The following is a 106,941-nucleotide window of genomic DNA, read 5'->3' as shown; positions in this document are numbered from 1 at the left end:
GAACGGGGCTATCCAAGACGGCTCCGACGCCGTGATCACACCAGCCACACCAAGATCATCTCACCTGTGACCAGCAGTTACGGGACAACCCTTAGCCATCCGCAACCGCGTCAAGCGCTAGCGGTTCAGGGGAGGACTCGCACGGCGTGGGTCACGCCCCTCATCCGTATCGGCCTCTCATGTTCCGCAGTAAATGCCGGATTTACTGCGGCAGGGCCTCTACGATGATCATCGCGACCTGCGGCGGGCTCTCCGGCCACCACGGGTGAGGTGTACGCATTTACTGCGGCAGTTCCGGGAGGGCGAGGCGGACGTGGCGATCGAACCGGTGACCGAACTCGGGAGCGGGCGCGCGCTCCGCCTGCCGCGCGCCCGGGTCGTGCCGCTGTCCGCCCCGCCAACGTCGTACACCGCGGCGGTCGAGCGGTACCTCACCGCCGCCGGCATCGCGAAGTCCTCCGCGCGGATCTACCGGATCTCCCTGACGACATGGGGGTGGATGCTCGCCGACAAAACGGTTCCGCGACCAGCAGCGGATCGCGTCCAGCATTGGTGTCCACGAGGTCCGGCCAGTCTCCAAGGCGGCGACGATCGAGTACGGCCAGCCGGGCACCATCTGGTGCTTGCCCAGGCCGCGGCCGAAGGTGTGGCAGAAGGAGCGGTCCGAGGAAGTGTCGGCGTCCGGCCGCAACCACGGCGAGACATCCACCGCCAGCACCAGCCGACCGTCGCCGGCTCGGGGAAGCGGGACGCTGGTCAGTGCCCGCCGCAGCCGGGCAACGTCGATCCGACCGTGGTTGATCCCGGAGTACAAGGCCCAGTGCCCGCGCCGATGCTCGGGAGCGAGCGTCAGGTCCACGAGGGTGCGGACCGGTCCATCGGTGCACAGCAGCACGTCGCACAGCTCGAACAGAGCGTCGCTCCGGGCGGAACTCCGCCACCACCGTCAACGCGTCTCGTTGAACCTCATGCTCGACCAGTCCCACGATCCCGGCCTCCGTGCTGCGTTGTCGCTCAGCACAGGATCGGCCCGCAGCCCCTCACACATCTGGTGAACTGGGAAAACACCGAGCAAGTTCGATCCCCGTTCGACGCTGACCATAGACGGCAAGTTTTATGGTCTGAGGTCGATTTTCAACCTCCATACGGTCAGGTAGTGGTGTCCAGGCCGACCAGGAGCGAGGCAACATCGAGGCCTGTGGTGAGGTACTCCACGAACATCTGATTGTTCAAAGCCCAGGGCGACCGCCCTTCCCGGCTGAGCTGGATCGCCGTCATTGCGGGCTGGCCCAGCTCGATGAGGGCTTGCGCCACCACCGGGCCGGAGCGGTTGTAGCCGGCGTTGCAGCGGACCAGAGCCGTACACCCGCGCCGCACCGCGTGGGCCGCGGTAGTGGCCAGCTGCTAGACGACCTGGATCTGCTCGGCAGTGAGCGGGCCATCGGGGATCTCGGCGATCAGATGGTCAACGCCCGGCTCAGGGCCATGGCCTGGTCGGGAGAACAGGCTGATGACGAGGTCAAATTCGCTGCCGACGACCGCGGCATGCTCTGCCCAAGAGCATCGGTCCACTGGTGGCCGCCCATCCACAGCCTCGGTGCGACCTCGCTCCAGGGGGTCGGCGGCCCAGGTGTGCCGCCGCGTTTTTGACGCGTTCTCATCCGAGATCCCCCTTCAGCCAGGCAAGCGGGGGAGGCCACAGCCCTCCCTCAACCCGAATGGTCCCTCGAACATGCTCCCTCAGGTGAGGATCTCCGGACAGCTGACCGGCCTCCGCCCGATTCTGTGCTCCGACGGCTCACCAGCCGCAAACGGTGATGGCCCCCGGCATCGGCCCCGGCCCCCGCACAGGGCAGGCCCCACCCGGCATCCAGTCGGGGTCTGCCCTGTCAGGAGGCGGCCGTCGGGGATCTGGGTGAAGGATCAGCTGCGGCGGCGCTTGACGATCAGCGTGCCGGCGAGGCCGAGGCCCGCGGCGACGACGGCGCCGAGTGCCAGCCACTGCCAGGGCAGGCCCGCTTCCGCAGACGCAGCTTCCGCCGGGGCCGCAGCTGTCTGGCTGGGGGTGGGGGTCGGGGCGGGGGTGTTCGTGGGGGCCGGGGCCAGGGGGTCGACGTCAGGTGCCCCCGGGTTGCCTGCCTTCTCCAGCAGCACCATGCGCGGGCGAGCCGCCCCGTAGCCGGTCCAGTCGGTGCGCTTGTAGCCCTCGGCGCCGCCGGCGGTCTCGATGAGGACGCGGGCGACCTGATTTGCGGTCCAGTCGGGGTGAGCCGACCATACGAGCGCGGCGGAGGCGGAGGCCAGGGCAGTGGCGTACGAGGTGCCTCCGTCAGACACGCACCAGACGGTGTTCTCCTTGCAGCGGATCCGGGCCTTGCTGCCGTATGCGGCCAGGTCCGTGTCCGGCCCGTGGGAGGAGAGCTTCAGCGGCATCCCCGTCTCGTCGATGGCTCCTACGCCGATGACTCCCGGAACCATGGCGGTCAAGTTGTTCGCGTTGTTGCCCTCGCCCTCATTTCCCATGGCAGCGAAGACGAGTACCCCCTTGCTCTGGGCATACTGGACAGCCGCCTTGATCTTTTCGAAGACGTAGTAGTCGCCCCAGCTCAAATTGATGATCTTGGCCCCGTGGTCGGCCGCGTACCGGATCCCCTGGGCACCTTCGGCGCCTGCGGCAAAGCCCATGGCCGTGCCGAGACTGGTGCGGACGGGCATGACCTTGGCGCCGGGAGCCAGGCCCTTCGGGCCGCCTCCTGAGCCGTCGCCGACGATCGCCGCGGTCATGGTGGTCCCGTGCCCGTCGACATCGTCGTGCGGCGAGTACTTCTTGTCCGGCTCCTCGACCGGCGGCGACATCATCGACACGCCTGGAAGGACGGACTCGCTCCGCACGCCCGGGACTTCCTTGAAGCCGCTGTCGACGACGGCCACCGTAATGCCGCTGCCGTCTGCGACCTTCCACATCTCCTGAGCCTTCATGGGCGTGAGGTAGTCCGGCGGGGCCGTGTCGGCTGCCGCAGGCATCACCGATCCTGCGCTAACCGCCAGCGCTGCGACGGTGACGCCCGCCGCCCTCCGCCACGACCCTCGTCGTACGGTGCCCTGCATTCCTGCCCCCTTGTGTACATGCGCTGCAATCTCGCGCAGACCTACCTCATCACACGGGACGCCGACCGCCTGTGGAGGCATCGGTATGAACCGTGTCACCAGGTGCAAACGGTGATGGTCACTGGCGACTTTCCGCAGGCAGGGCACTGGACTTAGCCGGGGTTGGAGGCCGCGCGGGCGCGCAGGGTGGCCACACTGATCCGGAACGGGTCGTATTGGGAGCCGTCCTCGGTGATCTCCATCATGGCCGTACGCGCCTGCTCGGGGCGGTCGTTCAGGGTCAGGGGGCGCTCGGGGTCGGGGTGGGGAAGTGCGGCGAAGGCCAAGGCCTGTGCGAAGACGTCCGGGCCGGTGCCGCCGTACCCCCAGGTGATGTCGTCGAAGGTGTAGCGGGGATCGGTGGGCAGGATGTCGCAGCGGCCGTCCGGCAGCAGCACGAAGCCGGTCATGTTGCCCGGGGTGGCCAGGATCTCGGCGTTGTCGGGGTACGGCGTGCTCGGCAGCGCCCGGGGGCGTTCGAGGGCGAGAGCGCCGGTGGTGGGGTTGTGCAGGACCAGGCGGCCGTACGGGTCGTAGCCGGTGCGCAGGCCCATTTCTCGTGGACATCGACCTCGGCGCCGACCGGGCGCCTTCCAAACCCGTGAACAACTGACTTCGCAACGCGGTTCTGGCACACATTCCGTGAACGATCTTGATTCGGGCTTCATCAGCCTGCCGTGACATCGAATCCGGGCAGCTCACGTGGTGCGCACCGCCATGCTGGCGGAGAGTCAGCAAGATCGTTCACGGAATGTGTGCCAGAACCCGCAACGCGTGAACAAAGCCACGTCGTGGTCAAGGCAACCAGCCGGGCCTGTCCGACGCGTTGCGGTCCCTGCCGTGGAACAAGGTCACCGCGCGCCGATACGACCGCGAGCGCGGACACGGCCGCCGCGAGAGCCGCTCGACCCGGGTGCTGACCGTCACCGACCTTCGGCCTGGACTTCCCGTACGCGGTGCAGGCCGCGAAGATCCTGCGGCATCGCACCGACCTGAAAACTGGCAAGGTCACCCGGCAGACCGTCTACGTGGTCAGCGACTTGACGGCCCGCCAGGCATCGCCGTGGCGGATCGGGCACCTGGCCAGATCGCAACGGCTGATCGAGAACCGGGTCCGCTTCGTCGGGGACACGCCTTCGCCGAGGACGGCTCGAAGATACGCACCAGACCCGAACCGGAGAACGTGGACACCCTGCGGAACTCGGCGATCAATACCCTCCCTGCGGCATGGCACCTCAGCATCGCCGCTGGCCTGCACAAGGTCTCCTACGCACCCTTCAGCAGCGCACTCGATCTACTCGGCGTGGCCTGACCTGCACTCCATCAAGATCACCCATACCTTGAATCAGCCCTGCGCCGGGTCTGGTTCGGAAGCACGCTGCGCATGGTGCGCTATCGGGGAGGAGGGCTGGCGTTTCGGGTTCCCTGTGCTTTCGCTCCGTCCGCGATCTGTTCGCGTACCTTCCGCTCTCCGACGATGATCCGTGAGGTCACTGGACGGTCGGAGGCCTGCGTGACTGTGACATGGCCACGCGGATTCACTGGTGCTTCGGATTCATCGGAGGCATATTCGATCACCATGGCGTTCTTGCTGCAGAGCAGTGATACCCATTTTTGGGGGCCGCCGCCGGAGACGCTGTTGTATGGTCCGGCAGGGTAGCTGTTACTGCCCTCATCGCCGGTCGGCCACTTCGACACGAGGTGAATCCGATTGGCCTTTTGATCTCCTTTTGCGCCGACCTGAATTCCGCAGGAGTCGCCATTCGCGAACATGATGATGCGATCCTGCCCGTCCTGAAGTTCGGCGAGGATTTTGAGAGTACCGGAGGAGGTGCCCTCTGCATCGGCAAGCGGATCGTCGGCGATGCTGATCGCTTCCAATTCACTCAGAGCAGTAACCTGCATGCCGGTCGAAGTGGGTTCAGCGTCCGAATCTGGCCCGCTTTCACATCCGGTAAGTAAGAAAATGAAGGCAGCCCCAAAGACTAGGGGCTTCTTTTTCCAGGCCATGGGGCTGCACCTCATTCTGATCGTATCTTCAGTGTGTGATCACTGTACCCACTGGTTGAAGCAGACGCCCACGGGCTTGTAGGCCCATACCCTCTTCCCCGTGGGGAACTCGCCGCCAGCGCCTGACCAGGCCTCTCCTTCGAACACGTCGTAGAGCGGGAAGGCCTGGACGGTCCCGAACTTGCCGTCGGGCACCTCGAAACGCGTCTCGTTCTTGACGCCGTAGGTGCTGGTGACGCTCCAGCCCATGCCTGCCGAGACGTACTTCAGGTCGACGTTGATCTCCTTCGTGACGGTGGCGGAGACAGTCTTGTCGACCGTCAGGACGAGGGTGGTCTTGCCCCCGCCACTGGTTTCCTGGATCACATCGGTTCCGCACGACTGGCTGATCCAGTGCGCGTTCTTGATCCAGTAGAAGTCAGTCGTCCCTGCGGGCGCAGGGGATATGGAACTCGGGGCTTCAGTTGACAGTTCGCCGCTTTCGGCCGCGCTGGAGTTCCGCTTGACCAGCGTGTTGGGGCCGGGCGTGAAGAACTTGCCGTCCGCGGACAGCGAGCTTTCGGGGACGCCTAACGGCTTGCCGTCATCCGCATAGGACACTCCGGCACCCGTGGTCGCGGTCAGCGCGACTGCCACGCCCGCCATGGCCAGAACCGTGGCGATTCCACGCCGGTGAGGCGAAAAATGTACGCGCTTCATTTCACTCCTAGGTCTCTTCAATTCAGAGCCACCCGCCTCGTACTCGACATTCGCTGGCGGGTGATCTTTCCGTCCCTCAGAGCTTGTACGGCTTCACGCTTAGCTATCAATCTTTTTCATCAGACTGTGCCTTAGGTCACATGGGAATCTCAGATTCACCTCAAGAGCGATGTTTGATTCAAGCCAGCACTCTCCTTAAATGACCGCACATAATCAGATACGAATCTCGGCGTTTTCCGGCGGAGTGATTCCATGCTTCGTCACACGTGGATCAGGGACCCCACCTGGGCCATCAGCATCACGCCGGGTCCTGGTCGAACCTCGCGAACCACAGCCGCCGCGCTCCCCATGCGCCGCCTTCCGGCCGCACAGCATGGTGTCTGGAAGGGCTCAGCCCGCCGCCGACCCCGTGCGCTCCCCGAATCCGGGGTGAAGCCTCTTGCGGCTCTGACACTGGCAGGTCCACAGCGGCCTCCTGACGAGCGCCAGGCCGGGTCAGGGATCGGTGACGCCGAGCTCGCGGCCCGCGCCGCAGACCGCACATGTTTCAGCTGCGGGATGGCGCAGTGAGTGGAGGGCCTGGGCGCGGGTGGCGGGCCGGGTGCGGTCCGTCGCGAGGCGGCATCCGGCCGTGTGGACGAGGACGGCGGTGCGGCCGTGGCCGAAGCCGAGCTCGATGACCTGAGCAGTGTGAAGGTCCGGGCGGTGAAGGCCGTGAAGCATGGCATCACCCCTGCCTGGCACACCGACCGGGAAGACTACGCACGGCGCAGCGACACCCAGTGGACTCGGAGCAACAACCTGCCGGCGCACGTCATCGCAAAGACGGGTGACCTCCGCGTGATCTCCGGATACCGTGCACTGGACTTCTGGCTCTGCGACCTCCGGGCTCTCTACCCCTGCCCGGATGGGGTCCGCCGGTGCGGCAAACCCCACGTCACTCCCAAACCGCGCGACGTACTTTTCGATGACCTCGTGCGCCAAACGGCCGCCGGAACGATCGTACCCGTCGAACTTCGCAGGGGAACAAAGCTCGACAGGTTCTGGGTGACGAGCGTGGACCGCGACCGGCTGAACGACCTCCAGGACGGCGTCATCGAGATGCCCCCGGCACCAGGGGATGCCGCCGTTGCGTCCAAGTCCAGCCCGAGAGAGCCCCCCTGTCGGCCCTTCGGCGCTTCTGAATGGAGCCGCGGCTCTGACTTCCGCTCCTCCCCCGCGAGAAGGTGGTGGAAGCCCGCATGGCGCTGAAGAGGCAAGCCCTCCCCGCCTGCGGCGTCTTCGCCCCGCGGCGGCATCCACCAAGCGGACCGTGAGCGGCGCGGCGACCATCCGGTTCAGCGTCCCCGAGGAGGACACCGCCGACGACTGGCTGATCCTCTGGTACGGCGGGACGTCACGCATCTCGCTACAGCTCGCGGAACCCGGTGGTGCCAAGCTCACTGGCCCGGTCGCACCCGGCGACCCCGTGTACAGGGCCGCGCTGGCCAGGCGGACTGAACCTCGCGATGTCAGCGGCGACACAGGGGCGCAGGCCGCTGTCCAGTTCGCCTGCGAGTGGCAGAGCATGAAGGGACGTCAGGGCTTGCTTCGCATTCAACGGCACAGTGCGGGTTCGCGGGGGTCAGCGCCGCAAGGCCGTTGCCTCACCAAAGCGCGCGGCGCCCACCGTGCTGCTGCCGTAAAAAGCACTGTGCGTTCGCTATCCGGGCATGTGCCCGACTCCGGGCCCTGCAAGTTTTCCCCACGGGACAAGACAAGGGCCCAGCCGATGGCCTGGCCCTCGCTTGTTCTGCTGATCTACCGGGGTAATCCGCCCGGTGTGGCCACGGCGGTTGCCGGGGCCGACGGGTTCGACGTCTGCGTCGCGCCCCCGCCACCTGCGGCGGCCGCGGCCGCCGGAGCCCCGATTCGCCGACGGTGAGGCCGCACGTAGGTACCGTCCGCCCGGTAGTGCCCCCGCACACCCGTGGTCAGCACCACGTCCGGCGGGAGCGGAGGACGAGATGCCGCCCGGGACGACGGAATGGTACGAGCCGACGTGGGCCGGCTTCGCCGCGAGTGCGGCCGGACGTAGGTGCCGTCCTTGCGGTAGTGACCTCGAACATGAGCCATGGGTGGTCCATCCCTTGACGAGTCGGGGAGGTGCACGACGACGGCCCGCTCGGCCGCAACCTCCCAAGGTAGACCCGCCCACTGACAACGCCAGGGCCACGCACATCGCGTAAGGGCAGTCCCACTTGCCCCTAGGAGAGGGGGGACCGGCGCCGCGGCGGAGGTACAGCCCGCAGCAGCTCCCACAGGGGGCGCGAGCCGGCGGCCCACTCGGCGAGCACCCTGCGGTCCACCAGGTGCAAGTGCTGGGACTCGGCGAAGTCCACGGCGTTGCTCGTGATGCGGCCATTGGTGAGCATCACCAGGACGTCGCCGCTGTGGACCTGGCGGCCGGTGCCGTTGAGGACGTGGAGATCGGGGGTACCGACCGGCTTCCCGGACCAGCCGGCCTTGCGGTGCTTGCACTGGATCACCCAGCGCCTCCCGTACGGATCGGTGGCCTTCACATCCGCGCCGTTGTCACCGCGGCCACCGACCCGCTGTGCGTCGGCGCACCCGTCCCGGTGCATGAGGTCGCGCACCGCGAACTCGAACTGCGTGTGGTGCAGACGGTCCAGCTGCTCCACCGCGTAGCGCAGGCCCTGCGCGCGAACCTGGTCCCATCGGGCTGCTTCCCCGCGCCGCCACATCCAGGCCCCGCACGTCCCGGCCGCCGCCAGGACGGCGAGGACCACGACCCACGGGTGCTCGGCCAGCCACCGCAGCGCGGCGGCCGCCAGGCTGAGAACGACCGTGACCGCGAAAGCAGCCAGGAGCACCTGCCCCATGTGCTGGTTCTTCCGCCGCCGGGACCGCCGAGCAGTGCGCCGGACCGGACGACGACGCGCACTCACAAGCCACTCCGCACAGGCGACGAGTCCGCCGTATGCCGCCGGAGCGGTGCGTGAAGGGAGTTGGCCAAGGTCACTGGCCCGCCTGGGAGATACCGCTGACGAGCTGACCGAGGAAGCCGGCGATGCCCTGGCCGACGCCGGTGGGGGCAAGCATGATGCCCAGCGCCAGGACGATGACCACGGTCATCTTCTCGTCGAACCGGCTCCGGGCTTCGGTACGCCGGCGCAGCCGCAGCGCAACGATGACCACCAGCAGTACCGCCACGTTGATCGTCAGCAAGCGCCCAGCCCCCCGCCAGAACCGGGGCAGCGGACGACAGCCCCGGCTTCTTGTCTAGCGCGAGGTCAGCGGCGAAGTGGCCAGAATGCCGGGGATTGGCGGCAATGCAACGCGCTGGCCGAATTCAGCGGGCGTTGCCCGCTGATCTTGTGATCCTGAAAACCCGTACGCGGTGTACGGCTGCGGCTTAGGGTCGTGGCCATGGAGCCCACTTCACCGAGCCCGATACCCACCTCTCTCCACAGGCCAGGGCAGCAGATAGTCCTGTTCCTCGTGGGGTGTGTGTTTGCGCTGTTGGCCGGTGGGATGCTGATCAGCGGGTCGGTCGCCGGAGATCCCTTCGGCATAGTGCTCTACGTCGTCATTGGCGCAGGCAGTCTCTGGATTGTGTTCCGCAGCTGGGTCATGGGAGTAGAGATCGACTCCACGGGTCTGACCGAACGTGGCCTGGGACGATCGAAGGTCGTTCCGTGGTGCGCGATCGCCACGGTCATCACCGGTGCTGGTCCCGGCTTGGCCCCGTCGCCGACTCCCGGCTTGGTCCTCAAGAACGGTAAGCAGGTAGGACTCGGCGCCATCGCCTCGTCCTCCAGTCGTGTCGTCGACCGCGACTTCGCCCTGATCAAGTCCCTACACACCACCCACGTCACCGACTGCCCCAACTGCGCGTGAGTGCTGCGGCAGGGTCCAGCCCCGCGCCGGTACGGGGTTGGAAGGCGGTCTACTGCCCAGCATCACAAGATCGCGGGCTTCCTACCCGTGTGGGTCACGCGGCTACTCACCTCCCCCACCCTCGTATAAATTCCCTTATACAAGGGTGATTGTCCAGGAACGATCGTCAGGGGAGAGGCTCATGACCGGGCATCAGGGGTCGACGGGAGAGATGCCGGCCGAGGAGGACGAAGTGCTCGAAGCCGAACTCGTCGACGACGCACTGCTGCCGGCCACCGTCCCGCCCGCAGCGGCGCCTCGCCCCCTGCTCGACCGGCACACCATCCTCCAACCGGGCGAGGCGGTACCCACCGAGGCCGACGCACCGACGTACACGCGCCGGGACTTCGAGGTGTCGCCGACGACGGCGGAGCGCCTGAAGAACAAGGCCGCGCCAGCCAACACCAACCGCAACTACAGCAGCCAGCGCAGGAACTTCGCCGAATGGTGTGAGGCTATGGGCCGGGTGGCGCGGCCCTGCACGACGGCAACGTACGTGGAGTGGGTCGCCGGCCTCATTGCCCGCGAGATGGCTCCGAACACGATCCGGACATACATGTCCGGCGTCCGTACGTGGATGCCGGAGGACCAGCGGCCGGGGACGACCGAGGCGCGCGGAATGCTGGCCGAGTACCGCAAGGAATGGGGCAAACGGAACCGTGTCCGCAAGGCGCCTGCCATCACCGAGCCGATGCTGCGCGCCATGGTCGACACCTGTGACCTGCGCACACCAGCCGGGCTGCGGGACCGGTGCGCGCTGCTGGTGGGCCGCGGCGCCCTCAACCGCCGTATCGAGCTGGCCGACCTGGACATCGACGACGTCGAGGTCGAGGACACGGGGGTCGACCTCTGGATCGCCTACTCCAAGACCGACCAAGAGGGAAAGGGAGAAAGCACGTTCATCCCGGCCGACCTGGCCGGCTCTCCCCTCTACGATCCGGTGTCGGCCGTACGGGACTGGCTGAGCTGCCTCCACCGGATGGGCATCCACGAGGGCCCGCTCATGCGCGCTCTCACCTCAAAGGGCCGCCTCCAGAACCGGGCGGCCGCGACCGCCCGGGGCGAATACGTCACGGGTGACGCCCTCAACGACTGGATTCGCCACCGCGCCTACCTGGCCCGGCTGTCCGGCTGGCACCTGATCACCTCGCACGGCCTGCGCCGCGGCGGCGCCCAGGAAATCGCGGACGCCGGCGGCGACCCCACCCACCAGGGCCGCTGGAAGCCCGGCTCGGCGACGGTAAAACGCGAATACCTCGACCGCGCCCAGTCCCGCTCCCAAAACCCCTGGCACAAAGTCCAGGCCGCACGCCGCAGCGCACGGGAAGAGACACAATGAACGTGATCGGGCGGTCGCCCGGCACAGCGAGGGCTGGCGCCCCCGAGCCCCAGCCCCTCACACCGGACGGACCTGCTTCGGCAGCTCATACGAGAAGCCCAGACGGTACTCCATTAGCGTCTGAGAGCCCGCGCCCAGGATGATCCTGCGCTGATGAGTCGAGAGGTCGCACACCACTCTCAACGGCACGCGATCCTCGCGGGTTGGGGGCGCCGCCCAATTCCTGGATGACGCCGCACTGCCCTTCTCACCTACGCAACAACCCGTCCACCTCGACTACAGAACTCGAAGGCCAGGTGTGCGAAGAAAGTGGTCCATGCCCGCCCACTCGAACAGACATGCGCCAAGGATGGCATGTGCAGTTGGAGTGGGGAGTTCCCAACTTCCGGCTCTCCGTACACCTTTGAGCTCACCGCTATCCGACAATTCGATACGCAATCCATTGACCGAGAAGGCCAAATCAACCACCTCCCCAAAAAGTCGGACTGAGCGTTTCGCCCGGGAAAGAGCCGAGTGAGTTGCAATTTGGCACGCCTTGCCATCCAAGACGGCCACAACACCTCTCCGGAGCAACTTGCGCGAAAGGAACCCAGGAGTTGCAAGTCCGCAGACCTTCAATCTAGGACCCCCCGCAAGAGAAAGGACCCAGTCCTCCCATGCGTCGGCGGCGGACTCGGGATTGCTGCGATCGCCTGGGCCCCGAGCCAAGGAGACCCGACCAAGAGGCGTGCTCGCGCTGGCATAGAAACCCTCTCGGTGAGCTGGCGCAAGCCAAACAGCCGAAGAGACTTCCCGTATGAATTGCAATTTCCTCAGCCTCCGCTATATCCGCGCCTCACGGACGCCACGGCTCGTGAGGCGCCCCGGCCGGCGGCACTCACTCCCTGACTGATCCCACGACCGGCAGCCGTGGCCCCTCTCCAGGCCAAGAGTCCGCCGACAACGAGAGGGCTCTTCCCCTCATTCTTGTACCGGAATGCGCCTTGGAAGGCTCCACTGGACGCCGATTTGACAAGGTACCCAACTGCTTCCCCACCTGTTGTCTCATGACCCATCGCCTTATCTGCAATCAGATGGGCCGGAGTTCCAACCATCGCCCCCACTACCGCACCCGCGACGATGCACCCAAGTCCCGCCGTACCAGCACATATCGCAATAGCGGCAGTACCCGCAATAAATGCGACACCGAAGTTGATGGCCTGATGGATTATAGCGCTCTTATGTTTCTCCCACCAGCTCTTCTTACTGTCTGTCGCACGCTGGACGGCTTTCGCCTTGGCTTGCGCTACGGCTTTCGCATTGTAGTGATAGACCTTGTAGTGAGCCGGGTTTGCCCGGTAGGCCCGATACCGCAGTTGAGAGCTGTAGTCCTTGCGCGGGCTCTGGTGCCAGATCCAGGTGCCGCTCTTGTAGGTGTAGCCGGCGGTCATGCCCCGGTCGTTTGCCCAGCGTTCGTCGTTGTACGAGGCGCCGCCGGCGGGGCCGTCGGGGCGGAGGCCGTCGGGGTCCGACTTGGTGACCGGGTTGTTGTGGGCGTAGCTGTAGGCGTTCATCTGGGCGGGGTCGCCGGTGTCGATGATGGGGTCGACGGAGAGGAAGCGGCCCAGCGTGGGGTCGTACTCGCGGGCTCCGAGGTGGGTGAGGCCGGTGGGGTCGTTGGTGCCGCCGACGAAGCCGCGGGGTCCGAAGGCTGAGGATTGGTTGGTGCGGAGTTCGCCGAACGGGAGCTGTTTGCGGCGGGTGACTGCGAGCGTGGTCAGGGCGATCGCAGTCATCGCCGTGCCCTGGTGGTCGGAGATGAGGTAGGAGACTTCGGATCCGGTGCGGACCGCGACGGTCTGGCCGGCGTGGGTGTAGTAGCGGGTGCCTGTCTTGGCTCCGGTCGCCGACGCCTTGAGCTCGTCGCCGTTCGGCAGGGACAGGATGCTGCTGCCGTCCGGATTCTTGGTGACGAGCCGGTCGCCGTCACTGTCATAGAGGTAGCTGGTGGTCTTGCCCGCTTCGGCGAGGGTCTTGAGGTGGCCTTCGGTGTCCCAGGTGAGGTCCTGGGCCTTCGTGCCGATGACGCGCTTCGTCGTGTTGCCGACCTCGTCGTACTTGAAGGTCGACGTGCGGCCGTTGTCAGGGCCGCCCGTGACGGTCGCCTGCTGGACGCCGTGCGGGAGGCCCGTGTTCGGGGCCGAGTGGGCGTAGGTAGTGGCTGCGCCGGCGAGCTGGTCGGTCTGGGTGGTGCGGTTGCCCAGCTTGTCGTAGCCGTAGGAGAGCCAGTAGGCGTCCGGACCGCCGACGGTGCCGGTGGACGGGGCAGAGGCGCAGTCGGTCTTGGCTGTCCAGGCCGAGGTCAGGCGGCCGAGTACGTCGTTGGCGAAGCACTGACGGTCGGTCGAGGCATCGGCATCCTGGCCGCTGACCGTGGTCGTACCGGTGATGTTTCCGGCCGGGTCATAGGTCCAGGTGGTGTCATCGACCCGTTGCGGCGCCACGTCACGGTCCACCGTCTGACCCGTGGGCCGTCCCGTGTGCTCGTCGTAGGTCTGAGTTTTGTAGACCTTCTTGCCCAGGGTTCCGCCGAACTCGGTACGGGTGGGACGGTCGAAGGTGTCGTACTGAGTGGAGTTGACCAGCGTCAGGGCACCGGCGGTGGTCTTGTACGGAAGGTGTCCGTCGACGAACACCGTGGTCACGCGCTCGCTGGGCACGTCACCGACGGCGGGGTTGAGGGTCCACTCCAGCGCCCCGGTCTCCTCGTCGTAGCCGTAGCTCCAGGTGTACGTGCCGGCCAGGGGCCCGGCTGCCGAGGGGACGGTCAGGGTGCCGGACGTGGGCTGGTAGCGGTCGGTGTATCCGCCGGTGCTGGTGGTGTAGGCGGCGCCACCGTCATAGCGGGTGGTGGAGCTGAGCTGCCCCTTGGCGACGGTGTCGTAGGTCCAGTCGGTCAGGGTGGTGCTGCCGTTCTTGACGGCGGTCTTCCGGCCGAGCTTGTCGTAGACGGTGGTGAGGGTGATGCCGCGGGCGTCCTTGGCCGAGGTAGGGCGCCCCTCGTCGTCATAGGTGAGGCTGGTCAGCCCCTTGTCGGGGTCGTTGACGGCGACCTGCTGGCCGCGGTTGTCGAAGGTGTAGCTCCAGATGTTGCCCGCGGGGTCGGTAACGGTGGCCGGCTCGTCGTACTTGCCGTACGTGTACTTCGTCGACTGGTAGGCGGTGCGCGCCGGATCGGTGTACTGGCGCAGTTCGGTCTTGCGGCCCTGGGCGTCCGTGATCGTGGTGGACGCGGTGCCGCCCTTGGGCGGTATGACCGTGGTGCGGTCACCGTCGTACTGGGTGACCGTGCGCCACTGCTCGGTGCCCTTCTTCAGGGAGAGGGCATCGGTGACCCGGCCCGTTCCGTCGAAGAGGTTCTGTGCGGCGGACGGGATCTGGTTGACGGAGGTCGCCGTGTAGAGGGTGGCGGAAGGGGCGACGGCGGCGTAGTAGCTGCCGTAGCTCTTCCAGGCCCAGCCGCGGGTGTCGTAGTGCGTCTCGGTCAGGACGCTGTTCGCCGTGCCGGTAGCGGGTGCCTGGGTTTGGCGGGCGCGCAGCAGTCCGTCGTAGAGGCTGAACGTGATGCGGTAGGTGCCGTCCTGCTGGAGGGTCTTGGTGGTGACGGCGTTGGTCTCGGTCTGGGAGATCTTGTACGCGTACTCGGCCGAGGGCTGGGAGGTGTGGTCTGCTTTGGACCAGCCGGGCTGCCAGACCTTGAGGGTGCGTCCGATGCCGTCGTAAACCGCGTCGGTGCGCTTGCCGTTGGCGTCCACCTTGGCGAGGGCGATGCCCCGGAGGGGGTCGTAGTCGGTGGTCGCGGTGTGCCGGAGCGCGTTGGTCACGGTCTCGGAGGTGGGCGGCGCACCGGTGGCCGGGGTGTAGGCCGTGGTGGTCGTGTTCCCGAGGGCGTCGGTCTGGGTCAGCTCCCGGCCGTGTTGGTCGTACGTGTGCTGGGCCGTGGTCAGGAAGCCGGTTCCGGCAATGTCCTGCTCCTCCAGCCGGGTGACATCTCCCTTGGTCGGGGCGGCCGTGAGCGTGCCGGCGCTGTCGTAGTAGCGACGCTCGGTGGAGATGAGGTCGTTCGGCAGGGACGGCGTGGTCCCGCACGGCTTGGCGACGGTCTTGATCTCGGCCGGCAGTGCGATGAGATTCAGGGCAGTGTTGGCCACGTAGGTGGTGGTGGTGCACTCCTCGTCGCCGGTCAGCGCCGTATCGCCGAGGCGGGATTCGGTCAGGACGTGGCCGAAGTTGTCGAAGGTGCGGACCGTCTCGGTGGTGCGCCATCCAGAGCCGACTGCGGTGCGGGTCTGCTCGGCCTTGCCGGCGGTGCTGAGAGCCTGGCGGTCCGGCAGTCCCTCGGAGCGCTTCTGGATCGCAGTGGGCGCGGAGACTCCGGGCTCGAAGCTGGTCGCGGTTTTCAGGGGGCCGCCGTCACCGTCGTAGGCGGCTTCCTCCCTGGTCATACCTGCGAAGGCCGGGTTGTCGGCGACAGCCGTGCCGGTGCTGTCCTTGACGGCAGCTCCGTCGATGCCCCGGAAGTAGCGGTACTCCTTCAGCGTGGCCTTGTCGGGCGCTGCACCGGTACGGACCTGGACGCGGGCGTAGCCCTTGCGGTCGCTGTACGTGAGGTGCTTGGCCTCGGTGAACTCGTCGTCCTTGGCCATGGCCCATGCCATACCGTCGAGGTAGGCGTAGTCGGTCTCCTTGGCAGGAGCTCCGCCGGTGTTGTCGCTCTCCAGGATCTGGGTGACGACGTACGAGTGGAACCAGTCCAGGTACGGCTCGTAGTTGGCCTGGGGTGCGTCTGGCGGGGACCACTTGACCGGGTAGCAGCGGCGGGTGTTGGAGGCGGGTGACGGGACGTCGCCCGCCTTGCAGTCCTGCAGCGAGTAGGTGATGCCGAGGGTGCCGCCGGTCTCGGTGGTGATTCCGTAGACGCGGTATCGCCACATGGCCGGGACCGGGTCCGGGCTTCCTCCGGTGGTGGCGCCCTCAACGCGGTTGGGCAGGGTCCGGCCCTGGAAGGTGACAGCAGGGAGAGGGGTCTCTCCGGTGCCGGTGTAGCCGGTACGGGTGATCGAGGCCAGCCACAGCGGGGCGCTGAGGCTGTCACCGGTCGGCGGGAACTGGTGTGTCAGGGACCAGGAGTCGACCGGCTTGAAGGCACCGCCGGAGAGGACGGAAGTGTCGATCTTCGTCAGGCGGACCTTGGTCCAGAACGAGGGCGAGTAGAGGTTCTTGCACTCGCTGCCGTTAGCGCAGTACTGGTCGAACGGAACGTCGGGCCAGTTCTTGGCATGGGCCGCGTCGAAAGTGCCGCAGTCGCTGAGGCAGCGCTCGGCGTAGGTGAAGTCGACCTTGGCCGTGGGCTGGGCGTAGTGGTTGTCGGAGCGCAGGCCGTACTCGATGCGCTTGAGATAGCCGCTGCGGTCGTAGCTGGTGGCGGTTGCCTTCCCGGTGTTCGGGTCGACGTTGCGGCCGTAGTTGTTGGTCTCTTCGGCCCAGTAGTAGGTCATGGCGTCGCCGTGCGGATCGACCACGGCATCGAGATTCCACCGCCAGGCTTGCTGGCACCATGCGTCCTCGAAGGCGCTCTTGTAGCAGGGCTCGCCGGAGTGGTTACCGAAGACCGGAACGGTCCAAGTGGAGCGGGTCTCCTCCTTTCCCGTGGTCCAGCCGGGCGGACGGTTGAGGCCGAAGAAGTACTGCGTCCCGTCGGGGGTGGTGACCTTCCAGTGCTCGCCGTCGTTGTCCCCGTTGTTGTTGGTGGTGCTGTTGAGCCGGACGATCTGGGTACCGTCGTCGGACTCCAGGTGCCAGGCGCCGGTGGCCGTGTCGCGGATCAGCTGGTTGGTGCGACCTCCGAGATTGATGACGGCATTGTCCGTCTTCCAACAACGGTCGCCGACCTTGGCCGTGGTGTTGTTGCTGCCCGCCTTGTCGTCGGAGCAAGACGCGTACTGGCGCTCGATGTAGCCCGGCTCCATCGACCAGCCGTCGCCAATGGCGTTGGCCTGGTTGTTGGTGGTGGCGGTGCGTCCGTCGACGGACTGGGAGCTGTAACCCAGTTGGAGCTTGGGGCCGACGTCACCCGGCACGTCCGGGGTTGCGATGTCGTAGTTCCAGGTGAAACCGCCATTGGAGCCGCCGGCTGCCCAGGCACCGGATGGCGCGAGCGAGGTCGCCTTGAAGTCGCCCGCGGACCCGGCTGCGGCGGCGGTGGCGGCCAGCAGGGTCGGGGCCCCAGAGGCCTGGAGCGGAACTGTGGCCGCGAGGGTGGCGGAGGCCGTGTCGTTGGTGGTGGGAAGTTCCCGGGAAACCGCACAGCCCGGAGCCTGAGGTGTGGTCTGGGCACAGGCCGGGAGTTCACGAAGGCGCAGTCTTGACGCCCAGTCACCACCGTAGGCGTGACGGAAGCCCTGGTAGTCCAGCTCGACCTTGACCTCACCCGCGTTCTGCTGGGGCTGGACCGCCAGGACCACGCCCTCTACTCCGAGGTCCCGAGTCGCCTTGCGGTCCAGGACGCGCACCTGGACCTGGTCCCCCGCACCAACCGTGCGGCTGCTCTTGGAGACACGGACCGGGCCGGCACCGAAGCCTCCGGCAGGAGGGGCTGTCTGGGCTCCTTTGAGTAACGAGGTCCTGGGTGCGCCAAGCGCCTGCCTCGTGGTTCCGGGCTGAGGCCAGGTCACATCCGGGGCCTTGACCGGGACGGAACGCTGCTTCCCCTTGGACGCTTTGGTGGAGTCCGCAGCTCTGGATGGCACGGACTGTACGGGAACAGGATCGGGCTTTTCCAGTTTCTCCAGCGCAAGTTGTGCGGCAGCAGCCATCGGCGCACCTAAGAGCCCAGCAAACAGAAAGCTCGTCAGCAAAACACCTATCGCTTTGAACCAGATCCTTTTGCGCACCACCGGCGCGCGCCAACTTCGAACCATGGATATCCCCCCAGAGATCGCACGAATTTTCGGACAATAGCATCGGCCACCGACAGGGGTGGGCCTCAAAGCCTGTTCACCTCGCACCAATCCGGTCGACGGGTGCGCGAGAATCCCCAACCAGATGACCCATCTGCCCAAATATCAGCCGCTTGCATCCAGGTAAATCCAGCCAATTTCGATCACCAGAACGATCGGCGTGGCGTGGCGACCGCACGCTTCGCAGCACACAGCAACCCTGCCTACGACGTCCACCCAGCAGGCTGCCAAACGGCAGAACCTGGTCGCCGAAACAGCAGGAGCCGGGCTACATTGCCCCTTCGAAGGTTCACGCCCGCCACACCAGGACGTGCACCACACCCCTGCAAGACCGTCGGGGAGGAAGTGCGGTCATGCAGGGGGCGCAACGCCGCTTTAAAACGGCTAGCAATCCGGCAGCTCCTACTGCCATCGGGGGGATCCGCATCAAAACGAAGCCATCCATCGCGGGCGGATTCCTTTCCATACAAATCAAAACAAGATTTGCGAAAGGGAATCCAGTGGCAATCAAATCCAAGCACCCCTCGCGAGGGGGCGGAAATCGCCGTCGAACGCTCGGCTCGACGATCGTCTCGGTCGCAGCCGTGCTCGCTCCCGCGTTCTGCGCCATACCGGGTTCAGCGGCTTCTGCGACCGAACGGCCTGCGGCCCCACAGAAGGAAGAAGCTCGCGCGGTCGCCTCGGCCGCGGCCACTGGTCAGCGAGTGGAGGTCCTCTCCCAGCGCAGCGAAAAGGCTCAGACCTTTGCCAATCCGGACGGCTCCTTCACCCGCGACAGCTTCGCGGTGGCCCAGTTCGTCCGGCAGGACGGCAAGCTGCTCCGGTTCGACACCCGACTGAAAACGAACAGCGACGGCTCCCTGTCACCTCGGGTCGCCGCCGTCAAAGTAGCCTTCTCCGGCGGTGGCACCGGACCCCTGGTGTCGGTGGAGCGCGACGGCCGCAGCATGTCCTGGAGCTGGCCGAAGCCGCTCCCGAAGCCGACCGTCGAGGGCGACAGCATCACCTATGCGAACGTCCTTCCGGATGTTGACCTGAAGCTACGTGCGGGCACGGCCGGGTTCAGCCAACTGCTCGTCGTCCGCACGGCCAAAGCCGCGGCCCTCCCCGATCTCGCCATCGTCAAGTTCCCGTTAACCACGAAGGGGCTGAACGTCCGTACCGACGACGGTGGCAACATGCGAGCCACCGACCCCGCCGGCCACGAGGTGTTCACCGCCCCCACCCCGCTGATGTGGGACAGCACCCCACAGCCGTCGGCCGCCGCGCTCGGCGCGAAGTCGGCCCCCGCTCTGGCACCACCACAAAATGAGTTCGAGGCTCCGCCGGGCGCCCGTGACTCCTCGATGGCGGTGAAGGTCGGCGGCGGCGAACTCACGCTGACTCCGAACCCCGAGGTACTGAAGGGGGCGGGGACCACCTACCCCGTCTACATCGACCCTGCGGTATCCGGAGCCCGCGAGGCCTGGGCGATGGTCAGCAACCAGTACCCGAACGGGTCCTTCTATAACGGCAACGGCTGGCAGGAGGGCGACGGCGACAGTGTCACCGACTACGCCCGGGTCGGCTCGCCGGGTGACACGCTGTCCCGAGCGTTCTTCCAGATGGACACCAACAACCTCTGGGACACCAACAAGACCATCACCAGCTCGGTCTTCCGCATCCAGAACAGCTACTCCTACTCCTGCCAGGCTCGATCGGTCGACGTCTGGCGCACCGGCGGCATCAGTTCCTCCACCACCTGGAACAGGCAGCCCAACTGGGAGATGTACCTGGCCAGCGTCAACGAGTCGAAGGGCTGGAGCTCCTCCTGCCCAGGAGGCAACCTCGCATTCGACGTCACCGCTGGTGCCCGGGACTCCATCACGTACCGGTGGAACGCGCTCACCCTCGGCCTTCGCGCCGGCAACGAGAGCGACGCCTACGCCTACAAGCGCTTCGATGCCCGCACGGCCGTGATGTCCACCACCTACAACACCGCGCCGAACACACCCGCCTCACTGGACACCGTTCCGAGCACCGGTTGCAAGACCACGGCCCCCTTCGGCCTGGTCGGTGACACCGACATCTACTTGACCGCACAGGTCTCCGATGACGACGGCGGCACCGTGAACGCGCAGTTCCGCCTGTGGGGCGACAACGACACCGGCGCCGGCGGGATGCTCGTCGACCAAACGGTGGCCGCAACGTCGGGCACCGTCGCCACGCTCAAGGTTCCCAAGTCCACGTTGGAGGCCAAGGAGGCTGTAGCCAAGGGAGTATTCCGCTGGTCGGTCCAGGCGAGCGACGGAATCACGACCTCTGCCTGGGCTCCCTCGGGTGCCCTCTGCGGATTCCTCTTCGACTCCGACCGGCCCTCGAACCCGCCGACTGTCAGCTCTGCACAGTTTCCCAACGGTTCCAACGGATGGCCGCTGAACACCGCCCAGATCCGCACCGCGGGCACCTTCACCTTCGCCGCCAACGGCGTCGGGGACGTCACCCGGTACGAATACTGGACCGACAGTGACACCACCCATCGATTCGTCTCTCCCGCCAGCCCCGGCGGTAGCGCCACCGTGAAGGTCACCCCCACGGTGGTCGGTGCCAACCGCCTCTACGTAGCCAGCCGGGATAAAGCCGACAACATCTCTGACCAGCAGGTCTACCTCTTCTACGCCAACGGTCTGACCGTGCCCGACAAGCCACGGGACATCAACGGCAGCGGTGGCGCCGACCTGTGGGCGATCAGTGGCTCAGGCCAGCTGACCCGCCACTTCGGAGCCTCTGACGGCAGCCTCACCAAGGCCGCCGAGCCTGCAGCAGCAGGTGACTGGACCGGTGCACAGATCACCCACTACGACGACTGGACGGGCGACGCTTTCGTCGACCTCATCGCTCTCCAGAAGGACGCCGCTTCCGCCAACCAGCGTTTGTGGCTCTACGAGAACGACGGAACCGGCGGCGTCTGCGCCACCAGCTGCGCCGCACACCCCCGGACCGAACTCTCCGTATACAACGAGGCCAACAACCACTGGAAGAACGGGGTCAAGCAGATCCTCGCCATCGGTGACATCGATGGCCCGCTCGACACCGACGGCAACGGCACTCCCGACGTCCCCGGCTACCCCGACCTGGTCGTGAACGACGGCACCAACCTGTGGCTCTACTACGGTGCTCCCGGCAACCGGCTCGACTCCACCCGCGACCCCCTGCTGCTCGCCGGGCCGAACGACCCGATCGCGGCCGGTTCCACCTCCCTCAACGAGGTCACGCTCATGGCCGTCGGGGACTTCGACAGCAACGGTCGCAACGACCTCGGCGTCCGCTTCGAATCGGCCAGCATCGGCAAGCTCTTCGTCTACTGGGGAGGCGACAAGACCGGCGCGGGCATGGCCGACCCGGCCCACCGCGGCCAGTACGCCGCGCACCTCAACTGGAGCATCGAAGCGGCTCCGCTGATCACCGCGGCTCCCGCAGCCAGCAGCCTGGGGAAGATCGGGTACTGGGTCACCACGCCCAGCTCCGGAAATCTCCGCTTCCTGACCAACTTCACCCAGCCCACCAGCGCCTTCACGGTCGCCGCGACGGACTTCGCCGGCTACCAGCGCCTCAGCTGACAACCCGCGTCCGGGTCCGGGGCCTGCCGCATATCGCAGGCCCCGGACCCTGCCCGTCCTACTCTGGCACCACAGGAAGTCCCCGTCACATGTCCAAGATCATCGGATACGCATCCGGAGTGTTCGACCTCTTCCACGTCGGCCACCTCAACCTCCTCAAACACGCCCGCGCCCATTGCGACCACCTCGTTGCCGGGGTCCTCACTGACGCGGCTGCAGGCCACAAAGGTCACGCCCCTGTTGTCCCTCTCCCCGAGCGCCTCGAAATCGTCCGTGCCATCGCGTACGTGGACGAGGCCGTCGTCGACACCACGCTCGAGAAGATGGAGGCCTGGCGACAGATCGGCTTCCACCGCCTCTTCAAGGGCGACGACTGGAAAGGGACACCCCGGGGCAAGCAATGGGAGCAGGACTTCGCGAGCATCGGAGTCGACGTCGTCTACCTCCCCTACACCGCACACGTTTCGAGCACCAGCCTGCGGCGCATCGTCGAAGTACTCGCCAGCTCCCGGCGATGACCGCTCTCCCACACACGTCAGCCCCCGTACGGGCCCTTCCGGGTCTGTACGGGGGCTGCCAGGTCTACCGCTACTTCAGCAAGGTGCGGAGCAGTGTCTGCCCGTCAGGTGATCATCGAGTGCAGTTCGGCGAACTCATCGGCGAGCAGGCCCATCATCACGACATCGTGGTGCCGGCCGGAGAGGTACACGAGCTCACGCAGTCGGCCCTCCTCAACGAAGCCGAGCCGCCGATGGAGAGCCAGTGATGCTTCGTTGTGCGCGAAGATCCGCACCTGGCACTTGTGGTACCGGTGCTCGGCGAACATGAAACGAAGCAGCAGCACCGCGGCTTCTGCCGCATAGCCCTTGCGGCGGTGCTCAGCGCCGATCGTGATGCCGTACTCGAACCAGCCCGAACGCGCGTCAGCCTGATGCGAGCCGACGGCACCGACCGTCTCCCCCGTACCGACGGCTTCGACCCCCAGCTGGAAACGGTCGCTGTCCCGCTTGCCAGTCGCCTGTTCATTGGCCCAGGCGCGGTATCCCTCGACGGACCGAGGCGGGCTGACCAGGTCCCCCAGACCCTCCTCGTCCTCCGCGAAACGCATGAACGCAGCCGCGTCATCAGGCTCGATACCGCGCAGACGTACACGCTTGCCCACCCAAAACGATTTCATCCCCTATTGGATCATTCCGGGCTCCCCGAGTCCAGGCCTTCAATATGCCCCGCTCGGCCTGTGAACTGCGCTTTTATGGTCAGTTGGGGGCGGGTGGGCGTTGGCCGCCCGGCCGGGATGCTGTTGGCGAGACGGAGGGTTCCGGTCGACTTCAAGGCGGAGCCGTGTCCGTCGGCCGGTTGGGCCGTCAGAGTCCACTCGTAGTTCCGGCGTACAAGCGGCTGCCCTTCTGGTCGGTGCCGTCCCAGGAGATGTCGATCAGTCCGCGTGCCTCTCCGCCGCTGCGGACCACCGAGGTGATGCCGGAGGCCGTACTGCGTACCGTCAGCTTCCAGGAGGGGAGGCGGCGGGCTTGGACAGCCACCAGCGGGTGGTGCCGCTGGTGGGGTTCTTGGGTGTCACCATCGCCGGGATCGACTGGTCGATGGCCGTCAGAGGGCCGGTCTTGCCGGTGACACCGACCAGGTTGATGACATCCCCGTCCACCTTCTCGTCGATGTAGGCGAATCCGCCGCCGAACCGGTCCACGGTCCTTTCCTTGCCCGGCTTTCGGGCCCGGACGCCTGTCGGCGGCTCCTCTCCAGGGGCTGGGTGGTCGTCTGCTCGACCGCCGTGGCTGCCGCCGTCACCGCTGCCGCCCACTCGGTGTGGGAGGCCTTGCGGTCCTCTTCGGCTGCGATCCGGCAGCGGCCACACAGGCCCTGTGTCTGACGGGCCGGCCAGGGGTCGTCGTGGCCCGGGCAGGTCCCGTCGTCCGCGGAGTCGCAGCCGGGCGGCCTCGATGGCGCCGACGGTGTGGTGGAGGTTCGTTCGGCCTCGGCTGACCCGCCATCACCAAGCCCTGGAACGACGGGCGATGGCCTGGCCGACCCTGCGGAGCAGCCGATACGGTGCCTGTGATCGGATAGAGGGAGGGGACAGCCTTCCCCCGAAAACCAAACAGGCCCGGAACGGGCCTGTCGGTCCGTCTTCCGGGTGGCCGCCCGGGCCGACGGACGCACACCTGGACCAACGACGGAGAGGTGCGCTCATGATCAGCGTACGGGGTGCGGCACCACTGCCGCACCGTGCAAGGCCCCCGGATCGGGGCGGCGGTCTCCAGACCGCCCGAGAGGCCGGCCCGCAACACCAGCCTCTCCTCTGACATATCTGCGGCCGCTCTCCTTTTGCAGAAGGAACGGCCGCCGACTCTCGCCCGAGTCATTGCTCCACCAGCGATGAACCCAAACCCACTCGCTGAGGATGCTCCGGCTGACGTGCGCAACCGCGTCGGCTCTGCCACGGGTACGACGCAAAAGGGCCGCCGTCCGCATCCCGGACCGGCCGCGCTGCGCCGTACCCGCGCATGGTGCATCCCCACGCGTTCGCCCCAAGGGGGAATGCCCTCGTGCAGCGCCCGGACTTCAGCACATCCATCCACCTCGCCTTGCCCGCTCTCCCAGGCCACACCAGCGCGCCCACCCGAGCCGGGGTGAGCCGGTGAAGAAGCGCAGCGGGCGGCCGGCACGGTTTGCGGCCGTACCCAACGACACCATCGACAACGCGGTGGCCATGGACCTCGAAGCCCTGGGACTGCTGGCGGTACTGATCCGGCACCAGGACGGGTGGGACATCCAGCTGGCGACGATCGCCCGGAAGTACGGCTACGGCCGTGACGGGCTCGCGGGCGCCATGGGACTGCTCCAGGTGGCCCGGTATGTCGTCAAGATCCGCATCATGGCCTGGAAGGGCAACGCGTGGTCCACCGAAGTGGTGGTGTACGACACCCCGGCCACGGACGCGGAGGTGTCCGCCCTGCTGGACTCGGTCGAACGTGAGCCGGACGTGCGGCAGGTGCAGCTGATCGAGCCGACGCCCAAGGCCCTGGCCGCGGCCGCCAAGCGCCGGGCGAAGCTCTCGGCGGGGAAGCCTGCGGGCAAGCTCAACATCACCGTTCCCCGACACCCGGTTTCCCGGGAGTCGGGGCTGACCTGCGATAACGATTCAATTGACCAGGTCGTCCCCGACTCCCGGGATTCCCGGGTGTCGGGGAACGCGGGAGTCACTAAGAAGACTGTCAGCCAGAAGACAACAGAAGACGATCAAGCGCCTGCGGCGCGAGCCGCTGGTGACGCCCGCAGGGCTGGTGCGGGTAGTAACGCGCGTGCAGGCGCGGGCGGCTCCGCCGCGTCCTGCGGCGCCGGCGCGCCGACCCCGGGGGCTCGGTCGGCGAAGGGTACGAGGACCGGCCGCACCCGTATGTCGGCCGCGCAGGCCGCCGCGGTGGCCGCGGTGGAGGCTGCCTGGCCCGAGGCCCTGGCCCCGCTGCTGCCGAAGTACCGCCCGGCCGTGCTCCGGGACACCATCCTGGCCGCCTTGGACGGCGGTCGGACCGCCGAGCAGCTGGCAGACCGGGTGCGGCGCCGGTGGTGGAACCACGGCTACGCCATCGACGCGGCCCACGGAGGCAAGGGGATCGGCTCCGCGGTCGGCGTGGCGGTCGGCCTGGTCCGCCCGTCCACGGACTGCCCGGACCCTATGTGCGAGGACGGCGCCCGGATCCACGTGGGCCAGCAGGACGTCTGCCCCAAGTGCGAGGAACGCCGGGCGCAGCGCCGGGCCTCCCGGCGGCAGGGGCTCGTTCCCGGCCCCCGGGCGGCTGCGCCGGCCGCGGTGTGGTGGGAGTGCGAGGGCACCGACGACAGGGGCCTGCCGTGTGAGGCGACCGGGAAGGGCACGAGGCCCGAGGACGGCCTGTGCTGGAAGTGCCATGGCCGGGCCGAGGCCGAGGTGATCGAGCGGGCCGTGGCCGGCCTTCGGGCCGAGATGGCGACGGAGTACGCCGCCCAGGCCGAGCGGCTCAGGGCGGCAGTCCGGTGGGGGGCGATGCCGGCCGACGCATACGCCGAGCACGCCGAGCGGGAAGCGGCCCGTGACGCGGAGCTGCGGGCCCGGCAGGCGGCCGAGGTGGAGGACACTCGGCGCTTGCGCAGGCAGCTGGCCGCGAACCACCCTGAACTGGCAGCGTACGCACAGCAGACCGAACCACCGGCCGCAGCAGCCCCGTTGTAGCCCTTGCCTGCCCCGCTGAGCGCTTCACGGCCCGCTCCAGCCCTTGACTGGGGAGACCGCTGAAAGCCCCTCAGTGGGGCGTCCGTGGCTTCCTGTTGCTCGACAGGAAGACCACGGACGTCGTCATCCGGCTCCCCGGGCAAGCCCGCATGGAAGACTGGACCATATGCGGCGACGAAGGACGAGGAATGGCTGACGACCTCTGGGCGCATGAGTACATACACGGCATGCCGATCGCTACGGACCGCAGGGTGGCTTCGGACCCCGTCAACGAGCACCGTGACGCGATCGCGGCCCTGGAACACGCCATTGGCCAGGGGTTGAACCAGCCCCCGCTCGGAGCCTTCACCGAGGTGCCTGATCGCCCAGGCACCGTGATCGAGAAGTGGACCCGTCGGCTCGCGAAATCCGAGCCGACAGCGCTTCACGCCCTTCTCGTGATGGACGGTTCGCCTGTCGACGCCTGTTTCATCGACCCGCTGACGGGCATGCCGACCCTCCGCAGCCCAGACGGGGCAGATGGGCAACCCATTTGGCGGTTCTACGCCCCTTTGTCGCTTCCTGCTGACGGGGAGGAACTCGCGTCCGTGACCCTCTACCACACCGTATGGATCACGACCAGCGGCGGCCACGTCCACCCCACCCCCTGCGACCCTTTCGAACAGCCGGCTTGGGACCGCTGGGGCGGCACGCCCAGTCGGACCGCAGCTGTCGTCGACGCGCTGCTGGACGATCTCGGGGCCACGGTTGACTCCGTCAGGCACCACGTCGGTCCCAAGGGTCTGTCCGAGTTGCTCAGCAGAGATCACATGTACTGCGCCGAACTCAGTCGTGACGTGCTCCTGGAGGCGCGCCGACGCCCGACGGCCTAGCGCGGTTTGGCGCCAAGCTCTGCCAGCGGGCCGAGACGGTGTGACGATCACGCGCGTCAAGAGAACCGCCGAGGACCGGAGGACCGGAGGAACCGGAGGGGGCTGGAGACGCGCATCCGTCAGCACCTCGCCGGCCGCGAGGACGTGGACATGCCCTACGCCCCCGATTTGAACCGAGGGCCGTGCATTCAAGTGGAAGCATGAGCCTGCTTGGTGCATTTGGTCGGATCGTCCCACTGGATTGAGCCATGCTCATGCCGCATGATCGCGAGTCGAGGTGCAGAAACGGGTGTGGAGCCTGTGCCAGGCGGCGCAGGCTTTGTCACCCGCGACAGAGGAGCCCCCACTCGTGATAGCTGTCCCGCCGTTGTTCTCACCCATACCGCCTGCCATTCACCCCTGTCACGCAGCGGTCAACGCACAGACCGCCGCCTGGGCGGAGACCTTCGAGATAGGGTCCGTCGACCTGCGCCGCCGACTGGTGCGGCACGAGATCGGCGTTTTCGCGGCCCGGATACTGCCGCACGGGCGCGAGGAAGTGGTAAGGGTCGTCGCGGATTTCGTGATGTGGCTGTTCGGCGTGGACGACGGCTACTGCGAGGAAGGCGTCCTCGGCCAGCGTCCAGGAGATCTTGCAGGAACGATGCATCGGCTGCTGCGGGTGGCACAGAACCCCGAGGCGCCCCTTCTCCTCGACGACCCTCTGGCAAGCGGGCTGCGCGACCTGCGGGCCCGCGTGGACATGTACGGGACGGACAGTCAGGCGGCCCGCTGGGTCGCCAACTTGCGCGAGTACGCCCTGTCCGTCGTATGGGAGGCGTCCCATCGCCGTGCGAACACGGTCCCGGCCCTGTCGGACTACACCCTGATGCGGCTGTACGACGGTGCGACGACAGTCATCTTCCCGCTGCTGGAGATGGGGCACGGATACGAGCTGCCGATCAGCGAGCGCGACGACAAGTCCGTCCGGGCCGCCGAGGAGATGGCGTCGTTCGTGATCACCTGGGACAACGACATCCTCTCCGACCACAAGGAGCGGTCTGCGGACGGCTACCACCTCAACGTCCTGCGGGTCCTGGAGGAGGACGGGCTCGGCCCGCAGGAGGCGATGGACCGGGCCATCGCCCAGCGCGACCGCGTACTGGGCACCTTCATGCACCTCACCGACCACCTCTCCGCGGTGGGCAGTCCGCAGATGCGGCAGTACACGGCCGGCCTGCGGAGCTTCGTCCGCGGGTCTCTGGACTGGGGCGTCACATCGGTCCGGTACACCACCCCGGACGACCCGGCCGACCTCCCCACGGCCTTCGCCCAGAGACCGACGGACGACAGCCCGGAACCCCTGGGGATCGAGGCGGTCTCGTGGTGGTGGGACGTGGTGCCGGCGGGCCGTCCCCTGCGAGCGGCCCAGCCGCTCGGCCTCTCCGGTCTGCGGGGCTGACCGGACCGCGGAGGCCGACGGGGCCGACAGGGCCGACAGGGCCGACAGTCGACCAGACTGCGGATCCCGCCGGCTGGAAGCCCGACGGGTGACGCCTGCCCGGACGTCACTCCCGGGCGACCACCGTCATGGGAATGGAGTCCGCGTGCGCCACGGCCGAGGCGACCTCACGCGGCGCGTGCCCGGCGACCGGGACCAGCTTCCAGCGGTCCAGGATCGTCGCGATGGCGATCGTGGCCTCCGTCCATACGAACAGGTCGCCGATGCACTTGCGGTTGCCCGCGCCGAACGGGATGTAGGCGCGGCGGCCCGGTCCGCCGGCCTGCCGTTCGGGAAGCCAGCGGTCGGGGTCGAACCGGTCGGGGTTCTCGTACAGGCCGGGATCGCGGTGCAGCGCGTACAGGCTGAAGGCCACCTCGGTACCGCGCGGCAGCGCGACCCCGCCGAGGGTCACCGGCTCGGTGGTCCGCCTCATCAGCAGCGTGACGCCGTGCATCCGGATCACTTCGTCGATGACACGGCGCAGGCCCTTCAGCTCGGGCACGTGCAGTGCGGTGACGGGGCCGTCACCCACGACCTCGCGGATCTCGGCGACGAGTTGCTCTTCCACGTCGGGCCGGGAGGCGAGCTCGTGGAAGGTCCAGGCGAGCGTGGCGGCGGTGGTCTCCGCACCCGCGAAGAGGATCGTGGACAGCTCGTCCCGCGCCTCCTGGTCCGACAGCCTCGTGCCGCTGTCGGGGTCCTGGGCCGTCAGCAGCAGCGACAGCAGGTCGTCGCGGCCCGTGGGCCCTGCCGCACGTGCGCTGGTCACGACCTCGTCGATGACCGAACGGAGCGCGGTGGCCGCACGGTCGAAGTCTCTGTTGGCACGTATGGGGAGCCGGTCGAGGAGCTTCGGGGAGGCGGCGCGGACCAGGAGGTTAGTCAGCAGCACCGGCAGGTGCTCCCGGACGGCGTTGACGGCCGGAAGTCCTATCTCGGAGGAGAACAGCGTCCGGGACAGGGTCTCGACGGCGTAGCCCGCCATGGCCGGCTCCATGTCGATGACATCGCCGGGCTTCCAGGACTCGGCGAGTGCGCGGGCGCTGCTGCTCATGATCTCGGAGTACCCGGCGATGCGCTCACGGGTGAACATCGGCTGGATCATGCGGCGGTGACGGCGGTGGAGCTCGCCGTCGGAGTTGGCGAGGCCGTTGCCGGCCAGCGGCCTCAGCCTGTCGAAGAAGCGGCCCTTCTCGAAGCTGTTCACCTGCCGGACGGTGACCTCGTGCACCAGCTCGGGTGTGGTCACCACGTACATCGGCATGGTTCCCAGGTTGACCCGTACGAGCTCTCCGTGGCCTCGCAAGGAGGAGAGGAAGCCGAGCGGGTCTCTCCAGAGGGCCAGAGCGTGACCGAGAAGGGGCACGGCTCCTGGTGCACGCGGAACGGATGCGACGGATGTGACGGGCTGCTCTTCGGATACTGACGACATGCCAAGTGGTCCTTCCTGCCGGGGCTGCGCGGACCAGGATCCCCTTGCCGTATCCCCGAGAACCCAGCGGCCCCATCACTCGACACCAAGACCCTCTACACAAGATTATTTTCGGCCAAGTGTGCGACGAGGCTGTCGCAGTTGAGGCGGAGACCTGCGCTCCGGCGGGTTACCGCCCGACTGTAAGCTGCACGTCGCTGACTCCTCGTCACTCTCAGTGCGGGCTCGCCCCAAGTCCCTCAGAGCCCCGCCCCTGCCCGGAGGCCTCGTGACCACGCAATCCCCCGATACGACTCCCCTCTCGGCCGCTTCCGCCCGTGGCTGCCCGATGCACGCCGCGGCATCCGAGGGCGTGCGCCCGCTCTACGGCGCCGAGGCGGAATCACAGCCGTACGCCCTGTACGAACAGCTCCGGGCCGAGCACGGCGAGGTGGCTCCCGTACGGCTGTACGGAGACGTGCCCGCCTGGCTGATACTGGGGCACCGGGAGAACCTCGAGGTGATGCGTTCGAAGAACTTCTCCTCCGACTCCCGCAACTGGCACGCGATCCGGAACGGAACCCTCGCCCCTGATTCGCCGCTGCTGCCCATCACGGCGTGGCAGCCGCTGGTGGCGCTCACCGACGGGACGGAGCACGCCCGTCTGCGGGAAGCGGTGACGGAGGGCCTGGCCGGGGTGAACCGGCACCGCCTGCGCCGCTACATCACCCGGTACGCGGCACGCCTCATCGACGGTTTCGCCGGGGAGGGCAAGGCCGACCTCGTCGCCGACTTCGCGCGGAAGCTGCCCGCGTTCGTGGTCGCCCACCAGCTGGGCATACCCGAGTCCGCCGCCCTGGCGGTGGGAGCGGCCGTTTCCGACATGATCAGTGGTGGTGAGGCCGCTCTGGCCGGCAACCAGCTGGTGGTCGAGACCGTGCACGACCTGGTGGAGAGCCGGAAGCAGCAGCCCGGCGACGACCTGGCCAGCAGGCTCCTGGCCCATCCCCAGGGCCTCACCGATGAGGAGGTCCGCCAGCACCTGCGGCTGATCCTGGTCGGTGCGCTGGAGCCCACGGCCAACCTGATCGCGAACACGCTGCGGATGATCCTGACCGACTCCCGTTTCCGCGGGAACCTGTCGGGCGGCCAGATGACACTGCCGGACGCGCTGGAGCAGGTCCTGTGGGACCACCCCCCGCTCGCCGTCGTCCCGACCCGCTGGGCGACGTGCGACATCGACGTCGGCGGCACCCAGATCGCGGCGGGGGACATGGTGATGCTCGGCCTGGCCGCCGGGAACGTCGATCCGGTGATCCGCGCCGACGCCGACAAGCCCGTTCACGGCAACCGCTCACACCTGTCCTTCGGCGCCGGGGTCCACGAGTGCCCCGGCCAGGACCTCGGCCGAGCCATCGCCGAGACCGGCATCGACCTGCTGCTGGAGCGCGTCCCGGATGTGGCCCTGTCCATCTCCGACGACCAGTTGCAGGTGGTGGGCACGTGGATGTCCCGCCGGCTGACCGGCTTGCCCGTCGTGTTCAAGCCCCGCCGGCAGGCGGCTCCTGCGGCCGCTCCGCAGCGCCCCCGGCAGTCGGTCCAGCCCGAGCCCGCTCCCGCCGCCGCTGCGCCGGCACAGCACCGGTCCTGGCGGTTCTGGCGCCGCTAGCCGGCCGGGTCCGCCGCGAGGTCACCGCGCCGGCGCACGGACAGGTGCACGGGCTGGTGCACGGACAGGGGCACGGACAGGTGCAGGGCCCGGTCGATGCCGGGCGGATGTCGACACCGGTCTCGGACGTCGGCCGGGCGAGCCGCGGCGATCTGAGCCGCCGGCGCGGAGCGCGACCGCTCCGGCGGCGTCCGGTCGACGAGCCCACCGAGGCCGAAGCCGTTCCGACTCAGGCACCGTCTCTCTCCAGATGACGGTGGGACAGCTGCTGGTGGTACCAACGCTCATGCTCGGTGTCGCGGAACTCGAGCTTGCGCCAGCGGGAGTCCTGATGGCCAGGTGCAGAGCGCCAGTAGCCGGCGAGGACGCACAGATGGTTCCAGTCGTCCCGGAGGCGATCCAGCCGAATCTCCGCTCGCACCCGGCGCTCCACCTCAGTGGGCATCGGGGGCGCCGGAATCCCGATCGGACTACGGACACGGCCGGGCGTTTCGCCGGTGATGGTCCACTCCAAGGTGAGCACCAACGTGGCTACTGCCTCCGCGAGCGCCGAGGCCGTGATGCCCTCCTCGCTGTATGACGGGTGAGCACGTGCCGCTCGCTCCAGTCGGGGAAGCAGGAAGTCGCCGATCTCCCACACGACGTCGGCCGTCAGCTCATCGGCGTACCGCGGACCGTCCCCCATCCGATCGACTTCGCTCGTCAAATCGCCCCCTCTGGTTCGGCCTTGGTGCTCAGAATGCCTCACCCCATCCGAAGGTGACCTTGTACGTGCGCCGGAGTGCGTGCCGGCCATGGTCCCCGTCTGCGTGGGCCCATGCGAGGGCCGCGGCGAACCAGAGCAGAAGAACTCCGCTGACGATGCCCAGAGCGACCAGCTTGGCGTACGAGCCGAGGAGGACCAGGGCGACGGTCGCGGCGGCCGCGCCGACGTGGGCACCCCGCAGGTCGAGCGGCGCGGCCTTGCGTGCCGCTCCGCGTCCGGCCCGCTCGGCGGCGAAGCATTCCTCTCGAACAGACTGCGGTTCGTTCTCGTCGAAGTTCATCTCATCCCCCGACACCGACGCCACATGGACTCGAACCGCGCCGGCTGAGGTTCAGGAACCGGTGGAGCGGAGCGAGCCGGTGCTCGGGCCGCTGCTGTCGGCCAGGAAGCATGTGACCTCGCGGTCGCCGAAGGTCCAGGAGGCCAGCTGGGGATAGTAGTAGTACACGTCCACCTTCTCCGAAGGGTTGGCGTCCTTGCCCACGTAGTCGGCCAGCTTCGAACCGCCGCACTTCTCCTCGGCGATCGAGACGACCTTCTCCGTTCCCGGGTACGCCGCGTCCTCCAGATTGAAGACGGCGTACGCCTCCCCCTTGTGGGGCTGGTCGCAGGGCACGATGCGCACCGAGCGGCGGGCCTGGCCGCCGTCCTTGTCCTGGACGCCCGCCAGATCGTCGTCCATGTTGAAGCAGTCACCCGTGCGGATGTCGTTCACCTGGCTGGAGCCCGAGCCGGTGACCTGGCCACTGGTGTCGCGCTTCGGCGCGGGACCGCCGTCCAGCGATCCGGTGAGCCCGAGGACCATGAAGATCACGTAGAACGCGATGGTCGCGCCGTGGATGGCGATGGCCGCGATGGCCAGGACCTTGCCCTTCTCACCGCGATTGCGGATCTGGGAAAGGGCGATGACGCCGAGGACCAGGGGCACCAGCGGAATCGCACAGACGAGCGACATGACGAACGCGACGATGGCCAGCACGTTGGTCTTCTCTGACACCGGCGGCGGGTACCAGCCCTGCGGAACGCCGTGCTGCCCCGGTTGTCCGTACGGTCCGGACTGTGGGTACGGCCCGGGGAACGACGGCGGTTGCGGTGGTGTGGACATGCGGGCGGGAGCTCCTTGCTCAGGGGTGAAACGCAACCAACGGTCAGAAACCGCGGGCCTTGTGGCGCCGCTGTGGAGCAGCAGCCGCACATCGGTCGCCGCAACGGGGCCACACGCCGGATTGCCGGATGCCGGATGCCGGATGCGCCAACACGCCTGCGCGGGCGGGCGTTGGCTCCGGTGATCGTCTCCGGCCCATACTATCCATCATGTACATCACAACCTGCAACTGGCAATCTGCAAATTGCATCTTGGAATGTACAGATCGTCTGTGTCAGACTCTGCTCATTCCGGAGGGGAGGAAAGTTGGCTGCGCCCAAAACGACCACGACACTTCAGTCAGTCCTGGCGAAGCGCCTCACGGACTGGCGCATGCAGGCTGCCCCGCGGATCAGCCGGGCCGATGCGGCCCAGGCTGTCGGCGTCACTCAACACACCGTGCGTCGCTGGGAGATCGGCGAGTCCAACCCTCCGCGGACGACGATCGAGAAGCTGCTCGACCTGTACGGAGCCACGGCGGAGGAGATCGCGGGTTTCCTCGCAGAGGTGGACCAGGCCAAGCAGCCTTCCTGGTGGGCGTCCTATCCCGCCGAAGTCCTGCCCAGGAACTTGCACCGGTTCCTGAGCCTGGAGAGTGCGGCCACCGTCATCCGCGCCTTCGAGCCGTACATGGTGCCTGCGCTGCTGCGCACCGAGGACTACGCGCGCGCCGCCCTGAGTGCCTGTCACCCTGGAATCAGGGCAGGCCTTCTCGGCCGCCACATCGACCTGCTGAAGGAACGGCAGCGCCGGATCCTCGGCACGGGCCCCGGCACATCGCGGGCCGCGGGGGCGACGCGCCCCATTCTGTGGGTGGTGCTCGACGAAAGCGCCCTGCGTCGCAGCGTGGGCGGCCCGCAGGTGATGCGCCGGCAGATCGAGCATCTCCTGGCCATGGCGAAGCGTCCCGAAATCAAGATCCAGATCGTCCCCCGGCACCTCGGCGCCTACCCGGGCACAGAGTCGGGTCCGTTCCACCTCTTCCGATTCGCCGAGCCGGAGCTACCCGACATCGTCTACCGGAGCAGCTTCGACGGCGGCGAGTACCTGCACCAGAAGACGAGTCGCCACCTGCAGGGTTTCGACACGATGTGCGCGGTGCACGCCGCGCCGATCCGCGATACGCCGGCGATCTTGGAGGAGATCACCAAGGAAGCATGGGCCCGGTGACCGGCACCGCAACCGTCCGGGCCAGAAGGATCAAGGAGGGGGAGTACATGGGCGGGGAGTACAAGGCGTTCACGCCAGGGCACATCGATGCCGGCCAACCGCACCCCGGGAGGGTGTACAACGCCCTCCTGGGCGGGAAGGACCATTACGAGGTGGATGCCGCGGTGGCCGCGGCCATCGGGAAGGTCCACCCGAACAGCAGGGCCACGGCCTGGGCGGCCCGGCACTGCATGGAACGCATTGCGACGTTCATGGCCCGTGAGGGCATCACCCAGTTCCTGGACCTCGGGTGCGGTTCTTCGATCGAACCCGACCTGGACCAGATCGTCCGGAGCATCGCGCCGGAGGCCCGGGTGGTGTCGGTCGACAGCGATCCGATCGTGGCCCGGCGCTCCGAGGCGTTCATGTCCGCCCCCGAGTCCGCCGAGGGCCGTTCCGTCTTCCTCCAAGCCGACCTGTGCGACCCGTCCTCGGTGCTGGACTCGCCCGAAGTCCGCAACACCCTGGACCTCACGCAGCCGGTCGGCCTCTGCTTCAACAACGTGCTGTGCTTCATCGACGACGCGCGTCGGCCGCATGAAGCGGTGGCGGCGTACGTCGAAGCCGTGGCACCGGGCAGCCTGATGAGCGTCATCCACCCGACGATGGACTTCCGGGACATGAGCGAGGTCGTCGTCGCCTACAACTCCGAGGACGGCAGCGGCCCTCTCCGGCTCCGCGATCGAGCCGAGATCCTGCGCTTCTTCGACGGTCTCGAGCTCATCGAACCCGGGCTCGACACCTCCCGCGGCTGGCGGTCGGACATCACTGTTCCCCAGGTCGGCGTCAGCAACATCGCTGTCGTCGACACCTCGGCCCTCACTGATGCGGAGGACTCGAAGTACGCAGCCGTCGCCCGTAAGCGGTAAGGCGTAGCCGGAACAACCGCGTCGGGGGCTGTGCAACCAGGCTCCGCACGGAAAGTGGCCGTCCCTCTTTGCAGAGAGGAACGGCCACCGTGACTCGCCCGAGTCATCGCACCACCAGCAGTGGAACCCAAACCAACTCACTGGGGTGCTATAGCAGGCGTGCGCAACCACGCCGTGCCCAAGGATAGCCATGCCCAGGATGAGCGCGATCGATTCCCCCGGACTCAGCAGGTTCTGAGCGTACTGCAACGCCCCAGCCGAGGCCGAGCAGCGCCGAAGCCGCGGCGGACCACACGGCGTGTACGTTGGCGACGGTGAGGGACGCCGGATCTGCCGAATCGTCAGCAAAGCTGCGCAAGGCGTTCGAGCCGCTCCTAGGCTGAGCGGTGTTCAAGCCACTACCAGGGGAACCGCGCATCCGGCAGAGATCCGACCGCGCCAACGGCTCCCGCACGGGCCTCTCCCCGTCTCAGACTCAGCAGCCTCGCCGGGGGTATCCGATGGGTCGTGTACCTCCCCATGGGACGGATCGTTTCTGGGAGAGTGGGGCGGGGGGATCGCTCAGAGGCGTACTCGCTCCCCTCGGCGGCCCGCAGATCGGCTTCGTACGGGGTCAGCAAGAGCCGGGCACGGTCGGCGGCCTGGGCGGGGCCGAGGCCCTCCCGTACGGCGACCGTCGCGGCGACGGATGCCTCCAGCATGGGGATGCCCCGGTCCAGCAGGCGTAGCGGCAAGAGCACGGCCGGCGAGTACCTGCGCACACACCACGGCCACGCCCGCCTCAAGATCGGCTACCTCATCGAGGACGCGGCCGGGCGGGCCGGCATCTCCGACCCGTATCGGCTGGGCTCCGTCGTGCAGGCCGACTGGACGCCTCCGAGACCACACGCGCATGGCGGTGCCTGGCCGGGGCCCAGGACGTCGCCGACCGCGACGTCGTCAAGAGCGCACGTGGCGCGGACAAGATCGCCTCCATCGCCCACGAGGTCATCGGCAACGACGGGCCGCGGTTGGAGCTGGAACGCCGCCTGGACCGCATCGCGCTCGACCGCCGCTGGCCGGAGCACCGGCCCAGCACCATGCCGGTCAACGCGCTCGGACTGCCTGTGCACCTGGAGTCGTACCTGGCTGCATTCCTCGACCGAACCACTGGAACGCATCCACTGATCGATCTGCTGGCCGTCACCGGCAGCGGCGCCCGGGGCAAGTATCAGCACGGCTGGAGCGACCTCGACGTGTTCGTCGTAGCCGATGCTTCCTCCCTTGACGGGATGCGCCGGATCCTCGCGGAGCTGGAGGCCGAACTCGGCGGGGTCAAGCTCGGCCTGACCGTGCTGACCCGGGCCGAGTGCCGGGCCGGCGCTGTGACCTCTCGGCTCCTCCACGTCCTCGCGCTCATCGGCAGCGGGACCCTGGTCCCGCTGTGGTCTGCCCCTGGCCTGACCCTGCCCGCCCCGGACGCGGCCACCGATGTCGACGTGAGCCTGCGCGACGGCATCCAGGCCGCCATCGAGATCCGCCGCCAGCTCCTCAAGGGGGCACCCGACCTCCGCGACCTCTACAAGGTCACCGCGCTGCTCGCGAAGATCCAGCTCCGCTTCGCCGGGATCGAGTGCCCCTCCGACGGCGACGCCCTCACGGTGCTCCTCGACGCCGAGCTGCAGGACACGAACCTGGTCACCACCGCCCGCACCGAGCGCTCCGCGGCCGAGACGCTCGCGGACATGGTCCTCCAGACCTGGTTGGACACCCTGCCGGGGACGGCCCGGTGAGCGCGGGCAGCCGGCTGCCGCTGGCCCCAGCGGCCACCTTCCACAAGGCGGCGGCAAGCCGCGAGCAGGGTGCCACCGAGGCGAAAGGCTGGGCACAGCTCGCTCCCCGCATCGCGGTTCCGGCCTTTCACGGGCAGATCCTTCTGCCGGACAGGCAGCTCCTTGCCTACGAGGACGTCTTCGCCACCGGCCGGTGCGAGCTGCTGTTGGGCGACGTCATCGCCCTGGCTGACCGGGATCCGGCCGTGCTGCCCCGCCTGGATCGCCTGGTGGACGGCGTCTGCGCGGATCTGTGGGCGGCGGCCGAGGAGACCGGGAAGCGCATGCCGCTGACCGACTGCGTTCCGGACCTCTACCTCGACCGGATCCGCCCCGGCGGCCGGCTGGACCACTGGTACCTGCGCCGTGACCTACCGATCGCCCTGCCCCACACCGATACGACCCTCACCCTCCGGGAGCTGGCCGACTTCACTCTCACCGCCAACGGCAGGCAGCTGAGGCTGAACGTCGCCGGCATCATCGACATCCTCCGCCACGCCTTGGCCCCCGACCGCCGCTGGCTGGCCGGTCTGACACAGGGCGACCCGACGGAGCCCAACATCGCCGATCCGCTGTGCTGGCTCGACTTCGAGTTCGCCGGCCGCAACACCGCCGTGGGCGAAGCCGCCAACCTAATCTGGTACTTGATGGCGCTGGGCGGCTGGCTCGTCCCGGACTACCAACCCGACGTGTACGCCCGCACCCTCCGCCTCGCCCTCCCGCCACAGACCCGCCCCCGCATCGAACACCTGGAACTCCACCAGCGCAGCCGGCACATCGACGTCCGGTACGCCTGGAACACCGGACCCGGCCGCAGTGCGGCCATCACCCAGGCCTTGGACGGTCTCCGGGGAGAGGGCGGCACCGCCCTGGAGGAGATCCACGCCTTCCTCGCCCTGCGCATCCTCGGCGTCATTCCGCCAGCCCGGCTGACCGGACACGACCTCCTGCTCGTGCTGATCAAGCTCGCCGAAAGCCAGGACCCGCTCACGACCCTCGACACGTTCTTCACCGCCACACAGGCACCTCACCCCAACCCCGGTGAACGGAGCAGCCATGTCCCTGCCCCTGCTTGAGATCCCCCTCCAGGCCCGCCCGCTCCAGGGCCGCAACGCCCTCGTCACCGGCGGAGCCACCGGCATCGGCGCCGAGACCGGACGGGCCCTCGCGGCCGCCGGCGCCACCGTCGCGGTCAACCACCTCGGCCAGGACCCCGACGCCCACGCCCTCCTTGCCGCCTTCGAGCGCGAAGGAAGCCCCGGCATCGCGGTGAACGCCGACCTGACCGACCCGACCGCCGTGCAGACCATGACCGACCTCGTCCGCGCCGAGATCGGCCCCGTCGACATCCTCGTCAACAACGCCGGCTCCTACCCCCGCGTCCCCTGGCAGGACACCGACGAGACAGCCTGGAACTACTCCCTCGACGTGAACCTCACCGCCCACTACCGCACCTGCCACGCCCTGACCCCCGGTATGATCGAACGCCGCTGGGGCCGGATCGTGAACATCGGCAGCGTCAACGCCCGCGCCGGCCGCACCAACCTCGTCGCCTACAGCACCGCCAAGGCGGGCCTCCTGGGCCTCACCCGGTCCCTGGCCCGCGAGCTCGGCCCGTACGGCATCTGCGTCAACACCGTCCTGCCCGGCGCCATCGAGGTGGAAGCCGAGACCGCCATCCCAGCCCACCACCGCGCTCGCCCGGAAGACCAGATCAACCGCCAGTGCGTCCCGCGACGCGGACGCCCCGAAGACGTGGCAGCCCTGGTGGCGTTCCTCGTAGGCCCGTCCGCGTCGTTCATCACTGGGCAATCCGTCCACGTCGACGGCGGCTGGCTGCTGCACTGAGACCGTCAACAAGCAAGGAGACAGAGCGAAATGATCGAACGAGTCCGAGCCGTCCTCGTCACCGCGGACGAAACAATGCTGGTCATCCGCCGCACCAAGCCCGGAATCCCCGTGTACTGGGTGCTGCCAGGCGGCGGGGTCGAGGTGAGCGACGAGTCCCGGGAGGCCGCCCTCCACAGGGAGATCCACGAAGAGATCGCGGGGAAGGCCGACATCGTCCGCCTCCTTCACACGATGGAGTCCGACAACGAGCGTCAGCTCTTCTACCTCGCCCGCATCGCGACATGGTCTTTCGAAGACCGGACTGGCCCCGAGTTCAGCGCCGAGGGACGCGGCGAATACGCGCTGGAGGAAATCCCGCTGACCATGGAGGGGCTGGACAGCATCGACCTCAAGCCCGAGGAGATCGCCCACGTCCTGCGGGGAGCCATCGGTGCCGACGCCCTCGGTGACGACTCGACACTCTGATCCTTCGAGCACGTCGGCAAGCCACCGGGGCCGGCCCTGAGATGGGTCGGCCTCGGTGCCGTTCAGGTGAGATTCCAGGAAGCACCGTGTTGATGCTGGAAAGCTGTGACGACGGGGCAGCAGCAGTCATCCCTCGGCTGCTCAGGCCGACGGTAACTGCTACTGGACGAGGCGGAGCACCGGCCTCTGTTCCTGGACGCCCAACAGGTCCCGAACTCGCGCGCTGGTCCACGCCAGTTCATGTGCCAGTTGGGAAACCGAGAGGCCGGCTTCCTGCGCAGCCAGGTCGAAGGCCTGTCCGAGCATCGAAGGCTGTTCACCAGGGAAGTTCGAGACTGATTCCGCGGTGAAGCCCGGCTGGCCGTCGAGAGCGCGCAGGCGTTGGTACGTCCGGCTCGTGGTGGCGTCGGAGATCAGCCCCAACTCGCGGCAGCGGTAGACGAGCGAGTGGAGGGAGACCCCCCAGACCCCTCTGAGCTCTGCCAGCCGTGCAATGTCCATCCGCCTGGGCAACAGGGGCAGGATGCTGGACTGAGGTGTCAGGAACTCGGCCGCGAAAGCATCGGCCTCCTTCTCCTGGCGACTGTCCCCGGTGGCATCGCCGTGAAGCACGAGGTGGCCCAGCTCGTGGGCGGCGGTGAACCGGTGCCGGTAGATGTCGTCCGCCCGGTTGGCGGTCAGAACGACGAGCGGCCGCGCGGCCCGGGTGGAGAACGCGTCCACGCTCGCAGCGGAAGGATCACTGGCAGGCGGCATCACCACCACGATCCCGTGGGACTCCATCCGCCTCACCAGGTGCGTGACAGGGCCGTCGCCGAGCCCCCAGCGCCTGCGGAGCTCACGGGCGGCGGACGCGGGATCGGTGGACAGCTCCTCGCCGGGGTGGACCTCCCCCCCGGCGAAACCGGGCAGATCCACAAGCGGCAACTGGATCCGTTGCTCCAGCGCGTACGTGAGCTCCCAGACCTGTTCGGCAAAGGCGAGAGCACGCTCTCGCTGGGACTTCGGCGTGCTGCGCAGGCTTCGGAAGTGGGCCATGGAGGCATCGAGCCGGTTGGCCGGCCTTCCGAGCAGGAAGAACGTCACCGGAACCCCGAGGATCTCCGCGAGACGGGGAATCAGGTCAGGCCGTGGCTTCGAGACTCCCGTCTCGTACTGACCCACCGCGGCTGGCGTCACTCCGAGCTGTGTCGCCACGTCCTTCTTCGTCATCTCGGCCAACCGACGGGCTTGTGTCAGCCGGGTGGGATCGAAGCCGTCGGAGATGGCACGCGGCGTGGCGCCTCGTTCTTCCGTACCGGGAATCAGGTCTTGCTTAGTGAGTCGCATCGTCTTCGCTGCTCTGGTCCTCGACGGGTTCTGCCTCGGTCTGAGCGGGCACGTGCAGGCCCCGGTCCGAGGTGGTACGAGAGGACAGCGTAAGGGTGGGTTCGGTTCCGTCGGCGAAGCTGGTGTGTGCCGTGATCTGGTGCGGAATGCTGATCAGTCGCGGAGTGTACGAGGTGACCGCCTGCGGCAGGTGGAGCGGCTCGGGATCGGTGGCCCACTCCAGCTGCCGGTTCATCCCGAGGGCTGCGATGCCCCAGTACGCCTCGAGCAGCTCGGAGGCGTTGCAGGCGAACGGCACGAGGATCAGCTGGGTGCCCTGCGGGATGGTCGCCAGGGCGCCACGCGGTTCGGCGGTCGGGACAGCCGTCGCGAAGTCGAGGTCGAACGGGTCCTGGGTGTGCTTCGGCGCCGGCGCGAAGGTGAAAAGTTCCCGTACCAGCCGGGATTGGCTGGGGATGCGCGCGCTGCGTACGTCCGACTTGGTCTTGGCGTACCGGAACGGGTAGAGCAGTCCGTTGCCGATGAGCATCAGCTCATAGGAGAACCCGAAGGGCTGGACTGCGCGGGCGCCGGGCAGGTCTTTGAGTTCGTCCTGCAGCCGCTCGTACTGGTTCTCATACCGGGTGGTGCCGTAAGCGCGGGTGGTGCGGGATGCGCCTTGTTCTTGTGCGGCCTGTGCGTTGGCCTGCATGTTGCGAAGGCCCTGTCCGACGGCAAGGCGTACAGCTGCGGCCTGATCGCCGAACACGTCGGTCGCCCACGGCCACGGAGGAACACTCATGCGGACGACTCCTAGGGTCGGACTACGCATCGAACCATTCCAGTGCGGTCATGACTTTAGTTGATGTCGTAGATTTTGCACAACTGCTTCCGCGTTCACAGCGTTTGACGCCCGGGGCCGAGCCGGGATCTAACCCTCCGAAGCATCCGGAACGAGTCGGTGCTCGTCGGCATCGGGGTCATCCCCGCGTGCGCGGGGAGCAGAGCGAAGAGCGCGCACGCGACATCCTGGGTCGGGGTTCATCCCCGCGTGTGCGGGGAGCAGGCTGACACACCCGTTGTCACCGACATCCTGGTGGGTTCATCCCCGCGTGCGCGGGGAGCAGAAGATGGTCTCCATCCACGACCCGCCCTGCACGGGTTCATCCCCGCGTGCGCGGGGAGCAGTCCCGCATCGCGGTCCGCGAGTCAAGGGCGGCGGGTTCATCCCCGCGTGCGCAGGGAGCAGGCTTGCTGAGCAGCAAGTTTAGGCGCGCCACGACGCGTTCTGGAGCACTTTCACCGATCGCGACCCTTCAGGTGAAACGTCGCATATCCGGTTCCCCATCAGCCTGTGGGAGGCATGCCAGCGCGTCGGCCAGCTGGCGTACGGACACGGCGCCGGCTTCCGGGAGGCCCGCCTCCGACCAGGCCCGCTGAGCGACGGCAGTGTCGCCCTCGGCAGCCGCGAGGACGTTCTGCTTCGCGCTGTTCTCGTGGACCGGGTCGGTATCGAGGCCGAAGTCGGCCAAGTGGACCACGATGCGCACCTCAAGTTTCGGATTCGATGCCATCCGCTCATTGAGGCGGTACACCCGTACCCGGTGGCCGATCAGAGCCCGAACCCGCTCGATCATCGCCCGCCCCGCCTCGGAATCACCGCGGTCCGTGCGGATCGGCTGCTCCAGCTCCCCCGAGGTGTTCCGCAACACCAGCACACCGCGCTTACTGGATGCCTCCACCCGCACATCCAGCAGCGTCGCCGTGAACTGCTTCGCCGCATCCAGCCGGGCAATGTCCTGCCCCACCGTGTCCCCCAGGACGTACAGGCTCACGGCACGGTCTCGGACCCGGTCGGTCCAATCGGCCTCCTCACCTGGCGGGCACGGCCCGACAGCATGGACAGCGGCAATGACAAGATCGAGGTCACGGGGATTCACGAGCCCCATCATGAACGAAGCGAATCGCCCTGCGGCATTGGAGGCCTCCCTCCCATTGACCACCGCCCCATTCAGCCACTTCCGACCAACGCGAAATGCCCCACTGAACGGGTCTGCGGGCAGGCGGGCGTCCCGATCACACCAAGTGGGAACAGGCGGGGCGGTGTCTCGTTTCCCCCAGCCTTGGCAACCCGAGCACCCCCTCACCACCCGGCCCGCCATACCGATAGGGAAAGGCCCTGCTCCCGACCAGGAACCGGACCGAGCGGCGGCACTGCCGACGGAGGCCGGATGTAATTCCCTGCAGTGCCGTACTCACCGTGCGGCTGCCCCCTGTGGCCCGCCATCCGCAGCCTGCCCCGTTCCGCCATTTTGGCGTAGACTCGGATGCGTCGGCGGCGCCGACCACCGGCGACCTTCCAGCAAGCCGGCATCTTTGAGGAGAGGAACCCCGATGACCCGTGCCGGGCGCCACACCCTCAAGCTCCACCGCGACGTCTGGGTCCGGGGCGCTGCCCAAGCCAAGCGCGACGGGCTGGCCGCCACCCGTGCCGTTCAGCACCTCCTCGCGGGATTCGCCTCGGGCACGATCACCATCGGTCCCATCTCCGGCGCCACCACCGGCACGTACCGCGCCAACGTCGAGATCCCGGACACCGTCTGGAACCGCGCCCTCGAACGCGCCGGCCTTGCCCGGGCACAGGTATCCGGACCAGTGCCCGCGGCCATGGCGGACACCGCCCTCGCCCCCGACATCTCGACCCTGTGCGAGGTCCTCATCCAGGGCTACGCCGATGGCGGGATCACCCTGATCGCCCCCTCGGGCACCGTCCGCATCGAATCCCAACGGAAGGCAGCGGCATGAGCACGGCACCCGAATCCGGCCCCGAAGCAGTCCCCCAGCCGGCCGCCCGGCCCGAGGACCTGCGGGCCGCCCTCGCCCGTCTCGCCCCTTCCCGCCTGCCCGAGTTCGACGCGGAACGTGCAGCAGCGGTCGCGCAGGCGCGCGCCGAGGTGTCGCCCGCCCCCCTCCACCGCCTCGTCTCGTACTGGGCCGTGGAAGTCGCGCACGCCCGCAACCCCCAGCGGCTCGCCCGCCTGCGGGATCTGGAGCACCGGGCGCAGAGCGCCGACGACGCAGACCTCCCAGGTGTCCTGTCGCAGATCCGCATGATCCTCCTTGAGGTGCACGCCGAGGCGGGGTTCACACGTCAGGGCGACAGCCGGTGAGCGACCTCGACTGGAGCTGGGAGTACGAACCCGGCGAAGCCCACGTCACCACCGGGCTGGCGGTCTCCGTCATCGCCGAGGCCGAGCAGGTGCTGGCAGACCTGGTCGAGCTCGCCGCCATGGGCGTCGACCCGACGACCACGGGCCGCGGACCGGCCGACGGCGGCGTCCGCCGCATCGACCTCCCCAGCGGGGGCTGGATGTACGTCCTGCCCATCCCGCGCCGACGCACCCTGTACGTCACGGCCGTCATGCCGCCCTTCCACCTCCTGTGACCTGGCTTCGTACCGTTGCCCGGCATGCCCGAGTGAGCCAGGGCGAAAACGACGACGCCCGTGCCTTGGCATGACGAAATACCCAGGCCAGCCAGCCCTTCCTGTGACGCCACCATCGACTCCCGAGCCATACCCGGGCTGCGTAGTTGACTACCTGCGCCTGAGCCGTCCATGACGAGCTGCCGGGTCCGGCTGCGACGGCAGATCGGCTTGCGGCGTATTCCTCCGGGCCGGATGCTTACCCTGCGTTCCATGGAACTGGATGCTGAACTCAGTGCTCTAGCAACCCAAGAGGACCTGCCCGCTGACCTGGTGCGGCGCCTGCTCCAGCACCCGGGAGCCCGGCGCTCTGTCGCGTTGCTGCGCCGGGACCTGACTGATGAACTGATAGCGGAGATCATCGACCTCGGCTCCATACGGACTCTCGCCGCGAACTCCTCCCTGCCCTCTCGGATCAGGGCCCGCTTTGCGGAGCATCCGGAGCCGGCCGTTCGGTGTGCGGTCGCGGCGAGCGTCAGAGATGAGCCGCTGGGGCTGCTGGCCCGCCTGGCGGCCGACCCGGATCCTTCCGTCCGGTCGTTCCTTGCGATGAACGAGCATCTGCGGGCGGAGTTGCTGGCCCTCCTGGCCGCAGACTCGGAGGCAAGTGTGCGGTCGTCTGCCATCCAGCGCTGGCGCGATGCTCCGGACGACGTTCGCAGGATGTTGCTGACGGATACCGACCCAAACATCCGCAGCGGCAGTGTTCGGGCATTCGCCCCTCCCACAGACCTCCTGCCCGGACTGCTGGCAGATCCGGCGACCCGTGCTGCCGCGGTCGCGCATGCCGTACCGACCCCTGAACTGGCGGCCGACCCGGACTCCGATGTCCGGGAGGCCGTCGCCGCGCACCCAGACCTTCCGCCTGGTCTACGTGACCTGCTGGCAGGGGACCAGGACATCTTCGTCAGGAACGCGATCGCGGCCCGGGCGGACACCCCGCCAGCGCTGCGTGAACGGCTTGTGGCCACCCTGGAGTCCGACAGCCCCGTTGCTGAGTGGATGCTGTCGTTCAGTCGCGGCACCCGCACTTGCCCCCCAGCAGCACCGGCCCCGCCAAATCTCACGCGGCAACAGGCAGAATCCTTGCTCGCTCAGGCCGGGCTATAAGCGTGAACTCCTGCGGTCAAGCTGCCTGGGGGGGGCAGGACGGCCATGGATGGTGAGTGTGTGGTGCGTCCTTCGCGACCTCGGCTGATTCGCCGGGTCATGCGTGGCGTCGTCGGCGAATTTCGGGTTCTGGCACACATTCGTGAACGATCTCGACTCGGACTCCACAAGCCGCTTGTCTCCGTTCCCCCTGGACGGCGAGCAGACTTCCCCGACATCGCCCTGCGTATGGCGGGTCACCGGCGGCAGCCTACGTGTGCGGTACGTCGTGCCCTGCGGTAGGCCTTCCCTTCAGCGGCCCGGCTGCGCGAGGGTCAGGAAGTACAGGCCCCGCAAAGTCCCGCTGTGGTCTCGGAAGGCCACGCTGCCGCGTCAGAGCCGTTCACCGCAGACGAGCCTGCGGACGCGCCGAGAAATGGGGCCCATCCCCGCGGGTGCGGGGAGCAGGCGCTCGTCTTCCGGGCACCCGCGACCCTGACGGGTTCATCCCGGCGGGTGCGGGGAGAGAGGTCTTCGCAAAGGGATTAGGCCAGCGCCCAGGGTTCATCCCCGCGGGTGCGGGGAGCAGTCCTCCGATGGCTCCATGGACCTGCTTCGCGAGGGTTCATCCCCGCGGGTGCGGGGAGCAGGCTTTCTGACCTCTGACTCTATGCACGCGGCGGGCCGTTCACGGGCGCTTTCACCGAAACCAGCAAACGACCCATAAGCCCGATGAAGTTGCAAAGAGCCTCGCTGGCCACGCCACTGGACAGGGCCGCCCACCGCCGAGCCCTGATCACCCGATAGTCCACCAGCTGCCGCGTCACCGATGCGCGGACCCGCTTCCCCACCCATCGCACCCCGCTCCAAAGCGGTCCACGACGAGCTGCGCCGTACTACGGAGGGCGTGGTGGGCGCAGCTCACCGCGGTCGATCCCCGGCACCCCGCGTCCGCGCCGTCGCGTTGTCAGCCCTTCCCAGCCGCTGCCCACATCCATCGCCGTCTTCATCCCCGCTCCCGCTCCCGCTCCCGCTCCCGCTCCCGCTCCCGCTCCCGCTCCCAGGACGTGCCGCTGGATGCCCTCGAGCTCGCACGTAGTGAGGGGGAGGTTCTCCTGCGGATGCGGTGCCGGGCAGAAGCGGTCCCAGGCCGTGCGCTTGCGCGGTGCATCGATCGGGTCAACCGGCACCGGGAGGACAAGCCAGGCGGGTTCGGCAGTTTCGGCAGCCTGTTCACCCAGTGCCGCCCGGACGAGTCGGGCGAGCCTCACGTACGCCAATCGCCGAAAGGTACTCGTCGCCGACATCGGCAAACGGTTCCTTGCACGCCAGTTCTTCCAGGATCCGCCTCCGCCGTAACTCCTGCTGCGGCGTGCACACGGGCAGCCGGCCCGGTTCCTCCGCCCTGGTGTGCTCCATGGTCATCGTCCCCTCCCTCTGTCGCGTACCACTACGCGGCGATCGGTCCGAACACGATCGGCACGATCAACGCCTGCAAGATCCGTTGTCTCCGGCCCGGCGGCCTACAAGGGGGCGCTGCCGCGCCCGGGACGCGGCCGACGACGCCATCGGCGGTGTCAGGGGGCATGCCCGGCGGCTAGCGCCGTTTCGAGCACCGCACACCGCTGTCGGCGCATGGCTTGGCGCCTGCTCATGGGTCACCTTCTGGATGTCCCGTATCAGGGCCTGCCGCTCACGGCCGGAGCCGAGCCGGACCCATACGTATGCCTGGTCGGCATCGACTCCGGCCCACCCCGATCCCACCTGAACCACGCGTCCGGTGATCGGCTCCGGTATCTCGCGCCCGCGGTCCTGCGGGTCCACGTACGAGGTACCCGAGACCAGATCGCCGACCCGGTACGGCGCAGTGCGACGCGGTACGGCCATGGTGATCACCGCCCCTTCGGGGGCCTGCCGGCCAGGCTGCAGCGGATATCCTTGTGCGCTTGGACGCTGGCCAGGAACCGGACCAGGCCTTCCGCAGCCCGCGCCTGGAGTTCCCGGCTGAGCCCGCCTTGTGGGGGCGGGATCGGGGAGCGCCCAGAGTCATTCGTGCGGCTCACCCCGCCGCCCCACTGCCAGGGTCTTCGGTGGCGGGGACGAGACTGACCCGGTGGGCGGCCCAGTCCGCGCCGCCGCCTTCGGGCCTCAGAAGGTAGACGCGAGTGCCAGTGTCCTCCGGCAGGGACACCACCACTCCGGTGCGTCCGCGGGTGATGTCGGTGGCAAGGTCGCCACGCTGTGGCCGCCAGTTGCCCGCCGCAGGGAAGGAGCAGCGGGGCGCGGCCTGGTCGATGGTCGGTCGCTCAGGCATGAGCAGACCGTAAGGGCCGGTATACGGGCCTATATGAATCCGGCGTATACCTACAGGTCATCCAGCGAAAATCGCTCCGACATGCCCCGCAGCTTCTGACGGGTCAGCTGTCGCTCGGCGTATACGAGCTGCCGGAGGGTGGCACGGGCGATGGGGTGGTGGCGCACCAGTTGCGGGGCCAGGGCCTCCGCTGTCTCCAGCTCGATCAGAGCCTTGGCCCGGTTGCCGTCCCACAGCCATGCGCGGGCGAGGTCCATGTGGTGGTGACCCTGCCTGGATTTCGGCAGGGCGGCGATGTGGCCCGGATCGGTGTCCCGGTTCAGGCGCAGGGCCTCGCGTTGATTGGACATCTCCAATGCCACGTTGATCTCGTGGATCTGCACGTTGCCCATGGAGAACGTGAGCGAGTGCCGGTCAAACGGGGTGGGGCCAACGTGGGCATCGACCCGGTCGGCGGCCTCGACAGCGTGCCTCATCCGTGCCCGGGTCTCCCCCGCGTTCCCGTTCCGCGCGGCAGAGACAGCTGACCGTAGCTGAAGCGAGCCCCACACCCGCAGCGCCAGCGGGTCACCGTCGTCGTAGAGTTCCTGGATACCCGCCAGTGCCTTGTCCGCCAGGGCGAGGGCGTCGCCGTAGTCGGCGGTGGCCCACATGTCCCACACCCGCATCCAGTCCGCCACGGCCGGCAGGAGCGGGTCCCCGGAGCGCTGCGCCGCCCATACGACCCGCTCGCAGGCCAACGCCACCAACTCGGGCTGACCGAGGGCGTGCGCGGCGGTGTGAGTGAACTTGCAGGCGACCGCGTACACCGCGAACGCCTCCTCGCGCTCCCGGCCGACGGAGACCTCGGCCAGCGCACGGGACTCACGCAGGAGGTCCGGGACCTCCCGCAGGATCGCCGAGTTCGCCGCTGCATCGCGCAGACGGTGCAGGCGCCGCATCTCCTGCCACAGGACGGCCGAGGGGCGGGGGGTGCCGTCGAAGACCGGGGCGAGATCGTAGCGGCGCAGTTCTCGCATGATGGACGCTGCCGCTGCGTGCCAGCCCGCATCAGGCTCGGTCCCCGGCGCAACGCTGTACGGGCGCTGTATGAGCGTGTTCGGGTGGCAGTGCAGCGCGGCGGCCAGGGCGTTGATCAAAGTAGCGCGATCGAGCTCGATCTGGCCTTTTTCGACTCGGAAAGCCCAGGCCTGGGTCTTCCCGACCGCGGCTGCCAGATCGGCCTGCGTCTGGCCCACGTTCAAGCGCTGCCGGCGAATCCGCTGCCCGATAGCCTCTTGCTCCTCAAGCATCCGGAACTCCCTTCTCGGGTCGACACCTTGGACGGTACTCGCACGGCCCCCAGAGCGGACCATCACTCGGTGGAAGGCAGCGACGCGGTACATGGCGCGCTTCGGGATCCTGATCCGGTCACGCTTCTCCCTGAGCGTCAACATCACCTCGCTGGTGACGTCGTCCACCGCGATCTCTCGTCGGCTCGCCGGCACATGGGCGAGGCGTTTGCGGATGAACCTGAAGGCCGCTGCAGTGATGACCTTCTTACGCGTCGAGCGGTCCTCTTCCCCGAGAGTCTTCGCCGACGACGCAGGGCAGGGCAGGGCAGGGCAGGGCCAGCATGACCGGAACCACGCCGAGCGAGGAAGGCTGGAACCGTAGCTGAGGATCGCCCTCGGGATCGACCAGGGCAGAAACGCACACGGCGGCGCACACCAGCAGCGGGCAGGCTGCCGGCCAGCACACGAGCCGTCCGCGTCGGCCCAAGAGCCGAATGGATGCGGCACTCCGGGCCCGCCCTGCGGTGGAGACACACAACGGTCAGGACGAGGGCCACGAAGCCCGGGAAAGCCCCGGCCGGTACCCACTACCAGGCGTGCAGGTCAGCGGCCGCCAGGGTGTAACCGATCCAGGGAAGTCGGGCGCCACCGATCACCGCGGCGATCGCGGGCGGGATGGCCACGGCTCGCTGACACGAACCTGCGCCCTACTGACATCTACTCTGCGCCCGACGCCCGCACCAAGGCGCGGGGTCGCGGCGGCCCGGGACCGGTTCCCTGTCCTGGCTCCGAGCGGCTGCCGGGGCTGGGATCGGGACCCGAGTCTGCTCCGGCTCGTCCCCCCGGACCCTGCGACGGCGGTCCACCTCCACCCTGACGCCAGGCGGAGAAGAGCAGGGCCATGGCGGTGGTGGCTGACCAACTGGCCGCCGCCAAGCTTCGGTTCCCGTTTCCGCGCGCCGCAGCCGACCCCACACAGGGTGTGCGGAGTGCCGTCACCCCCGGCGCGGTGGACGAGGTCCCCGCAGCGGTGCGCTCCACCGACCCCGACCCTGGGGCCACGGTTCAAAAATCGTCTACCGGCTCTGGCCTCTTCGACGTGGCTTTCTCGGCGGTAGCGGATGCCTTGCGGGGCATGCGGGACTTCGAGGCGTTGACGGCGGCCGCCCTGCGCAGGGCATTCGACGGCGTGCTCGACGGCGGGAGAACAGGCCGGTTCGACGTCAACACGCTCGGTACGGCCGAGAAGGTCTACATCGCCACCAAGATCACCCACGAGCTCCTGGGCGCCTGGGGGTTCCAGCCCGGCCGCGGGACCGGTCTCCTCATCGGAGGCCAAGAAGTGACGTTGAAGGTCACCATGGGCCGGACGTGGACCATCGCGCCCGGCGAGGTCGGCACTCTGTGCCTGCTCGTGTCGGCCGACGACCAGCGCTCGTGCTGGAGTCTCGGGCTGATCAGGATCGAACCCGAACACCTGATCCGAGGGCTTGGCAACCGGGATGGCAAGCGTATGCTCTCCGCCGCAGGCCGCCAGGCCACCGCCTGGCTCTTCCCGGACGCGCCTCTGCCGGAGAACACCCTGCTCCACCTTCCCGCACCGCTGCGGGAGGAACTCTTCGCACCCGAAGCAGTCGGAGGCAGCAGCCAGGACCGGACGAACAGTCTGCTCAGGCTTGTCCAAGGCCGGGTACTCAACCGCACCACGATCCGCACCGTTGCCCTGTCGGAAGATGCCCCGAAGCGGGTCAGAGATGCCCGGAACGACCTGCGTCGAGAGGGGATCCTCGTACTCGGGGGCATGCGCCAGCACGCGGAGATCGCTCGCAGCCTCGGCCTGCCCGAACCGCGTAACGGCGAGTGGGTCAGTCAAAGAGTCACTCGCCGGCGCCCCGACCACGGCGGCTCCCCCAGCGTCACCTTGTCCGGCGAGGTGTGGACCGTAGCCGGGCCGGACGACCCGGTGGAGGAGGCCCCGAACCCCAACGCACGCCCATGACATCTGGGAGTCGGACCCTACTCCGCCGCCGTCCTCCGAAGAGTAACGGGCGAAAAGAGCGGGGGCCTCGCCTCAGGCGCCGCAGTCCAAGCTCTGCCGTACCGCCCTATCTCCTGCACTGACTTCTCGGCCTACTGAGTAAGTTGGGGGACGGAGTAGCAAGCGCAGTCCTGTGATACGGCCGCCGGCCTTCACCTTCGGGTCACCCCCGCGGGCGCGGCGAGCAGAAGCTGGCAACCGAACAGTAGGGGTCCAGCAGCGATCGTGCTGCTGGACCCCTGCCTGCTAAACGTCGTCGTCCCCGAACATCGCCACCAGCAGCGACCAGATGGCCTTGCCGATGACGTTGACCAGGACGGCACGACCGAGACTGGTCCCTGCCTTCGACGCCGTCCCGGGTGTGGTCTGCTCACGCTTGTCCACGCCCCTTCACCTCCCCTCGCTGTGCGAATGGACCGACCTCTGACGTCGCGAGGTTCTGGTCCCTATCGCAGGGCGCAGGCGCCCCAGCTCAGGAAGTGATGACGTGAGCGTACGGCGGCGCAGACTCCCATGTCTCCCAAATCCGGTAAGCCGGTCCGCGTTGATTGGTCACGTGCCATCAGCGGCAGGCAGGCTGTGCCACCAATGCCCGCACCCGTCGGAGCAGTAGCGTGTGCGGCGGCGTTCGTCGGCGATCGCGAGGACCGCGACCAGCAGCCGGAACGCCTTGCGGCGTTCATCGAGCGGCGTGAGGCCGGCGATCTTGCCCAGTTGCTGATAGACCGGGCCACGGGTGATCAGAACCGCCGGTGTATGCGTCGGGCGCAGTCCGGCACGGCGGATGCTCTCCGGTCCGTCCTCGGTGACGGCGCGCGCCTGAATGCAGTGGTGGCACAAGAACAGCAGGGTCTCGGACTGCTCCTGTGTGCTGAGGCCGTCGAACCACTCAAGGCCCTGTGCCATCGGGAGCAACCCTTGGGCGAGTTCGTTCAGCAGAACGTCGCGTCCGGTCATGACCGGCTCCCGTGGGACTGGCGGCGCGCAGCCGCGGTGATCAGGATCCCGAGCAGCGCCGCCAGATCGGCCGCGCCGTCGGTGTCGTCGGCCCAGCGGGTGGCCTGCAGCGGGTGCACGTCGAGCAGGAAGACGCCTTCTCGGGCCAGGAGGAAGGCCAGCGCCAGCATGGCTGCGCGGGCGTTGCCGTCGTCGAACGGATGGAAGAAGAGGACGTCGAGGTAGGTCCGGGCGGCGCGTGAGGGGAGGGGCACATCCGGACTGGTGCTCTCGGCCAGGCAGCGCTGGAACTCTGCGAGCGTTTCGGGCGCGAGGCCGTAGCGCTCTCGTCCGCCCTTCGCGAAGGCCGGCATCGTGCGGAAGTCCACGGTTTTGCGGTGCAGCACGGTCCGCTGCCAATTCACCATGAGGGGAAAGGTCAGCTCAGCGCCCTGCTGCGCGTCGGCGAAAACCCGGTCGAGAGAGGTCAGGACCCGCGCGGTCCCTTCGGCGTCGCGGCCGCCGCGCGTCGCGGTGAAGAAATTCCGGAAGCCGTCAGACGCCAGCGGCTCGGCGGCGATAGGGGGCTCGCCGCTCCAGCGCGGCCAGGAGATCCCCGTACGGATGCGCAGCCAGTCGGCGAGGGCGTCGTTCTGGCGGTCGGTCCCGGAGCTCATCGGCTTTTGCCGATGGTCCGGGCGAACCCCGAACTCACCGCGTCGACCACTGTGGCGTCCGGTGCGATCCAGCTATCGAACCGGCCGCCGACCGCAGTCTTCACGATCTCCCGGGCACGCTCCTCGTCGATGCCGTTGTAGGCGAGGAACCACCCCAGAACCTGCATGCAGTGCGTGTACCAGCCGCTGTCGGCCTGGGTCCGGTCGGCCACCGCGGTGACCAGGCGCGTGCACGCCCGCTCCCAGTGCCAGGGGTCCACCGCCTGCCCTCCAGGCTGCGCCGGCGGCGTGAGGGCAGAGAAGCGCTCCGCCAGGTCCTCAAGCCAGTCGCGCCATTCGAGCAGGGCCGCAACCACGAGCGGAGCCGTTGCTTCCTTCGTCGTCACGGAGTGCGAGGAACAGCACCACACCTCGACGACCCCGCCGTCGGTGTCGCCCTCGCCCACTGACCAATTCCACCCGCAGGCCCACGGTCCGTACTGGCCCACCAGGAAGTCGGTGACCGGTTGCAGGGAACGCCACCGGTCGTCTTCTACAGCATCGGCGTCGGGAAGCAAGGGCGCCACAAGACTGGTCAGTTCCCTCGCCGCATCGTCATCCAGCTCGAACGGATGCCGCAGCGGATCCACGTCTGTCCAGGTCAGGGTTTGCGCCCACAGCTCAGTCACCGCGCCACTCTGCCGTGCGCAGCCGCTCGAACGCCAACGCAATATCGAGCGGCAGCGCCCAGCAGCACCGGGACGCGATCTCCTTGGGTGGAGACTCCGATGCGGCAGATGGATCCGCTGTCAACGGGTGAGAAGCAGCCCGCAGCTGTATGCGCGGCCGTGCCCGATTCCTTCTGCCAGTGTGTCGGCCAGTGCCTGTGGGTCTGTGACCGTCAGCTTCCCACGCAGCTCGGCCCGGACGATGCGCAGGCCCTTGTGCGAGCCGGCGCTGGAGACGGTGGGAAGCATCCTCACGGCGAGTGCTCCTTCGTCGGCGGTGGCGCCGATACGGACGGTGCCCTTCGGGCCGGAGCGGGGCTCGCCTTCGGGCTGGAGCCGGCGCACGAACCATTCCTTGACGTGCTCCGGCCGAGTGTGGGCGACGCGCTTGCCCCGGACCTTCTCCGAGGCAGGTGCTTCCGTCGGAACGCTGCGGACCGGGTTGACCACGGTGCGGAACTCCATCACGTCGCCGACCCTGAAGGTGCGGTCCACGGTGATGATCCGCGGTCGGCTGGTCATGGCGGCCTGCGGTATGCGGGACCAGTCCCCCGGGACGCGCGACTGCACCACGATGACGAGCGCGGCTGCCTTCAGGTCCACCGACCAGGTCGACAGGACGCCCATCTGCGCACGCGCGTCGGCCTCGCCGTCTGCCACCCAGCCGCGGAAGCCGCTCATGACGGTGCGGTGCATCTCCTGGGCATCGACAAGGGACTTCGCAGCGAACGGATGGCGCGCATCGAGTGTGAGCACGCTGTGGGTTGCGACGAAACGGGCTGCAGCGGTGGTCCGGGTCACAGGAGGACGTCCCATCCAGTGGCGGTCTCGGCGATCGTGATGCGGGCGCGAGTCTCCCAGCGGAGCGTGTGGGCTCGCTCGTCCGCCTCGAAGGTGACGGGCTGGTCGTTGATCGGTGCCGCCTCCGCGTCGTCCGGCATGGTCTGGATCCAGGCCCAGGGACGGGGTTCGTCCGCTGCGTCGGGCAGCAGGGCCGTCTCCGCGAACACCTCTTCGATGGTGCCCTCGTGTACCCCGCATGCGAGAGTGCCGGACGGCGGGCATGATTTGCGGCCCAGCCACAGCAGTCGCTGCGGGTGCTCAAGTGCATGGGCGATCTTCTCGAGCAAGGCCAGGTCCTCGTGTTCGAGGGCAGCCAAGAAAGCGGCGTCGGCCAGGTACCAGCGCTCGGTGATCAGCGCGTCGCGGGCGAGTTGCTCCGAGATCAGACCTCCGGAACCAGCGTCCTTGGCGATCTTCTTCGGGGCGCCGTACCAGTTGGCAAGCTCGTGGTGCCCGAAAGCAGTGCCGGTCTGCGCCTCCATGGAGCGGGAGACGGCCGCCGCCCTGCGATGGTCGGTGATGATGTCACGGGGCCGTACGGGGAACCTGCCTGCCCCTACGGTGTGGTAGTCCCGTACGGGTACGCCCGGCCGATCGGCGCGCACGCCGAACCGGAGCTCGGCCAGCGGCAGGTCCTCGGCACACAGGTCGGCCGTCCGGTCCAGCCCGAGCGCGGCCGCACACAAGCCGATTACCCCGGACTTCGTCGGTCGGCTGTGTGTATCGCGGCGGGTGAAGTGGGAGACCAGCCCCCAGGACTGCAGAGGACCCGCCAGGCGGATAAGCAGGACGTGCGTCACGCCGTCAGCTCCTCGACGGTCACGACTTCCTTCGCGTCCAGCTTCCCCTCGGCCTTGAGCTCCCCGAGCACGGCGTTGGTGTCGAGGTCGTAGGTGAGGACGTTCCCGGGCCGGATGTCGGTGCGCCGCTGAGTGACGAAGCGGTGGTGCTCCAGCAGGCGGCGTACGGCGGCTGCGCCGGCCGGCCCGTCGGTCAGCTCGTCGATGGGCCGCTGGAAGGCGCCCGCGTAGTTGAAGGGTCGGTCTCCGTCGAATGCTAGGACGAGTCCCGGCAGGGTTCCGGTGGATGCCGTGGAGTTCCTCTTGGCTTCCGGGAAGGCGTCGACGAAGGAGTTCACGAACTCCTCCTCAGCGGCGACGGCGGCTGCCTCGGCGTCGTCCGCCTCCATCCCGGCGGCTTGCAGGTTGCGCCGCAGCCTGACCCGGTCGAGGACCGCATGCCGGTAGAAAGTGCCCGAGATGAGCGACTGGTAGCCGGTCATACCTGCGCCCGCATCGTCGGCGGCATCAAGGAAGTCGAGCGCGTTCGCCTTGCGGTCGAGCTTGGCGTCGTCGGCGGCGGCGAAGAAGTCGTCGACCTGCTCGGCCTCGTGCACCGTGAAGGCATGACTGCTCTGGACAGCCCCGTCAACGTTCGGGGAATCCGCGACCTCCGCGAGGAAGCGGCCGTACAGCGCGATGTCGATGGCGTCCCGGGGCGCCAAGGCCGTCAACACGGCAGTGCGGGTCGCCTTCGGCAAGGGCACCCTTTTGGCAGCCGCGTTCTCAGCGGCATCACCCTCCTGCTCCTCGTCCGCGGGCTTCTTGCCTTTCTTGCGCTTATCGGCCTCCGTCTGCTGCGCGGCAGCGAACTCCTGCGCCCAGGCGGTGATGGACTCCGCTTCGGCGGCGAGGTGCCCGGCGATACGGGTACCGGCGTCCGAGGGCGCGAACACCAACACTTTGGTCAAGTTGGCCACCGTCTTCTTCACGGGGTCCCCGAACTTCAGGTTGAGGGCTTCGAGAACCGCGCGTGCCGTACGCAGCGCCGACTCGTACTCCCATCCGTGGTCGTTCTCCAGGCTCCGGGCGGTGATCAGCGCCCATTCCCGGGTGCGGACGCCCATCGCGTGGCCCTTCAGAGCGCCGACACCCGAGTTCGCCCGGTTGCGGGCGTGGACACGCTCGGCACGGCGCCGGGCCTGACTGGTGATCATGTGGCGTTCGACGCCGCCGTAGACGATGGCCTTGGGCGCGCCGTTCTCATCGCGTACCGGCAGAACGGCGGCGACGGTCTCCAGGAGGTGGAGGGAGAGGAACTGGCGGCCGGAAAGGCTGGGCTGTGTGCTCACGTGTCGCGTCCTTCTAGGTGTTCTGGTCGGTGGGCACGGAGGTCGTACGCGCGGCCGTCTTGCGCAAGGGTGACCTGGTGGCCCGCCACGGCTTGTGGAAGTCGACAGCCCAGCGGTAGCGGATCTTGGCCTCCCGATCGGTCCAGCGGACCAGGTCCTCGACGAGCTGAGACCAAGACGGCGGGGGCTGCTCGCACGAGCGCAGCCGGGCGACTGCGTGCTGGAGGTGGCGCCACGGGATGCTCCGGCTCGACACGACGCGGGCGTTCAGGCGGGTGGCGCCGGCATCCTTGGGGCCGCGCCCGATGCGGCTGCCGATCCTGCGCATCGCGCCGCCCAAGGTGTCGTAGCCCTTGTGCGCTCGATCCGCTCCCTGGTGGTAGACGGCGAAGAGGAACGCGACCCGCTCGTAGATCTCACGCTGTTCCTCGACCGGGGCGTACCAGCCGGCCCGGATATGAGCGTCTTCCTTCACCCGGGGCCGGCGCAATTCGGCGAGTGTGCCGTTGTCCCTGTTACGGACGAGGCTGTTGAGCCATCGAGCGAGCTGCTCGGACGGCGGGTGTTCGGGTGGGAGAGCGGCCTGGGTCGTCTCCGGGTCCTGTTCAGCCCCCGTTTCTTGCTCGCTCTCAGGCCCGTCGTCGGCGTTGGCGTCGGTCGTGTTGCTCACGGCCGCTTCTCCTTCGGCTTGAGCTGGTCGGGTGCCTTCGGCTTCCCGAACTCGGATGCCAGCGTCCGCAGAGCGTCGGCTCGCGCCTGGAAGCCGCGCGCGTTGGCGGGCAGGGAGTCGAGGCGGCGTTCGAGGAAAACGGTGGCGGACTCGGCGAGGGTCGCTCCGTAGACCTGGAGGCTCTCCGCCACGGAGGCTCCGGCCACGACCTTGTCCAGCAGGATGTGGAAGGGCTGTTCGGTCGCCGCCCAGTGCTCCGGGCGGGCGTCGAAGCGAGCGGTCTGCAGCTTCTTGTCGGCGGGCTTGGGGTTCGGGTAGGCGATCTTCCAGGCTGCCTCTGCGGCCTTCACCAGGGATGCCGCCACGTACTCCGCGAGTTGTGACCCGCTGTGGGCCGCGTGCCGAAGTTCCTCTTCGCGGCCGGGGCGGTAGGGGAAGCTGTCCGAGAGCCAGCTCAGGGGAGCCGTCTTGTTGGCGATCAGCCCCACCGCCCACAAGGAGACGGGTCGTTCGGTGAGTGTGGCCAGGCGGTGGTACAGGTCGAGGCGCTTGTTGCGGTCGGCGACGGCCGCGTACAAGGCGTGGGCCTCGCGCCACAGGGCCCGCGCCGGTGACGGTGCCAGCGGCTTGGCAGTGGTGCCGGTGCCCGTGTACACGGCGTCCTGGACGAGGGAGTCGGGAAGCGGAGCGAGCAGTTCGCCGGCTCCTATGAGGACGCGGTCCACGCCCGTCTCACCATTGTCCAGTGTGCAGGGGCTCAGGAGGATCGAGCGGCCCAGCACGCTGTGCAGGTCCGCGGGACCGTCCACGGGCCGACCGTCGGGCTTCACCTCGAAACCCCTCCGCGGGAGGCTCGACACCGTCCACGTGTGGTTGAACGTCCCCCGGCGTACGGCGGGGGCGAGGTTGAGCCGGAGGGTGTCGCCGAGGGTCTCACCGAGCGCGATCACCCGGATGCGGGCCCCGAGGCGCCCTGTGGCCAGGTTGGTGATGGTGTCGCCCAGGGTGGCTTTGCCGGATATGCGGGCGCGGCCGCTGAGGCCGTAGGCGTGCTGGGTGAGCATGGCACGGAAGGCCCGCTCGGCTGTGAGGGGTTGCGGGTGTGCGAGGTGGTGGTGGTCGAAGAGCTGGTTGTAGTCACCGACATGCTCGATGACGAGCTGGGCGGGCCCGACGCCGTGCTCGCCCATGTACGGAGCGAGCAGGGAGTTCTGTCCGAGTGGCATCGTGGCATGGAAGAGGTTCCAGCTGTCGTCGGGTTCGTCCTCAAGCCACTTCACAGCCAGGTCGAAGGGCTGCCGGCTCTCGACCGACTCCAGCCACCCTTCGGGAACCGGTGGGTTCGACTTCGACGCGTAGCAGATGGCCATCAGGAACTCGAACAGGGCGACCGTCTCCCCGGGGGTGCTGCCTGCCAGCGTCTTGATGTCCTCGTCGGCGGTCCGGAACACCTGAAGCAGAGTCCGCGACTCCGTCTTGCCCCCAGTCGTCACCACGGGTATGCAGGGGTGGACGCGGGGGTCCCACCAGGGCACGGCCTCTGCCGACGGTAAGGCGGATGGTTCGGCCAACGTGCTTATTCCCCCGATTTCATGACGTGCTGCCGTGATCGAAGCGAAGCTAACACCGCGGATGAACGAGGGGGACGCGAATGGCGAAGTCGGTTGGCAGAACGTACCGGTGGGTGTGGGGCAAGACGCAGGACCGGTGGAGGTACCGCGACGGGCAGCGGGGCTGGAACCCGTTACTGGCCCACCTGCTCGACACGGGTGCCACGGCTCAGGAGCTCTGGGACCGCTACCTGCCGGACAACGTCCGCGCCGTGCTGACGGAGGCGTTCGGCGGCGGTGACGCCGCCACGGCTCGCGCAGTCGTTCCGTTCCTGGCCGCGCTCCACGACCTCGGCAAGGCGGCCCCCGCGTTCCTCGACCAGTTCGACCGTGGGGACAACCGGTCCTACCTGCGCAAGGCTCGAACCTTGTGGGAAGAAGAGGCACGCTCCCACGGCGTTCCGCTACCAGCCACGTGGGAGGGGCTGTACTGGGCACACCACCAGCACATCACGGCGGCCACGCTCCCCCGCCTGCTCGGCTGCGACTGCCCCGTCGCCAACGGCCAGCGCTGCAGGGCACCGGAGCACCAGGGCCTGCACACCGTCGCGTACGCGCTGGGCGGACACCACGGTCATGTCCCCGGCGCGGAGACCGTCGGTACGGCGACCATCGCCAGCGGAGGCGAGAACTGGGACGACGTACGAGCAGACCTCGTCGAGGTGACGGCCGCCATGCTGGGAGTCGACCTGCGGCGCCTCGCGGCAGTGGTGGCCCCGGTCAGGCCCGCGGCGCTGATCCACCTCACGGGGCTGGTCATCATGAGCGACTGGATCGCCTCGAACGACGGCAGGTACCCGTACGCGGACCCGGCCGACTCGGACGAGGAATGGTGGCAGGCGGCCCAGGACCGCGCCAGGGAGGCCTTGACCTCACTGTCCCTCGACAGATGGAAGCCGACCGAGGTGACGTGGCAGCAGCTTTGGCCCGGAACCGAACCGCGTCCCGTCCAGTCCGCCGTGATGGACCTGATGCCTGCCACAGGACAGGCGCTGGTCGTAGTCGAGGCCCCTTCGGCCTCGGGCAAGACCCGTCTCGCCCTGTGGTGCGCCCACTACCTGGCGTCCCGCAACGGCTATCAGGGGCTCTACATCGCCATGCCCACGAAGGCGGACACAGGCCGGATCGCCGAAGAGGTGAAGCAATTCATGCGGGCGGCGGTGGCGGACGGGGACGCCACCCTTGCAGTGGTCCACGCCGACGCCATCGAGCACCAGATCGTCTACGACCTGATCGAGGCGGAGCGGCCGGCCCAGGAGAATCGCTCGCCCCTCGACGCACTGGCAGCAGGCATCCTCAATACCCTGGAGTCCGACGAAGACGAGCACGATCCCGGACAGCCTCCGGCGGCGGGCGAGCACCGCGGGCGCGGCAGGGCTGTCATGGACCCCTGGTACCTGAACCGGTGTGTGGGACTCATGGCCGCCTTCGGGGTGGGCACCATCGATGAAGTCATGCTGGCCGCTCAGCCGTCCAAGCACTGGATGCTGAGGCTCTTCGGGCTCTCGTGCAAGACCGTGATCATCGACGAGGCGCACGCCTACGAGCTGTACCAGCAAGACCTGTTGGGCACTGCCGTCCAGTGGCTCGCCGATGCGGGCGCGTCCGTCGTCGTGCTGTCCAACGCCCTGCCTGCGGCGGTACGAACGGCGCTCACCGCGTCCTGGTGCGACGGCCTGCAGGTACAGGCCTCCGACGCAGCTGACGAAGGCCCGGTCACGGTCATCGACGCAGCCGGACTCGTCAGACGGGGCGGTCCCCTGCCCGCCGAAGACCCGCAGAGCGTCGTGACCGTCCGCCTCCGGAACGAGGAGGATCCGGCCGCCCTCGCCTCGGAGCTCCTGGGCAAGGCGCGCAACGGCGGCTGCGTGGGCGTGGTGCGCAACCGGGTCGACAAAGCCGTATCCCTGTACCGGGCAGCAGTCGCGAACGCAGCGGCCCACGGCTGGGAAGAGTCGGAAATCCTGCTGCTGCACGAACAGTTCCAGATGCATCAGCAGAGATCCACCGAGGACCGGATCCGTTCCCTCCTCGGGAACGGCGCTTCTTCCCGGCCTGACAGACTCCTGGTGATCGCCACGCAGGGAACGGCGCAGTCCGTGGACTTCGACTACATGGCGTGCGACCTGGCTCCGGTCGACCTCCTCCTCCAACGGATGGCCAGCCTCCACCGCAATGCCGAGAACACGGGACAACGCCGAGCCTGGTGCCGGCTTCCGCAGCTGGACGTCCTCTTCCAGGCCGATCCGCAAGAGCGCGGGCTCCCCCTGGTCGAACCGCCTCGTCGGCGTCCGCGACGCCGCGCAGGCAACCTCGACGGTTTGACCTACTCGCCGTACATCCTGGCCGCAACTTTCCGCACCCTCCAGAGTCGATGCGATCCGGAGAAGGGCATCAGCCTGTGCCTGCCCCGGGATGTCGCCGGGCTCATCTCGAGTGTGTACGAGTCTCGCCAGACAGGCGAAGGCGCTTGGGCGACGCTCCTGGACCGGACCTGGAATGCCTGGCTGATGATGCTTGCCGGGGAACGCCTTGCGGCTGACGACAACGGAGTACGCCCCTACGTCGAGGGCCACCCCGCAACGGTCCGATGGCTCGTCTCGGGCGAGCTGAGCGGCGCCGGCGAAAAGGGCGGCCTGGACGGGCTCCGCGCCCTCCCCCGGCTCAGCGTCCCCCCGGTGAACGCCGTGTGCCTCTATCAGCACGGCGAGGAACTGACCTACGACGCTGAAGGCACGCTGCGGGCCGAGTTCTACAGTGATCGACAGCTTAAGAAGGGGGTGCCCCCTGTGGTTGAGCGGCGGGTGAAGCGGAAGCTCCTGCTGCACACGGTGTCCATGCCGGGGAAATGGTTCGAGGGGAATGGCAGGCTGCCGGTCCCGAAGGCCTGGCCCCGCCGGACATACAAACCGCTCGACCGCTCGACCGTCCTGCTCTTCGATGCCACGGGAGCATGCGTCTTCGGCCTGGCCGGCCAAGTCCACTACGACCCACGGACCGGCCTGCGCAGACTGTGACACCGCGGCTGTCAATGTTCGCGGGCTGGGCCACCGCCATCCCACCGCCCCGGCTCTTGCCCGCGGACAAAAGCCGGGGCGTCGACGTTGCACGTCATGACAGCATGTGCCGCATGACGACCATCAGAAAGGTCCATGCCGCGTAGACGGCCAGGACACCTCCGGGCCGACTTCCCTCGGCAGCGCCGGTCGCACGCTGGAAGGCCGGGTATCGACGCTCTTTCCGGGCGCGCGGTGGCGGAGATCGCCCGCCTCGAGTACACCCGGAACTACCTGCAGCCAGGAGACGTCATCCTGGCCCTGGACCGGTGGAAGCAGTACGTGCGCGGCCCCAGGCGCCGATTGTGGGACGAATGCGAGTGGGGCCGCGTGCACTGGTACTGCTGCGGCAACCCCCTGGAAGGCCGTGCGCTCCTCGACCGCGTGCTCCTGGCCATGACACTGCGGAGCGCCCGCGAACTCCGGGCAGTCCTCGCCACGTACGACGCCCTCTGGATCACCCCGTACCCCTATCTCGCGGACCGAGTCTGAGCACGCACTCCCCCGCGGAGACCCCCGACTCTTGTCCGCGGACTGTATCGGGGCCAGGTCGCAGATGCTGTGCCTGAGATCAGCCGGTCCCCCAGCTCGCCGTTCGGCCTCGGTCTGGCGGGAGCTCGGGGGGGTACTTCGCACTGCGGAAGGTCATCCGCCAGGATGGCCGCATGGCGACCCCGTTCCCGGGGGGCCTGAGGCATGGGGGGATTGTGCAGTCGTTGCTCGCCGAGGTGTACCAGGACGCGGTCGACCGGTTTCTGTCGACTGTCGACTCGGTTATGAACAGCAACACCTTGCTGCTGAAGGCTGAGGCCGGCCAATCGCTGACCGTCGACAACCGGCAGGGGCTGCTGGACGCTTACCTGCGAAGCGACCTGTTCGAGCGGATGATGATCGAGGCCGACCGCCAACGTGGGTGGTACATCCTGAGCGACTTCCTCGACGATCCGGACGAGAGCGGGAACCCGACAGGCGAGGGTGCCCCGGTCAGGCTGCTGCGCGAAGGATGCCGAGCCGCAGTCGCACCTCTTCGAAAAGAAGAGTTCACCGGTCGGCTGCACTGGATGCTGGCCAAGGCGCCATCCCCGTACAACCGCCATCTTCCCGTGGACGAGTCCGCCCGGGTCATCGGGGATTTCCTCCACGAGGTGCTGGGCCCGGCAGGAAACGGCGCCGGTGCCACCGAGCGCGGGTGGGCGTACGCCTCTGTGGAGCCTGACTTCCTGCGCTCGTCGGGGTACTACACAGACGAGCCTCCGCTGTACCCCGTGTACTTCGACGGCTCCGTGAGCGATACCGCCACGCTCTTCCACCGAGGGCCGGTCTTCTATCTGCTGCTGACGAACGGCTCACCGTAGCCACCGTCTGACCCGCCCGCTCCGGAAGGAGCCAGCCCCTTGTCCGCGGACAGAAGTCGGTGGACGCTGGCCCATGCCGTCTCAGCCGCCTCCGAGACGCTCGGCTCTCCTTGTTGAACAGCGTCGAGCGCGCAGGGAAGACCGCAGGGAGCGCCGCAAGATGAGAGGACGCGTACGCGCGACACCTCGCTGCTCATACAGATACCCGCACCCAGCTACGGGTGCTCTCTGCGGCCTCGGATCTGACCGGCGAAGAACGCGGGCACCAGGCATTGACCGCGTACGGGGCCTGCTGCGCCCCACGGCACGAGCTTGCGGTGCTGGCCCCTCAACCGGTGCTGATGCCGGCGAAGGACATCGACCGGTGCGCTCGTGACCTTCGAGACCTCATCATCGACGGCGCGAACATCCCAGCCCAAGGCCGGGAGCGCATGCAGAAGCACCCCGACACTCCAGCCCTCGTACACACGGCGACGCGAGCCGGCCTCGGCACAGGTGCTGTCGGGGGCACGTCTGCCAGCCGACGGCGCGTGGGGGGTGCTAACGCCGTTAGCACCCCTCTGAGTGCTAACGGCGTTAGCACTCACGCAGGAACTGCCGCCGAAAATCGGCAAAACGAACCTTATGGATCACCGGAATCACGCACGGCGGCAGTATGCTGCCGTGCATGTCATCTCCGAACCCGGGAGCGGAGCGGGAGAAGCTCGTCTCCAAGCTGCCCGCCCACCTCCAGCAGGCCCTCAAGGTCCGTGCAGCGCAGCTCCAGACCGACATGCAGGACGCCGTCGCCCATGGCATCCAGGCATGGCGTGACTGCACCGACGAGCTGCCCGCAGTCAACACCGCCGGCGCTGATTCGTTCGGCACCTACCTTCCTGAAGGCCTCTACGAGGACTTCAAGACCGACTGCCGAGAGCGCGGTGTCTCCTACATCCAGGGGCTGGCGCAGTCCGTGGTCCTCTGGCTGGCCGACAACCCCGCCGACGTTCAGCGCAGCACCCGAAGAATCGTTGTCTGCAACCAGAAGGGCGGCGTGGGCAAGACCGCCGTATCCGCCGGCCTCGCCCAAGCCTTCGCGGAGGACCCGGCTGCCATCGGCGCGGCAGCCGATGCGGCGGTCAGCGGGCTGCGAGTCCTCCTCGTCGACTACGACCCCCAGGGCCACCTCACCCACCAGCTCGGCCTCACCGCCATTCCCGCTGGCGAGGAAAGCCTCATCACGCACATGCTCGACCGTCAGAAAGCCCAGCAGCCGCTACTCGACCTGACGGTCGCCATAAGCGGTGACCGGTTCGGAGGCCGACTGCGCATTCTGCCCGCCGCGTTCGACGCCTTCCTCCTCGACTCAGGGCTCACCACCTTCCGCGGCCCGCGTGAAGCAACCCTCGAGCGCGCCCTCGCCCCGCTTGAGGAACACTTCGACGTCATCGTGGTGGACTCGCCCCCCAGCCTCGGCCTCGCCATGGACGCAGCCCTCAACTACGGCCGCCAGCGGGCCGACGAGAAGCCCGGCTCCTCCGGCCTCGTCATTCCCGTGGAAGCAGAGGACACCTCAGCGCAGGCGTACGGGATGCTCATCCAGCAGATCGATTCCCTCTCGCGGGACTACGACATCGCCATCGAGCAGCTCGGCCTCGTCGTGAACAAATTCGACAGTCGGCGCGGCTACATCGCGACCTCGTCACTCGACAAGTGGAAGTCGCTGGGTACTCCCCCGGTCCTGGCCGTGGTGCCCGACGTCAAGGAACAGCGTGAGGCCGTCCGCAAGCAGCGCGCGCTGCTGGACTACGCGCCCGACTGCGAGCAGTCCCACCAGATGAGGCAGATCGCCCGAGGAGTGAGGACGGCGTGAGCAAGGCCGACATGCTGGGGGACTCTCCCACCTTCAACGCCGTAGCCCAGCCGATGAGCAGCCGCGCCGCATCCTTCGCACGCTTCTCCGGACAGGACGGAACCCCCGCAGAGCACGCTGCCGCCGGCCACAGCGGGACCCTGCGCGCTGCGCTGGACCAGCTGGCGCACAACCCCTACAACCCGCGTGAGGAACTCAAGTCTGTCGAGGACCTCGCCGACAGCCTCACCTCCCGGGGCGTCATTCAACCCCTCGCGGTCGTCACCCGACAGGCCTTCCTCGCTGCGCACCCCGGCCATGACGACCAGCTGGGCACGGCGGCGTACGTCGTTGTCGATGGCAACCGCCGCCTCGCTGCCGCGAACCTCGCCGGCTTGGACGATGTCCCCGTCCATGTCGACGACTCCCTCGCCCAGGACGCCGACACACTCCTGGAAACAGCCCTGACCGCTGCTGTCCAGCACGAGAACCTCGACCCGCTCGACGAGGCGAAGGCCCTTGAGCGGCTCGTCCATGTTCACGGGTCTCAGCGAGCCGTGGCCCGGGCGCTGGGCAAGTCCAGTCCCTGGGTAACCCAGCGCATCGCCCTGCTGAAGCTCACCCCAGAACTCCAGGAAGCGGTCGAAGACCGGAGCCTGCCGGTGGAGATCGCCCGTAACGTCGGACAGCTCCCCGCGCAGCAACAGCAGAGCGCTGTCGACGAGGCCCTTGCCAAGCGCGCCGAGACCAAGCGACGCAAGCGGACCACCCAGGGTGCTAACGCCGTTAGCACCCCGCCGCCCGAGCCCCTGCCTGCACCTGTCGTCGGCTCGGCCACGTCTATCAGCGTCGAATCTGATGGGGCCGATGTCAGCGACGTCGACAACCGGGAGGAGCAGGAGCAGTCCACCGAATCGCCCTCGCAGCCCACGCCCCACCTCGTCGACATCCGCTCCCTTCCCCGCGTGCCGTGGCACGACGGCAACGGGGTTGCCGACCTCATCTTCGACAAGATGGACGAGACACAGCGGGAAGTACTTCTCGAGCGGCTCTTGGCCGCACACGGTGACGGATAGCCGGCACCAACTTGATCGAGCCCGACCGGCTTGCCGGTCGGGCTCGTCACGTTTCGCCGGGGTGCTAACGGCGTTAGCACCCCCCTGCTCCAGTCCTCAACACGGCTTCGCGTATCGCCTGCGAGTGTCTGGTCTCAGCGAAGGTTGGTGAGTCTCACCGAACCTGGATCGGGCACCTGCCTGTCTCGTCGAGGTGTGACTGGCGGGGGTGGGGCCGTCAGCTCTGATTTCAGGCACCGCAGTTCGGCTTTCGCGCCGCCGGCTGGCAGGCATGTCACCCGTCCGCGTCTGCGCCCAGGTCGGCCTGCATCGCGGTGTGTACGAGGGCTAGAGCGTCGGGGTGCTTCTGCATGTACTCCCGGCTTTGGGTTGGGATGTTCGTGCCGTCGATAATGAGGTCCCGAAGGTCGCGGGCGCAGCGGTCGATGTCCTTCGCCGGCGTCAGCACCCATTGAGGGGCCAGAACCGCAAGCTCGTACCGCGGGGCGTAGCAGGCCCGCGTAGGCGGTGAATCCCTGGTGCCCGCGTTCTTCGTCGGTCAGACCCGGGGCCACAGAGAGCACCCGTAGCTGGGTGCGGGGTATCTGCATGAGCAGCGAGGCATCGCGCGTACCGGGCCGAGTCCGAATGAAGGCCGAGAAGGGCAGCTCGTCCAGCATTGTCGGCTCTGTTCCCTGCCACTGGGCCCACCGCCCCGGAACTGCGACGCAGGCCGCCGACAGGTGCGCCAGTGTTTCCCTCGGACGTGCAGTCAGCACTCGGCCGCCAGCCCGTCCTGCCGCAGAAGAAGCCCAGGAGCGGAACACCAGCGGACCGGGTACTCGTCATCACCCGTCCACATCGGGTAATCCGGGAGGGAGACCCGCTGGAAGATCCGCGGAATCTCGCTCACGACCTCGGTCGGCAACTCTCAGGCGTTGTAGAGAGGTCCGTCGCTGAACAGGCTCTCGGAGAGGACCAGCTCCACACACGCGAGCGAAACCCTGTCCATGAACGGCCGCCATCCCTCACGCGACTGGACGACGACAGGAGGGTCGGTCTTTCCCAGATCGCACAGGCGCACGCCCCAGAAGGCGCAGCCCTGGTTCTCACTTCAGGAGCACAGCACGCCCCCGAGGTCCTCGTGCACGAAAAGGCTGACGGAGGCAGCATCGGATCCTGGTGCTCGAGGAGAGACCTATGGGCACCTGGGACGCCCGGCCCCTTCGACAACGACACCGCAGCCGCCTTTTGCGGCGACCTTGATGAGGCAGCCGCAGGCGAACGCGAGGGCATCGTTCGCAGCACTCTCGTGCGTGTGATCGACATCGCGGGATACCTCGAAGCACCCGAATCCGAGGAGGCCGTAGCTGCGGCCGCCCTCGTCGCCGCGCAATGCCTCTGGGGGTGAGCCTGCCGATCCGATTTATGGTCCGGAGGAGCTCCTGCCTGATCTCACTGGCCTGCGCGATCTCGGCCTTCAGGCCCTCGATCACGTCATGACCGAGCCGTCCGAGCTGATCGATCTGTGGGCGGAACCGGATGGCGGCCCCTGGCGCGCGAACATCCGCCGCCTGCAGAACATGCTCCCGCCGCAGCCTCCGGGAGAACAGCGCAGCCCGAGATCACCTCTGTGCAGCAGATCCCCGACGGCTACAGCCCGGCCCCGCTCGGCCACCGACACGACGTCCTAGCGGCCGTCACTCAGGCCGTCACTCAGCCCGTCCCTCACGTCGATCTCTCGGGCCACACCAGGGGAGAAGTCCTTGGCTCCGCCTGGTTACGACACGCGGGGTCCTTCCGGGCCAGTCGCCGGGTTTCGCCGTGTTCCAAGAGCTTGCGGATCTGGGGGAGAGCCGCCTCCGGCGGGACATCCAAGGACCGGAAGTGGACCTTCACATGGTTGTCACTGATGTTCGTCACCGCGCGATCATCCATGCCGCCTTCACGGGCCCCGGGCGTGGGGGTGCGGACGAAAGACCTCACCGGATCTGTACGGTGGCGCAGCTGAACGTCGTGTCCTGGAGCATCGCCGGAGTGATGGCAACGCCGGTCAGGTGCTCTGCCAGAGCGAACGCTGCCGGTGAGGAGAGATCCGTTTCCGGAGCCTCCTCCTTGAGATGGAAGCCGATCCGCTCCATGACGTCGACGAGTACGTCGGGCGCGGTGCCCCAGCGGTCCTCCGGGAACATGGGGTCGAAGCACAGCCGCAGAACCTGGTCGTCGGCCCAGAGGAATGTGCCGACGCCGTTGATGTTGACGAAGTGGGAGACCCAGCTTGCCCCAGCGGAGGCTGGAAGGGCTCGATCGTCGGTGACCCCGAAGTAGCCGTTGGGCTCGATCAGAAGCGTCCAGGCACCGACAGTCGTCATGGCGACCAGCTGGCGGTCGCCATCCTCCCAGTCGTACTGGGCGAAGGCGGCCTCGACGACTGCGGCTATGCCCTGCAAGGGCGGCTCCGGCCGTCCTTCGAGCCGGGAGATCAGCTCAGCAGGCGATAGGCCCCGCACCAGGGTGAAGCAGTACGCCTCTGCGATGTCTGGAAAGTCGTTCTCGCACCACGCGTAGTCCGCCCCGGTCTTCGTCATGCCGCCCATCCTTGCCCCTGCGTCTGACAGCGGAGGACCCGGCCGCCGTTGGGATGGGAAACGATCTCCGCCGACCCGGGAAGCGGTCTTCGTACGCCTCTGGAGCGCCCGGTCACGGGTACTTGTGATCAGGCCTGCGCCGGTCAACAACGTGCATGACAACACCAGGGATAGGGCAGTCGAGGCCGCTACTTGGAGGCCCTTGGCATCCCGATGATGCATCGGAGTCGTGCCCACGCAGACGTCGTCGGGGCGACATCGCAGAACCCCGCAGGCGGGCTTTCGCGGGGGTCCCCCCGGAATGCGACGACGTCATCGCCGATCCCGACCACTTCCAGGAGAGTGTCCAGGGCCTTGTCGGCTTCCTTGTGAGGCTGGGTGAACCAGACATACGAAACGCCGGCCGGATTGCCATCGTGCCTGCTCATCGCGAAGCTGAAGCCCTCCAGGCGGAACATGACGACGTCCAGGCCATCCAGCCCGTCCCACGACCGTTCCACATGCAGACGCAGCCTCTGGGCCACGGGGTGCACCGGCAGAGTCACTACTCCAATCATCTGGAACAGCGAGACGCAGTGCTCCCACACGCTGTACTGGAAGGCGGGGTTCTTCCCTGTGTAATAGGGCGGTTGTGTCGCCGGCTGCCAGTCGGGCTCAGGGCCCGGCACCTCGGTGTCGGTCACAGCAAGCTCCCTCCATGGCCTCCAGCCAGCCTGTGATCGACCTACCTTCCAGTCGGTCAGCCGCCGTGCACACCAGTGCCCAGCGTCAAGCGTCCGTGGGTGGCTGGCGTGCGGTGAGCTCCGCCTTTTGCAGCCAGTCGATGTACCAGTGAGTGAAGGTGATCGGTTTCCCGGCCTGGTCGAGGAGCGGGGCAAGGTCGGCGTCGTCCGCCCGGCAATCGGACCAGATGGTGCCGCGGTAGGTGCCGCTGATGATCAGCCACTGCCTCTGTGCGCAGCCGAGGTGGGAGATCACGATGGCGCCGGCGGTGCGCTCGGGGGCGAACATCAGGGCTTCCCAGCGTTCGTCCCACGCCTCGATGGAGTCGTCGAAGTCCTCGATCTCGTCGAAGTCCTCTTCTTCAGGACGAACGGAGAGGAGTGCGTCGAGGTCCTCGGGATCCGGGCCGTGGTCAGGAAAAGGCTGGGCCAGCATGGCGAGATCGGCCAGGTCGGAACCGTCTCCCTCCCACCGCCAGCGGCCTTGCACGCGGCGAACAGGGAAGAGGCCGTACGCAGGACCTGCGCCGCCGGCGCCCACGCAGGTGAGGAAGCTGCGGTAATCATCCGGCAATCGCACGCCCACTTGCGCTTCGAGTTCGGCAAGCCTGTCATCCGTCAGGGGGTCTTCCAGGACCCATCTGTGCCCGAGCGAGCCGAACACGGTGCCGCTCGATGACTGGGCAGCCAACGCGACCACTCGCTGACGGACCCCGCTCCACTGCTGATCAACCATGTGCAGACCGTACGCGGAGCCAGTCACAGCGAAGCCAGCTAGCGGTCACGCGCGAGCTGCGGGCCATCTAAGACTCCGCCACGGGGTCAACGAAGACGTTCAGTCACCAGCAGCTGAGCTGTGCAGTGATGCTTGGCAGCAGGTGTTCAGAAGAGAAAAAGCTGTGTGTGGCCCGCAGGAGGGCTTTCAGGAGAAGGAACGTCCCATCACACCGGCAGGCTGGAGATCGGCGGCCAGAGATGCCGTTCTGCGGGTCGATTTTCAGCCCGTGTGCCAGAAATTTCGGGTTGAGCCGCTGTTACACGCTCTCAGCCATCACGCCTGGCGGACTTCGCAGATGTGTCCGCGGTCTTCGTGACCCGTCTCTCGCCCAGGGTCGGTAGCTCCTCAGCCCTGGCGGGCTTGCGGTGCCCCGCCGGGGTGGTGACGCGACGTTGGCGCCTGAGGGCCGGAGGTGGGGTGAAGACCTGAAGCGTGGTTGAGGTCGGTGGGTGGTGAGGGTGACCACTGGCCGTGAGGGTTCGTCGCACCCGCCGTTGGGGCTGACTTTCGAGGGTGCAGGTAGCAGAGCCTGGGGGAGTAGCGGTGGCGAGTCGTACCGGTGGAGTACTAGAACCACGGAGCACAAAAAGTACAGCTCCGGTGAAGTGAGGGTGAGTGGGCTCAGGCATCAGTGGGGGAGGAGCAGGGCAATCATGCCCTGTCGGGCCGTCAGGAGGAGGCATGTGTGCTGTCGTGGCACTGGACAACGACAGGACAGGTGCTGGCTAATGCCGGTGGGTACGTTGCTCTTTTAGTAAGAGGGCGGGGCCGTCACAGGGCCTCTGACCTGCGGTTTTGTCCGAGGGCATGTGTCCCCCAGGACACATTTGGACCTCTGAAATGTATACCTGGCGAGCACATTTCGCCGGAAACTCAAGCACGGCTTTACTTTCGCGGGGCCCCAACTGGCCCCGGATCGCCGCAGGTCAGAGCGTTGTCCACAGGCGAGCGCGGAGCCGTTGAGCACGCGCGGACCCTCTGAAATGTGCTGCCATCGCGACAACCGAAGTCAAGCAGCCGTGTACTTTTGGCGCTTGACCGCAAAATAACTTCACGTACTGTGTACTTTCGGCGCCCCATTCGAACAGGCCTCGGATCTGACGCATCTTCCGGCGCGTCGACAGCCCAAAAGACAAGCACACGTTGATTTTTTGGATAGTCTCGGACCGCCTGAGTAACAAGGAGGTCCTGTGACATCTGATCCGCCCGCACGTCGCCGACAGCGCGGGCCCCGGCCTGTACCCGTCCCCACCGCCGCGGGGAACGAAGCCGAGTACGGAGACATCCTGGCCGTCCTCGGCCAGCAGCTCGGGGAGAAGGTGGCCGACGCCGCCGACCCCAGCGGCCGACGCCGGCTCAAGGGCGTCCACTTCGAGTACGCCGCCGACCCGCGCTCCGTCCACGACATGGCCGGGGGCGCCGGCTACAGCCTGGCCAGCAACTGGTTCACGCAGCTGCTGGCGCAGCTCGCCGTCGCGAACAGCATCACCAAGTCCCAGCTCTGCGTCTTCCTCTTCGTGGCCGGGGGACAGGTGCCGGGGACCGGCATCACCCAGTACACGCAGCAGGAGATCACGGACGGGCTCAACAAGATTGCCGCGCAGAAGGGCGGCAAGATGATCACGCGTTCCACCGTCAACCGTGCCGTCCAGGCGCTGTGCGACTACAACTGGGTGGAGAAGGCCGGAAACGGCCGGATCCAGATCAACGTGCGGCTGTGGTTCCACGGCAACAGCACGGCCCAGCACGAAGTGCTCGCCGAGATCGCGGACCGGCACGACCACGACACCGAGGTGTTCCCGTACGCCGTGGGGCCGGAAGGCGCCCATCAGGAGGAGCTGGACCTCGACTTCGGGGCCGAGGCCGAGATTCGCGGAAGGAGACGTACCGGGTGATAGTGCTGCCAGGCCCCTGCACGGGCGACCGTTCTCGAGGAAGGCTGTCCCATGGCTAACGTCATGTCTCCGATCGTCGCGGAGCGCATCTGGGCCCTGCCGCTGTCAGGGTCCGCCGTCAAGTTCCTCCAGTACCTCGTTGCGCGCAGCGACTTCGGGGGAGCGCTGCCGGTACGCCAGAAGGACATGGCGGCCGAGTACGGGGTCACCCCCCAGGCCGTCAGCGGCCTGATGGCGCCTCTGTGCGACCTGAACATCGTGCTCAGGCCGCGCAGCGAGGAGCGCACCGGCAACTCCTACCGGCTCCACCCGCTCGCGGCGAAGTATGAGAGCCCCGAGGCCATGGAGGCGGCGTTCCGCGCGGCCTTGGTCCGTATCCAGGGCGGGGAGCTTCCCAACCTGAAGCTGCCGACGTACCACCAGGCCCCGCCGGCCCCGACGGGCCGCCCGAAGCTCCAGGTCGCCTGATCTGGGCGCGGGAGCCGTACATGACAGAAGGCCCTCCACCTAGGTGGAGGGCCTTCCGCGCCTGAGTAACTTGGTGCCCCCACTATATCCGCTCAGCCCCGGCCACGGACAGCTGGATTGCGCCACGCAACCCGACCGTGTCCCGCGCCGGGCGCTGCACGCAGCCCCCAGGCCGGCGGACGCCTGCATCCGCCACTCCCGGTGTGTCGATCACACCGCCCCGCATCGCCTGAGCCACGCCCATGGCGGTCAGGTCCGTCGCGGCCCGCGGCCATGGCCCCGGGGCGGCCGGATGAAGCTGAGGGCGCATCCGGCGGACAGAACAACCAGGCCGGCGACGAGCGCCGGCAGAGAATGTGGGCGGTGCAGGATGAGTGCCCATGGCTCTGGTCCACCGCCTGGGCGCCATCCCGCGGCCGCGCAGACCAGGGGGAAGACTGCGGTGAGGGGTGCTGCCACGCGCTGGCCGACGAGGGGGTTGAGGAGGAGGGCGAGGCCCAGGTAGACGGCGGTGTTGCGCCCGACGGCCACGGCGATGTCGGAGACGCCCAGGAGGTGCGCGGCGCCGGCTATGGCAAGGGCGACCGTGGCGAGGGCGGCGGCGAGCGTGGTGTCCCAGCGGTGCACGGGCCGTACGGCGGTGGCTTCAGCGGCCGTGGTGGCGCGCCCTGTGCCGTTCAGCCACATGACGGCGGGCAGGACCGTGAGGAGGTCCGCAAGGAGGAACGCGCCGGCCTGGCCCGCGAGTACGGGTATGGGGAGTTCGACCTTCCCGAAGACCAGGCTGGCGACGGCCGCCAGCAGGGTACTGGCGGCCAGAACCGAAACGGCGCGTGAGCGGAGCCACCACGTCACTGTGCCGCTCCGGTCGGGTCGAGGCGCGGAGGCTGGTCGCATGCCGTCAGGGCCTGGCGGTTTCGTTCGTACCAGGCGAGCTGTGTCTCGCGGGGCTGCTGCAGCACCTTCTGGGCCAAGGCCGCTTCATCGGGCGTGAAGCGCCCCGGCTGGGGCGGGGACTGGCTGGCAATGGACATGAGCCAGGCCATCAGGGGTGCGCGCGCGGGGTAGCCGGCGAACTTGCCCGTGGCGCGCGCACAGGCGGGGACCGGGGGAAGGACCGCGTTCGCCAGGTTGGCCGCCAGATCTTCGGGGCGGGGGTTCGCGTTGATGCCGAAGGCGGTTTCGCCCGGCTTGGGGCTGCGGTTCTGCGTGAGCCTGGCGGGGACGGGCAGGCCTGCTTCCTTCATGCGGCCCGCGTAGGTGCGCGTCTGCCGGATGACCGTGGTGTCGTCGGCGCTCTCCGGCCAGAGGCAGATCCGCGGCTCCCCTTGCGCGTTGCAGACCAGTTCGGAGGTGTCGCGGGCGACGACGGGGTTGTAGCCGAGCGGCCTGGCCAGAGGGATGACCACGGCAGCGGAAGCGGCGACCAGCACGAGCGCGAGCACGGCGGTGGGCAGGGAGGCGCGGTGAATCAGGGCCAGGGCCGCGGCACAGAGCGCTGCGGCGAAGATGACGGCGACCCAGACGGCCTTCGGGCTGATCACGCTCCCGACCGAGCAGCAGCTCCCGAAACCTCCGGCGACGAGCTGGCGGGGCCATGAACTTTCCCAGGAGGCGGGAAACGCCATGAGGAAGAAGCCCGCGACGAGGCCGAGGGGAGCGGCGGCCAGCGCGGGCAGGGCGGAGCCCAGGAGGTAACCGCCCAAGACGTTTGCCGCCAGCAGCAGCGCGAACGCGATGATCATCCCGAGGTGCGAGAGAGGAGGGACCGCATCGACGGCCGTCGAGGAGATGACCAGAGCCACCCCCATGCCGGCGAGACCCATCAGCCAGACGGGCAGGAGCAGGGACAGGGCGATGCCCAGCCGGCCCCGTACGGGGGCCTGGTCGAAGACCCGGCCGCGCTTGAGACGGGCCGCTTCCCAGGCTGCGCTGCCCGCGCATGCCGCTGCGGCGAACGGCAGCGCCATGGCGGCCTTCCCGAGAGCGTCGGGGCCATAGCCGCGGGTGACGAAGCTGGTGAGCGAGTCGTTGAGCAGGAGGGCAACGAATCCGGCGAGCAGGAAGAACATGACCGTCGCGGAGGACGACCGTATGAGCGTGCGGGTCAGCATGATTCAGATCTCCTGCCCGACGAGTCGCGCGTAGGCGGCTTCCGCGCGTTCACGGTTCCCGCCGGCCGCAGGGGCGAGGCCGTGGAAGTCTGCGGGGCTTCCCTGGAAGCGGACAGCACCTTCGTCCAGGACGATCACCTGGTCGTACAGGTCGGCGAGGTCCTCGGTCTGGTGGGTCGAGACCAGAACCTGCACCGTCGCGGACAGCTCTTCCACGAGTTGGCGGAACACCTGGCGCTGCTGCGGGTCGAGTCCTGCGGTGGGTTCGTCCATGAGGATCAGCTCGCTGTGGTGGGTCAGGGCTCCGGCGATGCCGATGCGCCGCAGCTGACCGCCGCTGACCTGGTGACTCTTGCGATCCGCGAGCTTGCCCAGAGACACCCGTTCGATCGCGGCGGCGGAGGCGTCCCAGGCTGCGCCTCTGCGCATGCCCTTGAGCCAGCCCGCGTAAGCGACCTGCTCGCGCACGGTGAGTCCGGGGATCGGTGTGATGTGCTGGGGTATCCATGCGACGCGTTTGCGGTAGGCGGCCAGCGTGCGCCGGCCCGGGCGTAACCCGCTGAAGCTGAGGCTTCCGGCCTTCGGCGCCAGCTGGGAGGCGGCGAGCGCCATCAGGGTGGACTTGCCTGCCCCGTTCGGGCCGAGAAGCACCGTCGCGCGGGCATCGACCGTCAGCGTGAAACCGCTGAACACCGGCGCCTGCCTTCCGTACCGGAAGGCGATGTCATCGAATACCAAAGCCATGTTGCAGCGCGCAATCCGCCGCCCTGAACGAACAGCGGCGGCATGTCGTGGGATTATGGAGGGCTCGGGTGTCCCGGCGTTGCGACCGCCGGGACACCCGAGCTCGCAGAGCGGGGTGGTGCTACCAGCCGATTTTTACGTAGTCCACCCACAGGTAGCCACCGTTGAGCAGGCTGTCCAGGCGGAAGTAGTAGGTACCGGCGTCGTCGGGGTCATTCCAGTCGACCCAGCCGCAGTAGTTGACCCGGTAGCCCTTGTTGATGTCGGGGCGGAAGTCCTGGTTTTTCCAGAGCTGCAGGCCGGTCCGGTTGTAGCCCAGGCTCGAATCGGTGCTGCAGCCCTGGAAGTAGACGCCGGTCCAGGCGCTGTCGTTGTTGTTGTCCGTCCAACGGCCGGACTCCTTGCCGGGTGCCCACTGGGTGATGTAGGTCTCGCGCGAGCCTTCTGCCTGGGCGGGGGTTGCCCCGACCAGGCCGACGAGTGCCACTCCTGCCATCAGGGCGGCGATCTTCTGGCGATTGGTCTCCATGCTTGTCCCTTCGACCAGGCACTCCGCGGCGGAGTGCTGGATGTGGATCGAGCGGTGGATGAGGCGGCAGGCATGAAGCCCGGCCTGAATGGGACACAGTCCGCCTGAGCAGGCGAGAACTGGCCTGGCGGCACCGAGATGGGCAAAAGCCCTGCGGGTTCGGAAATCTGGAAGCCGTTGCCGCCGGAGGGGGATGGCGGTCCTACCAGCCGATCCTCACCTTGTTCACCCACAGCGCCTCGCCGTCGGCCAGGCTCTTGAGGGCGAAGTAGTACTGGCCTGCGTCGTCGGGGTCATTCCAGTCGACCCAGCCGCAGTAGTTGGTACGGGAGCCCTTGTTCACGTCAGGGCTCCAGGAAAGATCCTTGTACAGGTGCAGGCCCGCGCTTGAGAAGTTAGCGTCGGTGGAGCAGCCTTCGAAGTAGACGCCCGTCCAGGCACCGTCTGAGTTGCTGTCGTACCAACGGTTCGACTCCTTGTTCAGGGTCCAGCCGTTGATGTACGAGTCCCGCTCCGCCTCGGCGTGTGCGGGGATGGTGCCCGCCGCAGTGAGCAGGAGTGCACCGGCCACCAGGCCGGCCAGCCGCTTGGGTAACACCCCGTCGTTCTCCAATCTGGTCGAAGGGGAGCCGCGCAGGGCCTTCGGAGCATCTCCGGGGCCCGTGGTACGGCCACGAGGTTCGCTGTTTCGCAGCGCTAGAAGCCGACCGTCACTTTGTTGACCCACAGGCGGCTTCCGCTGTTGAGGCTCTCCAGCACGAAGTAGTACTGGCCTGCGTCGTCGGGGTCGTTCCAGTCGACCCAGCCGCAGTAGTTGGTACGCGACCCCTTGCTCGGGTCCGGCTGCCAGTCAACGGCCTTGCGGAGCATCAGGCCGGCATGGTTGAAACCGGCATCGGTGGAGCAGCCCTCGAAGTAGACGCCCGTCCAGGCGCCATCGGAGTTCCTGTCCGTCCAATGACGCGATTCGTTGCTCACGTACCAGTTCGAGATGTACGTGTCGAAGGTGCCTTCGGCGTGCGCCGGTGACATGCCGGCCGTGCACAGCAGCGTTACTCCGGCCATTACACCGGCCACGCGCTGACGACTGATCTTCACTGAGCCCTCCCCGGATCGGGTGCGTCGGGGGCAGTGCTCAGCTGCGTGCATCCGTCCCCCGAAGTCATGCACAAATCGAACGCTAGTGCCGGAGGATCTTCTTCCACCTGCTGCGTCATAGACATGGCTTGAAACGTCAGCCCGGCCGGTCAACCCCCGGCGATCGAAAGGCAAAGGCCAGGCAAGGTGCAAAGGTGCAGGTGCCTCTCTTCATGTTGGCCGGAGGTGGTCCTCCGTGCGCACCGCCGACACGCCCCGCCCTGTGGATGCAGGATCCGTGGTGCGGCGGGCGAGCTCTACGGTGCCGTCGACCGCCGTCGGCGAGCAGCTTCACTACCGTTGTGCGGTCGCCTCGGATCGCTACGACGGGGGCCTTGCCCATCGCGGAGCTCAGCAGTCGGAAGGAGGCATGCTCCGGATTTCGTCAAGGCCTGGTCAGCCAGCACATCGGCGACCCCGAGAGCCGCGCCCTCGTACCTCAGGGCGATGGCTGCAGGACCGCAGACCTCCATGGGCGCTTCGTCATCTCCGGACTCGTCTGCGGCTCTCACCGTCGTCCGGTACCAGTGGACGGTCATGGAGCCGCTCGAGCCTGGGAGTGTCTCGGCCTACAAGGGCATCAGACGGTAGGTGACCGGCCGCAGCCGAGGTTCGTCATATCGCCGGGCCAGACATTCGGCCGCCTGCAACGGCACCGCGAGGGCCACACCGTCACCCTGGAGCCCCGCCAACGGTGTGCCCCGCCCGAGAATTGGAAGGCCTTGCGGAGGGCGACGGCTGTCTAAGAATCCTGACTCGGATCACGGCTCGATGCAGCACTGCTTACCACAGCTCTAATCACCCGGATTGCCCGATACAGTGAAAGTGCTCGAAGCAGAACGTTGCTCGCATAGAGTCCCTGGTCGGAAAGCCTGCTCCCCGCACCCGCGGGGATGACCCCATCGTCACCGCGGGCTCCGAGGACGTAGCCCTCTGCTCCCCGCGCACGCGGGGATGGACCCGCCGTCATGGGCGACGACCCGATCCCCGGCCACTGCTCCCCGCGCACGCGGGGATGGACCTGTCGGGGCGCCTACCGGGTTCTCGGCGCTGTCCTGCTCCCCGCGGACGCGGGGATGGACCCCCGATCACGTGGCCACCAAGGCCGCGGTACGCCTGCTCCCCGCGCACGCAGGGATGACCGCTCCTGGCTCGTCATGGAGCCGAGATTCCAATGGCGCGAAGGACCCACCCCGGGCGCCCGGGGGCATGTGGCAGGCGCCGGGGAGGGAGTCTCAATGGCAGCCGATACCGGCGGCGCGGATCGCGCCGGCCGCCGCGAGGACGCCCAAGTACACGATCTGACGGGTCCGGGCGCTCACTGGCGGGCCCGCAGTTCGGGGTGGTGTCTCGTGATCAGGACGTTCAGCTCGGTGACCCGCGACCGGTCCCGCTTCACCTGAGCGTCGAAGCGGGCGGTGACGTGCTCGGCGCACTCGGCACACGAGTCCGGAGGGACCGGCCACCGCGGGAATGAAACGTCGACCGTCATCACACGGCCTCGATGTTGGCCAAGGCCGTGGAGATCTCCCGGCCGGACGGGCCCCGCACGTATGCCACGTAGACCCACCGCTCGTACGCCGGGCTGCTGGAGACATCCTCATGCTGGACGGCCATAAGCTCGCCTTCCGTCCCGGACGCGATGTCACGTACCCGCTTATGGAGCAGAGCATGGGAGACTGCTTCAAATTGCCGGGGCACCGCATCATGCATCACGGGGGCTCACTCCCTACCATCGTCGGACTGGCAACTCCTTGATGCCCACAAGAAGTTGCTTACGGGAGTAGCCTTTCGCCTACGGACCGTCAGGCCTAGGTGCCACGTGTCCGCTTCCGTCCGCACCTCTGCGGACACCGCGGACAGCGGAGGTCAGCCAGTGAATGAATCCTTCGGCGATGCCTTACGGCGCCTGCGCGGTAGCCGGTCGGTGCGTGACGTGGCTCGCCTTGCGGCCTGTGGAAAGACGTATGTCAGCGACCTGGAGACCGGCAAGCGGCAGCCGACGCAAGCGATCGCCGCCGCCCTCGACCAGGCTCTCGGGGCCCGGGGTGAGCTGATCGCCCTTGCAGACGTCCGTCCAGGCTCGTCGCCGCTGGATCAGGCGGACGCTCTGCAACAGGGGCTGCATCAGACGCTGGCAGCCGGGCCTCTCACAGATGCATCGCTGGATGAGTGGGATTACACGGTGGGCCGACACGGTCGGGCGACCCGGTACCGGCCGGAGGCCGAGCTCCTGCCAGAGCTGCTGGCCGACTTCACGGACTTGCGCCTGGTGTTGACTCACCGGCAGCCGGCGCCCGCGCGGAAGCGGCTGACGATCGCCGTGGCGCAGATGTCGGGGCTGACGGCGCTCACCCTGCTCAAGCTGGGCGACAGCCGGGCGCGGGCCTGGTGGCGTACTGGCAGGGCGGCGGCTGCGGCGGCCGAGGATCGGGCGGCCCTGTCGTGGATGTACGCGCAAGAGGCCTATCAGCTGTACTACAGCGGTGACATGGAGGGCGCCGTCGAGCTGGCGGGGCGGGCCCAGCATCTCGCTGGAGGTCTGCCGTGCGTGGGGCCGGCGCTGGCGGCCCCGCTCGAAGCACGGGCGCTCGCGGTCCTGCAGCAGCGCGACGCGGCGGTGGAGGCCCTCGCGCGCGCCGAGGTGGCGTTGGAGCAGCTGCCGGAGGCGGAGCGTGTCGGGTCCGCATTCGGGTGCAGCGAGAGTCAGCTGCGCTTCCACTCGGGGAACGCGTGGACGCACATCGGCGACATCAACCGTGCGGCCGAGCAGCAGGAACGCGCTCTCGACCTGTATCCGCTTCGGGATCACACCGACCGCGCTCTGATTGCCCTAGACCAGGCGATAGGGGTTGCGATCCGCGGGGACGCGGCGGGGGCGGCGGCCCGTCCGACGACGACGATCGTGGACCTGCCCGAGGAACACCGATCCGCACTGATCATCTATCGGGCGCGGGAAGTCGCGGCTAGGGTGCCCGAGGCACGGACCGTGCCGGAGGTACGGGCGCTGCGCGAAGTGTTGGCGCTGCCCCCTGGCGAGAGGGACAGCAGTGCGGATCGACCAGGCCACTCAGCAGGACGTTGACGTCATCTCTGTGATCCTCGGTGAGATCGAGGCCTACTACGGCGGCGAGGAGAAACCAGCGGACGCTGCCCAGATCCACGCTGCGCTGTTTGGTGCGCGGCCTTCGGCGACCGTGCTCCTGGCCCGCGAGGATGACCAGGTGCTGGGCCTCGCCTCGTACAGCTTCCTGTGGCCCGCGGCCGGCGCGGACACGTCGCTGTACCTGAAGGAGCTGTACGTGCGAGAGGCCGCTCGGCGTCAGGGCGTCGCCGGGAGCCTGATGGACGCCGTTCGAGCGGCCGCCACCAGGGTTGGGTGCAGCCGTGTGGAGTGGACGGCGGATGCAGACAACCCGGCCGCGCTCGCCCTCTACCAGGCTCTCGGTGTCGAGCCGCGCGGCGGCAAGTTCTTCTACCGGGTGGAAGGTTCTTAGGGGACGCACAAAAGCGCCCCCTCACGCGGCCCGGAGGCCTGAGAGGGGCGTCGTGCTACGCGATGCGCCTCAGCTTCAGCCAGGACCCGGTTTTGACCGTGGTGGCCGTGCCCGAGGACACCGACTGTGCCTACCGGAACCGGAACGTCCCGCCCGTCGACGACACCCGCAGGCCGCCCGCCGGGCAGCTGAGCCGGTCGCGACGATGCCGACACCATAGCCTGGCCGGGCTCTTCCCGCCCGACCCGCTGGCTACCACGGCGGCGCGCTGGTCTGCGCTCGCAGACACGGCACCCACACCTTGTAGACCTGAGCTGCAGTTGGCTGACGTAAGAGGTGCACTGGACGATGTCTGCCTGCCGTCCGCGGCGGCAGGCAGTATCGATATGAGTTGAATGCCGGTTTCGGTGAAAGTGCTCGAGAACGGCACGTCGACGGCATAGAGTCCCAGGTCAAGAAGCTGCTCCCCGCGCACGCGGGGATGACCCCATGACCGTGAACGCGCTGGACGTGGCCTGACTCTGCTCCCCGCGCACGCGGGGATGACCCCACCAAGCTCGCCTCCCGGCTCGCCCGCGAGGACTGCTCCCCGCGCACGCGGGGATGACCCCCGGGACAACGGGGCCGAGTACGTCCAGGAGTTCTGCTCCCCGCGCACGCGGGGATGACCCCGACCCCTGCGACTTTCTGAAGGGGCAGCCTGCCTGCTCCGCGCACGCGGGGATGACTCCGCGCCGATCCAGTCCGTGGACATCCGCGCGCTCTGCTCCCTGCGCACGCGGGTAGGGCCCCCGCCGCGGGCGCTGACCACGGTCCGGAGCCATCTGCTCCCCGCGTAATGACGGGATGAACGCACGATGTGTGCGGGGTTCTTCTGTCCTCTGCGCGGTGGTTCAGCCGACAGCCCGAAGGCCTGGCCGGCGCCCGAAGCTGGGCGGCCGGGTGCTCGCCGCGATCAGCGATGTCGTGCTGGCAGCGACCGAGCGGGCCTCCACGCACCGCAGCAAGATGAGGGTGATGAGCGTGGCGCCCTGGCCGTGCACGGGGACAGGGCCTTCGAAAGCAGGTGGCGGGCCGCCTTCCGCGAGCGACATGATGCGGACATGAACCATCCCTATGCGCCGGTCGACAGGCAGTGACGTGCTGCCCCACGTTTATCGCATCACTAAGTACGATCCCGCCGACCGCGATCAGCACGGTCACTACACAGGTGCCGAAGAGGCACACAGCGACCAGGGGCCGGTCGAAGCCGCCTATCTGAAGGCGGTCGCCGCCTTCGCGGAGGAGAGCGGAATCGACTGCCTTGCCGTACGCGAACCGCAGGTCGCGGCGGGCTTCGCCGACTTCGGCGTGGAACCCGCCGTCGAGGGCCACGGCCTGGGCGGGCTCTTTCTGCCCGGCCATGCGGGCTACCACGACGGCGCGCAGGTCTCGCTGAGCGTCGCCCTGGAACTGGTCCGGGCGATGCTGCGGGACAGCGGCGCCTGGTGCCGTCTGGAGGCGGAGGGCAGGTTCACGATCCACGTCGGGTGGGACCAGTACGTCTACGTCGGCAGTAGTGATCCCTGCCCGGTGGCGGTGGCCCGTACCCGCGGTCTCGGGCTGTTCCCCGAGCGTCTGGAAGCCTCTCCCTACGAGGCTGACGTCGACGAGCCGGGGGCACAGCGGTCCGCCGATGACGTCTTCTGGGCCCGTGTGCGCTGGTGCCTCGCGACGCGTCAGGCGGCGCTTCTCGAGGAGAACCACGTAGGCAACGCCGCCCGCTGGCACCGACTCGACGCCGACTCCCTGGACGCGGTTCGCGCCCGGCTGGCCCCTCGCTCCTGTTTGGCCGTCTGGCCCGACCTTTCCCCCGATGTAGGCGCCGTTCTCGCCGATCTGCCGGAGGAAGGCCTGATCGAGTTCGTCTGGGAGGACGAGGACGGCCGGATCGCGAGCATCGTCGCCGACGAGAGCCAGTTCGCGGAACTGGCGGCGCATGTCCGCGGCGCCCGTGCCGCATCGTTCCTGTCCCTCTACATCGACGAACGGCAACCGCTCATGACGGCTGTCCTGCCCGACGAGGACGGCGTCCTGCGAGCGCGCTGGAGGACCGAGCCGACTGTCGATGACCGCGACTGGGCGTTCCTCACCACCCTGCGCCGAGGACAGGTCTGCACCGGCACCGTCGTCGCCATGCCCGATTTCGGCGTCACCTTCGTCGACATCGGCGGCTTCACCGCGATGATCAATCTGCCCCAGGTGTCCTGGCGCCACATCGACCACCCCTCCGACGTACTGACGGTGGGCCAAGAGGTCACCGCCGAGATCCTCGACGTGGACCTCGTCCGGCAGCGGGTGCCGCTGTCGCTCAAGGCGCTGGAGGAAGACCCGTTGCCGGCGCTTGCGCAGCAGGTCGGCCGGATCGTCAGGGGACCGGTCACCCGGCTCACACCGTCCGGTGCCTTCGTCCGCATCGAGGACCGGGACCACGGCTTGGAAGGGCTGCTGCACCACACCGAGCCGGCCGAGACGTCGGTGGACGGGCCCGAGGAGGGGATTCAGGTCGGCGACATCTTGACCGTCAAGATCATCGACGTCGACCCGGGGAACCGCCGCATCGGGCTGTCGCGCGTTCAGTCCCGGTCGGCAGACGTTCAGTAGCGGGCCCCCGCCACATGGAAGGAGCGTGCTACTGGATGTTCAGGCGGAGCGGGTGCGAGGCGTCCACGGGACACGTGAAGATGCGCAGTTCACCGAACCGGCCGACGTTGAGGTCCGGGTCGCGGCCACTGTCGACCGTGAGGAACAGCCGGGCCCGCGCACCGCAGGCACAGTCGATCGGGACCAGGTCCGTGAGGTGCCAGCTCGGCCAGCCTCCGGCCTTCCATCCCTCCAGGCAGGCCAGTGTGCGGTGGTACTCGATACCGTGCTGCTCGGCCCAGGCCTCTGCTTCGCCATAGAGTTCCCCGGGCAGTTCGTCCTGGGCCGGGAGGTCCGTCACCTCGACCGGATAGAGCAGGCAGGGCCGGGGCAGGTACGAGGCCACGGCGTCGACCGGCACCGGAACATCCCGTACGGCGGCAAGCGAAGCGGTCGAACGGTAGTGCACCTCGACTGCGGGTCCCCAGTAGTACGCCTGCCCGGGCAGTTCGGAATGCTCCTGGGGGCACCACAGAACCTGCAGCACGTCCGTGCCCTTCGGCCAATCGGCCACGGGTACATCCTGCTTGAGGAGCTGCAGGACGCCGATCAGCGGTACGCCGGGGACGCTGGACACCGGCACCCGCCGGATCCGCTCCCACGTGACCTTGTCGAGCACGCCGGCACCGTCCATGATCCGGGAACGGATTTCGGCTTCCTCCCGAATGACCTCGTACGCATCACGGGCCTTCCCAGCCCGCCGGGCTCGCCAGTCCCGGTCGATCCGCTGCAAGGTCTCCCGATCAGCATCGGAGAGCCTTTCCCGCACCTCGACCATGTGCGGCCCCTGACACCGTGGCCACTCCTCGTCGCCAGGCCACAGCATCGGACCAGCGACATGGCTGGCGTCCGGTGACGGCTCACCAGCCTTGGGGCGCAGCAGCATGGCCTTGCGGGTGTACGGGGCAAGGGCGGGTATGCCGTCGAGCAGCGCCTCGACGGTTGGACTCACGGCTGTCATATGGACGACGGTAGTAGCTGCCGCCGTCGGCCCCGTCCGAAGCCGCATACGACAAGCCGGCCCCACCGCTCCCTGCCCGCCGAGCAGTTCTGCGGACAGCACGACGGTCAGCATGGGCCGGAACCCCTGAGGATCCCCGAGACGGTAATTACGGCGAGTCGGCAAGACGGGTGGTTCCCCCAACGGCGCGAGCACCCTTTTCGGCAACCCCCTGCGGCACGGGAATCCCTGACCGGGCCGATTCCGCCTGAGGCCGGCCCGAAGGTTCTAGCCTGCCCGCGTCGACAGTACTCGCGATATAGGTTGAATGCCGGTTTCGGTGAAAGTGCTCGAGAACGGCTTGCCGACGGCATAGAGTCCCAGGTCAAGAAGCCTGCTCCCCGCGCACGCGGGGATGACCCCTAGCGGCCGTACAGGCCTACTCCGTCAAGGGTCTGCTCCCCGCGCACGCGGGGATGACCCCGCGACGTCCGGCACCATCGGGTTGCCAACACGCTGCTCCCCGCGCACGCGGGGATGACCCCAACTGGGACCCCCGCGATGGGGAATCCGACCTCTGCTCCCCGCGCACGCGGGGATGACCCCTCGTCGGCACCTGCGTCCACGAATACAGATGCCTGCTCTCCGCGCACGCGGGGATGACCCGCAGTGATTTACATGGCCCCCGATTTGTACCGCCAGACGGCATGCTCTAGTCCGCCCTGTTCGTGCCCAAGAATGGCAGCAGCTTCCTCGTACACGGCGCGCAGCTGCTCGTATCGGAGGCCCGTGACACCGGCATCCGCAGCAAAGGCGCACAGATGTGCGTCCACGGCGACCTGCGAACGACCGACAAGGTTGCCGATGTAGTCGACGCTCTTCGGCCCGACCCCCTTCACCGTGCGCAGTGCAGCACGATTGACCTGCCGGTCGAGCCATGCCTGGAGGTCGTCACGCGTATCAACCCCCTTGGCGACCAGCAGATCAGTGATGGCGCGGGCCGTCGCGACTTTGCGGGAGCTGTGGAAGTTCAGGACGGCTGCGAGATCTCCTGTGGCGAGGCGGGCTTCAAAGCCGCGAACCGTTGCGGCGTCGGGCCAGGCCGTTTGCAGCCGCAGAAGCCGCGGCCGGAGGGTCGCCTCATACTTGCAGCGGGCGTGGAAGCTGGCGTCGCAGATGACAGCACCCATGTGCGTCCAGCCGCCGGGCCGGAGGAACGGACCGTCGCCAAGGAGGTGCTGAACATGGCCGGCGAGCCGCTGGGCGGGGCTGAGTGCGGTCATGGGCCAATGATGGTGCTCCGGCCTGTCTCTCTGGCTTGAGAGCGCAAAACTCATTGAAAGTTCGGGCGGGAGAGGGGGAGAGACTGGGGTCCAGTTCGGGACGACAGCGTCAGGTGCTCGGCGTCATCCTGCAGCCCGGTACCCCCTACCCGCGGCTCATTTCGGGCAGGGCGCAGTGGTCGGTCCTCGGATCGATATACGGCATGCCGGGTCGTACGACCTTGGCATTGGAGGCATCCGACAGCCAGGCCGCCCGCCTGCGTAAAGGCTCAGGCGGCGGACGGCCTCCAGGTGTCGACGAGGAGCGGTACAAGAAGCGCAATGCCGTCGAGCGCGCCATCAACCGGCTCAGCACTCTCGGGCCGTGGCAACGCGGTACGAGAAGCGCCGCCATGTGTGTTCCTGGGTACGGTGACCGCAGCGTCACTGATCGTTTGGCTGCGGGCGTGAGCCCTCGGCAGAGCCGTTCCGGCTGCTGGTCGGCATGACGGCTGAGTCAGGCCTTCTCCAGCTCCGACAGACGCGGCTCGGGCAAGGGGCCGGTGCCGTTGTAGACGGCGATGGGATCATCCGGCGCCGACCACGAGCCGAAAGTCACCAACCGGTACACGAACTCGCCGCCCTCAAGAAGCGGGACGGATACGGTCTCCGGTGCAGGCGGGCCGGGTACACACCTGCCGACATCGTCTGTGTACGGCCCGCCACCGAAGAGCGCGTGCATCCAGCCCTGCGGTGGCGTCCCAGTCAGATCGAAGACGTCCTCCATGCCCTCCCCCTCGCCGCGGCGATCGTAGTCGACGAGAGAAGGAGGAATTCGCTCGCATGATCGGCCGGACAAGTCCTAACCAGCGGCAGCAGTGACGGCGTCACCAGTGTTCTGCTCGCCTACCTGGCACAGGAAGACTCATGGAAGGCGGGGCCGGCTGCGGAAGTGGGCTCACGGCTGGTGCAGGCGGCCGACGATGTGCTGCTCCGTCCGCTGGGCAGCGCGGTGGGGGAGTCGCGGGTGAAGGTCAGTACTGCGGCGGCACGCTCGCAGTCGTCGACCGCGGCCCCTACTAAGTACCTGATCCATATCCTCATTTTTGGCGGGCGTGGGGTTCTAGGCTGGGGAGGTGTCCGAGGGATCCGATCGGCTCGGAGAGCCTGCTTGTAGGGGTTGCGGCGACCGGCTGGGGCCGGCCTCGCGGTCGGACGCCGTGTTCTGCTCGACGACGTGTCGTGCCAGGTCGTGGCGGCGGGAGCGCCGGTTGCGGCGGCGGGTGCAGTCGGAGTTGAGCGGGTCGGGCAGGGCGGTGTGTCCCGTGTGCGGACTGCCTGGGTGGCTGGGGTGGATCGGCGGTCAGACGCCGTGTTCTGCTCGCGGCGGTGCCTGATGAGGGATTGGCGCTCGAAGCGAATCGTTCGATGAACGGTCACAGTGACCGCTGGGCGAACGCATCTGAATCGGGTTTTCGGCCAGATTCTGTCTCTTCTGGTCGATCGTTGCGATCTTTCCCGGGCGGGTCCGAGCCTCGGTTGTGAGAGCGGGCCGTGTTCTGTCACGGTCGAGGGGCTGTGCCCCGGCCCGCCGTGGGTGGTGATCGTTGCCATGACCCAGGAAATCGAGAAGATCGGGGCGGTCGGGTTCGACCGATACACCGAGATCGTTACCGAGCTGCGGAAGCTCGTGGAGACCATCGGCCAGGCCCAGTTCGCCGTCGGGGACTACGCGTTGGAGATCGAGCCAATGCGCGCGTTCAGGCAGCCGGAGCCGAGCGAGGAGATGTTCACGGTCCGGGACTCACTGCTCCGGCTCGCCGAGGACATCGGCCTGTCCTACTCGGTCGTGAAGAACGCCCGCTGGGCGGCGTCGAAGTGGCCCAAGGACCGGCGCCGGCCGGAGGTGTCGTTCACAATCCACCGGATTTTGGGCAGTATCGAGGACGAGGGGGAGAGGTTCGCCGCGGTCCTGACCGCGCCTGAGGGCAAGGCTCGGTGGTCGGTCGACGACGCGAGGCGCAAGGTCGGCTGGCGGGTCGAGAATCCGGTCACGCCGGAGGAGAAGGTGACCGCGATCCACGACCTGGCCCGGGACGAGGCGGTCGCGGCGACGGTGACCTCGGACTTCCTGCGCAGGCCATCTGTGGTCTCCCAGGTCACAGAGCAGGACAGGATCAGGGCAGCGGAGGAACTGATCCGTGACGACCAGGTCGCCGCAGCCGTCGTCCCGGACGTTCTGCGGCGCCCGTCAGTGGTCTCCCAGGTCACCCCGGAGCAGAGGACCCGGGTCGTCGAGGAGCTGACCCGTGATGATCAGGTCGCCGCGAGGGTGACCACCGGTCTGCTGCGTCGTCCGGACGTCGCCTTCCGCGTGATGTCTGATGATCGGGCCCGCCACGAGGTCAACCATGCCCAGGTCGAACGCGGCCGTCAGGCCCGTGAGGACTTCGAGCGGACCAGCCCCGTCGCGCCAGCGGTGAAGCGGCTCGACCGGACGGTGGAGTTCCTGGAGCTGGTCACCGCATGCCATGCCTTCGTCGCGGCCTGCGGCCGGGCCGTCCCGGGGCTGCGCGACCGACAGCTGTCCGACGACGAGAAGGTGATCATCCACGAGAACGTCGCCCGCTTGCGGGCCACGCTCGACTGGGTCGAGACGGCCGTGGAAACCGGGAAGGTCGACGTCGACGGCGAGCTCGCCCGCCTGCTGCAGGGCGAGTAGTGGGATGCCGCGCGCTTCAACGCGCCGGTCGCCCGCTGCGCAGAGGCACGCTGACACCGTCCGGTTCGTGCTCTTCGAAGCACGGCCCGCGGGTCTGGCCTTCAAGCAGCTGGTCAGGTCGAGTGAGCTCTCGCCGCATCAGGCCCGCGCGGGCCTGGCCTGTCTGCGGGACACCATCACCGAACAGGGCTGGCCGCCGCTGATCTGGACGAGGCCCGACGGCTATAAGTTCTGCTCCGACCCGTCCGAGCTTCAGGCCTACGAGGTCGCGGTCATCCGCGAGAAGCTCACCGAGATCCGCCGGTTCATCACCGGCGTCGTCGCCCCGCACACCGTCCTGCAGCCCAAGGGGCGCTGGGTCCGGCACTTGAATACCCAGCTCAACTCTGTCGAGTCCACGCTCGACGTGATCGCTGACTACATCGACGCATAACCATGCTGGGGGCCGGCCGCATCGCGGTCGGCCCCCAGCATCACGAAGGGAGCAGATGTTGGCCCGGCGCCGCTGCTACCCCTCGGACACCTACGACGACGAGTGGGCATTGATCGAACCCCTCCGCCCATCCCCGCCTGCGAGACCCCGCAAGGGGGACGCCCGGAGAAGCACCCCCGGCGCGAGTTCGTGGACGCGATTCGGTACGTCGTCGACACCGGCTGCAAATGGCGGGCCCTGCCCAAGGACTACCCGCCATGGCGGACCTGTTACAACGCCATGGCCCGCTGGGCCGCGGCCGGGGTGATCGGCCAGATCCGCGACCAGCTCCGCAAACGCGTCCGCCGGAACATGGGGCGTTCACCCGGAGCGGTCGCCACGATCATCGACTCGCAGTCCGTCAAGGCCGCCGAGACCGTCGGCAAGGACTCGCGGGGCTACGACGCCGCCAAAAGGATCAACGGCAGGAAGCGGCACCTCGTCGTGGACACGAAAGGCCTGCCGCTGTTCGTCATGGTCACCCCAGCCGACATGACCGACCGCGACGCGGCCAAGGAGGTCCTGTTCCGGCTGCGGCTCATGCACCCCGAGATCACGATCGTCTGGGCCGACTCCGCCTACGCCGGACAACTCGTGAGCTGGGCGAAGAAGTACCTGAACCTGACGGTGAAGACCGTCAGCCGACCGAAGAACGCCGTCGGGTTCGTCGTCTTGCCCCGCCGCTGGGTGGTCGAAAGGTCACTCGCCTGGGTCATGCACGCCCGCAGACACGCCCGAGACTACGAACGCCTGGTCCAACACTCCGAATCACTGATCACCTGGGCTGCGATCACCCTCATGACCAGGCGCATCACCCGCCGCACGTCCCGCCGGACCGGCCAGCCCGCCTCACGCGAGGCTCACCGGGATTGACCACGGTCACCACCGCGCACGCCAACCGTGCGTTCCGACTCGCGCACCCTCGCACGGAGCTTCACGGCTCGTCAGCCTCTCAAATCGGGGGCCTCGGGGTCGCCGGAAATTGGGTCTGGCGCGGTCTCCGCAGGCCCCCGACTGCCCTCCGACAGTGGTGCGCGATCCCTGGGGCCGACCTTCTCCAAGTAGGTGCCCACCCGCCCGTTCACGCCTTCGGCGAATAGGCTCTGACCTGGTGTTTTCCAGAGATCCGCCTAGGCTGGGGGCTCGGCTGGAGACACAATTGGGGGGACTTGATGAGTGACAACGACAACCCGTACGACGCCAGCCTCATCCAGGTGCTGGAGGGATTGGAAGCTGTTCGGAAGCGGCCTGGAATGTACGTCGGCTCGACCAGCCAGCGTGGCCTGCACCAGATCGTGTTCGATGTCGCCGAACGGGCGGTGAACGAAGTCCTGGCCGGCCGTGCCAGTGCCATCGAGGTCACCCTCACGTCCGACGGCGGCGTACGTGTCGCCGACGACGGGCCCGGTGTCCCCGTTGAGGCCGCCGGGGACACCGGCGGTCCCGGCCTCGAAGCTCTACTGACCCGCATGCACCCCGGGGTGGCGGAGCCGGGCGGCCGCCACGCTGTGGCCATGAGCCTCTTCGGCATCGGGCCCTGTGTCACCAACGCCTTGTCGAGCCGCCTGACAGCCGAGGTGCGGCGCGATGGAGTCCGCTGGGTCCAGGAGTACGCGCGGGGCGTCGCGCTCGCCCCGCCCACCAGCGCCGGACCGACGACCAGAAGCGGGACCACCATCGCCTTCTGGCCCGACACCGACATCTTCGAGACGACGGAGTGCTCGTTCGCGGTGCTGGCAGAACGCTTCAGGGAACTGGCCTTCCTCAACCGGAGCCTGGACATCTCGCTGACCGACGAACGCCCCCCGGGCCGGTCCCGATCGGTGCGGTACCGGTTCCCGGGCGGGGCTCGGGACTTCGTCGCCTTCCTCGACGCGCAGGTAGGAGCGTCCGTTCACCCGGACATCATCGGCTTCGAGCGCGAAGACCCGAGGATTGCCGGGACAGTCGAGGTGGCCCTGCGGTGGCGTGGCTCCCCCGAGGAGCGGGTCCAGGGCTACGCCAACAGCGAGCCCACACCCCACGGCGGCACGCACATGGCAGGATTCCGCGACGGGGCGGCCGCCGCGGTCAACGCGCACGTGCGGGAGCGGCGGCTCCTGGCGGAGGCAGCCTCCGATCTCAGCATCGACCAGATCGGCGACGGGCTGACGGCGGTCGTGTCAGTGAAGCTGGACCGGCCCGAGTTCTCGGGCTCCACGCGCGGCGTACTAGACGGCGCCGCTGTGCGCACCAGCATCGCCGAGGCCGTACGGGAACACCTCCGCACATGGCTGGAGAGGCACCCAGAGCAGGCCGCGGCCATCGTCGGCCGGATCATCCAGGGCGCCCGCCAGGACTAGGCAGCCGCAAACCACCCCTGCCGGTTCCCGGGAAGGAAGTCAGCAAGGGGGCGGGGTGGAGTGCGTCCAACGGCCAGCTACTCGCGTCACCCGTCCCTGTCGGCGTACCAACTACCCTGCGGGCCACCTGCGGTGCTCACCAAGGCCCGCGCTCCTTACGTCAGGCCGCACGGTCGAGGTTCGGGAACAGGTACTAAGGCGCAGGCCTCCAAGGGGGCGGCGCCTGCGGAGCCGGCGGTGGCCGCCCACCGCGAGGCCGGTCCCGCCCCGAAGCAGGGCAAGGCCCGGTAGCCCCGCCGTCGTACGCACGTGTGCCGCAGACTGGGTCGGGTCTGCGGCACACGGTGTTTCAGTGTGATTCGGGCTGCGCCGGGACTGCTCCCCGCACTCGAAGAGGTGCGGAGGGAGCCCCTCCCGGACGGATCACGGGTTCCCGTGGGAACTCCATCCAGCACGGCCGAGAAGATCTGTCGCCGCCATCCGCACGTTCGGGTTCTCGTCCTGCAGCAGCTCGCGCGCCGCCGCCCCGTAAGCGGTCTCGTCGTTGGTGACTTGGAGCAGGTGGACCAATGCTCGGCGTCGGACCCAGTGGTCCGGGTCCCTGAGTGCCGACGCCAGCACCTGGGCAGCAGCATCACTGTCGAGCTCGGTCAGGGTCCGTGCCGCGTCCATCTTCACTCGCCGGTCGGGGTCGTCGGCCAGAGCTTGGACCAGCACGTCCCGGGCGCGGTCAGTAAGAGGATGGCGCCCGCCCAGGGTGTAGGCGGCAGCTTGCCGTTCGCATGCGGAACCGGAGTCGGCCAGGGTGTCGATGAGTTCCTCGTAGCCGCCGAGCCGTTGGTGGCGGAAGTCGGGGACGAGCTCGCCCCCCGGCAGTGTGTCGAGCCAGTTCTCGTACCAGGTGAGGAAGTCTGGCTGGGGATGGAAAGTCGGAGGCGTGGCCAGGTCTTTGAGGTCGGTGTCGAGGAGCCGGCCACGGGCGGGTCCCGAGATGACCAGCAGCGTCACTTCCAGGCAGCCGCGATCGACGACGGTGAGGGTACCGGCGTACGGGGGGTTGTTCTGCAGGTAGCGCAGCCGCGCCCAGTCAGTGGCGACGGAGTCGGTCGGCTCCAGAGCGAAGACGCTCCCTAGTCGTTCGGTGGTGGCTGGGATGTCATGGACGTACCAACGCGTAAGAGGGAGCAGTCCGTAGTGGGGTCCGATGCCTCCGTTGCCGATCTCGCGCAGGAACGTGCGGTAACTGCGGGGGAGGCGTACGCCATGTCGTGCTTCGAAGGCAGCGACGCGCTCTTCGGCGAGGGGGGTACCCAAGCGTCGACCGCCAGGAGCCCGTACGAAGGTCCGCGGGCGCGGGACGGGTTCTGTGCAGACAGCGGTCAGTTTGGATCGGATGCGGGCGACGATGTCGTCCATGGATGCTTCTTCCAAGGGGCGGCCTCACCCTGTGGGAGGCCGCGTTCGCCGACATCCTAGAGGGCGGAGATCCCCAAGCAAGATCCGAGATCCGACACCGACCAAGTCGGTATGGCCGAAGCGCACGTGTTCCGGCGAATCCCTGCCAGGGAACGCCGAAACTGAACGGGTCCCGGAAGGAACTCGGATGCTGCATGCTCGAACGATGCTGGTCGAACTGGTGAAGGTCGCAAAGTTTCCCTCGAGCCCCTGGTTGGCGCAGATCCGGACCCCGTTCGGCGGGACAGCGGTCCGTTGGTGCGGTGACCAAGCCGCGAAGCCGGGCAAGTACCACGTCGAATGGACGGTCGACGAGGACATCGCCTGGGGGCGGAACGCGAAGCCGGCCGTCGGGATCGGACCGGGAGTCCGACCCGGCGGGCACTGCGTCGTCCTGCGCGGACGGCTGGACCTCACAGTGGACGGGGCCGCCGTGCTGGATTTCGGTGGGGCTCAGATCCCGCTGGACCTTGCTGATCCGCTGCCCGACGGTGTTCCCGGCACATGGGTCGACCTCTTCGTCGAACGCGAGAAAGTCGCCCTCTACCCGTACGAACTCTGACCATGAGTCAGTCCCCGGCCGCCACCCATTGCGCCGAGCGGGCCTATCAATGCCTCATGCATACGCCCGCCGCCACGCGCGCGACTACGGTCCAGGAATTCGGTACAAAGGGCAGTCAGCCAGGACCGAACTGGTCCGGGCTCCCCGACTGGAGATCCTTACGTCACAGGGGTCCCCGGACTCGGTGGTTGTACGGCGCGGCTCTCCAGATGGCGGTACGACAGCTGCTGGGCCCAGGTGCAGAGCGCCAGTAGCCGGCGAGCGTGCAGAGATGGTGCCGGAGGCGTTCAAGCCGCTCCTCCGCTCGCACCCGGCGTTCCTCCTCGGTGGGCATCGGAATTCCGACCGGGACACGGACTCGGCCGGGCGTACCGCCGGTGATGGCCCACTCCAAACCGAGGACCAGCGTGGCCACCGCTTCCGCGAGTGCCGAGGCGGTGATGCTCTCCTCGCTGTCTGATGGGTGGGCACTTACGGCTCGCTCCAGTCGTGGGAGCAGGAAGTCGCCGATCTCCCACACAAGGTCGGTCGTCAGCTCATCGGTGTACCGTGGACTGCTTCCTACGGGGTCGACATCGCTCGTCAAATCTCCCCCTCCGGTTTGGGCTTGCGCCGGGATCAGTCACGACTGTGACAGGCCTCACGGCACCGTGAACCAGCAGATGTCACCGGAGTCGGGCAACCGGGAATGCGCGTTGACCTCTACTGCGATTCGCGCCAAAGCCCCAGCCTTGTCCGAATTCCATGGCAGGAAAGGGTCCTGTTCCGACTCCGTCAGGTCTCCCGGTCGCGCCCCGGCGTCGTACAGATCGGCGACGATCCGCAGGAGCAACCCCAGCTGTTCCTCGAACGTGGCGCCCCGCCCGAGCAAACTCCCCACGGCTCCGCTGACGACCGAGAAACCGAGCCAGTCGTCGTGTGCGCACTGGCTGAGATAGTCCAGCTCTCGGCGGTACGCCTCGTCATTCACCATGGCTCAGTTCCCATGCTGTGGGATGTGGAGTCGTTTCATGTCCAGCCCGTCCACGTCGGCGTCCACGCGAACCAGGAGATCGTCCCGGAGCGGAGCCCCGCTCGCGACGAAGGTCCAGGGCTTCGCCGCATCACGCATGCGCTCGGCGTCGACCTTGAACAACACCGTCACACCCTGCTCTGCCAACGACTCCATGACCCGCGCTACGTCCATCACATCCCCACCCCCTGCCTGAAATCGAACAGCCACAGGGCTACACCGGCCTCTCACAACCCCGGCGTGACCGCTCAGCCCCGTCAGGCCCGTGAGGCGTCTACCGCCTCGCCACCACCCGAGCCCGCGCCGAACAGCAAGCCGCTGGCTGATCCACCGCCCGCAACGCTCGACGCTACCGCGTGTTGGCGTTTCCGAGTTCGACTGCCAACGCAGCCATGTCCCGCAGGTGTTTGTAGTACTCGGCCGCGCCGTCCTCATCATTGATCGACGGCAGGACCTTCTCAACGGCCGCGAGGCAGATGAGAAGGATTTCGCGGCGCTTCTCATCAAGGGGCCCGGACAGCGACGAGAGGACACAGCCGGCGATGTCCGCGTCGAGCAGCACCATCTCTTCGCCTTCGATCTCTCGACCGCGCATGTGAGGTGGGAAGGGTGCGCGCATGTGCTCTTCCCACATCCGTGACAGCAGGTCCAGTTCCGATTCGCTCATGTTCGCGATCATGCCTTACAGGCCAGGCTCTGCAGGAGAGAGCTCCCGCAGACCCGTCGGATGACCGCTCGGCCTGCTTCGGCCACGGTGAGAAGCCTTGCCTGCCGACGCGCCGGTGCTGCTAGATCTCGCGTTCTGGCTCAACTTCTTGTCAGATGAGGTACGGGGGCTCCGGCAAGGAGCCCTCGGACGCATCGTGGGCTAGCGCCAGCGCCGGGGAAGGAACCGGCGCCAGCTCCACCTGGCCTTCGTATGACGCGACGGGACGTGGGGAAGGGGTTCCGTGCTGTGGCCGGGTTCGAAGACCGGTGACGGGACAGGGACGGGTGCGGCGGGCCGCACGGGGGTGGTCTCCCCGCGGGCGGGTGCTGTGGGGAGGGCGGTGTCGAGGGTGAGCTGCACGGGGATGGGGCGGCGCCGGTTGTAGGCGGTACGAGCGAGGGCGCGGCGGTGCTCTTCGCGGCCGCGTTGGGACGCGGCGAGTGCGGCCATGATCCGGTGGGCCGGGACGGGACGGAAGGCTGGCTGGGCCAGGGCTGTCAGGGGGATCCGGACGAGGCCCCACCATGCGGCGTCGGGTGCGGGGTGAGGGTGGGAGATGGCCCAGTCATCGGCCCAGCGGGCGGTGTCCCCGCTCCAGTCCTCGCCGTCTCGGGCCGGGTGGGTGACGGGGCGGCCGCCGTAGGGTACGAGGATCTTTTGTGCGGCGAGCCAGCAGACCTGCGCGCCAAAGGCGTTGATGAGGCGCTGGTCGGGGGTGGGGCGGACCTTGTCGTGGACGGTGGGTTCGCCGGAGACGCGGACGGTATGGGTGCCTGCGTAGTCGAAGGCGTGCTGGTCGTCGCGGTCGTAGAACCACCAGTGCGCGATGTGTTCGCCACGGGCGGCGCGGACGGCCTGCAGGCGGGCCTGGGTGGTGCGGTGGTTCAGGAGCCGGCGGGGGCGGTCGATGACGGCGAGGTGGCGGCCGCGGCGGAGGATGACGGCGGGCGGGAGGTTCCATTCGGATCCGGCGAGGGCTGGGTCGATCTCGACGCGGACCGTGGTGGCGGGCAGCGCCTGGGCAAGGCGGTCGTGGAGGTCGAAGGCGAGAGTGAGGTCGGCCTGGATGCCGGCGGCACGGGCGGCGGGAGCCTTGCAGCGGTCGGGGTCGGCTCCGCCCGCGTCGTGGCGGAAGCGTGCGGTGAAGCCGGATCCGGCGGTGGCGGGTGCGGCGAATATGAGCGACTTGCCGCACGCGCAGCATCGGTAGCGCCCGCCCCTCTTGCCACGGGGGAGGCGGTTGGGGGCGTCGGCTTCGCGGCGGAGGTCGATGATGCGGCCATGGTCGGCGGTATCGACGGCGTAGTTGCTGAGCCGGGGCAGGCGGGGCCGGCTGAGGGTGGTTGCTGCAGTGCGGATTCGGGTGCTGGGGCGAGACATCGGGCGGCTCCTGGTGACATGAGGCGGGGGCGTGCGGTGGTGGACGGGGGAGTGCTTGGTGGTGTGGAGCCTTACGCCCTGGTGTGTGTCCGGCACTTTGTCCGTAGCCTTCCTGCAGGTGAACTCCGGACAACGAGCCCTTTGTCCGGGACATGGCCGGACAATGCCGGGGGCAGGAATGGCAGGTGGCAAGGGGCGGGGCCGGGCATGGGCGCCGCTGCGTCCGGAGTCGGAGGAGGCCGGCGAGTTAGCCCGGTTTCTCCGGCATCTGATGGATGTGCACGGGGTGACGATGCGGGCGCTGGAGTCGGGCATCCCGTACGCACGGTCGACGATCAGCGAGAACCTCAAGGGGAAAGTGCCGCCGGAGGCGTTCGTGGAGGCCGTGGTCAAGGCGGTGGTCCTTGAGCCCCGCAAGCAGGCCATCGACCTTCGGCGGGCCAAGGATCTGTGGCAGGCGGCCCGGACGCCGTCCACGTCCGTTGCCGTCCGGCCCGTTGCTGGGGCCGGGTCGGCTGTCGCGCTGGCGGACAAGACCTCGGACAAGCTGTACGAGGTGATGGACCGCAACTCAGAGCTGGAGAAAGACCGTGTCGGCTCCCAGCAGCTGGTACTGCTGCTGATGCGCCTGGTCGCCAGCCTCCAGGACCAGGTCTCCGCACTCAGCGAAGTGCCGGCCGCCGCCGCCGAGGTGGCTACGCTCACCGAGCAGCTGCACCTCGCGCAGAAGGAACTGGAATGGGCCCGCCAAGCCCGGTACGAAGCGGAGCTGCTCGCCAGCCGGGCACACCAGGAAAGCATCGCCCTGCAGGAAGAACTCGCCCGGCTGCGGGCTGCGGCCCCGAGCGCGGAAGAGGCTGTGCCGGTCGCCGCCCAGCTGCCGGCCGAACTGCAGGAGGAATTCTTCCTCGCCGACGTCGAACGGGCCCTGGCCACTGCCGAGGGATTCCTCCAGGAAGGGGCACAGCTGCGGGAGCGGCTCGGCGGTGAGCTGCCAGACGCCACACCGCCGACGGAGGCGGTGGTCGACGCGCGGGGATGAACCCCGCATCGAGGAACTCGTCGCGGAGATCGAGGCCTGCTCCCCGCACGCGCGGGGATGAACCCGCCACCAAGGCACCGTGGGACAACACGCTCTGCTGCTCCCCGCACGCGCGGGGATGAACCCACGTTCAGGTGGACGGCCTCGTGGACGAGGGACTGCTCCCCGCACGCGTGGGGATGAACCCCTCCGCCGCCACCCCTCGAACCGGCAGATGGCGTGCTCCCCGCAGGCGCCAAGCTGCCGCGGGGTGCGGGCGTGTGGGCAGGGTTTGCGGTCGAGGCCGGGTTGCTTGCTTGGCTCGGGCTGGGGGGCTTCGGCGGCTGGGGGCGTACGGGCTGAGGATGCGGCATGCGGCAGGCCGACGCGTAGTCCTCCACTGTCGGCGCCGGGCGTAGCCGACCCACTTCAGGATGAGCGTCGGGGTGCTCTGGTCGATGTGGGCGGCGCGCTGTGGGCAGGCGCCGAGGGCCACGGCATGCTTCTCGCCGACCGGCCGCAACTGCTCTTCGCGACGGGGCCGCCCAACGGTCCAGGGATTCTTACCTGCTGCTTCTTCCGTTCGCGTGGGGGCAGCATCTTGCCAGCGGTCTCGTGCGCCTCACGCCCCGTGTGCTTGGCGCCACGCCTCCACTGCGGTGGCGACTTCCGAGCCCATGACGTTCATGGCCATGGCGCCCTGCAGCCGTTCCATCGAGCGCACGACGTTGATGAACGGCGAACGCAGCAACGCCTGTGCGAGCAGTTCCGCCTCCCCGGTCGTGTCGCCCTCGTGCTGCAGGCGGTGCCAGTCGCGAAGGTTGGACCGCACCCTCACGTACGCCTCGCGCCTCCCGTCGAGCAGGTCAGGGCGGTTCAGCCCGAAGACCCTGATCGTCTCCTCACCCTTGAGGGTCAGCGCTTCGTACTCGCCCGAGTTCAGGAGCAGGCGGAGGTGGTCCGCAGGGTCGTCAACGGTCGGGTCGACGAGGAGGCAGTTCCCGGCCGCGTCGCAGGGGTACTGGTGTCTTTTCTGGTTGCTGTTGCAGTGTGTGCAGGCCCACAGGTGGTTGGGCCAGTCGAAGGCCCTGAGCGGTGCGGATGCGAGGGGCTCGAAATGGTCGATGTCCGTGCCGAGGTTGTCCTCGCAGTACATGCACCGGTCCGCCCCGTGAGCCATCGGCCGAAGCAGCCGTTGGACGTGCTCCTTGGGTGTCTTGGCCTTGCGCCACAGCGTGCGGGACGAGGCGGGGTCGCCACCCGCCTGCCGGACTTTCTCCGTCCACCGCGTCAGCAGCTGCTGCGTTCGCGGCGGGGCGGCACTTCGCTGGAGCCTGATCACTGCTCCCGCCCCAGGCGGGCCGAGACCTCCGCCACACGGGTCTGCAGGGAACTGGCGAGCCGGGCACTCAGCTCCTGGTACTCGGCGAGTTCAGCCTCGGAGGCCGTGTCGGCGTAAACCTTGCGTTCGAGGGCAACCAGTCGTTGCCGCTGCTCCTCGGCGCGGAGCGAGTACGGGGTTTCCAGCCCGAACAGGTCGGACAGCACGGCGTCGTCGCCGCTGCCGTATGCCACGCGGTGGTAAAGATCGTTGTCCACGGTCTCCGGGGCACGCTGTTCGTCCGGTCCGGGAAGGCGGATCAGCCCGCCGGGATCCGCGGCCTGGCAGATGTACGGGCTGTGGCTGGTGACGATGAACTGGATGTTCGGGAAGTGCTCGCGCAGCCAGTCGCCGATTCTGCGCTGCCAGGTCACGTGCAGGTGGGCGTCCACCTCGTCGATCAGGACCACGCCGGGAGCCTGAACGGCAACGCCGCCACTGGGCGTCGGCAGGGTTTCGAGGGGCCCGTGGACGGTGTGGATCTGACGGACCAGGTCGAGGACCAGGGCGGCCACAGTGCGGTAGCCATCGCTCATTTCCCTGAGAGGGAACGGCTTTTTCTGGCCGTCCTTGGAAACCCACAGGCCGTCCGCGTTGACCGTTTCGATCTGGTACTTGTCCGGCAGCAGCCCGTCCTTGAGGAGACGCAGGACCATATCCAGCAGGGGCCCGCTGGTTCCTTCGCTCTTGTTCTCCTCGTACGAGCGCAGGCGCAGGTCAACCAGCCATGACACGCCTTCTGCCAGGGAGGCGTCCTCATTGAACAGCGTGGCCATCCGCCCGGCCGGACCCTGGTTCGTCATCAGGCGCCGTACCTCACTGGAACCACCGGTCAGTCTCCGGAACGGCCCGTAGCCGGCGCAGAACCACCCGCGGGGGTTCTCTGCCCACGGTCCGCGGTTGGCGCTGTCCTCAGCCGTGTCGCCATGCGCTTCCATGACCGGCCGCAGACTCTTCTGCCTCTCTCCAGCCTCGCGGTGCGGCCTCTCCCACTGCAAATGAAGTGGGAAGCCGCTCTTCGGCTTGTTTCCCTTGCCCGCAAATGAGTCGAAGCCCTTGGTCCCGACGACGTGCACGTCCACGGTGCCGGAATCCGCCGTATTGGCAATCCAGTCACTGAAGTCCTGTACCAAGCCGCGTGCGACCGCAGGACCACCCAGCGCCAGCGCAAGAGCCTGCAACAACGTCGACTTCCCGGAACTGTTGCGCCCGGCAATCACCGTCCAGCCACCCCGTGCCGGCAGCTCCAGGTCCACCGCTCGGTTTCCGCTGAATCCCTTGATATCGGCGATCTGGACTCTCGTGACGTACACCGGCGTCCCATCTTTCTTCCCGATCGGCGCGCCCGCGCCGCTGCGCTCCGTGCCCGCGCGCAGGAGAGTTTTGACGTGCTCACCCTCTCACGGGCCCTCAGTAATCGATGCTCTGCACCGGGCCATGCCAAGCCGGGTGCGGCGCCGAGGCTGCTTTCTAGAGTGGCCGTCATGGCAGTACGCGCCACTGACTCCAGTCGGCCAGCCCACGGAGCCCCCCCCAAGTGACAGAAGCCGATCCTGATCTCGTGATCACCTGGACCCGGGGCGACACCGCGGTCCGCTGGAGCGGCCCCGACGACCAGTGATCCTGACCGGCCCCGAGATCACCTCCGCGTCACAGGACGGGCGGTTGCGCATCGATCCGTTCCTGCCCGCCCAGGTCAACCCGAACAACTGCAACGTCCGCCTCGGACCGGTCCTGCTCACCTGCACGGAAGAGGTCCTGGACTCCCATCGCCCCAACCCCACGCGCCGCATCCAGATCGGCGACGACGTGGTGCCCAGCCCTGGGATGCGCGGGATGCCTTTTGCATTCACCGCTGTCAAACCTTGAACAGCACTCCGCGCCAGGTCCAGCCCGCGCTGAGGACGGCTCGCTGCAGGGGGTGCCTCATGTCCTGCGTGCCGAAGCGGAACGTCTCGGCCTTGTGCCGGCGGCCGTCCGGCCCCGTGGTGGTCTCCCACTGCCGGTACACCTTGTCCGTCGGTCCGCGGCCGTATTGTCTGCGGGCGCCGTCGGCCGTCGGCTCCCACCGCTCCTCAAGGACGCGCACCTCGTGCGCCGCGGGGTTCAGGCGCATCCGGGTCTTGAGGGTCAGGTCCAGCGCCGGATATTCGAATTCCGCCACCAGGTCGGCGCCTTCCTTCGGGGTGCCCTCGCGTACGACGAACCGCACGCCTGGGCCGTTGACCGCGAGCAGCGCAGCCCGGACCTCCGGGGCGGGCCGCGCTGCGACACCGCTGCGCGGATACCTGGTCCCGGTCCACCGGTCAGTGATGCGGCCCATGGCTATGCCCCCGCCCCGGTGTCCGGACGCACGCTGCGGACGAATTCCTGGAATTCTCCCAGAACCGCGTCGTGCTGAGCGGCGGTGGCGGTCAGGGCCAGCCGAATCACCGCACGCTTGTGCGGATCCGTGATGTCCTGAAGCAACAGGTACACCTGGGACTGCACGAGGTCGCGGCGAGCGCCGCCGACGACGGCCGAAAGGGCCAGGCGCTGGGTCAGGGCCGGTGCGTCCGGGGAGCCGACCTCGCGGCGGTGGGTCACCTCGCCCGAGTAGGCGCCGTTACGCAGTCGCTCCGCCGACTCGTCGGCGAGCCCGTCCAGTGTCTCGGCCTCCGTCAGGAACCCGCCGTCGACGGCGATGTTGGCGGCGAACCCGGCATCCGGATGAGGGTGTACCGCGGCGAAGGCCACTCCCTCGGCGTCCACCCCGTTCGGCTTGGCCGGGAGCCAGCCCTCCGGCAGACGGAATTCGATGGGCACGGGCAGTCTTGCGGGCATGCAGAGCCCCCTTTCCACGGAAACGTACATCAGTCGAACAGGTCGGCCAAGGCGTCGGCGGCGTCGCCGACGGCGTTGGACACCTTGTGTGGATCGATGGTGATTTCGAGTCCCACTTTGCCGCCGAGCAGAGGGGAGAGGCCCGCGTCGCCGCCGAGTTTCCACACGCCGGTTTCCTTGTCCTTCTTGTAACCCCACCAGGCCTCCGCACCGGGGCCTGCCCATCCTTCGGCGTTCACACCGACGCCGAATCCGAAAGCCTCAGTGCCCCCGGCGAGGGTCCCCTTGGCGCCCAAGAACCCCTTCGCGCCGACGGAAACCTCTTCCTTGGTGGCCTTGGCGCTGACGCTGCCTTCGATGCCGGCGAATCCCTCCGCCCGCCCGTACTGCCCGACGTATCCGTACTCGGCCCGGCCCTCGGCCAGTCCCCGTACCCCCGCGGACGCCTCGGCCTTGGAGGTAAGGCCCTGGTCGGTGAATCCGAAGTTCGCGGTGGCTCTGGCTCCGCCGTAGATGTCGGCGCTCCCCGAGAGCTTCAGGTCCCCCTCGGATATCGACCCCTGCGCGGTTTCGTGGAAGAGGTCTGCGTACGCCTTGACCGAGGCTTCCTTGCCGTACTTGGGCCCGCTGACGGTGACGCCGGTCTTGCTGTCCGGCTTCGTCCCGACGCTGGATTCGTCGGGCTTCATGGCCTTGGCCAGATCGCCCTCGGCACCGGCGTTGAATCCGCTGAGGGTTTCGTCGGCGCCCTTGCCGAAGGCGTCCTTGTTGCTGTCGACACTGGCCCGCCCGAGGGCGACCTTGACACCCTCGTCGAGCTCGGAGACGGCCTTCACCCGGTCGTCGATGTGCTGCTGCCACTTGGTGACGGCGGTCCGTATGGAGGCTTCGCCATCGGGGTCGTGGTGGTAGGCGCTGCGCTCGGCTGGGGTGAGTTTGGCGTAGTCGAAGGCGGCTTGGCCCTGCTCGGAGACGGTCATGCCTGCGGCTATCGCGTCATCCCGGGCACTTTCGAGCCTGGAGCACTTTCACCGATCGCGACCTTCTCAGGTCAACCGTCGCATATCCGGCTCTCCATCAGCCTGCGGGAGACATGTCAGCGCGTCGGCCAGCTGGCGTACGGACACGGCGCCGGCTTCCGGGAGGCCCGCCTCCGACCAGGCCCGCTGCGCGACGGCGGTGTCGCCCTCGGCTGCCGCGAGGACGTTCTGCTTTGCGCTGTTCTCGTGGAGCGGGTCGGTATCGAGTCCGAAGTCGGCCAGGTGGACCACGATGCGCACCTCGAGTTTCGGATTCGATGCCATCCGCTCATTGAGGCGGCACCCGCACCCGGTGGCCGATCAGGGGCCGAGCCCGCTCGATCACCGCGTGGGCCGGGTGCGGTCCCACGCAGCAACCACCCCCCACCCGCTTCGTGGCAGAACAACCACCCATAATGCGTTCGGCAGCACCGTTGGGCCATGGACCTACACAGTTCGCGTGCCACTCGAGTTCGGAGCGTGCCGCGCAGTTCGGCGAGTCTTACACCTGCTCCTGCACCACCAGGGCGTCCTCGGCTTTGAGCCCACCCGCTCCGGGCCCGACGAGGCAGACCTTGCCGTGGTGCATTTCGTCCAGCACCTGCCGAGCCTGGCCGTACCACTCGATCTCTGTCAGCTCCACGGTGTCATTCGACGGGAACGGCATCCGATAGACCGTCCCGACGCTCGCCGGCCCGTGGAGGCTCCGGACCACGCACTCAGCCCGCGAGCCGTCCACGGTCTCGACCGAGATGATGAGGAGCCGGTGGGCATCAGCCGCCATATTCATGAGCCCTTCGAACGAATTCTGATATCTGTTCCGGCGTCAGTTTAGGGACGTCGTATTCCAGGAGAGGGTCGATGTCTGACTGCCCGACCCGGCCGGGGACATGGATGCCCATATCTCCCAAATGTGGGCCTGTGCAAGGAACGGTGTAACTCCGATCATGGAGGATTGCACCTGTGACCAGCGAGAACATAGCTATGACGCCTGAGGCTGGGGCCTCGTCGGCGGCTGTCGATGACCGGTTTCTGAACGAGCTCGTGTCTCGGGCCCAGGCCGAGGGCTTGCAGCTGACGGGCGAGGGTGGTCTGCTCCAGCAGCTGACGAAGCGGCTGCTGGAGTCCGCTCTCGAGGGCGAGATGACGGACTATCTCGGCTATGACCGGCACGATCCCGCGGGCAAGAACGGCGGCAACTCGAGGAACGGCAAGCGCTCCAAGACGGTTGTCACGGACGTCGGGCCGGTGGAGATCGAGGTGCCGCGGGACCGGGAAGGAGCCTTCGAGCCGCAGATCGTCAAGAAGCGGCAGCGCCGGCTGACCGGCGTCGACGAAATGGTCCTGTCCCTGTCGGCGAAGGGTCTGACCCACGGCGAGATCTCCGCGCATCTGGCCGAGGTCTACGGAGCCGAGGTCTCCAAGCAGACCATCTCCACGATCACCGATTCGGTGATGGAGGGCATGGCTGAATGGCGGGCCAGGCCCCTCGACCGCGTCTACCCGGTCGTGTTCATCGACTGCATCAACGTGAAGATCCGGGACGGCCAGGTCGCCAACCGCCCCATCTACGTGGCCCTCGCGGTCACGGCCGAAGGCCACCGCGACATCCTCGGCCTGTGGGCCGGCGGCGAAGGCGGGGAAGGGGCCAAGCACTGGCTGCGGGTCCTGACCGAGCTGAAGAACCGCGGCGTTGAGGACGTCCTCATGCTGGTCTGCGACGGACTGAAGGGCTTGCCCGACGCGGTCGGCGAGGTCTGGCCCCAGACCGTCGTCCAGACCTGCGTTGTCCACCTCCTTCGAGCGTCATTCCGCTATGCGGGCCGCCAGGACTGGGACAAGATCGCGAAAGCATTGAAGCCGGTCTACACCGCTCCGACCGAGGACGCGGCCACCAGCCGGTTCTTCGAATTCTGTGAGGAATGGGGGCCGAAGTATCCGGCGATCGTGCGGTTGTGGGAGAACGCCTGGGCCGAGTTCGTCCCGTTCCTGCAGTTCGACGCGGAGATCCGCCGGATCGTCTGCACGACGAACGCGATCGAGTCCGTCAACGCCAGGATCCGCCGGGCGGTCAGGGCCCGCGGCCACTTCCCCTCGGAGAACGCGGCCATGAAGTGCGTCTACCTCGCGGTGATGTCCCTGGACCCGACCGGCGCCGGCCGCAAACGCTGGACCACCCGCTGGAAGCGAGCCCTCCAGGCCTTCGACATCGCCTTCGACGGACGCCTCACCCACAACCGAATCTGACCTATAAACCAACCACGGTTACACCGTCTACTGGACAGACCCGCTGCCGTCCTTGACGGCTTTCGCCGAGGGCTGCAGGCTGCGCCCGCCTCAGCCGCCGCGGCCCAAGATGGGTCGGAGCCGACGGGGGGACGCCGCCGCGCTCGAAGGAGCCTGCGGGGACCGTCTGGCCTGTGTGTACCGCCCATTACGGGCTGGTGTGGGTCAGGGATGAACCTGATCTGATGCAGGGCTGTCCGTATCCGCCTCCCCATACGCGAAAGACCATCGAGAGGCGGAAGAGGGGCTGGTTGCCACCGGACTACGGTCTACGGGAGCTTCGCCACCTGCGCTGAGTTCCTGCCCATCCGCGACCTGTTGTCGTAGTACGTAGGGTGGAGGGGTGACGGATACCGAGGCCACGGGCTATGACTGTCTTTCGTCTCGTCCGGTGTCGGAGGGCGAGTGGCGGGTGTTCCTGCTGGACTGTTTCGAGGTCACGGAGTGGCAGTTGTTCGTGGGTCATGAGGACCGCGTCGCCGAGGGGTTGCGGGACGTCCCGCAGAACGTGGTGTTCTCGGTGTTCTGTACGTACCGGGAGGTCTTCGGTCACTTCGTGATGGGTTTTAGCGTCAGCATCGAGGGTTGGTTGGTCGACCGGGTTGGTCGCCTGGAGTTCGCGGAACGGTTCGCTGCCCACTTCGATGCGTACGTGCTGTACGGCGACACCGAGCGACGACCGGATTTGTGGACTTTGATTTTGGCGGATGGCCAACGCCTTCGTGTGGCGATGGATGAGGAAGATGACCGGCGCGTGCTCTATGCGGCCACAGCGCCAGTTCCGGGTCTACCCGGCATCCGCGTAGACGAAGGCCTGTGGCAGCTCAAGTAGGCGCAGAGGTTCTGCCGCGGAGTGTCGTTCGTGCTGGTGAAGCGTTCGAGACGGTTTGGCTGGTGACAGGTCACTGCGGTTTTGACGGTGACAAGTGATGAGGTTCTTGCTGGACAGGGTGATGCAGATCCTGCTACGCCGCGCTTGGTTGTCCATGGGGCGGCAGAGGCTGTCCTGAGGCGGTGCTTGGTTTGTACTGGTCAGGGGGTGTGGGTGGTTCGTGGGGGACAGTGCGGGGCGGTGAGGTTGGTGTCACTGGGATGAGTTGGCCTGGACAACGGGATGTGGTGTAGCAACAAGACGCGGTGAGAAAGAGACGGGATCACGTGAGACGGGACATCGACAACGGATGAAGGTTTCGTCATTCTGTAGGGGTGGCGGGGCGCAGTCCAGTCCTTATCTTTGCTCCTACTTTGAAGCAGTCGGGTCTCTGGGCGGGGGTTCCCCGGGTTCTTGGCTGTGGTCCAGCCGGTCTGGTGGCCAGGGTTTGGCCCGGGTCTCCAACTCCTCTCCCTGTTGTCAGCCGACCCCGCGCAGCGGGCTTCGGGGAGCGGAGCGACCGGGTCCTGATGGCTGTTCAGTGGCCGTTTCCTGGGGGACCTGTGCTGCAGCGGGACCGCGAGAAGGTCGGGGAGGGGGTATGGACAGCCGGCCCGTCAGTCCGGTCCCCCTTCGTACGGCCTGGTTCCCCCGAGGGTCTGCCCGCTGCGCACCTGCGGGGAGGGCTGGAGTGCCGGTGTCAGCGGGCTGGTGACGCCGAGAAAAGTCTGTACAGTGCCGAACGCCTGAGCTAGCATCCCAACCGGTTGCGCGTAAATTTGACGGGGGATTATATAATATGGGTAAGCTGCGATTTAAGATCGGCTCCATTACCGCAGTCTGTGCAGCTGTTCTGGGATTGGGTGCTGCTCCTGTAGTGGCTGCGCCTGCGCCGGCCAACCTCCAAGTGATCCGCTGGCTCACCTCCAACCCGAACTCCGGGATGGCATCTATACCTCTCCACCGAGACATCTACCTTGATCCCGCGAATTACAACTGGCAGGTATTTGTCTGCCAGGAGGGTTGGTCGTGCATCGACCCTGGGAGGGACCTGGATCTGAAGCCCGGTTGGTATTCCTGGGACTGCACTCTCATTCCGTTGAACGGTTACTACTCTGAGAATTGCTCGCTGGAAACAGCGGGTTGGCCCAAGGCGAAGTTTAACAGGCTTTTCGTACTCGCGAATTCCGGTAATTACAATATCGGAAGCAGTCTCAAGGAAAACTGACCTTGGATCTCCACGACAGGGCGGAGCGAAGCGGAGTCACCCCAACGAGCTGAAAGTACTGACCCTGTGAAACAGGGTCGCCTCCCGCGCTCCGCGGGGGAGGCTCAGCTCTGGTGGAGCGCAGCGGAACCAGAGCAGTCCGCAGTGGAGGCGGAACCGGAAGGGCCGCAGGGTGGGGGAGCGGAGCGGACCCACCTAACGGTCCGGAGGACCAGACCCCGTGAAACGGGGTCACCCGGACCCGCGGAGCGGGTCGTTCGGGGAGAGCGAAGCGAGGCCCTCGAACTTTGTCCGGAGCGAAGCGCAGGACTCCGGCCCGAGAGGGCCGGCCCTGGCTCGGCGAAGCCGAGCCCCGTCGAGCGCAGCGAGGCGGTTCTCTCCTGAGCGCGCAGCGCTCAGGAACCCGCTCCGCGGG

At 67.9% G+C, this 106,941-nt stretch carries 95 protein-coding genes, 4 pseudogenes and 4 CRISPR repeat arrays; of the genes and pseudogenes, 40 read left to right on the top strand and 59 right to left on the bottom strand.

Annotation, left to right across the window (positions count from 1 at the left end; translation table 11 throughout):
- Positions 1-532: 532 nt before the first annotated feature.
- The 7 genes and pseudogenes from ACIQU4_RS39305 to ACIQU4_RS39275 all read right to left on the bottom strand — a co-directional run.
- Positions 533-913: pseudogene (locus ACIQU4_RS39305) on the bottom strand (transposase); the annotation flags it as partial.
- 236 nt (positions 914-1,149) lie between these two features.
- Positions 1,150-1,377 (bottom strand): hypothetical protein, encoded by a 228-nt coding sequence (locus tag ACIQU4_RS39300; protein WP_403741729.1) that lies wholly within the window; start codon positions 1,375-1,377, stop codon positions 1,150-1,152.
- A 546-nt stretch (positions 1,378-1,923) separates the two neighbouring features.
- Positions 1,924-3,024, bottom strand: coding sequence for a S8 family serine peptidase (locus ACIQU4_RS39295; protein ID WP_403741726.1), 1,101 nt, complete (start codon positions 3,022-3,024; stop codon positions 1,924-1,926).
- A gap of 236 nt (positions 3,025-3,260) precedes the next feature.
- On the bottom strand, positions 3,261-3,701 hold the full coding sequence (locus ACIQU4_RS39290) for a hypothetical protein (protein WP_403741723.1): 441 nt from the start codon (positions 3,699-3,701) through the stop codon (positions 3,261-3,263).
- 838 nt (positions 3,702-4,539) lie between these two features.
- A complete protein-coding gene (locus tag ACIQU4_RS39285) occupies positions 4,540-5,157 on the bottom strand; it encodes a hypothetical protein (protein ID WP_403741720.1) in 618 nt (205 codons plus the stop codon).
- 39 nt (positions 5,158-5,196) lie between these two features.
- Positions 5,197-5,856, bottom strand: coding sequence for a hypothetical protein (locus ACIQU4_RS39280; protein ID WP_403741718.1), 660 nt, complete (start codon positions 5,854-5,856; stop codon positions 5,197-5,199).
- A gap of 495 nt (positions 5,857-6,351) precedes the next feature.
- Positions 6,352-6,579, bottom strand: coding sequence for a DUF6233 domain-containing protein (locus tag ACIQU4_RS39275; RefSeq protein ID WP_403741716.1), 228 nt, complete (start codon positions 6,577-6,579; stop codon positions 6,352-6,354).
- Between ACIQU4_RS39275 and ACIQU4_RS39270 the strand changes: the two genes are divergently transcribed.
- Positions 6,490-7,107 carry a hypothetical protein gene (locus tag ACIQU4_RS39270; protein WP_403741744.1) on the top strand — a complete coding sequence of 206 codons (618 nt, stop codon included), beginning with the start codon at positions 6,490-6,492 and terminating at the stop codon, positions 7,105-7,107. The genes ACIQU4_RS39275 and ACIQU4_RS39270 overlap by 90 nt on opposite strands.
- A 995-nt stretch (positions 7,108-8,102) precedes the next feature.
- Here the strand turns inward: ACIQU4_RS39270 and ACIQU4_RS39265 are convergent.
- Together ACIQU4_RS39265 and ACIQU4_RS39260 are read right to left on the bottom strand one after the other, a co-directional pair.
- Positions 8,103-8,738, bottom strand: a complete 636-nt coding sequence (locus tag ACIQU4_RS39265) for a restriction endonuclease (protein ID WP_403741713.1) — start codon at positions 8,736-8,738, stop codon at positions 8,103-8,105.
- A 136-nt stretch (positions 8,739-8,874) separates the two neighbouring features.
- Complete coding sequence (locus ACIQU4_RS39260) at positions 8,875-9,084, bottom strand: hypothetical protein (protein ID WP_403741710.1); 210 nt, start codon at positions 9,082-9,084, stop codon at positions 8,875-8,877.
- 201 nt (positions 9,085-9,285) lie between these two features.
- On the opposite strand from ACIQU4_RS39260, the gene ACIQU4_RS39255 reads away from it, so the two are divergent.
- Positions 9,286-9,756 carry a hypothetical protein gene (locus ACIQU4_RS39255; protein WP_403741708.1) on the top strand — a complete coding sequence of 157 codons (471 nt, stop codon included), beginning with the start codon at positions 9,286-9,288 and terminating at the stop codon, positions 9,754-9,756.
- A 181-nt stretch (positions 9,757-9,937) separates the two neighbouring features.
- Positions 9,938-11,134, top strand: a complete 1,197-nt coding sequence (locus tag ACIQU4_RS39250) for an integrase (RefSeq protein WP_403741705.1) — start codon at positions 9,938-9,940, stop codon at positions 11,132-11,134.
- Between the two features lie 812 nt (positions 11,135-11,946).
- Here the strand turns inward: ACIQU4_RS39250 and ACIQU4_RS39245 are convergent.
- Complete coding sequence (locus ACIQU4_RS39245; RefSeq protein WP_403741701.1) at positions 11,947-17,685, bottom strand: RHS repeat-associated core domain-containing protein; 5,739 nt, start codon at positions 17,683-17,685, stop codon at positions 11,947-11,949.
- Positions 17,686-18,836: 1,151 nt separating this feature from the next.
- On the opposite strand from ACIQU4_RS39245, the gene ACIQU4_RS39240 reads away from it, so the two are divergent.
- Together ACIQU4_RS39240 and ACIQU4_RS39235 are read left to right on the top strand one after the other, a co-directional pair.
- Complete coding sequence (locus ACIQU4_RS39240; RefSeq protein WP_403741699.1) at positions 18,837-21,731, top strand: VCBS repeat-containing protein; 2,895 nt, start codon at positions 18,837-18,839, stop codon at positions 21,729-21,731.
- An 89-nt stretch (positions 21,732-21,820) separates the two neighbouring features.
- Complete coding sequence (locus ACIQU4_RS39235) at positions 21,821-22,249, top strand: adenylyltransferase/cytidyltransferase family protein (protein WP_403741696.1); 429 nt, start codon at positions 21,821-21,823, stop codon at positions 22,247-22,249.
- A 104-nt stretch (positions 22,250-22,353) separates the two neighbouring features.
- Here the strand turns inward: ACIQU4_RS39235 and ACIQU4_RS39230 are convergent, their stop codons facing one another.
- Positions 22,354-22,893, bottom strand: coding sequence for a GNAT family N-acetyltransferase (locus ACIQU4_RS39230; protein WP_403741693.1), 540 nt, complete (start codon positions 22,891-22,893; stop codon positions 22,354-22,356).
- 339 nt (positions 22,894-23,232) lie between these two features.
- Positions 23,233-23,436 carry a hypothetical protein gene (locus tag ACIQU4_RS39225; protein WP_403741690.1) on the bottom strand — a complete coding sequence of 68 codons (204 nt, stop codon included), beginning with the start codon at positions 23,434-23,436 and terminating at the stop codon, positions 23,233-23,235.
- 951 nt (positions 23,437-24,387) lie between these two features.
- Here ACIQU4_RS39225 and ACIQU4_RS39220 point away from each other — a divergent pair.
- The 3 genes from ACIQU4_RS39220 (at position 24,388) to ACIQU4_RS39210 (ending at position 28,272) form a co-directional block, all read left to right on the top strand.
- Positions 24,388-25,959, top strand: coding sequence for a hypothetical protein (locus ACIQU4_RS39220; RefSeq protein ID WP_403741687.1), 1,572 nt, complete (start codon positions 24,388-24,390; stop codon positions 25,957-25,959).
- A 188-nt stretch (positions 25,960-26,147) separates the two neighbouring features.
- Positions 26,148-26,831, top strand: coding sequence for a hypothetical protein (locus ACIQU4_RS39215; RefSeq protein WP_403741685.1), 684 nt, complete (start codon positions 26,148-26,150; stop codon positions 26,829-26,831).
- A gap of 352 nt (positions 26,832-27,183) precedes the next feature.
- On the top strand, positions 27,184-28,272 hold the full coding sequence (locus ACIQU4_RS39210; RefSeq protein ID WP_403741741.1) for a selina-4(15),7(11)-diene synthase: 1,089 nt from the start codon (positions 27,184-27,186) through the stop codon (positions 28,270-28,272).
- 106 nt (positions 28,273-28,378) lie between these two features.
- Here the strand turns inward: ACIQU4_RS39210 and ACIQU4_RS39205 are convergent, their stop codons facing one another.
- Positions 28,379-29,746: a cytochrome P450 gene (locus ACIQU4_RS39205; RefSeq protein ID WP_403741683.1), complete on the bottom strand. Its 1,368-nt coding sequence runs from the start codon at positions 29,744-29,746 to the stop codon at positions 28,379-28,381.
- A gap of 268 nt (positions 29,747-30,014) precedes the next feature.
- On the opposite strand from ACIQU4_RS39205, the gene ACIQU4_RS39200 reads away from it, so the two are divergent.
- Positions 30,015-31,394: a cytochrome P450 gene (locus ACIQU4_RS39200; protein WP_403741681.1), complete on the top strand. Its 1,380-nt coding sequence runs from the start codon at positions 30,015-30,017 to the stop codon at positions 31,392-31,394.
- Between the two features lie 229 nt (positions 31,395-31,623).
- Here ACIQU4_RS39200 and ACIQU4_RS39195 read toward each other — a convergent pair whose 3' ends face one another.
- The 3 genes from ACIQU4_RS39195 to ACIQU4_RS39185 are packed head-to-tail and all read right to left on the bottom strand — an operon-like array spanning position 31,624 to position 33,157.
- On the bottom strand, positions 31,624-32,100 hold the full coding sequence (locus tag ACIQU4_RS39195) for a hypothetical protein (RefSeq protein ID WP_403741678.1): 477 nt from the start codon (positions 32,098-32,100) through the stop codon (positions 31,624-31,626).
- A 28-nt stretch (positions 32,101-32,128) separates the two neighbouring features.
- Entirely contained in the window at positions 32,129-32,440 is a 312-nt protein-coding gene (locus ACIQU4_RS39190; RefSeq protein WP_403741676.1) for a hypothetical protein, read from the bottom strand.
- Between the two features lie 51 nt (positions 32,441-32,491).
- Complete coding sequence (locus tag ACIQU4_RS39185; protein ID WP_403741674.1) at positions 32,492-33,157, bottom strand: septum formation family protein; 666 nt, start codon at positions 33,155-33,157, stop codon at positions 32,492-32,494.
- A gap of 180 nt (positions 33,158-33,337) precedes the next feature.
- Here ACIQU4_RS39185 and ACIQU4_RS39180 point away from each other — a divergent pair, with 180 nt between their 5' ends.
- The 6 genes from ACIQU4_RS39180 (at position 33,338) to ACIQU4_RS39155 (ending at position 39,509) form a co-directional block, all read left to right on the top strand.
- Positions 33,338-34,474, top strand: coding sequence for a helix-turn-helix domain-containing protein (locus tag ACIQU4_RS39180; protein WP_403741671.1), 1,137 nt, complete (start codon positions 33,338-33,340; stop codon positions 34,472-34,474).
- Positions 34,471-35,382: an SAM-dependent methyltransferase gene (locus ACIQU4_RS39175; RefSeq protein WP_403741668.1), complete on the top strand. Its 912-nt coding sequence runs from the start codon at positions 34,471-34,473 to the stop codon at positions 35,380-35,382. The genes ACIQU4_RS39180 and ACIQU4_RS39175 overlap by 4 nt, the downstream gene beginning before the upstream one ends.
- 1,010 nt (positions 35,383-36,392) lie before the next feature.
- Positions 36,393-37,154 carry a nucleotidyltransferase domain-containing protein gene (locus ACIQU4_RS39170; RefSeq protein WP_403741665.1) on the top strand — a complete coding sequence of 254 codons (762 nt, stop codon included), beginning with the start codon at positions 36,393-36,395 and terminating at the stop codon, positions 37,152-37,154.
- Positions 37,151-38,269: a hypothetical protein gene (locus ACIQU4_RS39165; protein ID WP_403741662.1), complete on the top strand. Its 1,119-nt coding sequence runs from the start codon at positions 37,151-37,153 to the stop codon at positions 38,267-38,269. The genes ACIQU4_RS39170 and ACIQU4_RS39165 overlap by 4 nt, the downstream gene beginning before the upstream one ends.
- Entirely contained in the window at positions 38,250-39,041 is a 792-nt protein-coding gene (locus ACIQU4_RS39160; protein ID WP_403741659.1) for an SDR family NAD(P)-dependent oxidoreductase, read from the top strand. The genes ACIQU4_RS39165 and ACIQU4_RS39160 overlap by 20 nt, the downstream gene beginning before the upstream one ends.
- 30 nt (positions 39,042-39,071) lie before the next feature.
- Entirely contained in the window at positions 39,072-39,509 is a 438-nt protein-coding gene (locus tag ACIQU4_RS39155; RefSeq protein WP_403741656.1) for an NUDIX domain-containing protein, read from the top strand.
- 159 nt (positions 39,510-39,668) lie between these two features.
- Here the strand turns inward: ACIQU4_RS39155 and ACIQU4_RS39150 are convergent, their stop codons facing one another.
- The 3 genes from ACIQU4_RS39150 to ACIQU4_RS39140 all read right to left on the bottom strand — a co-directional run bounded on the left by ACIQU4_RS39150 (position 39,669) and on the right by ACIQU4_RS39140 (position 42,769).
- A complete protein-coding gene (locus ACIQU4_RS39150; RefSeq protein WP_403741654.1) occupies positions 39,669-40,838 on the bottom strand; it encodes a helix-turn-helix domain-containing protein in 1,170 nt (389 codons plus the stop codon).
- Entirely contained in the window at positions 40,825-41,619 is a 795-nt protein-coding gene (locus ACIQU4_RS39145) for a hypothetical protein (protein WP_403741651.1), read from the bottom strand. The genes ACIQU4_RS39150 and ACIQU4_RS39145 overlap by 14 nt, the downstream gene beginning before the upstream one ends.
- Positions 41,620-41,793: 174 nt before the next feature.
- Positions 41,794-42,066: direct repeats of the CRISPR family, unit length 20 nt; unit sequence GGGTTCATCCCCGCGTGCGC.
- A 67-nt stretch (positions 42,067-42,133) separates the two neighbouring features.
- The gene (locus ACIQU4_RS39140; protein ID WP_403741648.1) at positions 42,134-42,769 is read right to left on the bottom strand and encodes a hypothetical protein; all 636 of its coding nucleotides are present in this window, start codon (positions 42,767-42,769) and stop codon (positions 42,134-42,136) included.
- Positions 42,770-43,211: 442 nt separating this feature from the next.
- Here ACIQU4_RS39140 and ACIQU4_RS39135 point away from each other — a divergent pair, with 442 nt between their 5' ends.
- From ACIQU4_RS39135 to ACIQU4_RS39120, 4 genes are all read left to right on the top strand, one after another.
- Positions 43,212-43,622 carry a hypothetical protein gene (locus ACIQU4_RS39135; protein ID WP_403741645.1) on the top strand — a complete coding sequence of 137 codons (411 nt, stop codon included), beginning with the start codon at positions 43,212-43,214 and terminating at the stop codon, positions 43,620-43,622.
- A complete protein-coding gene (locus tag ACIQU4_RS39130; RefSeq protein ID WP_403741642.1) occupies positions 43,619-43,987 on the top strand; it encodes a DUF6247 family protein in 369 nt (122 codons plus the stop codon). The genes ACIQU4_RS39135 and ACIQU4_RS39130 overlap by 4 nt, the downstream gene beginning before the upstream one ends.
- Positions 43,984-44,262 (top strand): hypothetical protein, encoded by a 279-nt coding sequence (locus ACIQU4_RS39125; protein ID WP_403741640.1) that lies wholly within the window; start codon positions 43,984-43,986, stop codon positions 44,260-44,262. The genes ACIQU4_RS39130 and ACIQU4_RS39125 overlap by 4 nt, the downstream gene beginning before the upstream one ends.
- A gap of 252 nt (positions 44,263-44,514) precedes the next feature.
- Positions 44,515-45,411, top strand: a complete 897-nt coding sequence (locus ACIQU4_RS39120; protein ID WP_403741637.1) for a hypothetical protein — start codon at positions 44,515-44,517, stop codon at positions 45,409-45,411.
- A 1,212-nt stretch (positions 45,412-46,623) separates the two neighbouring features.
- Here ACIQU4_RS39120 and ACIQU4_RS39115 read toward each other — a convergent pair.
- The 3 genes from ACIQU4_RS39115 to ACIQU4_RS39105 form a co-directional block, all read right to left on the bottom strand.
- Positions 46,624-46,815: a hypothetical protein gene (locus ACIQU4_RS39115; RefSeq protein WP_403741635.1), complete on the bottom strand. Its 192-nt coding sequence runs from the start codon at positions 46,813-46,815 to the stop codon at positions 46,624-46,626.
- A gap of 634 nt (positions 46,816-47,449) precedes the next feature.
- Positions 47,450-47,704 (bottom strand): hypothetical protein, encoded by a 255-nt coding sequence (locus ACIQU4_RS39110; RefSeq protein WP_403741632.1) that lies wholly within the window; start codon positions 47,702-47,704, stop codon positions 47,450-47,452.
- Positions 47,705-47,754: 50 nt separating this feature from the next.
- Positions 47,755-48,996 carry a helix-turn-helix domain-containing protein gene (locus ACIQU4_RS39105; RefSeq protein ID WP_403741738.1) on the bottom strand — a complete coding sequence of 414 codons (1,242 nt, stop codon included), beginning with the start codon at positions 48,994-48,996 and terminating at the stop codon, positions 47,755-47,757.
- A gap of 883 nt (positions 48,997-49,879) precedes the next feature.
- On the opposite strand from ACIQU4_RS39105, the gene ACIQU4_RS39100 reads away from it, so the two are divergent.
- Complete coding sequence (locus ACIQU4_RS39100; RefSeq protein ID WP_403741629.1) at positions 49,880-50,977, top strand: NaeI family type II restriction endonuclease; 1,098 nt, start codon at positions 49,880-49,882, stop codon at positions 50,975-50,977.
- A 285-nt stretch (positions 50,978-51,262) separates the two neighbouring features.
- Here the strand turns inward: ACIQU4_RS39100 and ACIQU4_RS39095 are convergent, their stop codons facing one another.
- The 9 genes from ACIQU4_RS39095 to ACIQU4_RS39055 all read right to left on the bottom strand — a co-directional run bounded on the left by ACIQU4_RS39095 (position 51,263) and on the right by ACIQU4_RS39055 (position 58,515).
- The gene (locus tag ACIQU4_RS39095) at positions 51,263-51,400 is read right to left on the bottom strand and encodes a hypothetical protein (protein ID WP_403741626.1); all 138 of its coding nucleotides are present in this window, start codon (positions 51,398-51,400) and stop codon (positions 51,263-51,265) included.
- Between the two features lie 168 nt (positions 51,401-51,568).
- Complete coding sequence (locus tag ACIQU4_RS39090; RefSeq protein WP_403741624.1) at positions 51,569-51,973, bottom strand: DUF5958 family protein; 405 nt, start codon at positions 51,971-51,973, stop codon at positions 51,569-51,571.
- A complete protein-coding gene (locus tag ACIQU4_RS39085) occupies positions 51,970-52,629 on the bottom strand; it encodes a Fic family protein (protein ID WP_403741621.1) in 660 nt (219 codons plus the stop codon). The genes ACIQU4_RS39090 and ACIQU4_RS39085 overlap by 4 nt, the downstream gene beginning before the upstream one ends.
- Complete coding sequence (locus tag ACIQU4_RS39080; protein WP_403741618.1) at positions 52,626-53,297, bottom strand: hypothetical protein; 672 nt, start codon at positions 53,295-53,297, stop codon at positions 52,626-52,628. Before ACIQU4_RS39080 ends, ACIQU4_RS39085 begins: the two co-directional genes overlap by 4 nt.
- 120 nt (positions 53,298-53,417) lie before the next feature.
- Positions 53,418-54,152: a type I-E CRISPR-associated protein Cas6/Cse3/CasE gene (gene cas6e / locus ACIQU4_RS39075; RefSeq protein WP_403741615.1), complete on the bottom strand. Its 735-nt coding sequence runs from the start codon at positions 54,150-54,152 to the stop codon at positions 53,418-53,420.
- Positions 54,134-54,979 carry a type I-E CRISPR-associated protein Cas5/CasD gene (gene cas5e, locus ACIQU4_RS39070; protein WP_403741612.1) on the bottom strand — a complete coding sequence of 282 codons (846 nt, stop codon included), beginning with the start codon at positions 54,977-54,979 and terminating at the stop codon, positions 54,134-54,136. The genes cas6e and cas5e overlap by 19 nt, the downstream gene beginning before the upstream one ends.
- On the bottom strand, positions 54,976-56,310 hold the full coding sequence (locus ACIQU4_RS39065; RefSeq protein ID WP_403741609.1) for a type I-E CRISPR-associated protein Cas7/Cse4/CasC: 1,335 nt from the start codon (positions 56,308-56,310) through the stop codon (positions 54,976-54,978). The genes cas5e and ACIQU4_RS39065 overlap by 4 nt, the downstream gene beginning before the upstream one ends.
- Before the next feature lie 13 nt (positions 56,311-56,323).
- On the bottom strand, positions 56,324-56,980 hold the full coding sequence (gene casB / locus ACIQU4_RS39060) for a type I-E CRISPR-associated protein Cse2/CasB (protein ID WP_403741607.1): 657 nt from the start codon (positions 56,978-56,980) through the stop codon (positions 56,324-56,326).
- The gene (locus ACIQU4_RS39055; RefSeq protein WP_403741735.1) at positions 56,977-58,515 is read right to left on the bottom strand and encodes a type I-E CRISPR-associated protein Cse1/CasA; all 1,539 of its coding nucleotides are present in this window, start codon (positions 58,513-58,515) and stop codon (positions 56,977-56,979) included. The genes casB and ACIQU4_RS39055 overlap by 4 nt, the downstream gene beginning before the upstream one ends.
- A gap of 116 nt (positions 58,516-58,631) precedes the next feature.
- On the opposite strand from ACIQU4_RS39055, the gene ACIQU4_RS39050 reads away from it, so the two are divergent.
- The 6 genes and pseudogenes from ACIQU4_RS39050 to ACIQU4_RS39025 form a co-directional block, all read left to right on the top strand.
- The gene (locus tag ACIQU4_RS39050) at positions 58,632-61,607 is read left to right on the top strand and encodes a CRISPR-associated endonuclease Cas3'' (RefSeq protein WP_403741605.1); all 2,976 of its coding nucleotides are present in this window, start codon (positions 58,632-58,634) and stop codon (positions 61,605-61,607) included.
- 234 nt (positions 61,608-61,841) lie between these two features.
- Positions 61,842-62,138 carry a hypothetical protein gene (locus ACIQU4_RS39045; protein ID WP_403741603.1) on the top strand — a complete coding sequence of 99 codons (297 nt, stop codon included), beginning with the start codon at positions 61,842-61,844 and terminating at the stop codon, positions 62,136-62,138.
- Positions 62,139-62,311: 173 nt separating this feature from the next.
- Positions 62,312-63,001 carry a hypothetical protein gene (locus tag ACIQU4_RS39040; protein ID WP_403741600.1) on the top strand — a complete coding sequence of 230 codons (690 nt, stop codon included), beginning with the start codon at positions 62,312-62,314 and terminating at the stop codon, positions 62,999-63,001.
- Between the two features lie 667 nt (positions 63,002-63,668).
- A complete protein-coding gene (locus ACIQU4_RS39035; protein ID WP_403741599.1) occupies positions 63,669-64,853 on the top strand; it encodes a ParA family protein in 1,185 nt (394 codons plus the stop codon).
- A complete protein-coding gene (locus tag ACIQU4_RS39030) occupies positions 64,850-65,908 on the top strand; it encodes a ParB/RepB/Spo0J family partition protein (RefSeq protein WP_403741597.1) in 1,059 nt (352 codons plus the stop codon). The genes ACIQU4_RS39035 and ACIQU4_RS39030 overlap by 4 nt, the downstream gene beginning before the upstream one ends.
- Before the next feature lie 1,179 nt (positions 65,909-67,087).
- Positions 67,088-67,500: pseudogene (locus ACIQU4_RS39025) on the top strand (DUF4259 domain-containing protein); the annotation flags it as partial.
- 369 nt (positions 67,501-67,869) lie between these two features.
- Here the strand turns inward: ACIQU4_RS39025 and ACIQU4_RS39020 are convergent.
- The 3 genes from ACIQU4_RS39020 to ACIQU4_RS39010 all read right to left on the bottom strand — a co-directional run bounded on the left by ACIQU4_RS39020 (position 67,870) and on the right by ACIQU4_RS39010 (position 69,933).
- A complete protein-coding gene (locus ACIQU4_RS39020) occupies positions 67,870-68,475 on the bottom strand; it encodes a DUF6461 domain-containing protein (RefSeq protein ID WP_403741596.1) in 606 nt (201 codons plus the stop codon).
- Between the two features lie 188 nt (positions 68,476-68,663).
- Positions 68,664-69,158, bottom strand: a complete 495-nt coding sequence (locus tag ACIQU4_RS39015; protein ID WP_403741594.1) for a hypothetical protein — start codon at positions 69,156-69,158, stop codon at positions 68,664-68,666.
- 85 nt (positions 69,159-69,243) lie between these two features.
- A complete protein-coding gene (locus ACIQU4_RS39010; RefSeq protein ID WP_403741591.1) occupies positions 69,244-69,933 on the bottom strand; it encodes an SMI1/KNR4 family protein in 690 nt (229 codons plus the stop codon).
- A gap of 1,232 nt (positions 69,934-71,165) precedes the next feature.
- Between ACIQU4_RS39010 and ACIQU4_RS39005 the strand changes: the two genes are divergently transcribed.
- Together ACIQU4_RS39005 and ACIQU4_RS39000 are read left to right on the top strand one after the other, a co-directional pair.
- A complete protein-coding gene (locus ACIQU4_RS39005; RefSeq protein WP_403741589.1) occupies positions 71,166-71,870 on the top strand; it encodes a hypothetical protein in 705 nt (234 codons plus the stop codon).
- 51 nt (positions 71,871-71,921) lie between these two features.
- On the top strand, positions 71,922-72,338 hold the full coding sequence (locus tag ACIQU4_RS39000; protein ID WP_403741586.1) for a hypothetical protein: 417 nt from the start codon (positions 71,922-71,924) through the stop codon (positions 72,336-72,338).
- 249 nt (positions 72,339-72,587) lie between these two features.
- Here ACIQU4_RS39000 and ACIQU4_RS38995 read toward each other — a convergent pair whose 3' ends face one another.
- The 8 genes from ACIQU4_RS38995 to ACIQU4_RS38960 all read right to left on the bottom strand — a co-directional run bounded on the left by ACIQU4_RS38995 (position 72,588) and on the right by ACIQU4_RS38960 (position 78,479).
- Positions 72,588-73,193 carry a hypothetical protein gene (locus ACIQU4_RS38995; protein WP_403741583.1) on the bottom strand — a complete coding sequence of 202 codons (606 nt, stop codon included), beginning with the start codon at positions 73,191-73,193 and terminating at the stop codon, positions 72,588-72,590.
- The gene (locus ACIQU4_RS38990) at positions 73,190-74,452 is read right to left on the bottom strand and encodes a hypothetical protein (RefSeq protein WP_403741580.1); all 1,263 of its coding nucleotides are present in this window, start codon (positions 74,450-74,452) and stop codon (positions 73,190-73,192) included. Before ACIQU4_RS38990 ends, ACIQU4_RS38995 begins: the two co-directional genes overlap by 4 nt.
- Before the next feature lie 3 nt (positions 74,453-74,455).
- On the bottom strand, positions 74,456-75,196 hold the full coding sequence (locus tag ACIQU4_RS38985) for an ATP-binding cassette domain-containing protein (protein WP_403741577.1): 741 nt from the start codon (positions 75,194-75,196) through the stop codon (positions 74,456-74,458).
- 121 nt (positions 75,197-75,317) lie between these two features.
- Positions 75,318-75,725: a hypothetical protein gene (locus ACIQU4_RS38980; protein WP_403741575.1), complete on the bottom strand. Its 408-nt coding sequence runs from the start codon at positions 75,723-75,725 to the stop codon at positions 75,318-75,320.
- A 202-nt stretch (positions 75,726-75,927) separates the two neighbouring features.
- Entirely contained in the window at positions 75,928-76,323 is a 396-nt protein-coding gene (locus tag ACIQU4_RS38975; RefSeq protein WP_403741572.1) for a hypothetical protein, read from the bottom strand.
- A 98-nt stretch (positions 76,324-76,421) separates the two neighbouring features.
- Entirely contained in the window at positions 76,422-76,823 is a 402-nt protein-coding gene (locus ACIQU4_RS38970) for a hypothetical protein (protein WP_403741569.1), read from the bottom strand.
- Positions 76,824-78,180: 1,357 nt separating this feature from the next.
- Positions 78,181-78,354, bottom strand: a complete 174-nt coding sequence (locus ACIQU4_RS38965; RefSeq protein WP_403741566.1) for a hypothetical protein — start codon at positions 78,352-78,354, stop codon at positions 78,181-78,183.
- Positions 78,354-78,479, bottom strand: coding sequence for a hypothetical protein (locus ACIQU4_RS38960; RefSeq protein ID WP_403741563.1), 126 nt, complete (start codon positions 78,477-78,479; stop codon positions 78,354-78,356). The genes ACIQU4_RS38965 and ACIQU4_RS38960 overlap by 1 nt, the downstream gene beginning before the upstream one ends.
- 259 nt (positions 78,480-78,738) lie before the next feature.
- Here ACIQU4_RS38960 and ACIQU4_RS38955 point away from each other — a divergent pair, with 259 nt between their 5' ends.
- From ACIQU4_RS38955 to ACIQU4_RS38945, 3 genes are all read left to right on the top strand, one after another.
- Positions 78,739-79,947: a helix-turn-helix domain-containing protein gene (locus ACIQU4_RS38955; protein ID WP_403741560.1), complete on the top strand. Its 1,209-nt coding sequence runs from the start codon at positions 78,739-78,741 to the stop codon at positions 79,945-79,947.
- Positions 79,913-80,359: a GNAT family N-acetyltransferase gene (locus ACIQU4_RS38950; protein ID WP_403741558.1), complete on the top strand. Its 447-nt coding sequence runs from the start codon at positions 79,913-79,915 to the stop codon at positions 80,357-80,359. Before ACIQU4_RS38955 ends, ACIQU4_RS38950 begins: the two co-directional genes overlap by 35 nt.
- 460 nt (positions 80,360-80,819) lie before the next feature.
- Positions 80,820-81,151: a CRISPR direct-repeat array (repeat unit 29 nt; unit sequence CTGCTCCCCGCGCACGCGGGGATGACCCC).
- Positions 81,152-81,499: 348 nt separating this feature from the next.
- The gene (locus ACIQU4_RS38945; RefSeq protein ID WP_403741554.1) at positions 81,500-83,002 is read left to right on the top strand and encodes a S1 RNA-binding domain-containing protein; all 1,503 of its coding nucleotides are present in this window, start codon (positions 81,500-81,502) and stop codon (positions 83,000-83,002) included.
- A 28-nt stretch (positions 83,003-83,030) separates the two neighbouring features.
- On the opposite strand, the gene ACIQU4_RS38940 is transcribed toward ACIQU4_RS38945, so the two are convergent.
- The 3 genes from ACIQU4_RS38940 to ACIQU4_RS38930 form a co-directional block, all read right to left on the bottom strand.
- Positions 83,031-84,002, bottom strand: a complete 972-nt coding sequence (locus tag ACIQU4_RS38940; protein WP_403741551.1) for a hypothetical protein — start codon at positions 84,000-84,002, stop codon at positions 83,031-83,033.
- 373 nt (positions 84,003-84,375) lie between these two features.
- Positions 84,376-84,648: a CRISPR direct-repeat array (repeat unit 29 nt; unit sequence CTGCTCCCCGCGCACGCGGGGATGACCCC).
- A 7-nt stretch (positions 84,649-84,655) separates the two neighbouring features.
- On the bottom strand, positions 84,656-85,264 hold the full coding sequence (locus ACIQU4_RS38935; RefSeq protein ID WP_403741549.1) for a hypothetical protein: 609 nt from the start codon (positions 85,262-85,264) through the stop codon (positions 84,656-84,658).
- A 496-nt stretch (positions 85,265-85,760) separates the two neighbouring features.
- Positions 85,761-86,030 carry a hypothetical protein gene (locus tag ACIQU4_RS38930; protein WP_403741546.1) on the bottom strand — a complete coding sequence of 90 codons (270 nt, stop codon included), beginning with the start codon at positions 86,028-86,030 and terminating at the stop codon, positions 85,761-85,763.
- A gap of 825 nt (positions 86,031-86,855) precedes the next feature.
- On the opposite strand from ACIQU4_RS38930, the gene ACIQU4_RS38925 reads away from it, so the two are divergent.
- The 4 genes and pseudogenes from ACIQU4_RS38925 (at position 86,856) to ACIQU4_RS38910 (ending at position 90,779) form a co-directional block, all read left to right on the top strand.
- The gene (locus tag ACIQU4_RS38925; RefSeq protein WP_403741543.1) at positions 86,856-87,965 is read left to right on the top strand and encodes a DUF6192 family protein; all 1,110 of its coding nucleotides are present in this window, start codon (positions 86,856-86,858) and stop codon (positions 87,963-87,965) included.
- A 4-nt stretch (positions 87,966-87,969) separates the two neighbouring features.
- Complete coding sequence (locus ACIQU4_RS38920; protein ID WP_403741540.1) at positions 87,970-88,398, top strand: RacP protein; 429 nt, start codon at positions 87,970-87,972, stop codon at positions 88,396-88,398.
- 55 nt (positions 88,399-88,453) lie between these two features.
- A pseudogene (locus ACIQU4_RS38915) lies at positions 88,454-89,310 on the top strand (IS5 family transposase).
- A 299-nt stretch (positions 89,311-89,609) separates the two neighbouring features.
- Positions 89,610-90,779, top strand: coding sequence for a DNA gyrase subunit B (locus tag ACIQU4_RS38910; RefSeq protein WP_403741537.1), 1,170 nt, complete (start codon positions 89,610-89,612; stop codon positions 90,777-90,779).
- Positions 90,780-91,202: 423 nt separating this feature from the next.
- On the opposite strand, the gene ACIQU4_RS38905 is transcribed toward ACIQU4_RS38910, so the two are convergent.
- On the bottom strand, positions 91,203-92,093 hold the full coding sequence (locus ACIQU4_RS38905) for a HEAT repeat domain-containing protein (RefSeq protein WP_403741534.1): 891 nt from the start codon (positions 92,091-92,093) through the stop codon (positions 91,203-91,205).
- A 289-nt stretch (positions 92,094-92,382) separates the two neighbouring features.
- On the opposite strand from ACIQU4_RS38905, the gene ACIQU4_RS38900 reads away from it, so the two are divergent.
- Positions 92,383-92,796: a hypothetical protein gene (locus ACIQU4_RS38900; RefSeq protein WP_403741532.1), complete on the top strand. Its 414-nt coding sequence runs from the start codon at positions 92,383-92,385 to the stop codon at positions 92,794-92,796.
- A gap of 640 nt (positions 92,797-93,436) precedes the next feature.
- Here the strand turns inward: ACIQU4_RS38900 and ACIQU4_RS38895 are convergent.
- From ACIQU4_RS38895 to ACIQU4_RS38860, 8 genes and pseudogenes are all read right to left on the bottom strand, one after another.
- Entirely contained in the window at positions 93,437-93,769 is a 333-nt protein-coding gene (locus ACIQU4_RS38895) for a hypothetical protein (RefSeq protein WP_403741529.1), read from the bottom strand.
- A 3-nt stretch (positions 93,770-93,772) separates the two neighbouring features.
- On the bottom strand, positions 93,773-93,982 hold the full coding sequence (locus ACIQU4_RS38890) for a hypothetical protein (RefSeq protein ID WP_403741526.1): 210 nt from the start codon (positions 93,980-93,982) through the stop codon (positions 93,773-93,775).
- Between the two features lie 175 nt (positions 93,983-94,157).
- Positions 94,158-94,475, bottom strand: a complete 318-nt coding sequence (locus ACIQU4_RS38885) for a hypothetical protein (RefSeq protein ID WP_403741524.1) — start codon at positions 94,473-94,475, stop codon at positions 94,158-94,160.
- 201 nt (positions 94,476-94,676) lie between these two features.
- On the bottom strand, positions 94,677-95,897 hold the full coding sequence (locus tag ACIQU4_RS38880; RefSeq protein ID WP_403741521.1) for a hypothetical protein: 1,221 nt from the start codon (positions 95,895-95,897) through the stop codon (positions 94,677-94,679).
- A 571-nt stretch (positions 95,898-96,468) separates the two neighbouring features.
- Positions 96,469-96,648, bottom strand: coding sequence for a hypothetical protein (locus ACIQU4_RS38875; RefSeq protein ID WP_403741518.1), 180 nt, complete (start codon positions 96,646-96,648; stop codon positions 96,469-96,471).
- A 267-nt stretch (positions 96,649-96,915) separates the two neighbouring features.
- Positions 96,916-97,187: a CRISPR direct-repeat array (repeat unit 29 nt; unit sequence CTGCTCCCCGCACGCGCGGGGATGAACCC).
- Positions 97,188-97,234: 47 nt separating this feature from the next.
- A pseudogene (locus ACIQU4_RS38870) lies at positions 97,235-97,444 on the bottom strand (DUF6087 family protein); the annotation flags it as partial.
- Between the two features lie 96 nt (positions 97,445-97,540).
- A complete protein-coding gene (locus tag ACIQU4_RS38865) occupies positions 97,541-98,074 on the bottom strand; it encodes an HNH endonuclease (protein ID WP_403741515.1) in 534 nt (177 codons plus the stop codon).
- 182 nt (positions 98,075-98,256) lie between these two features.
- The gene (locus ACIQU4_RS38860; RefSeq protein WP_403741512.1) at positions 98,257-99,612 is read right to left on the bottom strand and encodes an AAA family ATPase; all 1,356 of its coding nucleotides are present in this window, start codon (positions 99,610-99,612) and stop codon (positions 98,257-98,259) included.
- A gap of 304 nt (positions 99,613-99,916) precedes the next feature.
- Here ACIQU4_RS38860 and ACIQU4_RS38855 point away from each other — a divergent pair, with 304 nt between their 5' ends.
- Entirely contained in the window at positions 99,917-100,168 is a 252-nt protein-coding gene (locus ACIQU4_RS38855) for a dCTP deaminase domain-containing protein (protein WP_403741509.1), read from the top strand.
- On the opposite strand, the gene ACIQU4_RS38850 is transcribed toward ACIQU4_RS38855, so the two are convergent.
- The 5 genes from ACIQU4_RS38850 to ACIQU4_RS38830 form a co-directional block, all read right to left on the bottom strand.
- On the bottom strand, positions 100,158-100,622 hold the full coding sequence (locus ACIQU4_RS38850; RefSeq protein ID WP_403741506.1) for a hypothetical protein: 465 nt from the start codon (positions 100,620-100,622) through the stop codon (positions 100,158-100,160). The two genes, ACIQU4_RS38855 and ACIQU4_RS38850, sit on opposite strands and share 11 nt — an antisense overlap.
- Positions 100,623-100,624: 2 nt before the next feature.
- Positions 100,625-101,122, bottom strand: a complete 498-nt coding sequence (locus ACIQU4_RS38845) for a hypothetical protein (RefSeq protein WP_403741503.1) — start codon at positions 101,120-101,122, stop codon at positions 100,625-100,627.
- Between the two features lie 29 nt (positions 101,123-101,151).
- Entirely contained in the window at positions 101,152-102,102 is a 951-nt protein-coding gene (locus ACIQU4_RS38840; RefSeq protein WP_403741500.1) for a hypothetical protein, read from the bottom strand.
- A 66-nt stretch (positions 102,103-102,168) separates the two neighbouring features.
- A complete protein-coding gene (locus tag ACIQU4_RS38835) occupies positions 102,169-102,426 on the bottom strand; it encodes a hypothetical protein (protein ID WP_403741497.1) in 258 nt (85 codons plus the stop codon).
- Between the two features lie 217 nt (positions 102,427-102,643).
- On the bottom strand, positions 102,644-102,925 hold the full coding sequence (locus ACIQU4_RS38830) for a hypothetical protein (protein ID WP_403741494.1): 282 nt from the start codon (positions 102,923-102,925) through the stop codon (positions 102,644-102,646).
- Positions 102,926-103,125: 200 nt separating this feature from the next.
- On the opposite strand from ACIQU4_RS38830, the gene ACIQU4_RS38825 reads away from it, so the two are divergent.
- The 3 genes from ACIQU4_RS38825 (at position 103,126) to ACIQU4_RS38815 (ending at position 106,526) form a co-directional block, all read left to right on the top strand.
- The gene (locus tag ACIQU4_RS38825) at positions 103,126-104,388 is read left to right on the top strand and encodes an IS256 family transposase (protein ID WP_403741732.1); all 1,263 of its coding nucleotides are present in this window, start codon (positions 103,126-103,128) and stop codon (positions 104,386-104,388) included.
- Between the two features lie 382 nt (positions 104,389-104,770).
- Entirely contained in the window at positions 104,771-105,259 is a 489-nt protein-coding gene (locus ACIQU4_RS38820) for a hypothetical protein (protein ID WP_403741491.1), read from the top strand.
- 838 nt (positions 105,260-106,097) lie between these two features.
- Positions 106,098-106,526: a hypothetical protein gene (locus ACIQU4_RS38815; protein ID WP_403741488.1), complete on the top strand. Its 429-nt coding sequence runs from the start codon at positions 106,098-106,100 to the stop codon at positions 106,524-106,526.
- Positions 106,527-106,941 lie beyond the last annotated feature (415 nt).

The organism is Streptomyces sp. NPDC090741 (genome assembly GCF_044769045.1).
In the GTDB taxonomy this organism is placed as follows: Bacteria; Actinomycetota; Actinomycetes; order Streptomycetales; family Streptomycetaceae; genus Streptomyces.
Note: the sequence above shows the minus strand (reverse complement) of the source record. Positions and strands in the feature narration are given on the sequence as shown.

What these genes read in the sequence shown, in the direction of transcription:
- ACIQU4_RS38865 (WP_403741515.1), bottom strand. Translation starts at nt 98,074, where the DNA reads ATGTACTGCGAGGACAACCTCGGCACGGACATCGACCATTTCGAGCCC.
- ACIQU4_RS39215 (WP_403741685.1), top strand. Translation starts at nt 26,148, where the DNA reads ATGGCTGACGACCTCTGGGCGCATGAGTACATACACGGCATGCCGATC.
- ACIQU4_RS38830 (WP_403741494.1), bottom strand. Translation starts at nt 102,925, where the DNA reads ATGGCGGCTGATGCCCACCGGCTCCTCATCATCTCGGTCGAGACCGTG.
- ACIQU4_RS38815 (WP_403741488.1), top strand. Translation starts at nt 106,098, where the DNA reads ATGGGTAAGCTGCGATTTAAGATCGGCTCCATTACCGCAGTCTGTGCA.
- ACIQU4_RS38960 (WP_403741563.1), bottom strand. Translation starts at nt 78,479, where the DNA reads ATGGCCGTCCAGCATGAGGATGTCTCCAGCAGCCCGGCGTACGAGCGG.
- ACIQU4_RS39140 (WP_403741648.1), bottom strand. Translation starts at nt 42,769, where the DNA reads ATGATGGGGCTCGTGAATCCCCGTGACCTCGATCTTGTCATTGCCGCT.
- ACIQU4_RS38910 (WP_403741537.1), top strand. Translation starts at nt 89,610, where the DNA reads ATGAGTGACAACGACAACCCGTACGACGCCAGCCTCATCCAGGTGCTG.
- ACIQU4_RS39110 (WP_403741632.1), bottom strand. Translation starts at nt 47,704, where the DNA reads ATGCCTGAGCGACCGACCATCGACCAGGCCGCGCCCCGCTGCTCCTTC.
- ACIQU4_RS39155 (WP_403741656.1), top strand. Translation starts at nt 39,072, where the DNA reads ATGATCGAACGAGTCCGAGCCGTCCTCGTCACCGCGGACGAAACAATG.
- ACIQU4_RS39050 (WP_403741605.1), top strand. Translation starts at nt 58,632, where the DNA reads ATGGCGAAGTCGGTTGGCAGAACGTACCGGTGGGTGTGGGGCAAGACG.
- ACIQU4_RS39120 (WP_403741637.1), top strand. Translation starts at nt 44,515, where the DNA reads ATGGAACTGGATGCTGAACTCAGTGCTCTAGCAACCCAAGAGGACCTG.
- ACIQU4_RS38835 (WP_403741497.1), bottom strand. Translation starts at nt 102,426, where the DNA reads ATGGCATCGAATCCGAAACTCGAGGTGCGCATCGTGGTCCACCTGGCC.
- ACIQU4_RS38825 (WP_403741732.1), top strand. Translation starts at nt 103,126, where the DNA reads ATGACGCCTGAGGCTGGGGCCTCGTCGGCGGCTGTCGATGACCGGTTT.
- ACIQU4_RS38900 (WP_403741532.1), top strand. Translation starts at nt 92,383, where the DNA reads ATGCTGCATGCTCGAACGATGCTGGTCGAACTGGTGAAGGTCGCAAAG.
- ACIQU4_RS39100 (WP_403741629.1), top strand. Translation starts at nt 49,880, where the DNA reads ATGGCGGTGGTGGCTGACCAACTGGCCGCCGCCAAGCTTCGGTTCCCG.
- cas6e (WP_403741615.1), bottom strand. Translation starts at nt 54,152, where the DNA reads ATGGGACGTCCTCCTGTGACCCGGACCACCGCTGCAGCCCGTTTCGTC.
- ACIQU4_RS39250 (WP_403741705.1), top strand. Translation starts at nt 9,938, where the DNA reads ATGACCGGGCATCAGGGGTCGACGGGAGAGATGCCGGCCGAGGAGGAC.
- ACIQU4_RS39020 (WP_403741596.1), bottom strand. Translation starts at nt 68,475, where the DNA reads ATGACGAAGACCGGGGCGGACTACGCGTGGTGCGAGAACGACTTTCCA.
- ACIQU4_RS39040 (WP_403741600.1), top strand. Translation starts at nt 62,312, where the DNA reads ATGGCGACCCCGTTCCCGGGGGGCCTGAGGCATGGGGGGATTGTGCAG.
- ACIQU4_RS38895 (WP_403741529.1), bottom strand. Translation starts at nt 93,769, where the DNA reads ATGGTGAATGACGAGGCGTACCGCCGAGAGCTGGACTATCTCAGCCAG.
- ACIQU4_RS39255 (WP_403741708.1), top strand. Translation starts at nt 9,286, where the DNA reads ATGGAGCCCACTTCACCGAGCCCGATACCCACCTCTCTCCACAGGCCA.
- ACIQU4_RS39235 (WP_403741696.1), top strand. Translation starts at nt 21,821, where the DNA reads ATGTCCAAGATCATCGGATACGCATCCGGAGTGTTCGACCTCTTCCAC.
- ACIQU4_RS38965 (WP_403741566.1), bottom strand. Translation starts at nt 78,354, where the DNA reads ATGACGGTCGACGTTTCATTCCCGCGGTGGCCGGTCCCTCCGGACTCG.
- ACIQU4_RS38890 (WP_403741526.1), bottom strand. Translation starts at nt 93,982, where the DNA reads ATGGACGTAGCGCGGGTCATGGAGTCGTTGGCAGAGCAGGGTGTGACG.
- ACIQU4_RS38980 (WP_403741575.1), bottom strand. Translation starts at nt 75,725, where the DNA reads ATGGAGACCAATCGCCAGAAGATCGCCGCCCTGATGGCAGGAGTGGCA.
- ACIQU4_RS38845 (WP_403741503.1), bottom strand. Translation starts at nt 101,122, where the DNA reads ATGCCCGCAAGACTGCCCGTGCCCATCGAATTCCGTCTGCCGGAGGGC.
- ACIQU4_RS38840 (WP_403741500.1), bottom strand. Translation starts at nt 102,102, where the DNA reads ATGACCGTCTCCGAGCAGGGCCAAGCCGCCTTCGACTACGCCAAACTC.
- ACIQU4_RS38935 (WP_403741549.1), bottom strand. Translation starts at nt 85,264, where the DNA reads ATGACCGCACTCAGCCCCGCCCAGCGGCTCGCCGGCCATGTTCAGCAC.
- ACIQU4_RS39010 (WP_403741591.1), bottom strand. Translation starts at nt 69,933, where the DNA reads ATGGTTGATCAGCAGTGGAGCGGGGTCCGTCAGCGAGTGGTCGCGTTG.
- ACIQU4_RS38940 (WP_403741551.1), bottom strand. Translation starts at nt 84,002, where the DNA reads ATGACAGCCGTGAGTCCAACCGTCGAGGCGCTGCTCGACGGCATACCC.
- ACIQU4_RS39085 (WP_403741621.1), bottom strand. Translation starts at nt 52,629, where the DNA reads ATGAGCTCCGGGACCGACCGCCAGAACGACGCCCTCGCCGACTGGCTG.
- ACIQU4_RS39150 (WP_403741654.1), bottom strand. Translation starts at nt 40,838, where the DNA reads ATGCGACTCACTAAGCAAGACCTGATTCCCGGTACGGAAGAACGAGGC.
- ACIQU4_RS38930 (WP_403741546.1), bottom strand. Translation starts at nt 86,030, where the DNA reads ATGGAGGACGTCTTCGATCTGACTGGGACGCCACCGCAGGGCTGGATG.
- ACIQU4_RS39105 (WP_403741738.1), bottom strand. Translation starts at nt 48,996, where the DNA reads ATGCTTGAGGAGCAAGAGGCTATCGGGCAGCGGATTCGCCGGCAGCGC.
- ACIQU4_RS39205 (WP_403741683.1), bottom strand. Translation starts at nt 29,746, where the DNA reads ATGTCGTCAGTATCCGAAGAGCAGCCCGTCACATCCGTCGCATCCGTT.
- ACIQU4_RS39130 (WP_403741642.1), top strand. Translation starts at nt 43,619, where the DNA reads ATGAGCACGGCACCCGAATCCGGCCCCGAAGCAGTCCCCCAGCCGGCC.
- ACIQU4_RS39035 (WP_403741599.1), top strand. Translation starts at nt 63,669, where the DNA reads ATGTCATCTCCGAACCCGGGAGCGGAGCGGGAGAAGCTCGTCTCCAAG.
- ACIQU4_RS38990 (WP_403741580.1), bottom strand. Translation starts at nt 74,452, where the DNA reads ATGCTGACCCGCACGCTCATACGGTCGTCCTCCGCGACGGTCATGTTC.
- ACIQU4_RS38920 (WP_403741540.1), top strand. Translation starts at nt 87,970, where the DNA reads ATGCCGCGCGCTTCAACGCGCCGGTCGCCCGCTGCGCAGAGGCACGCT.
- ACIQU4_RS39135 (WP_403741645.1), top strand. Translation starts at nt 43,212, where the DNA reads ATGACCCGTGCCGGGCGCCACACCCTCAAGCTCCACCGCGACGTCTGG.
- ACIQU4_RS38985 (WP_403741577.1), bottom strand. Translation starts at nt 75,196, where the DNA reads ATGGCTTTGGTATTCGATGACATCGCCTTCCGGTACGGAAGGCAGGCG.
- ACIQU4_RS39090 (WP_403741624.1), bottom strand. Translation starts at nt 51,973, where the DNA reads ATGACCGGACGCGACGTTCTGCTGAACGAACTCGCCCAAGGGTTGCTC.
- ACIQU4_RS38885 (WP_403741524.1), bottom strand. Translation starts at nt 94,475, where the DNA reads ATGAGCGAATCGGAACTGGACCTGCTGTCACGGATGTGGGAAGAGCAC.
- ACIQU4_RS39275 (WP_403741716.1), bottom strand. Translation starts at nt 6,579, where the DNA reads ATGCTTCACGGCCTTCACCGCCCGGACCTTCACACTGCTCAGGTCATC.
- ACIQU4_RS39295 (WP_403741726.1), bottom strand. Translation starts at nt 3,024, where the DNA reads ATGCCTGCGGCAGCCGACACGGCCCCGCCGGACTACCTCACGCCCATG.
- ACIQU4_RS38850 (WP_403741506.1), bottom strand. Translation starts at nt 100,622, where the DNA reads ATGGGCCGCATCACTGACCGGTGGACCGGGACCAGGTATCCGCGCAGC.
- ACIQU4_RS39280 (WP_403741718.1), bottom strand. Translation starts at nt 5,856, where the DNA reads ATGAAGCGCGTACATTTTTCGCCTCACCGGCGTGGAATCGCCACGGTT.
- ACIQU4_RS39285 (WP_403741720.1), bottom strand. Translation starts at nt 5,157, where the DNA reads ATGGCCTGGAAAAAGAAGCCCCTAGTCTTTGGGGCTGCCTTCATTTTC.
- ACIQU4_RS39265 (WP_403741713.1), bottom strand. Translation starts at nt 8,738, where the DNA reads ATGGGGCAGGTGCTCCTGGCTGCTTTCGCGGTCACGGTCGTTCTCAGC.
- ACIQU4_RS39290 (WP_403741723.1), bottom strand. Translation starts at nt 3,701, where the DNA reads ATGGGCCTGCGCACCGGCTACGACCCGTACGGCCGCCTGGTCCTGCAC.
- ACIQU4_RS39115 (WP_403741635.1), bottom strand. Translation starts at nt 46,815, where the DNA reads ATGACCATGGAGCACACCAGGGCGGAGGAACCGGGCCGGCTGCCCGTG.
- ACIQU4_RS38880 (WP_403741521.1), bottom strand. Translation starts at nt 95,897, where the DNA reads ATGTCTCGCCCCAGCACCCGAATCCGCACTGCAGCAACCACCCTCAGC.
- ACIQU4_RS39160 (WP_403741659.1), top strand. Translation starts at nt 38,250, where the DNA reads ATGTCCCTGCCCCTGCTTGAGATCCCCCTCCAGGCCCGCCCGCTCCAG.
- ACIQU4_RS39145 (WP_403741651.1), bottom strand. Translation starts at nt 41,619, where the DNA reads ATGAGTGTTCCTCCGTGGCCGTGGGCGACCGACGTGTTCGGCGATCAG.
- ACIQU4_RS38925 (WP_403741543.1), top strand. Translation starts at nt 86,856, where the DNA reads ATGACCCAGGAAATCGAGAAGATCGGGGCGGTCGGGTTCGACCGATAC.
- ACIQU4_RS39190 (WP_403741676.1), bottom strand. Translation starts at nt 32,440, where the DNA reads ATGAACTTCGACGAGAACGAACCGCAGTCTGTTCGAGAGGAATGCTTC.
- ACIQU4_RS39000 (WP_403741586.1), top strand. Translation starts at nt 71,922, where the DNA reads ATGGCTAACGTCATGTCTCCGATCGTCGCGGAGCGCATCTGGGCCCTG.